We start from the raw sequence: 113391 nt of genomic DNA, 5'->3' as shown, positions 1-113391 counted from the left end.
TATACCGCTATCGCGAGCAGGCTCGCTGCCACAGGTTTTGCATTGCGCCTTGGGTAAATCGCAGGCATGAAAAAACCCGGCATGAGCCGGGTTTTTCCAAAGCTGTGGGCTAATTACTTAGCTTGGGCTTCAACCTGCGCTTCTACGCGACGGTTCACAGCACGACCAGCTTCAGTGGCGTTGTCGGCAACTGGGCGGGTTTCGCCGTAGCCAACAGACTGAACGCGGGACGATTCAACACCGTACTGGTTGGTCAGAACCTGCTTAACGGCGTTTGCACGACGCTCGGACAGTTTCTGGTTGTAAGCGTCAGGACCGACGGAGTCAGTGTGACCTTCAACAGTGGTGCTGGTGGCTGGGTACTGCTTCATGAAGTCAGCCAGGTTCTTGATGTCGCCGTAGCTGTTTGGCTTGACGACCGACTTGTCGAAGTCGAATTTCACGTCCAGCTCAACACGTACGGTTTCAGCAACTGCCGGGCAGCCATCAGCGTCAACGGTTACGTTGGCTGGGGTGTCAGGGCACTTGTCGACGTTGTCGCACACGCCATCGTTGTCGCTGTCGGAGCAGACTTCAGCCGGAGCTGGAACTGGAGCAGCAGCAGGCTTGGAGCCGCCACCGAAGTTCACACCGATACCGACGCTTGGAGCCCACTCAGTGTCGCCCTGGTCGATGTTGTACTGAGCTTCAACGCCGGCACGGGCGTAGAAGTTCTCGGTGAAGTACAGCTTGGCGCCGCCGCCAACGTTGGCGAAGGTCGAACGGTTACGACCGCTGGAGCCGTTCTGACCGATGCTCTGGTCGGAGAAGCCGGCCGAGACGTACGGACGCAGCATGTCACCTGGGTTGTTGAAGTGGTACAGAGCGTCCAGTGCAGTGTTGGCGCCCTTGATGTTACGACCGTCGTCGGAACGTACGTTGTGAACTTCATCGTAGCCCAGACGCAGTTCAACGTCGTCGGTCAGGAAGTAACCAACGGAACCGCCGAACAGGTTGCCGTTGTTCTTGAAGTTACGAGCGCTGTCGAATTGCTCTTTCTTGGCGAAGCCTTCGATTTCAACTGCGCCTTGGCCTTGTGCCAGAGCGCCGAACGAAGTGGCGGCAATAAGAGAACCAATGGCAAAGCCCAAGGTGTTTTTCAGTTTCATCCGTTAAATCCCCATCTGGTGATTGTGAAGCAGTCCCGCAAACCGGGGGACAACTCGGCGGCAAGTCTATCAGAACTTGCCTACACGTAAGAGATATTTGCGCCGAACTTAAGTTTCGGCAATGCCTGCAAATTTCTCACGCAGCTTATCGAGAGCGCGCTTGTAACGCATTTTTGTCGCGCTCAAACCCATATGCATGATGTCTGCGATCTCCTGGAACTCCAGCTCTGCGACAAATCGTAGCACCAGAATTTCCCGGTCGATCGGGTTTACATAAACCAGCCAGCGATCAAGCCCGCCCTTCTCCTCAGGCTTTGGCGCCTTTTCTTCAGACGCTTCTTCAAGAGGGTCCAGGCTCAAAGCATCCATCAACCGACGCTTTCGCCGCTCCTTGCGATACTGTGTGATGCATTCGTTGTAAGTGATGCTATATAGCCATGTCTTGAACTTCGATTTCCCCTCGAAGTTCTTCAGGCCATACAACACCTTCAACATCACCTCCTGACAGACATCGTCAGCGTCGCGATCGTTCCCCAGATACCGTGCACAAACGTTAAATAATGTTCGCTGGTAACGGCGCATCAACTCTTCGTAAGCACGTGTTACGTGGAACAGCTCCGTATGCGCGCGCGCGACCAACTCCTCATCGGAGAGATCACGGGGGTCATAGCGCGTGGACAGCGATTGGGGTTTGTTCAAAACAAGTCGGGCCGACGGTCTAGGTCAATGTGCGCCGCAGCCTGCGGTGGCAGGCATTTTGCGGCGGCATACATTAGCAGAGTTTGCCGGGTTAGCGGCTACTCACATGCTGCTCCAGCAGGATCCGATTGGAGAGCGACACCAGTTCGCCCTCCTCGGTCAGCAAGGTGGTCTTCACCGTGCCGATCTCCTCGATCTGGCCTTCGACCTCGCCAACCCGCACTTGTTGCCCAACCTCATACAGTTCACGCACGTAGATTCCCGCGAGAATCTGACCGGCGATTTCCCGGCTTCCCAATCCCATTGCCAGCGCAATCGCCAGACCAACGGTAATCAATACGATCACGATCACATGGTTGAGCAGGTCAGTCTTGACCTCCAACTGGCTGATCGCGACAGAAATACTGATGATGATCACAAGACCCTGGGCGATTCGCCCCAGGCCCGAAGCGTAATCCAGCCCTACGCCTTCGGCTGCACCGCGCACCAGCCCGTTGGCCAGTTGAGCCAGCAGCACGCCGACCAGCAGCACCAGTGCCGCCCCGAACACTTTGGGCAGGTACAGCGCAAGCATGTCGAGGGTCGCCGAAACCCGCTGGAGACCCAGGGATTCTGCCGCGGAGACGAGAAAAATAAGCAGCACGAACCAGTAGACGATCTTGCCCACCAGGGTCGAGATCGGTACCTGGATGCCGCCACGGGACAGCAGCTTGGTCAGGCCCGTGCCGCCCATCAGGCGATCCAGACCCAGCTTGGCCAGCAGCTTGGAAAGCAGCGTGTCCAGCAACTTGGCCACGACGAAGCCCAACAGCACCACCACCAGGGCACCGAACAGGTTCGGGATGAAGTTGGCCACCTTGGTCCACAACGCAGTCATTGCCGCGACAAGGCTCTGGGTCCAGAGATTAAGTTCCATATTCAATCAGCCTTATCAGCAGTGCGGGTAGCAGGTTTACGGCGGGAAACCGGCGAGACGTGGGCCGACCCGTTGTTCAGGGCAATCATCAGCGCGGGCAGCCAGCGGCCCAGCAGGCTGAACAGATCGCCGGCGCCAACCTGGCGGTTGGCGGTTTTCAGCACACGCCCCAGGCATGCATCGTCGTCCCGGCTGGACGGCGAGGCCTTGAGCATGTCGCGCAAAGACTGTTCAAACGGATCGTGCATACGCACCTCTCGTGATGTCTGTGAAAGACGCGATCAAATTTCGTCGGGTCACATGAAACCTGTTACACCCAGCGCAAACGACGGAACAGCCACCACTGCCCCAGGGCCACGCAGACCATCAGCAGGCAGGCGACCAGGAAGCCGTAAGGGCTTTGGGAAAATGGAATACCGCCGACATTGATGCCCAGCAGGCCCGTGAGAAAACTCATCGGCAGGAAGATTCCGGTGACGATGCCGAAGCGGTACATCGTCCGGTTCATGCGCACCGAAAGGCGCCGGTCCTCGGCCTCCAGCACAAGCCCCACGCGCTCTCGAGTCAATTCCAGTTCCTCGAGATAACGGGTCAGGCTGTTGTTCAATTCATTCCAGTAGTCGCCGTCGTCGTCGACGAACCACGCCAGCTTGATTCGTGACATCTGGCCGAAAATGTCCCGCTGCGGCGCCAGGAACCGCTTCAGTCCGGCGGCCCGACGACGAATGTGCAAGATGGCATCGTGCTCGGGGGTATACCGTTCGTCGGCATCGAGCATTTCTTCTTCGCCGTCGACGATTTCCGAGAGTTGGGAAACCAGATCCTGGACCTTGTTGGTCAGGTACTGCGCCATATAAAGGATGAGTTCCGACGCGGTTTTCGGTCCCTTGCCTTCGGCCAGGTGCGCCAACAGCTCATCCGTGGCGCGCAAAGGACGAAGACGCAGGGAGATCACGCGTTGGGCGGAGGCGAAAATCCGCACCGAAACCATGTCTTCCGGCTCGGCGCCCGGGTTGAGGTTGATGCCCCTGAGGAACAACAGCAGCTCGGCATCGGGCAACGGCAACAGGCGCGGCCGGGTGTTCTCCTCCAGCAGCAGGTCGCAGTTGAACTCGCTCAGGCCGCTGGATTTGCGCAACCAGGTATGGGTTTGTGGATGGCTGCGATCCCAATGCAGCCACAGGCTTTCGTGCGCCTGCAAGTGCAGATCGTCGAGCTCGGTCCGGGCGATCGAACGCGCGCCGCCCTTACCGTCCAGCACCAGGGCATGCACCAGCCCCCACTGCGCGTTTTCTTCCTCGAACATCCTCATCCCTTACGGCTTTGACGCTTCATTCAGGCATTTTCAGCGGGCTGGGCGAGACGATCACGCCGTTATTGTCCGCATAGACATATTCGCCCGGACGGAACGTCACGCCGGCAAAGGTCACGGCCACATTGAGATCACCGATACCGCGCTTGTCGGTTTTCATCGGATGGCTGGCAAGCGCCTGGACACCGAGGTCGGTCTGGGCAATGACATCCACGTCGCGGATGCAGCCGTAGATCACCAGCCCTTCCCAGCCGTTTTTCGCGGCCTTTTCCGCCAGCATATCGCCGAGCAGTGCCCGACGCAGGGAGCCGCCGCCGTCGACCACCAGCACCTTGCCGTTGCCCTTGAGTTCAACCTGTTCCTTGACCAGGGAGTTGTCCTCGAAGCACTTGATGGTCACGATTTCACCGCCAAACGAATCGCGGCCGCCGAAATTGCTGAACATCGGTTCCAACACCTGCACCAGGTCCGGATAGGCATCGCACAGGTCGGGCGTGAGGTAATGGTTCATCGAACAACTCCTGAAAGGCTGGAACGTCAGACTGAATGAGCAACCGTTTGTGACCGGAACCGTTTAACGCGTCATATCTTAGCCGCAAGGCGACCAGAGCGAAATGATCTTGTCAGAACCGTCGCCTCAAACCGCCTCGGCCAGAGCCGGCAGGGTTGCCGGCAATGGCAGGCTCTGCTCCTCCAGCCAACGCGCCACCAGAGGCCAGACCTCGGCGTGCGCAGCCTTGCTGACCAGCATCTCCACATGACCGAAATCGTCACTGAAGCCGTGCTCCCGGCCCAGGCAGACAAACTGCTTGCGCTCGGAACCGATCTGTTCGAAGAGCTTGCGGCAAGCCCAGCTCGGGTCCTGATGATCGCCGGCAGCACTCACTGCCAGCGCCGGCACCTGTACGTCGGCCAGGCCCGCCCACCAGTCCTTCTCGGCATCGCCGAAACGCCCGAACAAACCGTACCAACGCATGCTCTCCAGGGCCAGGCCGATGGGCTCGTCCTCCGGGCCACGCTTGAGTCGGGAGCCGGACAACTGCGCAAAACGCTTGAGGATGAACCGTCCGCTCCACTCCACCGGTGGAATTTTCAGCGGCCAGTAGGTACGACTGACCTGAGTGCCGAAAAACGCCGCCGACGCCACGGCCGGCTCGCCCAGGTACTGGCCGCCCAAGGCTGCCGCCAGGGTGATGCCCCCCAGGGAATGGCCGATCCAATGCGGCACTTGCCCGCTTTGCTCGCGCACAAAGGCGCCGATGGCCGGCAAGTCGTAGCGCGCATAGTCGGCGACACGATTCTTGCGGTAATCCTGGTTGCGCTGGGATAAGCCATGACCGCGCATTTCGGGAATCCATACGTCGAATCCCAGCCGTGTCAGATACGCTCCCAGGCCCAGCCCCTTGGGCGAATACCAGAAACGCCGGTTGGAAAAACTGCCGTGCAACAGGATCACGGGGACGCCACGGGCTTCGGTGCCGTCAGCCATGCCCAGGCGGGTGACAGCCAGTTCGACGCTGTAGTCCGGGCTGTTGCCGGGTTTCAAACGGTAGACGTCTTCGCTCAGATCGCCACGCCGCTCGGCGCTGATCAGGGCGACAGGAAAAAGGTTGCTGCTGCTTTGCATAATGCTCTTGCACAAAAAAGGGCGGCTTCCATCAGGAGCCCGCCCTACTTCAATCAAAGGGGCCTAGCAACAAACTCCTGTGGGAGCGAGCCTGCTCGCGAATGCGATGGATCAGCCACATTGATGGCGACTGACACACCGCTATCGCGAGCAGGCTCGCTCCCACAGGTTTGCAGCTCAACTAATCGGCATTGCCGTTGGAGCACCCTCCACTCAGACCGCAGCCTGGCCCTCGGCCAGGAAGAACCAGGTTTCCAGTACCGAATCCGGGTTCAACGACACGCTTTCAATGCCCTGTTCCATCAGCCACTTGGCCAGGTCCGGGTGGTCCGAAGGCCCCTGGCCGCAGATGCCGATGTACTTGCCGGCCTTGTTGCAGGCGGCGATGGCATTGGCCAGCAGCTTCTTGACCGCCGGGTTCCGCTCGTCGAACAGGTGCGCAATGATCCCGGAGTCACGGTCCAGGCCCAGGGTCAGCTGGGTCAGGTCGTTGGAACCGATGGAGAAGCCGTCGAAGAACTCGAGGAACTCTTCGGCCAGGATTGCGTTGGACGGCAGCTCGCACATCATGATCACGCGCAGGCCGTTCTCGCCACGGGCCAGGCCGTTCTCCGCCAGCAGGTCAACCACCTGGCTCGCTTCGCCCAGGGTGCGCACGAACGGCACCATGATCTCGACGTTGGTCAGGCCCATGTCGTTGCGCACGCGCTTGAGGGCGCGGCACTCGAGTTCGAAGCAGTCACGGAAGGTTTCGCTGATGTAGCGCGAAGCGCCGCGGAAGCCCAGCATCGGGTTTTCTTCTTCCGGCTCGTAGAGCTTGCCGCCGATCAGGTTGGCGTATTCGTTGGACTTGAAGTCCGACAGACGCACGATGACCTTTTTCGGATAGAACGCGGCCGCCAGGGTACTGATGCCTTCCACCAGCTTCTCGACATAGAAGCCGACCGGATCGTCGTAGCCGGCGATGCGCTTGTCGACGCTGTCCTTGATTTCGGTTGGCAAACCGTCGTAGTTCAGCAACGCCTTGGGGTGCACGCCGATCATGCGGTTGATGATGAACTCGAGGCGGGCCAGGCCCACGCCGGCGTTCGGCAACTGGGCGAAGTCGAAGGCACGGTCCGGGTTGCCGACGTTCATCATGATCTTGAACGGCAGCTCCGGCATGGCGTCCACGGAGTTCTTCTTGATGTCGAAGCCCAGTTCACCTTCGAAGATGTAGCCGGTATCGCCTTCGGCGCAGGAAACGGTCACGCCCTGGCCGTCCTTGAGCAGTTGGGTGGCGTTGCCGCAACCCACCACCGCCGGGATCCCCAGCTCACGGGCAATGATCGCCGCGTGGCAGGTACGCCCGCCACGGTTGGTGACGATGGCGCTGGCGCGTTTCATCACCGGTTCCCAATCCGGGTCGGTCATGTCGGAGACCAGTACGTCGCCGGCCTGGACCTTGTCCATCTCCGAGACGTCCTTGATGATCCGCACCTTGCCCGCGCCGATGCGCTGGCCGATGGCACGGCCTTCCACCAGCACGGTGCCGGTTTCCTTGAGCAGGTAGCGCTCCATGACGTTGGCCTGGGTACGGCTCTTCACGGTTTCCGGACGGGCCTGAACGATGTACAGCTTGCCGTCGTCACCGTCCTTGGCCCATTCGATGTCCATCGGGCACTTGTAGTGCTGCTCGATGATCATCGCCTGCTTGGCCAGCTCGCTGACTTCGGCGTCGGTCAGGCAGAAACGGGCGCGCTCGGCCTTGTCCACATCGACGGTTTTCACCGAACGACCGGCCTTGGCTTCGTCGCCGTAGATCATCTTGATGGCCTTGCTGCCCAGGTTACGGCGCAGGATGGCCGGGCGACCGGCCTGCAACGTGCCTTTATGGACGTAGAACTCATCCGGGTTCACCGCGCCCTGGACGACGGTCTCACCCAGGCCGTAGGCGCCGGTGATGAACACCACGTCACGGAAACCCGATTCGGTGTCGAGGGTGAACATCACGCCGGCAGTGCCGGTTTCGGAACGGACCATGCGCTGCACGCCTGCGGACAGGGCGACCAGCTTGTGGTCGAAGCCCTGGTGCACGCGGTAGGAAATGGCACGGTCGTTGAAAAGGGAGGCGAAGACTTCCTTGGCGGCACGGATGACGTTTTCCACGCCCCGGATGTTCAGGAAGGTTTCCTGCTGGCCGGCGAAGGAGGCATCCGGCAGGTCTTCGGCGGTGGCCGAGGAGCGCACGGCGACAGCGATGTCGGGGTTGCCTTCGGACAGCTTGGCGAAGGCGGTGCGGATTTCGCTGTTCAGTTTCTCGGGGAACTCGGCTTCCATGATCCACTGGCGGATCTGGGCACCGGTCCTGGCCAGGGCATTGACGTCATCGACATCCAGGGCATCGAGGGCATCGTGGATCTGCTGGTTCAGGCCGCTCAGTTCCAGGAAATCACGATAGGCCTGAGCCGTCGTGGCGAAGCCACCCGGCACCGAGACACCGGCACCGGCGAGGTTACTGATCATCTCGCCCAGGGATGCGTTCTTGCCCCCCACATGCTCCACATCATGGACGCCGAGCTTATCGAGGGAAACTACGTACTCTACCAAGGTGATCTCTCCACTAACTGTGTTGGAAAAGCTCAAGGCACCGGTGACTCCTGGGGAGCGTTGACCGGCGATATGGCCTGGACCTGGAAAATAAGTGAGAATGCTGGCCATTGGTGGCCGGCAAATCGCGCCTATCATATCCAAGAATCGCTATTAGCTTAAGGCCCAAGGTGCAAATGAAACGATCTGCTTTCTTTATCTCCGATGGCACCGGCATCACCGCCGAAACCCTAGGTCAAAGCCTGCTGGCGCAGTTCGAAAACATTACCTTCACCAAGCTGCTGCGACCGTACATCGATAGCCCCGACAAGGCGCGGGCGATGGTACAGCAAATCAATAAAGCCGCCGAAACCGACGGTTTTCGCCCGATCATCTTCGATACCATCGTCAATCAGGACATCCGTGAGATTCTCGCAACGTCCAATGGTTTCATGATCGACATTTTTTCGACCTTCCTGGCGCCCCTGGAGCAGGAACTGAGCGAGCACTCTTCCTACTCGGTCGGCAAATCCCATTCCATCGGCCACAACTCCAACTACATGGAGCGGATCGAGGCGGTCAACTTCGCGCTGGACAACGATGACGGCGCTCGCACACATTATTACGACAAGGCCGACCTGATCCTAGTGGGGGTGTCGCGTTGTGGTAAGACGCCGACGTGCCTGTACATGGCGATGCAGTTCGGCATCCGTGCGGCCAACTACCCGCTGACCGAAGAAGACATGGAGCGCCTGCAACTGCCCAGCGCCCTGCGTGCCCACCAGCACAAGCTGTTCGGCCTGACCATCGACCCGGACCGGCTCACCGCGATCCGCAACGAGCGCAAGCCCAACAGTCGCTATTCGAGCTACGCCCAGTGTGAATTCGAAGTGCGCGAGGTGGAGAACCTGTTCCGGCGGGAGAACATTCCCCACATCAACTCCACGCATTTTTCCGTGGAGGAGATTTCGGCGAAGATCCTGGTGGAGAAAGGTGTCGAGCGACGCTTCAAGTAACCGCAGACACAAATACCTGTGGGAGCGAGCCTGCTCGCGATGGCGGTGCGTCAGCGACATCAATGTGGCTGATCCATCGCTATCGCGAGCAGGCTCGCTCCCACAGGGGGTTGCGGCGCTCGAACTAATGCTTCAACCGCTCACCCAGCGACTTGTGCATCGCAATCGCCGCGACACCGCCGATGGCAAATGCCTTGGCGCTTTGCTCGAACCCCAGGCGGCGATAGAACCCATGGCTCGTGGCTGTGCTGTTTAGCCGCACCTGGGCAAGCCCGCGACCGTACAACCAGGCTTCAATATCCCGAACCAATGCCCGCCCGGCCCCGCGTCGAAACCACTCCGGCTGCACGTAGCAGAATGCGATCCGGCCATTGATCGAGGCCATGGCGACGCCCACCGGTCGCCCTTGCAGACGCGCCAGGGTCAGGCGCAACCGCGGGTCGGCCAGCCAGGGGCGAATACGTGCAGGGGTACTGTTGCGGGTCCAGGCGGCCACGATGCGCGGGTCGTTACGGTGGTCCGCGGCACAACCGACCCGGATGGAACGCTCGGCGATCCGGCTGATGATGCCGGCGTCACCCGGCGCGGCGGTGCTGATTACGATGGAAGTGTCCATGGCGCTGTTTTCCTCAGTCCTTGAGTCGGCTGAAAAAACATAGACCCGGGTAAGCCGGGTGCGCCAATGGGAATGATTGCAGGAAGCTTCACGGGGCCAGCTACCGAACCTGCACCTGTACCGGCATCGTCAATTCCACCCGCAGCCCGTCCGGACGACTGTCGAAATGCAGGCTGCAACCACAACGCTGGACAATCGCCTGGACGATCGCCAGCCCCAGGCCGCAGCCGGTGCTCTGACCGTTGCGCCAGAAGCGCTGGGTCAGGTGCTGGATATCATCGGCGGCAATGCCAGGGCCGTGATCGCGGACCTGGAAACGCACCCGCTGGCCAATCATGTCCAGGCTCAGCTCCACCTCGGTACCCTCCGGGGTATGGCGCAGCGCGTTATCCAACAGGTTGCGCAACGCCGCAATGGAAAGCACCGCCGGCATCTGCACCGGCGCATCGGATACCCCAGGAGCAACGTGCAGCCTGATTCGCCCAGGGTCGCCACTGGCCGCATCCTGGATCGCCAGCCGCGCGACCTGCTCGGCGTTGCACTGCACCCCATCGTCGAAGGACAGGCTGCCCTCCACCCGGGCCAGCAGCAGCAACTGCTCGAGGGTGCGATGCAACCGGTCAGCGCCCTCCTCGGCCCTGGCCAGAGACTGGTCGCGTGCGACGCCGTCGGTCATGCGCGCCACTTGCAGGTGCGTCTTGATGGCCGTCAAGGGGCTGCGCAGTTCATGGGCGGCATCGCCGGTCAGCCTCCGTTCACGCTCGATGGTCTTGCCGATGCGCTGGAACAGCTGGTTCTGGGTTTCCAGCAGGGGCCGCAATTCGCTGGGCAACGGATGGATCTGCAAAGGTTCCAGAGAATCGGCATTGCGGCGCATCAGTGCATCGCGCATGCGATTGAGCGGCGCCAGGCCTTGGCCGACGCCTAGCCACAGCAGGCACAGGCAGCCGAGCAGCGCCACACCCACCGGCACAGAAGCAGCCAACAGAATCGACATGTTCAGGGCTTCCCGCTCGATCTGCCGGTCGGCGGTGGTGATGCGCACATCGCCCCGCGCCAGGGTGAAGCTGCGCCACGGCGCACCGTTGATCATCTGGTCGTGAAAGCCCATTTTCTCGGCTTCCAGGGCTTGTTCCGGGGTGCTGTGACTGCGGGCCAGGATCTCGCCACGCAAGGAGCTGACCTGGCAGGCCATGCCGCCGGGAATGCTCAATTGCTCGGCGCTGAAATGCGTGCCGTCACCCTTGCTTGGCAACGGCGGCAGTTGCTCCAGCAGGCCGGCGACCATCCGCGCCGACGCCACCAGACGCTGATCGAGGGAAAACATCATCTGGTTACGCAGATCGCTGAGCATCCACGCCGCCGCCAGGGCCCAGATCAGGGTGAAGGCCGCGCCGAGGGTCAGGCTCAGGCGCAATCGCAGGCTCATCACTTGGAAGGCTCCCCGCCATCGGCCGGGCCGAGGCGATAACCCAGCCCACGCACAGTCTCGACAATCCCATTGCCGAGCTTGCGCCGCAGGTGGTGGATATGGACGTTGAGGGCGTTGCTTTCCAGTTCGTCGTTGAACCCGTAGACACTGTCCTTGAGTTGCTCGGTGGACAGCACCCGACCACGGCTGTGCAACAGCGCCTGCAACAGTGACTGCTCACGCCGGGACAGATCCACCGGCTGGCCATCCAGGAGGGTTTCACGGCTGCTGGGGTCGTACGTCAGGCGACCGTGTTCGATCAGGTTGACGCTACGACCCGCGACGCGCCGCAGCAAGGTGTGCAGGCGCGCCGCCAGTTCGCGCAGGTCGAAAGGTTTGAGCAGGTAGTCGTCGGCCCCAGCTTGCAGTCCGTCGACCCGATCGGTTACCGAGTCCCGTGCGGTGAGGATCAGCACCGGAATCTCCAAACCTTGCTGGCGCAGTTGCTTGAGCAGTTTGAGGCCGTCCTCGTCGGGCAGCCCCAGGTCCAGCACCATGACATCGAACTCGGCCACGCCAACCATCGCCCGCGCCGCCGAGGCCGTGGCGACGTGCTCGACGGTCAGGCCCTGGGCCGTGAGACCGGCGACGATCCCGCTGGCGATCAGTTCATCGTCTTCGCAAACCAGTACACGCATGGTAAGCCCCGTGGAAAAAGGTACATTAGGCCGCCGGCCGATTAAGCCGACATTATGCGACGAGTACGGCAAACATGGGCGATCATTGCTGCAAGCGGCCCTCGCCGTTTAATCGACGGTTAATCGACGGTTAATCGCCAGTCGCCATCGTGCTTTCCACTTGCTTCGTTCTAAGGCTTTATCCATGCGTCGATTGTTTTTGCTGTGGCTGCTGCTGATTTCGGGCCTGGCCCAGGCCGCCAATCCTTTCGAAACCAAACCCGATTTCCTGCCGGTGGAAAAGGCCTTCGTGTTTACTTCCGAACGCCTGGACTCCGGTGAAACCCAGCTCTTCTGGCAGATCGCCGATGGGTACTACCTGTATCAGAAGCGACTCAAATTCGATGGCCTTGCCGATGCGCAGAAACCGAAGCTGCCCGAAGGTGAAGCCCACAGCGATGAGTTTTTCGGCGACCAACAGGTCTATCGCCAGGCACTGGAGCTGAAGATTCCGGCGGGCGCCATCGGCAAGATCAAGGTCGGCTTCCAAGGCTGTGCCGATGCAGGCCTGTGCTACCCACCCCAGACCCAGGTGGTCGACCTGGGCGGCGGTGCATCCGCTGTGATCAAAGGCGAAGCGCCGGACCAGGCCCTGGCCAGCGGCCTGCAACAACGGGCGCTGGGCTGGAGCCTGTTGGTATTTTTCGGCCTGGGGCTGTTGCTGGCGTTTACACCGTGCTCCCTGCCGATGCTGCCGATCCTCGCCGGCCTGGTCGTCGGCAGCGGTGCCGGACCTCGACGCGGCCTGGCGTTGGCCGGCAGCTACGTGGTCAGCATGGCCCTGGTGTACGCCGCCATGGGCGTGCTGGCCGCGCTGCTGGGCGCCAATCTCCAGGCTTTGCTGCAACAGCCGTGGCTGCTGGGGACTTTCGCGGCGGTGTTCGTGGTGCTGGCGCTGCCCATGTTCGGTTTCTTCGAATTGCAATTGCCGGCAGCCCTGCGCGATCGCCTGGAGAACGCCGGGCGTCAGCGACGCGGCGGCAGCCTGGTGGGCGCAGGAGTTCTCGGCGCGCTGTCCGGCCTGCTGGTGGGCCCGTGCATGACCGCCCCGCTGGCCGGCGCGCTGCTGTACATCGCCCAGAGTGGTAACGCGCTGCACGGTGGCCTGATCCTGTTTGCCATGGGTGTCGGCATCGGCCTGCCGCTGTTGTTGCTGGTGACCGTGGGCAACCGCTTCCTGCCCAAGCCCGGCGCCTGGATGGACCTGGTCAAGGGTGTGTTCGGCTTCCTGTTCCTGGGCACTGCGTTGCTGATGATTCGCCCGGTCATCGATGGCTCGCTGTGGATCGGACTGTGGGGGGTGTTGTTGTTGATCGCCGCCTACAGCGCCTGGCGCCAGACCGAAGGGTTCGGTCGCATGGCCTATGCCTGCGGCAGCGCGTCACTGCTGTTTGGCCTGTGGGGCAGCGCGCTGCTGGTGGGCGCGGCCGGCGGTAGCGATGATTTCTTCCAGCCGCTGAAGGTCTACACCGGCGACCAGGGCAATGCGACCGTCAGTGCCCACGATGCCTTCGTCACGATCAGCGAGCCTGCCGTCCTGCAAAAGGAGCTGGACGCGGCCAAGGCCCAGGGCCAATGGGTGCTCGTGGACTATTACGCCGACTGGTGCGTGGCCTGCAAGATCATGGAAAAACAGGTGTTCGGCCGTGTCGAGGTGCTGGACGCCCTGAAAGATGTACGCCTGCTGCGCCTCGACGTGACCGCCGACAACGCCGCCAGCCGCGCACTGCTGAGCCGATATCAGGTGCCCGGGCCGCCGAGCCTGCTGTGGATCGGCGCCGACGGTGAAGAGCGCCGCAGCCAGCGCATCACCGGGGAAGTCGATGCCAAGGGATTCCTGGAACGCTGGAGCAGCACCCGGGACGCGAACTGATGCTGACATTCACCCTGGGCACCTTTGCCATCGCCCTCAACCACCTGCTGCTGATCAGTGCCTTGGCGCTGGCGACCCTCGTGGGCTGGCGGGTGGCCAGACGTGGTGGCGAAAACCCCGAATCGGTGCTGTTCGTGTTGTTCCTGGCGGGGCTTCTGGCCGCGCGGATCGGCTTTGTCGTCGCCTACTGGAGCCATTACCAGAACGACCCGTGGCAGATCGTCGACTTGCGCGACGGCGGTTTCCTGGCCTGGCCAGGTATCGTGGCACTGGTAATCGGGACGCTGCTGTGGACCCGACGTCGACCGGCCCTGCGCCGGCCATTGGGTTTCGGTGTCGGCAGCGGCCTGCTGTTCTGGCTGCTGGCGACCATGGCGCTGACGATCTATGAACAGGGCACTCGGTTGCCAGACATCGACCTGCGCGACGCCAGTGGACAGACCGTGAAGCTCACCGATTATCAGGGCGGGCCCCTGGTGATCAATCTCTGGGCCACCTGGTGCCCACCCTGCCGGCGTGAAATGCCGGTGCTGGAAAAAGCCCAACAGCAACGTCCGGACCTGACCTTCCTGTTCGTCAACCAGGCCGAAAGCATGCAGAGCGTCAGCACTTACCTCGCCACCCAGGGCCTGAGCCTGGGCAACGTGCTGTTCGATGGTAGCGGTCGCCTCGGCCAGGCCGTGGGTTCCATGGCGCTGCCGACGACGCTGTTCTACAGCGCCGACGGCCGCCTGCTGGGCAGTCACCTGGGTGAACTGTCGGAAGCAAGCCTGGCCCGCGCCCTGGAGAGTTTCGAAACGCCGGGTTCAACCACGGCCCCCCACCCCGCCACAAGGAAACCGCCATGCCCCGCCTCCGCCACCTGCTGACGCTGGCCGTCGCCACGGCGCTGTTGCAAACACCGTTGCTACACGCCGAAGAACTGCCGGCAGCCATCAAGAAAATCGAAGCCAAGGGCGCGAAGATCGTCGGCACCTTCGAGGCACCGGACGGGCTGCGCGGCTATGCGGCGCAATACCAGAACCGTGGCATGGCGCTGTACCTGACGCCGGACGGCCAGCACGTCCTGCTCGGCAACCTGTACGACGCCGACGGCAACGACCTGAGCGCCGAGCCACTGCAGAAGCTGGTCTATGCACCGATGGCGAAGCAAATCTGGGCAAAAATGGAGGCGAGCAACTGGATCGCCGACGGCAGCAAGGACGCACCGCGCACCGTGTACCTGTTCAGTGACCCCAACTGCCCGTACTGCAACATGTTCTGGGAACAGGCACGGCCATGGGTCAAGGCCGGCAAGGTGCAGTTGCGCCACATCATGGTGGGCATCATCCGCGAAGACAGCCCCGGGAAATCCGCCGCGCTGCTGGCGGCCAAGGATCCGCAAAAAGCCCTGGAGGACCATGAAAAATCCGGCAAGGGCAGCGCGCTCAAGCCCCTCAAGGACGTACCGCCCGCCGTCCAGGCCAAGCTCGATGCCAACCAGCAGTTGATGGACGAGCTGGAGCTGTCCGCCACCCCGGCGATCTTCTACCTGGATGAAAAAGGCGAGCTGCAACAGCAACAAGGCGCCCCGTCGCCGGACAAGCTGGTGAAGATTCTCGGGCGGTAGGAGCTGCCGCAGGCTGCGATCTTTGATTTGTTCGCTTGGGACTCAAGTGTCTGGGGAAAGATCGCAGCCTCGCTACGCTCGGCAGCTCCTACAGGGTTTGCGGCACTAAGCTCCATGTCGGTGCGCCAGAAACTCCAGCAACGCCTCGGTCACGAACCCGGGATTCTCCAGATTGGAAATGTGCCCCGCCTCCGGGATCAGCACATGAGGGCAACCAATCAACGCGGCCATTTCCAGGGACTCGGAAGGTGGCCGTGGTTTGTCCTGGTCACCGCACATCACCAAGGTACTGCCCGCATCCAGCTCACCCAGGCGTGGCAGAATATCGTCCCGACCGAAAATGATCCGCCCCAATGGCACGATGCTGTGGCGCAGACGATCAGCCGGCAGCGCGGCCAGGGTGGCGCGGAACTGCTGGTACAGCGGCGACTGCGGATCGATACCCGGCCGGAAGAAGATCGGCACGACGATGTCCAGCAACGGTTCGGGAATGCTGCCGCTGGCTTCGATCTTGTCGAACAGCGAGAAGTAATACAGGCGGGTCGGCTCCGGCTCGACACCCACATAGGTATCCATCAGCACCAGCGCCTGCAACCGCTTAGGAGCCGCCAACGCCAACCGCGCGCCCCACATCCCGCCTACCGACAGCCCCACCAGGCTGAAGCGATCGATGTCCAGGTGATCCATCAACCCCAGGACCTGGCGGGCCAGGTCGTCCAGGGACGTCATGCCCTCGGGCAAGCGCCCGGATTGACCATGGCCCCACAGGTCCGGGGCGATCACCCGGTAATGCCGCGACAACGCTTCGATCTGCGGCGCCCACATGCCGTGGTCCCACAGATAGCTGCTGCCCAGTACCACCACAGGGCCGTGGCCCTGGTCCAGGTAATGAAGGGGTTGTCCGTCAAGGGTTGCAAAGGGCATTGATGACCTCCTTGTTTGCGTGTGGAAAAACCCGGCCAGCTCGCCGGCCCGGGGCCATGGCAAGACGTGAGCAAGGAAGAGCCCCCAAAGACTGCGGTCAATGGGCGTGCGTTGGCACCAGTTCGATCTGGTAAGGCTTGAAAATCGCCAGCAGTTGACCGTTATCCCGAAGCTTCTGCAGCAATTGTCCGAACGCTTCGCTGGTAATCGGCGCCTGCGGCCGGATCAGGGCATAGTGGTGGTAAACCTGATCGATACGCTCGGACACCAGCAACTGGGGCCCGACTTCAGGATTGCGCAGCACGTAGTCGTTCAGGTATGAGCGGGTCACCAGGGCGATGTCCGCACGCCCCCGCAACACCATCAGCAGGTTGCTGTCGTGGGAATACGTCAGCGTGGCGTTGTATTGGCCCACCAGGAACTTGGGGTCAGCGTTGAACTCGGCAAAAGCGTAGTGATAGCCGCTGAACAGGGCCAGGCGCTTGCCCCTGAGGTCGGCAAAGTAGCTCTGCTGACGATCCGGCTGACGTTGGGTGACGAAGACTTCCGCATCTTCCAGGCCCATGTCCACTGCGGTATGAGGCACATCCTTCCAACCCCAGTCGGGGTTCTCGAAGATCGCCATGTCGACCCGCCCCTGCTTGAAATCATTGAAACGACGTGGAATCGACGTGGGTACCAGTTCGAATTGGTACTCGGTCTGGGAGCGATTCAGGGCTTCGACCAACTGCGGCAACAGGCCGGTGTCGGCGCCGTTTTCGGGGCGCACGGTATAAGGTGGGAAATGCGCGGCCCCGATCCGGACCAGTTGCGCCGCCGAGGCCGGTAACATCAGGAAAACAGCCAGTGCAGCCAGAAAAATACGCGAGATCATCCCCATCGGCGAAAACGTCAAGGCTACCACTCCCCAAAAGTCCATACATTCAAACTAGGTGGTTTCAGCCACTTAGCCAGCCCCACGGCCACTTAAAGCAACCGCTCGATTATTGTTTTTCTTCTAGTACCAGAATCAATGCTTGCTCGGCCAGTTCGTCGAGGCTCAGGCTGCCCTCGGCGCGAAACCAGGTGGTGGTCCAGGACAACGCTCCCGTGAGAAAGCGCCGGGTAATGAACACGTCCCCGCGAATATACCCGGCATCCTTGGCCTGGCCCAATACCTCGAGCCACAAGTCTTCGTAAATATCCCGCAAGGCCAGCACTTGCCGTTGTCCTTGCTGGGATAACGAGCGCCACTCGTAGACCAATACCGCCATCGCTTCGCCGGTCCCCCCCATGATCGACTGCAATTCGCAGCGGATCAGCGCGAGCACCCGCTCACGCACACTGCCCGCCTCGGCCAGTGCTGCACGCATCAAGGCGGTGTTGTAGCGGATGGTTTCTTCCATCACTGCCCGCAGGATCTCGTCCTTGCTTTTGAAGTGGTGAAAAATGCTGCCGGACTGAATACCCACGGCGCTCGCCAGGTCGCGTACCGTAGTGCGTTCGAAGCCTTTGTTGCGAAACAGGTGGGCGGCGGTCTGGAGCAGTTTGCCGCGAGCACTGTCCGGGTCGGTCAATTGCCCGAGGCCAACCAGCTCATGCATCACCGTCAGGGCTTTTTGCTCATCCACCCATTCTCTCCCGCAGTCGTCATAGCGCCGGCAATTTAAGCTGAGCAGGCCAACCAAGCAAGCGCTCGGGCAGAAGAAGCACTAGGCGAATGCACCGCGTTTGACTACGCTCAAAGCCATCTGCACGCCGATACCGGGAACCCGTGATGCCTCAATGGCTGGTGATTGACCTGGAGGCCACCACCGATGAAGGTGGCTGGCCGGTAACCGAAATGGAAATTATCGAGATCGGTGCCACGCTGGTGAACCGTGACGGGCGCGAGCTGGATCACTTCCAGCGTTTCGTGCGGCCCCTGAGACGACCGCTACTCACGCCCTTCTGCCGTGAGCTGACCCATATCACTCAAGCCAACATCGACGGTGCAGCGCCCATTTCCGAGGTCTGGCCGGCGTTCGAGCGCTGGCTGGCGCCCTACCACGCGAACCTGGGAGGCTGGGTCAGTTGGGGTGACTACGACCGCAAGCAGTTGCTCCAGGAATGGCAGCAGCAACAACTACAGAGTGCTCTCGCCCAAGTCCCCCATATGAACCTCAAGCAACGCTTCGCCAAGGCCCGTCGACTCGAGCGGCCGCTGGGGCTCAACGGGGCATTGCAACTGGCCGGCCTGCAGTTTTCCGGTCAGCAGCACCGCGCCCTGGAAGATGCGCGCAATACGGCAAGGTTATTGCCCCTGGTGCTGACGGATTGATCTGTCCCCGCCGCAGATGACGAGTGTTGAAGCCTTGTGCATACTGGCCGGCCTTTTTCAGCCCTTTTTTCGAGGAATCGCCCATGTTCAAAGTCAACGAGTACTTCGACGGCACCGTCAAGTCGATCGCTTTCGGTACGGCTGAAGGCCCTGCGACCATCGGCGTCATGGCGCCGGGCGAATACGAGTTCGGCACGGCCCAGCGGGAAATCATGCACGTTGTGTCCGGCGCCCTGACCGTGAAACTGCCTGGCAGCAGCGAATGGGAAACCTTCGCGGCCGGCAGCCGGTTCAATGTACCGGCCGACAGCAAGTTCCAGCTCAAGGTGGCGGTCGACACCGCCTACCTGTGCGAATACCGCGCATAGGAACTGTCTATACTGCCTACCTGTGCGAATACCGCATGTAGGAGCTGTCGAGTGCAACGAGGCTGCGATCTTTCCCCAGACAATTGAGTCTTCAACGAAAGACCAAGATCAAAAGACCGCAGCCTCCGGCAGCTCCTGCACAGACCTGCTCAGAACTTATTCGAGCACTTCAACCGGCATGCCGACTTCAAGCCGACCATTGCCGTCATTGACCAGGTTCTGACCGAACATCGGACCGTCCGGCGTCGAACGATACTGCTGCAATGTGGCGAAAGGCTCACGGCCCGGATCGCGCTCGCCGGTCTGTGGATCCACCGTGGTCATGATGCAACGCGAGCAGGGCTTGACCACCCGGAACTCCACATCGCCGACACGGATGCGCTTCCACCCATCTTCGGCAAACGCCGGGCTGCCTTCGATCACCAGGTTGGGACGAAAGCGCAACATCTCCATCGGGCGACCGACCCGATTCGACAGATCCTGCAACGAGGACTGGCCAATCAGCAGTAACGGGAATCCGTCGGCAAAAGCAACCTTGTCGTCGTCCTTGCCATAACCGGCCGCCGTGGTGCGCGCCAACTCCAGCGGCACATGCACCAGGCGAGTGGCGTTGCCGATGAATTCGCTGACCCAGGCCCCCGCCTCGTCACCGGCATCCGGCACACGCAGGGTATCGCGCCAGATAGTCACCCCGCGCAGTTGCTCTTCCCGGGCAGACGGCAGCGCTACCTCGAGACTGCCGTAGCCCGGCGCACTCAGGGTCAAGCCACCCGCCTCGTTCCACAACGCCGAGAGCTGGCTCATCTTCGCCACGGCACGCTGGGTCAGGAATCGCCCACTGGCTGCATCCACCAGCATCCAGCGCCGATCACCGTCCAGCCCGAGCTTGTCCAGGCCAATCCCCTGCAAGGACTGGCCCTTGCCGGATTTCAACGGATAACGATACAGCGCGCTCAGACGCAACATGGCCAGCTCCCGGATGGTGAAAAAACGCCACCATATACGAGCCGGCCATCGAAGCAAACCATGAACGACTTCAGTCGAGCATCAGTCGCTGGCGCACCACATCGACCAGTTTGTCCGGCTGGAATTTGGAGAGGAAGTTGTCGCAGCCGACCTTCTTGACCATCGAGTCGTTGAAACTGCCGGAGAGCGAGGTGTGCAGCACCACATAGAGGCTACGCAACCGCGGGTCGTTGCGAATTTCGGTGGTCAGGCGGTAGCCGTCCATTTCCGGCATTTCCGCGTCGGTGAAAATCATCAGCAACTTGTCGGTCATCACCTCGCCGCTATCGGCCCAGGCCTTGAGCATGTTCAGGGCCTTCAAGCCATCGCCGGCAACGTGCATCTTTATGCCCAACTGACCGAGGGTGTCGCGCAGTTGCGAGAGCGCGACTTTGGAGTCGTCCACCAGCAGCACTTCACGCCCACGGGCACGCTCCAGCACCGGATCCTCGAGTTTGTCCCGGGAAACCTTGGCGTTGTACGGCACGATTTCGGCCAGGACTTTTTCCACGTCGATGATTTCCACCAACTGATCGTCCACCTTGCTGATGGCGGTCAGGTAGTGTTCACGGCCGGCGCTACCCGGAGGTGGCAGGATCGCCTCCCAGTTCATGTTGACAATACGGTCCACGCCGCCCACCAGGAACGCCTGAACCGAGCGATTGTATTCAGTCACAATGATGGTGCTGTTAGCCCCGGGCACCAGCGGACGCATGCCGATAGCCTGGGACAGATCGATCACCGGCAACGTCTGGCCCCGCAGGTTGACCACGCCACAGACAAATGGATGGCGCTGCGGCATCAAGGTCAACTTCGGCAGTTGCAACACTTCCTGGACCTTGAACACGTTAATGGCGAACAATTGCCGGCCCGCCAGGCGAAACATGAGAATTTCCAGGCGATTCTCACCCACCAGCTGGGTTCGTTGATCTACTGTGTCGAGAATGCTGGCCATCGATGACTCCTGGGATTGTTCGGATGAATCCAATAGAACAGCTATCGGCCGCACCAACCGGATCTTGACCCCTGTCCAAAATACCTGCGCGGATGATTGATATCACATTAACATCATGTTTTACTGACTTCACATGTTCATCTCGCTTGTTTCTCCGCTGCGCGACCTCGTTTTGCGCACAAGGTTCCCGCGCCTAAGGGATTCCCCTAGGTACAATCAGGTCCAACCTGATATTCCCGATATCCAATAGCCATTAATGTGACGCCATTCTCATTGCTGAACGGAGTCAGGCCTTTGTGCGCGACTGCAGGACATCTGACTTCCAGCCTTTCGCTCGCCACAAGCGGTTTTCTCTCGCCTGACATGATGTTGTGGAGATAAGCATGCCGAACGATCGTAAGAACTGGCTCCAGCGCTTTCCCGAATTCCTGACCGAAGCCGAGACGCTTTTGGCCAAGTCGGAGGAATGCCTGAGCCACCTGCAATTGATCAACAACGACAAGGACGCGATCGATTGCATGCTCAGCACCCTGCTGAAGTTGGCAAACAAGGCAAATGCCTTGGCGCTGGAAGCCGTTTCGGAGTTTTCGCTGCATATCCATGGCTTGCTCAGCCATGCGCAAAACCACATGGAATTGCATGATCAGGCCCTGGGCGCACTGAAAGACTGCTTCACGCTGATGGCATGGCAACTGGAACTCGTCGACCCCACCACCGGCCAACTCAGCCTGGACAATAGCGAACAGACCTCGTTGATCGAAGCATTCGCGTTCCAGGTGGGCCAGGATCCCTGCAAGGCATTGCCAGCAGCATGTCCATCGAGCCTGCTTTCCTACTCCCGGAAACAAGCGTGATAGCGATGACGCCCGCCAGCTCCACGACGCCTTCAAGCCTCCATGCCGGGCGCGACCAACCCTGGATGAAGTGGTACTATGTCTCGCGTCAGACGCTTCAAGACAACGGTAGAAAAGCCGTCAAACTGAAGCCATCCTTGACCTGAACCATTTACCGACCCGGGCCGCCTCATGTGCCGACCGGCTCGCCCGCAGTGAACATTCATTGGCTCCATCCGTCATGTACGCCAGCCTCAAGTCATTCGTCACCTGGCCACCCTCCCGAGAAAACGTCCGCCGGCTCACACTGCTCCTTTGCATCTGCTCGACCCTCGGCTGCCTGCTGACTTATCTGTTCGCCCGTACATTCCCATTGAACTTGCTGGTGTTGAATATCGCGGCCCTGGCGTGTGTCTGGGCCTGGTATCAGTCGTCGCGAAAATCCATCAAGTTCCAACCCCAGGAATTGGCCGACCGGCTGCTTGAAGTCCAGGAAAACGAGCGTCATCGGCTCAGTCGCGAATTGCACGACGACATCGGCCAACTACTGACAGCTGCAAAACTGCAGAGCGAATGGCTCAAGCGCCGGGTGCCGGACGAACTGCAAGCCCAGTGTTCGATACTCTGCGAAACCCTGGACGAAACCCTTAACAAGGTCCGCGACGTCTCGGCGATTCTCAACCCGAGGCAATTGACCAGCCTCGGGCTTGAGGCCAGCCTGCGCGCACACCTGCTCAAGACATTGGTCAATACCCCGGTAAAATGGAGCCTCGACTGCCAGCAGCGCATGACGGGCATCCCGGAGGAAATGACGGTCGCCGCCTTTCGGATCACCCAGGAAGCGGTCACCAACGTCTTGCGCCATGCTCACGCGAATAATCTGCTGGTGCGCCTGCAACGCCTGCCCGAAGGCCTGCTCCTGCTGATCCGCGATGACGGCCAGGGGTTCGTCCCGGCGCCCCACCCCGCTCGCGAAGGGCAACGCGGCATGGCCGGCATGTCGGAGCGGGCCGAACAGTTGGGTGGCACGCTGAACGTCATCAGCGAAGCCGGCAAAGGCACGCACATCGAAGCCCGTTTCCCCTGGGCACCTCGCACCCTGGCACGGGCCAGTAAGAATAAGGTTCTCCATTGACTTGTAATTTGCTTCTGGTAGATGACCACTCACTGATCCGCGCGGGCGTGCGTGCACTGATCATGGATCTGCCCGGCTATGCCGTCATCGGCGAAGCCAGTGACGGCACGCAACTGCTGGCGCTGGTCGAACGACTGGACCCCGATATCGTGCTGCTGGATATTTCCATGAAGAACACCAGTGGCCTGGATGCCCTGCGCGAGCTCAAGCAGGCACGCCCACGCAGCAGGGTGCTGATTCTGTCGATGCACACCGATCCGGCGCTGATCATGCAGGCGCTGGAATCGGGTGCCCATGGGTATCTGCTCAAGGACACGACGGCCACCGAGCTGGAGCACGCCCTGAACGCATTGCGTAACGATGAGCGCTACCTGAGCCCCGCTATCGCCCATACTGTGATCAACCAGGCCCTGATCCGGACCCAGAAACAGCAGCCCGCCCCTGTCCAGACTCACAATCTGACTGCACGTCAGCTGGAAATACTGCGTCTGATCGTGCGCGGCAAATCCACCCGGGAAATTGCCAACGGCCTGAGCTTGAGCATCAAGACCGTGGAAACCCACCGAGCCCAGATCATGAAGCGTCTGCAGATCCATGACGTGGCCGGACTGGTGCTTTTCGCCGTGCGCGAGCAGATCATCAGCCTGGACGATTGAGCGTCGCCGAGGTAACCAGCAAAGGCGAGTCGTGCGGCAGATGCACGCGCAACGCTTTCGGGCGCACCGTGAATCGCAGGCTGTCGACCTGCAAGGGTTCGCCATCCAGATTGATGTCCAGACCCTGGGCGACCTTGATTTCCACCCAGGGCAAGCGTGCACGCACGAACATGTTGTCGATGCCCAGCCCCCCGGCCAGCAAGTCCTTCAGCGTACTGACCACTTCCTGGGGTGACGGCAGGATACTGATGTCCAGTAATCCATCATCGACCAGTGCCTGCGGACACAACTCATGGCCTCCTCCGGCCTGTCGACCATTACCGATGCCCAACGCCAGCAGATCGCCCTGCCAACTGAAGCCCGGTCCCTGCAATTCGCCATAGGCCGCACTCAGCTCACTGAAGCGCGTGAGTCCGGTAAACAGGTAAGCGGCGCCCCCCAACACCTTTTTAAGGTCTTCGGACGTATTCGCCGTGACCTGGCTGCCGAAACCGCCCGTGGCCATATTGAGGAAAATCCGCCCGCCGACCTCCCCCAGATCGATGGGGTGCGGTTCAACGTCCAGCAGATCCAGGGCTCGATCCGGCTCCAGCGGGACCCCGGTCGCCCGGGCAAAATCATTGGCAGTGCCCAGGGGCAGCAGCACCAGACTGGCATTGCATGAGTTGAGGGCCATCGCTTCGGCGATATCACGCAACGTTCCATCACCGCCACCGGCGATCAGCCGCGTATAACCGGCCTCCAGCGCCTCTTCGACACACCGCCGGGCATCGCCTGCCTCCCAGGTCAATCGTACCGCCAAGTCCCAGCCCTGCTTGCGCCTGAGCATCACTGCGGCGCGAACCTCTTCGTTGAGCGCTTGCTTGCCATGCAGAATCAACAGCGCGTTGCCTTTGCTCATCGTCATCTCCGTCATTGGAAGGTTCAGGGATTGGGACCGCGCATCCGACTGAAAAAGCCCCTGGCCACGTCAATTATTTTCAAGAAAGGACCTGGACCCTGCTCACGGATAAAAACAGTCAGTCGGCACAGCGGACCGATGTCTCAGCACTCAAAGAGTTTTCTTACAAGACTTGGCGAATCAGCTCAATTGACCCTCCAGCAGTATTGAGACACCTTGGCACTCTGTTGTGCTGGACCGATAAAAAACACTTATTACACAAGGATGTGCCAACCCATGGATGGATACTTCACGGCCCGCAGGGGACGGATCAGTGGTTCGAACAGTTATGGCCAAGGGGATGAAGCGTCCCATGCATAGCCATGAATACAAGCTGTCGCCTCGGCAGTTCGCCCCTATCGGGGGCGAGCGGGCCGAGGCTCAGAACGAATGCAAAAGTTGCAGTAATCCCGTTGGAGGAATTGATTTGGAACCGCGCGTCGTTGAACTGGAAACTCACCTCAAGTACATCCGCCGTGACATGGATGAAATCCGTACCGATGTGAAGGTGATCCGACACAGACTCGCCTATTCGGCCGGTGCGGCGGCGGTGATCGTCGGCCTGCTGGGCTGGATCGCGAACAGTCGTTTCGATCAACTGGTGATGCTGCTGTCGCGATAAAAGCGACGGACGCAAGAACCGGACATAAATCCGGGTCGGAGTACACCGCCTGCCGAGGTGGTGTTCCGTCTCACAAATACAGTTGCTGATGGCACCTGCTGCCGTGAAAGCGGCAGTCGAAAGCCCTGTATTTGCGAGACAGGCTAATTAGTGGCCCGCGCGGCTAACTCGTGCCCCCAAATTAACCGCACAGGTCACTAGTCCAGGAGTTCGCTCAAGGGGATGAAGCTCACTTCGTCGCCCTCGACCAGCGTCTGTCCCTCGAGCACTTCGACCAGCCCTTCGGCCCAGGCCGCACTGCGCAGGACCCCGGAGCTCTGGTTCCGGTAGATGATTGCCCGACCGTTTTCCAGGCGGCCTCGCAGGTATTCCCGCCGACTTCCGGCCTTGGCCCAGACAAACCCGGCCGGCACCTTGAACCTGAGTGGCGCCACCGATTGAACGCCCTGGCGTCGCAGCAGGTAAGGCCTGGCCAGCAACGCAAACGTCACCAGGGTCGAGGCAGGATTTCCAGGCAAGCCTATGACCGGAACGCCACGGAAGTGCCCAACCGTCAGCGGCTTCCCGGGTTTGATGGCGAGTTTCCAGAGTGTCAGTTCACCTTCCTCGCGCAGTGCGATACCCAGGAAGTCAGCCTCGCCCACCGATACACCCCCGGTGGACAGGATCAGATCAACATCCGACAGTTGGGCCAGGCGGGTCCGGGTCGTTGGCAAGTCGTCTGGCAGGATACCCGCGTCGACCACTTCACAACCCAGCCGTTGCAGCCAGCCACACAGCAACACACGGTTGCTGTTATAGATCTGGCCAGGGCCCAGCGGCTGGCCGGGTTCGACCAGTTCATCCCCGGTGGACAGGACCGCAACCCGGACCTTGCGTACCACGTCAAGGGACGCACAGCCCAGGGACGCAGCCAACCCCAGTTCGATCGGCCCCAGGCGAGTGCCGGCAGCCAGCACCTGTTCGCCAACGGTGGTTTCCTGGCCTTGAGGGCGGATGTTCTGTCCGCTGGACAAGGGTTCGGTAAATCGAACTCGCTGGTCGCTTTCAACCAGGACATTTTCCTGCATTTCCACGCAGTCGGCTCCGGCGGGGACTGGCGCTCCCGTGAAGATCCGTGCGCAGGTCCCAACCGCCAGTGGTTGCGGAGCCTGCCCGGCAAAGATCCGCTGGCTGACCACCAGCGGCTCACCCTTGCCGTCAGCCAGCCGCAACGCATAACCGTCCATGGCGCTGTTGGGCCACGGCGGCAGATCCAGGGTCGAGACCAGATCCTCTGCGAGCACCCGCCCTTGCGCCGCGGCCAGCGGCAGGTGCTCACGCTGGGCAATCGGCGTGGCCGCCGCCATTGCGAGCAGTTGCTCCAATGCAACCTCGACAGCCATCAAGGCGCCGGCCTTGCCAGGTTTACCCACGGGATTCACAAGGCGCCGCCTGTTTCAGATGGGCCACGAAGTTACAGGGTCGGTGCCGCGCATCCAGTTGCTCGCCAAGAATGCCGTCCCAGCCAGTCCGTACGGCGTTGGTAGAGCCTGGTAGACAGCACACCAGCGTGCCGTTGGCCAGGCCCGCCAGCGCCCGGGACTGGACAGTGGAGGTGCCGATGTCGGCCACGGAAATCTGCCGGAACAATTCACCGAAACCGTCGACCTGCTTGTCCAGCAGGCACGCGACGGCTTCCGGGGTGCTGTCACGGCCGGTAAAACCGGTGCCACCGGTGATCAGCACGACCTGCACCACGTCATCGGCAATCCAGGTCGCGACTTGCGCCCGGATCTTGTACAGATCATCTTTGAGCAGGACCCGCGCCGCCAGGTTGTGACCGGCCGCGCAGAGTCGATCGACGAAGACCTGCCCGGATGTGTCGGTTTCCAGGGTACGGGTATCACTGACAGTCAGCACCGCGATATTGAGCGGCACGAAAGGTACATCAGCCTTGGCTTTCATAGGCTCGTCCAGTTGTAGGGGAAACAGCCCGGTGTTATATCACAGCGCTTCATTTTTTCGCCTGTGCGGAGACACACCATGACCTCGAACACTGCCCTGCCATCATGCTCCATCCTGCTGCTGGCGGGTGGCCGCGGACAACGTATGGGCGGACGGGACAAGGGGCTGGTGGAGTGGCAAGGCGAGCCATTGATTGCCCACCTCCATCGCAAGACCCGCGCGCTGAGCGATGACCTGATCATCTCCTGCAACCGCAATCCTGAGCGTTATGCACGGTATGCCGATCGATTGGTGCATGACGATGAAGGTGACTTCCCCGGCCCCCTGGCAGGCATCCGGGCCGGCCTCAAGGCGGCAAGGCATGCGTATTTGCTGGTGCTGCCGTGCGATGTACCGCAGATCGATTCCAGCCTGCTCGACAGCATGCGCAAGACGGCCAGCCAGCATCCCCAGGTGCCGCTGATGGTGCGTCACGGCGAACACTGGGAACCGCTACTGTGCGTTATCCCGGTGGCCCTGGCAGCAGATTTCGAAGAAGCCTGGAGCGAAGGCGAGCGCAGCCCCGGCCGTATCATGCGCACGCTGCATGCCGTTGCATTGCAATGCCCGGCCGACGATCCCCGGTTGGCGAATCTGAATACACCAGAACTGCTGACGCGACATAAAGGCCACTAGCCAGGAACTTGCGTGCGATGTATACGTCTGAAGGTCAGTAACCTGAAGAATTCATTTTCGGAGAAACACCATGACACAACGGACCCTCGCCACTTTCATGCTCGCACTGGGCCTCGCCACTCTCGCCGGGTGCGCATCGCCTACAGTGATCACCTTGAATGACGGTCGCGAAATCCAGGCCGTCGATACCCCCAAGTACGATGACGACACCGGCTTCTACGAGTTCGAACAGTTGGACGGCAAGCACACCCGCGTGAACAAGGATCAGGTTCGTACCGTCAAGGATCTGTAAGCCCTGACAGCCGCAATCCGATACAGAAAAGCCCGCAATGCAATATTGCGGGCTTTTTCATGGTCGCTCGAAAGCCGTAGCTACCACTGCAGCGCGATACCGCTTTCGAACACACGCTCCTGACCAGTGACCGGGTCAATGAAACGTAATCCCTGGGCCAGCAGTTTAAGTGGATTGGCATAATCATCCTCTACATCCCGGAGCACATCGGGGTAAAACGGATCGTTGCATATGGCCGCTCCCAGGGCGTTCATATGAACCCGTAACTGATGCTTCTTGCCGGTGACCGGAGACAGGCCGTAGCGCCACAATTCGCCATTTTTTTCCAGGATTTCGATGGCCGTTTCGGTATTCGGCTCCCCCGGTCCTTCCTGCATTCGGAAGAACGGTTCGCCATCGACCATTCGGCTCTTATGCACACGGGGAAAGGTCAATTGAGGCAACGCACGGGCAATGGCCTGGTAGCGTTTCTCGATCTGTCGCGTTGGAAACAGGGACTGGTAAGCCGATCGGCTGTGGGGGTTGGCCGAGAACAGCACCAGCCCTGCCGTGTGCCGGTCGATACGGTGCAAGGGCACCAGGTGAGGATTGTCCAGCCGCCGGATCAACCGTCGCAACAGGGTTTGCTCGACATATTCCCCCGCCGGAGTGACAGGCAGGAAATGCGGCTTGTCCGCCACCACCAGATGCTCGTCCGCGTACAGGATCGACTCCACGACCGGGATCGGCTTCTCGTCAGGCACTTCGCGAAAGTAATGGATGCGCAGGCCTTCACGGTACGGCAAATCGACAGGAATCGCCTTGCCCTCTGCGTCCAGCACCCTCCCCCGGGCAATCCGATCCAGCCACTGCTCGCGACTGATGGCGCTGAAATGCTCGCACAGGCATTCCAGCACGGTCTGCCAGGAACCGGGGGGCAGGTACAAAGTGCTGGCCTGATGGTGCGCAGCGGAAAACGATGAACCGGGCATCGGACACTCTTGAACATTTTACGGGGCGGTATTATCCGACAGTCGCGCAAGCCAGCCCAGCAATGATTGCCTCACGCCGGAATCGATGCTGCCGCCTCGGTGAACTCCTTCAACCAGCGCAGCACCTCCACCGCCTCCCAGCGACCTGGGTCGTACAGCGCATACAACAAGCCTTGATAACCCACCACATCCAGTTGCTTGTGATAGCCGGCACGCTGGAACAGCGCTTCGATCTCAGCGAAGCAGGTGTTGAAATGCAGCTTGTTGAAAGGTGTCTTGCCTTCGGTCACCAGCCCGTCCAGCCGCAGCTCCAGAACGGCCTCGTGTACAACGTCCACAGACATCCTGTTCACGCTGTTCTTCAATTGTTCGACATTGACCAAGGGAGGCACTCCAGATAACTGTATGCGCATACAGTAACCGAAGAATGTCTTTTTCTCCAATGGGGGTCGAGGGACACGATGAACGGAAGGGTGTCAGCGCAGGAAGGCGACGACCTGATCGGCGTCAAAAGGCCAGTCAAGTTCGACACCGGTATCGACCCGGCGCAGCACCGGGATGCGCAGTCCATAGGTGTCGATCGACGCCTCGCTCTCCGGACCATCACCGATATCCACCAGTTCTACGAGCAAGCCATGGTCAACGAAAGGCATCAGCACACCCTCGGCGATCTCGCAGAGATGACAACCCACGGTACCGAACAGTTGGCATTCAGGAAGCATGGCTGGTAGATCCATAAAAGATAGACGGTCATTCTAGGCGCGCCCTCGAAAACCGTCGAGCCGGGCGTCCCGCATCTGCAAAATGCTGATGCAAATCACTGAACACAAATGGCTTTTCGACAACCCTGGTCAGCTTTCACCTTCTACGCTGTGTACCAAGCCTTGAAACGGAGTGTCCCTTGTTCGCCAACCTGCTGATCATTCTCGCCTCGTCACTGGTGGTCATCGCCCTGTTCAGGCGACTGCGCCTGCCACCTGTGCTGGGTTACCTGTGTGTCGGGCTGGCCATAGGCCCCACCGCCCTGGACTGGGTGAATGACAGCGAAGAGTTGCCGGACCTGGCCGAACTCGGGGTGGTGTTCCTGTTGTTTTCGTTGGGGCTGGAATTCTCCCTGTCCAGGATGCTTGGCCTGCGCCGTGTCGTGTTCGGCCTCGGCAGCCTCCAGGTGGTGTGTTCGGGCGCGCTCCTGGGTGTGTTGCTGCTGTTCTGCGGCGCGCCGGTATTGGCTGCGTTGCTGCTCGGTGCCGGACTGGCCCTGTCGTCCACTGCCATTGTCAGCAAGGAGCTGACCAGTCTTGGGGAGATTTTCAGCAGCCACGGTCAGAACGCCATCGGCGTACTGCTGTTCCAGGACGTTGTCGCGGTGCTGTTGCTGACCCTGGTGCCGGTGTTCGCCGGCAGCAGTTCGCAGGCGTGGTATTGGGCATTGCCCCTGACGCTGGGCAAGACGCTGGTCCTGTTCGGCGGCTTGCTGCTGGCCAGCCGCCTGCTGCTGCCACGCCTGTTCCATGAAGTCGCCGCGTCCCGCTCCGCTGAGCTGTTCGTACTGCTGGCCCTGGTGATCGTGTTGCTGACTGCCTGGCTGACCCATCTGCTCGGCCTCTCACCGGCCCTCGGGGCCTTCCTGGCGGGCATGCTCTTGGGGGAAAGTCATTACCGACACCAGATCGAAGCCGACATCCGCCCGTTCCGCGACATTCTGCTGGGGTTGTTCTTCGTCAGCATCGGCATGCTGATCGACCTGCAACTGTTCATCGATGACGGCTTGCTGATCCTCGGGCTGACCCTGGGATTGATGCTCATCAAGGGATGCGTGGTCGCCGCGTTGGTGAAATGGCGAGGCAGCGACGGTGAAACCGCCTGGCGCAGCGGCCTGGCTCTGGCCCAGGGCGGTGAATTCTGTTTTGCCCTGATGGCGCTGATGCAACAGAACCGCCTCATGCCCGCCGACATCGGTGGCCTGCTGCTGGCAGCGACGTTCTGTTCAATGCTGCTCACGCCACTCTTGCTGCGGGCCGCGCCGGACATCGCCGCCCGCCTGCACCGCAAGCCCAACGAAGAGGCGCAACTGGACCAGATCAACGCGCTGAACGCGGACCTGTCGGGTCACGTTGTCATTTGTGGATACGGACGCGTCGGCCAGTCCATCGGACGGTTTCTGCGCCGGGAAGGCCAGGCTTTCGTCGCCCTGGATGACGACCCGGTCATCATCCAGGCAGCCACCGTCGGGGAAAGCTGCGTGCATTACGGAGATTCGAGACGAGGGGATCTGCTGGCTGCCGTAGGGCTGAGTCGCGCCCGATTACTGGTGATCGCGGTCGACAAGACGGACATCGCCTTGACCGTGCTCAGGGCAGCCCGGCGGGTCAACCCGCAGGTACCGATCCTGGTGCGCACCCGCGACGACAGCCAACTGGCCGAGTTGCAAGCCGCCGGGGCCAGCGAAGTGGTCCCGGAGTTGTTGGAGTCGAGCCTGATGCTGGCCTCCCACGCCCTGATCATGCTGGGGCTGCCGGAACAACGGGTCCGACAGCACGTGGACCAGGTTCGCCATGATCGCTATCGGCTGCTGCACGGTTTTTATCCCGGCAATCAGGACAAGGAAACGTGACAAAAAGCTCAGTCCTGGCTGACCGCGCCGATCTTGTGAATCGACAGGTCGGCGCCGTAATACTCTTCTTCCTGGGTCAGGCGCAGTCCCAGCAACGCATTGATCGTACCGTAGACCGCGAACCCGCCGGCCAGTGCAATGACAATGCCCAGCGCAGTGCCTATCAGTTGGCTGACCAGGCTGACGCCACCCAGGCCGCCCAGGAAGTCCTGGCCAAAGATGCCGCAGGCAATGCCCCCCCAGACGCCGCACAACCCATGCAAAGGCCAGACACCGAGCACATCGTCGATCTTCCATTTGCCTTGGGCTGCGGTGAAGCACCAGACAAACAAGGCGCCAGCAATGGCACCGGTCGCCAGCGCGCCTACCGGGTGCATCAGGTCGGAACCGGCACAAACCGCCACCAGCCCGGCCAGCGGACCGTTGTGCAGGAAGCCAGGGTCGTTGCGGCCAACGATCAAGGCCGCCACGGTACCGCCGACCATGGCCATCAACGAATTGACCGCCACCAATCCGCTCACCCCTGGCAGGGTCTGGGCACTCATCACGTTGAAACCGAACCAACCGACAATCAGGATCCAGGAACCCAAGGCCAGGAATGGAATGCTCGATGGCGCGAACGCCACCAGACGCCCCTCCCGGTAACGGCCGTTACGAGGCCCGAGCAGCAGCACCGCCGCCAGCGCCAGCCAGCCGCCCATGGCATGCACCACCACGGAACCGGCAAAGTCGTGGAAAGCGGCACCGAAGCGGGTCGCCAACCAGCCTTGCAGGCCGAAATTGCCATTCCAGACCACACCTTCGAAGAAGGGATACACGAATGCCACGATCAACACCGTGGCGCACAGCTGCGGCGCAAAGCGTGCACGTTCGGCAATACCGCCGGAGATGATCGCCGGGATCGCGGCGGCGAACGTCAGCAGGAAAAAGAACTTCACCAGGCTGTAGCCATGATCGGTGCTCAGCACCGCGGCCGGTTGCAGGAACGTCACGCCGTAGGAAATCCAGTAGCCTATGAAGAAATAGGCCAGGGTCGAGACAGCAAAATCGCTGAGGATTTTCGACAGTGCATTGACCTGGTTTTTTTGCCGGACGGTTCCCACTTCCAGGAAGGCAAAGCCGGCATGCATGGCCAGGACCATGACGGCGCCCAGCAGGATGAACAAGGTGTTGGAGCTGTGGACCAGACTGTCCACGGCGCTTTGCATATTTTCCATGGTGTTGGGCAGACCTGAAAAAAGTTGAAGGAAGCACCAAAGCGGTTCGCTCGCCGAACCCACGCACCAAGTTGAAACGGTTTGTTTGCCAACCAAGGGCCAATGAACCGCTTTGGTGCGTTAAAACGGGCGATACGATGCTCCGCTGCGGGCCGCTTCGCGGGTTTTGATTATTTGGGTTAAGGTTTTGCCGGCTGCGCCCAGCTTCAGCGCAGCGACACGGGATGACGCACCAGTACATGGCAAAACCTTGAGCCAAAACCGAGCAAAAGTTGTACCAGTCACTTTCACTGAACCTTCCGGCAAGGCTCACACTCGAACGCTTCAGACGTCACTTACGGAGATTCACCCATGGCCAGAACCCAGGCAAAGACTGCTCAAGAAATCCTGATGGAAGATTTTCAAACCCTGGTCAGCGACACCGAACGGCTGCTGGACCACACCGCTACGCTGGCGGGCGACCAGGCCGATGAGTTGCGCAGCCAGATTCACGAAACCCTCCTGCGTGCCCGCGACACGCTCAAGCTGACCGAAGACTCCATGCGCGAACGCGGCCAGGCTGCGGTCGTCGCCACCGAGGAATACGTACAGGCCAACCCCTGGCAGTCTGTCGGTATCGCTGCCGGCGTGGGCTTTCTGATCGGCTTGCTGGCGACACGACGCTGATGATGGATACCAACGACTCCGGCTCGGCCGAATCGGGCACTGCTTCTTCTGCGCGCCGCCTGGGCGCGGCGTTTCTCGGACTGCTGCACAGCCACGTCGAACTGTTCGGCATGGAATTGCAGGAACAGAAGGCCCGGACTGTCAGCCTGCTGCTGTTCGCAGGCCTGGCGCTGGTGTTTGCCTTGCTGCTGCTGGTAGGGCTTTCGACACTGGTGCTGATTCTGGTGTGGGACACCTATCGCCTTGCCGGCATCATCGGCCTGTGCCTGTTCTATCTGTTGGCGGCGCTGTTCTGCGGCCTTCGACTCAGGGCAGCGATCTACGATGAATCGACCCCCTTCCATGCCACGCTCGAAGAACTGAACAACGACCGGGAGCGCCTGCTGCCATGAGCCTGCCCGACATTCCTCAAGCCCGGACCCGACAGGAAATGCGCAAGGCGCTGGTGCGCCTGCGCATGGAAATGCATCGCCAGGAAATCCGCCAGGAAACGCGCGAGCTGTTGCAACCGCTGCAGCGGATGCGTGGCCTTGGTCAGAGCTGGCACGAAGGCTTCGGCATCAAGCATGCGCCACTCTGGGGCATGGCAGCGGTGTCCTTGCTCGGCTTCCTCGGCGGCAAGCGGACCCGCAGCGGACGCAGCAGTGGCCTGGTTCGCCTGATCCGCCTGGCTACAATGCTGGTGCCGCTGCTCAAACTGGCCCGCAACGTACGCAAGCCCTGACGGGCTTGCGAGACGCCTCAGGAACCGGGAAGCTAGGGCGCATCTATCTCAACGGAGCAACCGGCCTTGGATTGGCATACCCTGCTGACTCGCGAACGCCTCGGAAAACCCGTGCACAGCCCGGAAGAGCTGGGCCGCAGCCCTTTTCACAAGGACCATGACCGCATCATCTTTTCCGGGGCGTTCCGTCGCCTCGGACGCAAGACGCAGGTCCACCCGGTTTCCAGCAACGACCACATCCACACGCGCCTGACCCATTCGCTGGAAGTCAGTTGCGTCGGACGCTCCCTGGGCATGCGCGTGGGGGAAACCATTCGCAACGCCCTGCCTGACTGGTGCGAACCGAGCGACCTGGGGATGGTGGTGCAATCAGCCTGCCTGGCCCACGACATCGGCAACCCACCCTTTGGTCACTCCGGCGAAGACGCTATCCGCTATTGGTTCCAGCAGGCGGCAGGCCGCGGCTGGCTCGACGCCATGAGCGAGGCCGAGCGCAGCGATTTTCTCAATTTCGAAGGCAATGCCCAAGGGTTCCGAGTCCTCACACAGCTCGAATACCACCAGTTCGATGGCGGTACCCGGCTGACCTATGCCACCCTCGGCACCTACCTGAAATACCCCTGGACCGCCCGTCACGCCGACTCCCTGGGCTACAAGAAGCACAAGTTCGGCTGCTACCAGAGCGAGTTGCCGTTGCTGGAACAGATTGCCCACAAGCTCGGCCTGCCGCAGCTTGAAGACCAGCGCTGGGCACGGCATCCGCTGGTGTACCTGATGGAAGCCGCCGATGATATCTGCTACGCGCTGATCGACCTGGAAGATGGCGTGGAGATGGAGCTGCTGGACTACGCACAGGTGGAGTCGCTGCTCCTGGACCTGGTGGGCGACGATATTCCGGACACCTACCGCCAGCTCGGCCCACTGGACTCCCGGCGACGCAAACTGGCGATCCTGCGGGGCAAGGCCATTGAACACCTGACCAACGCCGCCGCCCGGGCGTTCGTCGAACAGCAGGAAGCCTTGCTGGCCGGCACGCTACCAGGCGACCTGGTGGAGCATATGCATGGCCCGGCCAAGCGTTGTGTGTTGAATGCCAAGGACATGGCGCGCAAGAAAATATTCCAGGACAAGCGCAAGACCCTGAATGAAATCGGCGCATACACCACGCTTGAAATCCTGCTCAACGGCTTCTGCGGTGCAGCCCTGGAACAGCATGGGGGCCGCTCACCTTCATTCAAGAATCGCCGTATTCTCGACCTGCTGGGCAACAATGCACCCGATCCCAATGGTCCTTTGCATGCTGCGTTCCTGCGGATGATCGATTTCATCGCCGGGATGACCGACAGTTACGCCAGCGAAATGGCACAGGAGATGACGGGGCGTACCCGCCAATGACAGCCCCTGTGTGGGAACGAGCGTTCTCGCGATAGCGTCGGATCAGTCTGCAATCACGGCAACTGACACTCCGCCTTCGCGAGCAAGCTCGCGCCCACAATTGGTTTGCAGCTTAAGTTGCACAGTATTGACAACTCTCTTTTAGCCTGCATGTAGAAGTCGGCGCTCTAGAACCATCTCCTGACCTATAGTCCGCTAATAAAAACGCGCCCGTCTCATGCCCATTACCTACTAAAAACCTAATTACCTCGTAGTACCCTGCTTCTTTTTTTGTAGGAACTTTCCGAAATTGAATATGTACACCCGTCTCCTCGTACGACCACGGCTGTAACTGGGCTAAGGTGCGCGCTTTATTAAGCTCGCAAGGGACTTTATTCATGAACTCCGTTTTCATTGTCGACGATCATCCGGTCATTCGCCTCGCCGTTCGCATGCTTCTGGAGCACGAAGGCTATAAAGTCGTAGGAGAAACCGACAATGGCGTCGATGCGATGCAAATGGTGCGCGAATGCATGCCGGATCTGGTCATCCTGGACATCAGCATTCCTAAACTGGACGGGCTGGAAATCCTCTCGCGCTTCAATGCCATGACCACGCCGCTCAAGACACTGGTGCTCACGGCGCAGTCACCGACCCTGTTCGGTATCCGGTGCATGCAGTCCGGCGCCTCCGGTTACGTTTGTAAACAGGAAGACCTCAGCGAACTTGTCAGCGCAATCAAGGCCGTATTATCCGGCTACAACTATTTTCCCAGTCAGGCACTGAATCCGGTGCGCCCTGATGATCCACGCAGTATAGAGTTGGATCTTTTCAAGAACGTCAATGATCGCGAATTGATGGTATTGCAACTTTTTGCCCAGGGCCGCACCAACAAGGAAATAGCCAAAGGTATGTTTCTAAGCAATAAAACCGTGAGCACCTATAAAAAACGGCTGATGCAGAAGCTCAAGGTCAAGTCCCTGGTAGAACTGATTGAAATGGCGAAACGAAACGCACTGGTGTGAGAATAAACAGGATGTTCAGATGCATGAAAGGATGCCTCCTGCTATTGATGGCAGGGTTATATGCAGGATTCCTCGCCGCGGCGCCAGGTGCGCCCGAGCACTACACACTCCTGGGGCGCTCCACTGCGGCTCATCCCGAGGTCGGCCTGGATAACGCCCAGCGGGCCTGGCTGCTGGGACGCAAGGAGCTGGTCCTGGGGACCTCCGCACCGGATTACCCACCTTTCGATCTCTCCACCAGCGGACGCGACTACGAAGGCATGACTGCCGACTACGCCGGGCTCATCGCCGAGGCGAGCGGCCTGCCGATGAAAGTCCTTCGATTCGGATCCCGTGAGGCGGCGATTGCGGCGCTCAAGCATGGGCAAATCGACCTCCTGGGTAGCGCCAACGGTTTCGAAGCCCGCGATCCCGACCTTGTCCTGTCCACACCTTACGCCGTGGACCAGCCCGTTCTCGTCACCCGAACCAATGAAAACCGATCCCTGAACGAGGATCTGGAGGGGCTGCGGCTGAGCATGGTCTACCACTACCTGCCCTTGCAGGACATCGAAAAACTCTACCCAAAGGCACGCATCACCACCTACCCGTCCTACCAGAACGCCATAAACGCCGTCGCCTTCGGCCAGGCCGATGTATTTCTCGGCGATACCATTTCCACCCACTACATGATCAGCAAGGGCTACCTGAGCAACATCCGCATGGCCAGCTTCGGCAAACATGAATCCTACGGGTTCGGGTTTGCGCTACGACGTCACGACACCCGACTGCTGGAGATCATCAACGCCACGCTGAACCAGATTCCGATTGCCGAGCAAGCCGCGATCTCCAAGCGCTGGAGTGCAGGCGCCGACCTCTATCTCACGGAACACAGGATCCAACTGACCGAACGGGAACGACGCTGGCTGGCCGGGCATCCGGTGGTTCGGGTGGCCGTGAACGAAACCTTCGCACCGTTCACTTTTTTCGATCCGGACGGCGATTTTCGCGGCATCAGTGCCGATCTGCTGGAGCTGATCCGGCTGCGTACAGGCCTGCGCCTGGAGATTCAGCACAAGCGTAACGACAGCGAAGCGATTGCCGCAGTACTTGACGGTCAGGCCGACCTGATTGCGGCACTCGTGCCGAGCAGCGAACGGCAGCAACAGGTGAGATTCAGCCGCCCCTACGTCGACAGCTCGTTCGTCCTGCTGACCCGAAAGCAGTCCGACACGCCTGCCACACTCGACCAGTTCGGGACCAGGACCCTGGCGATCGCCAAGGACAACCCGGTCATCGAGTGGTTGCGCAAGCAGTATCCGGACATCAGGATCGTCGAAACCAGCGACCCTTCGCACGCCGTAGAACTGCTCGCCCAGGGCCAGGCCGATGGCAGCGTGAATGCCCTGGTCATGGCCAATTACTTCCTCTCGTCGCACGCGTTCCGGGACACGCTGCAAATCAGCAGCACCGTCGGCACCCAGCAGGCCATGTTTGCCCTGGCCACAGCCAAGGACGCCACCGAGTTGAACAGCATTCTCGACAAAGCCCTGACCAGCATCGACCCGGACGAACTGGGCGTGATCAACAACCGCTGGCGAGGCTACGTCTCGGCTTCGGAACACACCTGGCGCACCTATAACCGCCTGTTCTTCCAGATCGCTGCCGGTGTCGGCCTCTTGCTGGTGATATCACTCGCCTGGAACGCCTACATGCAGCGACAGATCCGCCAGCGTCAACGAGCCGAACTGGCGCTGAACGACCAGCTCGAATTCATGCGCTCACTGGTCAACGGCACCCCTCATCCCATTTATGTAAGGGATCGCAACGGCGTCCTGCAAAGCTGCAACGACAGTTACCTGCAAGCATTCGAGGCAAAACGCGAGGACGTCATCGGCAAGAACGTAATGCCCGGATCCATGAGCAATGCCTTCGAAGCCCGGGAATACCAGGCGGACTATCAGCGCGTCATGGCCGAAGGCACCGCCCTGATCGTGGACCGGCCGCTGCACATCGGGGACAGGAAGCTGACGATCTATCACTGGATCCTGCCCTACCGAAACTCCGCAGCACAGGTACAAGGCATCATCGGCGGCTGGATCGACATCAGCGAACGGCGACAGCTCTTCGAAGAGCTGCGAGCCGCCAAGGAGCGGGCCGATGATGCGAACCGGGCCAAAAGCACGTTCCTGGCGACCATGAGCCATGAAATCCGCACCCCCATGAATGCGGTAATCGGCATGCTTGAACTGGCGTTGATGCATGCCGACAAGGGGCATGTGGATCGCTCGACAATCGCAGTGGCCTACGAATCGGCCTCCGGCATGCTGGAGCTGATAGGCGACATCCTCGACATCGCACGCATCGAGTCGGGTCACCTGAGCCTGGCACCCGAACGGGTCAATCTCAGGGCGATCCTGCAATCGGTCATACGGGTGTTCGAAGGCGTGGCGCGACAGAAGAATCTCGCGCTGTCATTGCAGTTCGAACCGGCGGACGACAACCCGGATGTGCGGGTCGATCCCCTGCGGTTCAAGCAGGTGCTTTCGAACCTGATCAGCAATGCGCTCAAGTTCACCGAACAGGGCTGGGTCAAGGTCGAGGTCAGGCTGTCTCGATCCGCCCAGAGCGATACCCTGAAGATGCAACTGGAGGTCAGCGACAGCGGCATCGGCATCAGCCCCGCCGACCTGCAACGTCTGTTCGAACCTTTTGCCCAGGCTGACAACAGCGGTCGGATGGCCCGGAAGGGAGCCGGGCTGGGGCTGGTGATCAGTCGCAACCTGTGCCGGATGATGGGCGGCAGCCTGCAGTTGAACAGCCAGCCGGGCACCGGCACCCAGGTCCGGGTCAGCCTGGAATTGCCCGTCCTGCCCACGGTAGCGGCTGACACGCCGCCTGAGCCGATGATCGAAACCGCCACGACCGCCCTGAACGTTCTGGTGGTGGACGACCATGCGGCCAATCGCTTGTTGATGTCGCAACAACTGGACTATCTCGGCCATCACTGTCATGTCGCCCATGACGGTGCCGAAGGGCTCGAGGCCTGGTTGGAAGGGAACTTCGACCTGGTCATTGCCGATTGCAACATGCCCATCATGAACGGTTACGAACTTGCCAGGGCGATTCGCCGGCACGAGTCCGAACAGCAATTGCCGCCCTGCACCATTCTGGGCTTCACCGCCAATGCACAACCTGAGGAAAAACAGCGCTGCCAGGCCGCGGGAATGGACGACTGCCTGTTCAAGCCGATCAGCCTGAGCGCCCTGAGCCAGTGGATGAACGCCATCAAGCCCACCAGTCGCTCAAACGTTTTCAACGTACAGAACCTGCACGCATTGACCGGCGGCAATCCCTTGTACACCCAGCGCTTGCTGGAAGAACTGCTCAGCAGCAACCGCTCGGACCGCCAGGCACTGCTCGATACCGCCCGGGGCGGGAACCGGCAGGCACTGACCGAAGCGGCGCACAAGATAAAAGGCGCCGCCCGGATCGTGCAGTCGCCCTTGCTGATCCAGCGATGCGAGGCGCTGGAGCAGGCCTGCCATGAAGCACAGGCACGTTATCGGATTGACGAATGCATCGGTGCCCTCGAACACGCCATGACAGAACTGGAACGGGTCCTGGAAACGGAGATCACCAAGGCAAAATAAACCGGTGTTTACTATGCTGTGCGCTTGGCAGTGCGTACCAGGGGCGTTCTCAATGGTGTTCCCCTTCGCGCCTTGCCTGGCCCGCTTCAATGCACAACGCGGTGCAACAACCATTGAGAACGCCTGACCCCTGGAGTGACTGCAATGCCCAGCGCACCGCGTCCGGAACAACGCCGGTTTCCCCTGCACGTCCACATCAGCGTGATGTTTACTCTGCTTCTGCTGCTGACCGGAGTGGTGCTGGGTGTCTTCAACTACCGACAGACGACGCAGATCATCCTCTCCAGTAGTGAAAAACTGTTCAACCGGATCGAACAGGATGTGCGCCTGGACCTGTACGACACCTACGAACCGATCCGCCATGTGTTGAGCCTGCTGGCCGACTATCCGGCGACACAGGCTGCCAACCTGGGTGAACGCCTGGCCTTGCTCGGACCCTTCAGCCAGGCGCTGCGAGACAACCCTGACCTGGCGTCGTTGTACCTGGGTGACAGCCAGGGAGATTTCCTGATGGTCCGGCCGCTGCGCACCGAGGCACTGAAGACCGCCCTGAAAGCGCCCGCCAACGCGTTTTATCAGGTGTGGGCCGTGGAGCGCGCAACCCCTGAAGGTCCGGTGCGCTCCCAGTCCTTGTTCTACGACCAGTCGCTGGTGCTCATCAGCCGCCAGGACAACCCCGACGACGGCTTCGATCCCCGCAGCCGAAGCTGGTTTCGCAGTGCGCTGGAGACGGCCGACCAGATCACCACCGAGCCCTACGTGTTCTTCTCCACCCACGACATCGGCACCACCCTCGCCCGGCGAAGCGGCGACCAGGCGGTCATCGGTGCCGACCTGACCCTCGCGGCCCTGTCCCAGACCCTCGCCAAGCACAAGGTCACCCCCGGCACCGAGATCGTGCTGCTCGACCCCCAAGGCAATGCGGTGGGCTACCCCGACAGCAACCGGCTGCTCACCGATACCCGCTCGGCACGCCTGATCAAGGCCCGCGACCTCAATCCGGCCATCGCCGCCGCGCTGGACGGGAGCGCTGAGGCCTCACGCCTGGAGGCCGCTGGACGTCGATGGATCGTTTCCCGCAGCCACATGCAGGAAGGCGGTCCCCAGGGCCTGGAACTGGCGCTGCTGGTCCCGGAAGATGAACTGCTGGCCGACGCCTATCGCATGCGCTGGCAAGGCGCGCTGATTACCCTCGCCACTCTGCTGCTGTGCGTGCCCCTGGGTTGGCTGACCTCCCGGATCCTGGTCAAGCCTCTGGACGCGCTGGTGCAAGAAGCCGATGCCATTCGCAGCTTCGACTTCCATTACCCGGTATCCCGCCGTTCGCTGGTGCTGGAGGTCGATCAACTGAGCCTGTCGATGGCCCGAATGAAAGAGACCCTGGCAAGCTTCTTCGAAATCACCGCCAGCCTGCGTGCCGAAACCCGCTTCGCGCCATTGCTGCAACGGGTCCTGTTCGAGACCGTGAAAATCGGCCAGGCCCAGGCCGGCCTGATCTACCTGCGCGAGAACGACAGCGATCAGATCAAACCCTATGGGTTGGTGATCGAGCAGACCCCGCAGGACCTGAGCACCTTCATGTTGCGAGGCCATGGGCTGACCGGCAACGACAACCCCCCGTGGCTCCAGCAACTGGCTGCCTCGGATAACCTCGTCACCTCCCTGGGTTTCGAACAGGCGGGTGACCTGCAAGGCGTCCTGCGGGCATTGGACTCCCCACGCGTCCACCTGATCGGCATCCACCTGCGTAACCGTCACCGGGAAACCGTGGGCATCCTGGTGCTATTGATCACCGACAGCGGCACCGAAGCCGACCTGGAAAAACTGCAACCGGACCGTATCGCGTTCCTGCAAGCCGTGTCCGGTGCCGCCACCATGAGCATCGAAAGCCAGCGCCTGCAAGCCAGGCAAAAGCAATTGCTGGACTCGTTCATTCAATTGCTGGCCGGTGCAATCGATGCCAAGAGCCCTTATACCGGCGGGCATTGCCAGCGGGTGCCGGCCCTGACACTGATGCTCGCCCAAGCCGCCGCCACCAGCCAGGCACCCGCGTTCAAGACCTACCAACCGACCGAAGATGAGTGGGAGGCGCTGCACATCGCCGCCTGGTTGCATGATTGCGGAAAAGTCACCACCCCCGAGTACGTGGTGGACAAAGCCACCAAGCTGGAAACCCTGAACGACCGCCTCCATGAAATCCGCACCCGTTTCGAGGTGCTGAAGCGCGACGCCTGGGTCGATTACTGGCAGGCCATGGCGATGGGCGGCGAGCCGTCCGCCCTGGCGCAGTTACGCGATACCACACTGGCTGGCCTGGACGATGACTTTGCCTTTGTCGCCCGCTGCAACCTGGGCTCCGAAGCCATGGCCGACACCGATCTGCAACGCCTGCGACGCATCGCCCAACGTCCGTGGACCCGCACCCTCGATGATCGCCTGGGGGTTTCCTGGGAGGAAAACCAGCGCCAGGCGCGCACGCCCAGGCCAACGCTTCCGGTCACCGAACCGTTGCTGGCCGACAAGCCCGAGCACCTGTTCGAGCGCCACGCTGGCGAATTGATCCCGACAGACAACCCGTGGGGCTTCCAACTGGATGTCCCGCAATGGAAATACAACCGCGGCGAACTCTACAACCTCGGCATCGCGCGGGGCACGCTGACCCGTGAGGAGCGTTACGTGATCAATCACCACATGGTGCAGACGATCCTGATGCTCAGCCAGTTGCCCTTCCCCAGCCATCTGGACAATGTGGCGGAAATCGCCGGCGGTCATCATGAGAAAATGGACGGCACCGGCTACCCCAAGCGGCTCAAGCGCGAGCAGATGAGCCTGCCGGCGCGCATGATGGCGATTGCGGACATTTTCGAAGCACTGACCGCGGCCGACCGTCCCTACAAGAAAGCCAAGAAATTGAGCGAAGCCCTGGGCATCATGGCCACCATGTGCCGCGAGGCCCACATCGACCCAGAGCTGTTCGGGCTGTTCATCGATGAACAGATCTACCTGAGCTACGCCAACCAGTTTCTCGATCCGCGCCAGATCGATGACGTCGACACGGACAGCCTGTTGGCCCAGGCGGGACTCAAGTCATGAGCCCTGTTCTGGCAGCAGCTCCTGTTTCAGCAATCGGTCAGGCGCAGGAAAATCTGCGCCAGTTGCTCGATGCCTGCCTGGTCATGTTCGCTGAAGCGCGCCAGTTTCGGGCTGTCGAGATCAAGCACGCCGATCAGGCACCCGTCCTTGACCAGCGGCACTACCAGCTCGCTGTTCGACGCGCTGTCGCAGGCAATGTGGCCGGGGAAAGCATGGACGTCCTCGACACGCTGGGTCTGGCCGGTGGCCGCCGCCGTACCGCAGACACCACGCCCGAAAGGAATCCGCACACAGGCGATCTGACCCTGGAACGGGCCCAGCACCAGTTCTTCGTTGCGATTGAGGTAGAAGCCGGCCCAGTTCAGGTCGTCCAACTGACTGAACAGGAACGCCGAGAACTGCGCAGCGTTGGCAATGAAATCGCGTTCATCCGCCAACAGGGACTCCAGCTGTGCCGATAGCAAGCCGTAGCCGTCGAGGCCCTTGCCCGTGCTCTTCAAATCGATCATGCCTTGTGCTCCAGGAGTTTCAGGCCCACCCAATAACGGGCAAACTGATAGGCACAACGGCCGTTGCGGTTGCCGCGCCCGGTGGCCCAGCGTACCGCCAGCACGTCCAGCGCTTCGTCACGCTGCCAGGCGAGCCCGGCCTTCGCCGCCAGCTCACCGATCCAGTGTTCCACCACGTCGAGGAAATGCTCCTGGGTAAACGGATAGAACGACAGCCACAACCCGAAACGGTCGGACAACGCGATCTTGTCTTCCACGGCTTCGCTGGGGTGAAGCTCGCCGTCGACCCGTTTCCAGTTCTCGTTGTCGCTTTCCTTTTCCGGCACCAGGTGACGGCGGTTGGAGGTGGCGTACAACAACACATTGTCCGGCGCCTGTTCGAGGGAACCGTCCAGCACGCTTTTAAGCACGCGGTAATCGCCTTCGCCGGATTCGAACGACAAGTCATCGCAGAACAACACGAAGCGCTGGGGCAGCCTGGCGATCTGCTCGACCACCCGGGGCAGGTCGGCGAGGTGATCGCGCTCGATCTCGATCAACCGCAGGCCATCTCCGGCATGCTCGGCCAGCAAGGCGCGCACCAGGGACGATTTGCCTGTGCCCCGCGAGCCCCAGAGCAACGCATGGTTGGCGGGCATGCCGTCGATGAACTGCCGGGTGTTGCGACCCAGTTGTTCGACCTGGCGATCAACGCCGATCAGGTCCGACAGGCGCATGTCGAGGCTGACCTGCAACGGCAGCAGGTAGCCGCTGCGGCCGTCGCGCTGCCAGCGGGCAGCCAGGGTCACGGTCCAGTCGATGGCGGGCCGGGGAGCGGGCAACAAGGGCTCGATGCGAGCCAGCACGGCATCGGCGCGCTCAAGAAAAGCATTCAATCGGGCGTCCACGTCTTCTCCTCGGACAAATTCACAGTAATGATGGCGCTGCTGCGCCGATACGCCGTTCTCAAGGACGGGTTCATCCCATCCAGCACACACCGGTCGCACCGGTATCCAGAGATGATCAGCTATGCTTGACCGGCGAAGGGAAACGTAAGTGGTTCACCATTCCATGGACATCAGATTCACCCAACGGCTGTCATACAAGCAGGCTCGACTGACCGTCCTGGTGGGTTTCGTGCTGGGCACCTTACTGAGCCTGGTGCAGATAGGCATCGATTATGCCAGCGAAGACGCGTCGATCAACCGCGAGATCCTGTCGCTGCTGGAAATCAGCCACAACCCGGCCTCGCGCATTGCCTACAACATCGACGCCGAACTGGCCCAGGAACTGGCCCTGGGCCTGTTGCGCTCGCCTGCCATCATCGGCGCCGAGCTGATCGACAACAACAATACCGTGCTGGCCAATGTCAAACGACCCGAGCTGCAGAACAGTTACCGTTTCATCAGCGATTTTCTGTTCGGCGCCCAGCGCCGGTTCGAAGACCGGCTCTACCTGGACCATCTGCCCAACGAATCCCTGGGCGTGCTGCGACTGGACGTCGACACTTATGCGTTCGGCAGTCGCTTTCTGCGCCGGGCCGAGATCACCTTGCTCAACGGGTTCGCCCGCAGCCTGATCCTGACCGGCCTGTTGCTGGCACTGTTCTACGTGATGCTGACCAAACCCCTGGTACGGGTCATCCGCGAACTGAGCAGCCGCGACCCGGGCAGCAACGAACAGAGCAGCCTGGAATGCCCCACCGGCCACCAGTACGACGAAATCGGCGTACTGGTGTCGGTCGCCAACCAGCAGTTCGAAAATGTCTCCACCGAAATCCAGCAACGGCGCATGGCGGAAAATCGCCTCACCGAATACCTGGCGCAACTGGAAAACATCGTTTCGGCACGCACCGCCGAACTCAAGGCCATCAATACTCGCCTCAGCCAGTCCAACGAGGAACTGGAAGTGGCCAGGCGCACCGCCCTGGACATGGCCGAAGCGCGCTCCGCGTTCCTGGCCAGCATGAGCCACGAAATCCGCACACCGCTGAACGGCTTGCTGGGCATGATCGCCCTGTCCCTGGACGGCCCCCTGACCGCCGAACAGCAGCAACAACTATCGATCGCCCATGACTCCGGCAAAGTGTTGGTCGAGCTGCTCAACGACATTCTCGACCTGTCGAAATTCGACGCCGGCCAACTGGAACTCGAACGCATCCCGTTCGATCTCGGATCCCTGATCGAAGACACGGCCAACCTGCTGTCACAGAACGCCGCCCCTAGCGTCGAATTGGCCTGCCTGATTGATCCGCAGTTTCCGGCGCAAGTGCTCGGCGACCCGACCCGGGTGCGCCAGATCGTCAGCAACCTGCTGTCCAATGCCCTCAAGTTCACTCGCTTCGGCCGGGTCGATGTGCGGTTGAGCGCCTATGAAGGCGGAGTGCGGATCGAGGTCTGCGATACCGGCATCGGCATTCCCCAGGACGCCCAGGCGAGAATCTTCCAGCCGTTCACCCAGGCTGGCGCCGGCATTACCCGTCAGTTCGGTGGCACCGGACTGGGCCTGGCACTGACCAATAACCTCTGCGAAGCCATGCAGGGCCGGTTGACGATCAGTTCCGAAGCCGGTTTCGGCAGCCAGTTCTGCGCCGACCTGCCCCTGCCCTGCCATACCCCCGCGGCAACGGTCGAGCCCCTGCGCGGCAATATCGTCGCCATCACCGCCAGCAATAGCGGGCTGGCCGAGCTGCTCGACATGATGTTGCCCCATTGGGGGCTGGACTACCTGAGACGTTCGGTGGATGACAGGTTGCTGGGGCTCACCCCTGATGTCCTGATTACCGACTGCCCTGAATGCCTGTTCAACCTGCGACCCACCTTCAACGCACCGATCCTGCTCGTGACCGCCTACGGCAGCTTCATGCCCAGCGAACAAGCCGCCGCCCTGGCCCCGCTGCTGCAACAGGCCCGGCCATTGGCGCGTCATGCGTTGTATCAGATCCTGCGTCGCGCCCTGCAAAGCGAGACGACCACCATCAATGACACGCAGATCGAAGCCCTGCCGCCGTCCAGGCGCGCGCGGGTGCTGCTGGTGGAGGACAACCCGGTCAACCAATTGGTCGCCAAGGGCATGCTGGTCAAGCTCGGCTGCGAAGTGACTGTTGCCGCCCATGGCGCAGAGGCCCTGGATCAACTGGAGCGGCGGACTTTCGACCTGGTGCTGATGGACTGCAACATGCCGGTGATGGACGGCTACGAAGCCAGCCGGCAGATTCGTCGCAGCGGTCGCTGGTCGGACCTGCCGATTGTCGCGCTGACAGCCAACGCCATGCCCGAGGAGCGGGAACGCTGTCGGGGCGCCGGCATGACGGACTACCTGTCCAAGCCATTCCGCCGCGAAGAACTGGCGGCGATGCTGGATCAGTGGGTGCCGACTACATCAGCGCTTTGATCTGCCCCAGCAGGTGATCAAGACCGTTACGCAGATCCCCCAGGCGGTCGAGGTCAATCCCGCTGTCGCACAGCAGGCGGGCCTTGAGCGGACCGACCTGCTCACGCAACGCCCGACCCGCCGGCGACAGGCTCAGGTGCACCTCCCGCTCATCCCGGACCGAACGCTGGCGCTGGACCAGCTCCAGTTGTTCCAGGCGCTTGAGCAGCGGCGTCAACGTGCCGGAATCCAGCAGCAACCGTTCGCCCAGGGCCTTGACCGTGGGTTGTTCCGGCGCGGTGTCCTGCCACTCCCACAACACCAGCATCACCAGGTACTGCGGGTAGGTCAGGCCGAGCTGGTCGAGCATCGGCTTGTAGCCCCGGATCACCGCCCGCGAAGCGGCGTACAGCTTGAAGCACAACTGGCTGTCGAGCTTCAGCGAATCGGCGGGCAGGTCATTCATTTGAGCAGGGCTTCGATCTCATGGGTCAGGTCCTGGGGTTTGGTGGTCGGGGCGAAACGCTTGACCACCTGACCGTCCTTGCCGACCAGGAACTTGGTGAAATTCCACTTGATGCCCTTGGACCCCAGCACGCCGGGCGCCCGCTGCTTGAGCTGGACAAACAGCGGATGGGCGTTGGCACCGTTGACGTCGATTTTCTTGAACAGCGGAAAACTCACGCCGAAGTTCAGCTCGCAGAACTCGGAAATCGCCCCTTCGTTGCCGGGCTCCTGCTTGCCGAACTGATTGCAGGGGAAGCCCAACACCACCAGGCCCTGGTCCTTGTAGGTCTGCCACAACTGCTCGAGGCCCTTGTACTGCGGGGTGAAGCCGCACTGACTGGCGGTGTTGACCACCAGCACGGCCTTGCCGGCGAAATCGGCCAGGGTCTTTTGCTCACCTTTGATGGTGGTGCAGGGAATGCTCAGCAGGTTGTCGCTCATGGCAAGGCTCCAAAGAAATGGGACTGACGTGCAAGATAGCGAGCAATTCAATTGTGTGCAATTTAATTATCCAGACACCTCCATAGGTCCTGACACAAACCTGTGGCGAGGGGATTTATCCCCGCTGGGTTGCGCAGCGACCCCAAGAAGGGATGCATCTGTCCCTTCAGGGGACGCCTATTGGGGCTGCTGCGCAGCCCAGCGGGGATAAATCCCCTCGCCACAGATCTACTCGCGTGGCACGAGATCCAGGCACACCGAATTGATGCAATAACGCAAGCCCGTGGGCGGCGGGCCGTCGGGGAATACGTGACCCAGGTGGGCATCGCATTTGGCGCAGACCACTTCGGTGCGGATCATGCCATGGCTGACGTCCCGGACTTCCACCACCGCGCTGCCCTCGATGGGCGCATAGAAACTCGGCCAGCCACAGCCGGAATCGAATTTGGTCTGCGAGTCGAACAGCGGTTCGTTGCAGCAGATGCAGTGGTATACACCGTCGGTCTTGGTGCCGTTGTATTTACCCGAGAATGGCCGTTCGGTGCCCTTCAACCGACAGACGTTGTACTGTTCCGGGTCGAGCATGGCGCGCCATTCCTCAAGGGTTTTCTCCAACTTTTCCATCGTCCCACCTCGGCAATTGAAAAAGCCCGATCCGACGCTTTTCCGCGGGTCGGGCGGCACGTATGATTGCGCCTCGTCAGCGCCAGTCTGGCAGTCGCGCCATGGGGATTCAAACGGATTGTGACGCCCATGCCGCGTCAGGCTCGCCACAGACGCAGGATCACCAGTACGGCCGTTCATACGCCGCCTGGATCGTTCATCTTCGGGAACACATCGCCATGCAGGTCAGCAAATCGAACAAGCTCGCCAACGTCTGCTACGACATTCGCGGCCCGGTGCTCAAGCACGCCAAACGCCTGGAAGAGGAAGGCCATCGCATCCTCAAGCTGAACATCGGCAACCCGGCGCCCTTTGGTTTCGAAGCGCCCGATGAAATCCTCCAGGACGTCATCCGCAACCTGCCGACCGCCCAGGGCTACAGCGACTCCAAGGGCCTGTTCAGCGCGCGCAAGGCCGTAATGCAGTACTACCAGCAGAAGCAGGTCGAAGGCGTCGGCATCGAAGACATCTACCTGGGCAACGGCGTGTCCGAACTGATCGTGATGTCCATGCAGGCCCTGCTCAACAACGGCGACGAAGTGCTGGTGCCGGCGCCGGACTACCCCCTGTGGACTGCCGCCGTGAGCCTCTCCGGCGGTAACCCGGTGCACTACCTGTGCGACGAACAGGCCAACTGGTTCCCGGACCTGGCGGACATCAAGGCCAAGATCACGCCGAACACCAAGGCGCTGGTCATCATCAACCCGAACAACCCGACCGGTGCGGTGTACTCCAAAGAGGTACTGCTGGGCATGCTCGAACTGGCCCGCCAGCACAACCTCGTGGTGTTTTCCGACGAGATCTACGACAAGATCCTGTACGACGATGCCGTGCACATCTGCACCGCGTCCCTGGCGCCGGACCTGCTGTGCCTGACCTTCAACGGCCTGTCCAAATCCTACCGGGTGGCGGGCTTCCGCTCCGGCTGGATTGCCATCTCCGGCCCCAAGCACCATGCCCAGAGCTACATCGAAGGCATCGACATGCTCGCCAACATGCGCCTGTGCGCCAACGTGCCGAGCCAGCACGCCATCCAGACGGCGCTCGGCGGCTACCAGAGCATCAATGACCTGGTCCTGCCGCAAGGCCGGTTGCTGGAACAGCGCAACCGTACCTGGGAACTGCTCAACGACATTCCCGGCGTCAGCTGCGTCAAGCCGATGGGTGCGCTGTATGCCTTCCCGCGGATCGACCCGAAGGTCTGCCCGATCCACAACGATGAGAAATTCGTACTGGACCTGTTGCTGTCGGAGAAACTGCTGATCGTCCAGGGCACGGCGTTCAACTGGCCGTGGCCGGACCATTTCCGCGTCGTGACCCTGCCACGGGTCGACGATCTGGAGCAGGCCATTGGCCGGATCGGCAACTTCCTCAAGTCCTACCGACAGTAAGCCGCGGCGCGCGAGGCGCCTCGCCTCGCGCGCTGTCTGATTCAGCAACATATCCGTTCCGTCGGCCCCAGCAGGCCCTCTACACTCAACCCTCAGCAGCGGACGGACGACGCGGCCCCACGTTCACGGGGCAAGGACAGCCTTCTGCGTTTTCCCAGTCAATTTCAGAAAAGTCTTTCATTCATTTGGGACGCTTGTAGGACACAGTTTGAAATAGTCGGTGAGTTGAATAGCCAGCGGCAGCACCTTATATACCCCGCATAACGCTACATCTTTAGCATGAGGAGATTGCTACCACCATGATGCGCATCCTGCTGTTTTTGGCCACTAACCTGGCGGTCGTGCTGATTGCCAGCATCACCCTGAGCCTCTTCGGCTTCAACGGGTTCATGGCGGCCAACGGGGTTGACCTCAACCTCAATCAGCTGCTGATCTTCTGTGCGGTGTTCGGCTTCGCCGGTTCCCTGTTCTCGCTGTTCATCTCCAAATGGATGGCGAAGATGAGCACCAGCACGCAGATCATCAGCCAGCCGCGCACTCGCCATGAACAATGGCTGCTGCAGACCGTCGAGCAGTTGTCCCGTGAAGCCGGTATCAAGATGCCGGAAGTCGGGATTTTCCCGGCCTATGAGGCCAACGCCTTCGCCACGGGCTGGAACAAGAACGACGCACTGGTTGCTGTCAGCCAGGGCCTGCTCGAACGGTTTTCCCCCGATGAAGTCAAGGCCGTGCTGGCCCACGAGATCGGCCACGTTGCCAATGGTGACATGGTGACCCTGGCGCTGATCCAGGGCGTGGTGAACACCTTCGTGATGTTCTTTGCCCGCATCATCGGCAACTTCGTCGACAAGGTGATCTTCAAGAACGAGGAAGGCCAGGGCATCGCCTACTACGTGGCGACCATCTTCGCCGAACTGGTACTGGGCTTCCTCGCCAGCGCCATTGTCATGTGGTTCTCGCGCAAACGCGAATTCCGCGCCGACGACGCCGGCGCACGCCTGGCCGGCACCAGCGCCATGATCGGTGCCCTGCAACGCCTGCGTGCCGAGCAAGGTTTGCCGGTACACATGCCCGACACCCTGAATGCCTTTGGCATCAACGGTGGCATCAAGCAGGGCCTGGCTCGCATGTTCATGAGCCACCCGCCGCTGGAAGAGCGTATCGACGCACTGCGTCGCCGCGGCTGATCGATGATGCGATGATCGTTCCCACGCTCTGCGTGGGAACGCAGCCTGGGACGCTCCGCGTCCCTAAAGGCCGAACGCGGAGCGTCCGTTGAGGCATTCCCACGCAGAGCGTGGGAACGATCACCCGCTACTCAGCGATTGGAAATCCGATAAACCCGCTCATCCAGCCTGGTCACCCCAGCCTGCAAAAACTTCCAGCTTTCCCCCAGCACGTCCTGCTCCTGTACGACTTCCAGCTTCCAGTTGTTCCCCAGCAGCCGCTGCACTTCATCATCACCTACGGAAAATGGCGGGCCGGGCATTTCAGCCTGATTGTACTCAAGGGTAATCAGCAACCCGACGCAGCTTGGCAGGATGTTCTGCAGATGCGCCATGTACCGCTCACGCATCTGCCCAGGCAATGCAATCAACGCTGCCCGATCGTAAAGCGCCACGCAATCGACCAGGTCATCCGGGCCCAAGGCAAAAAAATCACCGCAACGGATTTCGATGTCGCCAGCACGGAAGACCTTGAAAGCCCCCTCCTCGCTCACGCTTGGCTTCAACTGATGCTCGTCGAAAAAATCGGTGATGGCCTTTTCCGACAGCTCTACCCCCAATACCGAATGCCCTTGATGAGCGAGCCACAGCAGATCCAGGGTCTTGCCGCACAACGGCACCAGCACCCGGCTGCCCTGCGCCAATCCCATTTGCGGCCAGAAACGTTGCAGGTAAGGGTTCACGTCCGGCGAATGAAAACCGATCTGATTGGTTGACCAGCGCTTATGCCAAAACTCGGGTTCCATGACTCGCTCCAAAAATTCGATCAAAACAGGTTAAAACTTATATTAGATTCAGATCATTGACCTGACGGAAGATGACTCCATCTTAACGTTCAGGAGCTCGTCCATGCTGCCCAGCCTGTTTATCTCCCACGGCTCACCGATGCTCGCCCTCGAGCCCGGCGACAGCGGCCCGGCGCTGGCTCGCCTGGCCGCGCAATTGCCCAAGCCGAAGGCCATCGTGATCGTGTCCGCTCACTGGGAAAGCAACGAGCTGTTGGTCAGCGCCAATCCGCAGCCACGCACCTGGCACGACTTTGGCGGCTTCCCACCGGCCCTGTACCAGGTGCAATATCCCGCCCCGGGGGAGCCGGAACTGGCAGCCCGGGTGGCAGACCTGCTCAATACCGCGCACCTGCCGGCGCGTCTCGATGCTCAGCGGCCATCCGACCACGGCGTCTGGGTGCCGTTATCCTTGATGTATCCCCAGGCCGACATCCCGGTGGTGCAGGTTTCCCTGCCCAGCGCACAAGGGCCGGCGTTGCAGACGCGGGTCGGCCAGGCGCTTGCGGGCCTGCGCCAGCAGGGCATCCTGTTGATCGGCTCCGGCAGCATCACCCACAACCTGCGCGACCTGGACTGGAACGCCGGCCCCGAGAGCGTCGAATCTTGGGCGAAGAGTTTTCGCGACTGGATCGTGGAGAAACTGACAGCCGACGACGAGGCCGCCCTGCATGATTACCGCCGCCAGGCACCCAATGCGGTGCGCAGCCATCCCAGCGACGAGCACCTGTTGCCGCTGTATTTCGCCCGGGGTGCCGGCGCCAGGTTCAGCGTGGCTCATGAGGGGTTTACGATGGGAACACTGGGGATGGACATCTACCGGTTCGATTGATCGATGGACCGAGTCGCTCCCTTCGCGAGCAGGCTCGCTTCCACATGGGATCTCTGTGGCCACCCCAAACCCTGTGGGAGCGAGCCTGCTCGCGAAAGGGGCAACATTACCAACCGACCGAACACCAAACGACAGGCATAAAAAATCCCCGAACCAGTCGGGGATTTTTCATGCTCGATCAATCAGCCCAAAGGCCGATCAATCTTCGCGGTAGCGACGCAGCTTGAGCTGCTTACCGGCTACGCGAGTGTCCTTGAGCTTGGTCAGCAGCTTCTCCAGACCATCTTCCGGCAGCTCCACCAGACTGAAGCTGTCACGCACCTGGATGCGACCGATGGCTTCACGGGCCAGACCACCCTCGTTGAGGATCGCGCCCAGCAGGTTCTTGGCGGCGATGCCGTCACGGGCACCCAGCGCGGTACGGCAACGGGCACGACCTTCGGCCAGCGGGATCGGCGCACGACGCTCACGGTCGCCACGGTCCGGACGGTCACCGCTACGCTCGGGACGATCGCCACGTGGCGCGCTGTTCGGCACCAGGGGACGTTCCTTCTCGATGGCAGCCAGGTTCAGCGCCTGACCATTGGTGGCCTTGCGCAGCAGGGCGGCGGCCAGGGCACGTGGGCTGCAACCGATGTCGGCAGTCAGGCGGTCGAGCAGATCACCGTGGGTCGATTCGGCATCAGCTACCAGCGGCGACAGGCTGTTGGTCAGTTTCTTGATGCGGGCATCGAGAACGGCCTGGGCGTCCGGCAGGCGAACTTCAGCCACCTTCTGCCCGGTCACACGCTCGATCACCTGCAGCATGCGGCGCTCACGCGGAGTCACCAACAACAGTGCGCGACCTTCGCGACCGGCACGACCGGTACGGCCGATGCGGTGAACGTAGGACTCCGGATCGTACGGCATGTCCACGTTGAACACGTGGGTGATACGCGGAACGTCCAGGCCACGGGCCGCAACGTCAGTCGCCACAACGATGTCCAGGCGGCCATCCTTGAGGGAGTCGATCACGCGCTCGCGCTGGTTCTGGGCAATGTCACCGTTCAGCGCAGCGGCTTTGTAGCCTTTGGCTTCCAGGGCGCTGGCCAGGTCCAGGGTCGCTTGCTTGGTGCGCACGAACATGATCAGGGCGTCGAAGTCTTCCACTTCCAGCAAGCTCAGGACCGCGGAGGTCTTCTGATCGGCGTGAACCAACAGGTGGGCCTGTTCGATCGCGGTGACGGTCTGGGTCTTGCTCTGGATCTTGACGTGTTTCGGGTCCTTCAGGTGACGCTCGGCGATCGCACGGATCGACTGCGGCAGGGTGGCCGAGAACAGGACGGTCTGGCGGGTTTCCGGCATGGCCTTGAAGATCACTTCCAGGTCATCCATGAAGCCCAGCTTGAGCATTTCGTCGGCTTCGTCGAGCACCAGGTGGTTCACGGTGGCGAGGACTTTTTCGTCGCGACGCAGGTGGTCGCACAGACGGCCCGGGGTTGCGACAACGATCTGTGCGCCATTACGGATGGCTTTCAATTGTGGGCCCATCGGCGCGCCGCCGTAGACAGCCACAACAGTCACGCCCGGCATTTGCTTGGCGTAGGTTTCGAAAGCAGTTGCAACTTGCAGCGCCAACTCACGGGTTGGGGCCAGGATCAGAGCTTGCGGCTCGCGCTTGGACGGATCAATGCGGTGCAGGATAGGCAAGGCGAACGCGGCGGTCTTACCCGTACCGGTTTGCGCCTGACCAATCATGTCGTGACCGGCGAGAATGATCGGGATCGACTGCTGCTGAATGGCCGAAGGCTCTTCATAGCCGGTAGCGACTACTGCAGCGACAATATTGGGATGAAGTTCAAGAGCGGCGAAGCCGCCGATTTCCTGGGTCATGGGTCTGCCTCTAAGTGCATCCGCAAAGACCCATGCTCCAAAGCTGCACATGCCGTGTTGAGACTCAAGAGTCGCCCTGGCAGCTTTGTCGGCGGGGATTTGCGAAAACGAATGAATGAAAAAGAACGTCGTGGAAGCATCCGTTGTGGGGACATGCAACCGAAGCTGGCTTCGAAAATTGCGCTACCTTGACGCGGCCCGTCTAAAGGCCGGCGCGCACTATACCGGAATTCGGCCCAAAAGGGAGCTTTTTTTACAGCGGCTAAACCGGTTCACCTATGTGGCGAGGGGATTTATCCCCGCTGGACTGCGAAGCAGGCCCATAGGGTTTTAAAGCCAACGCCTGCTTCGCAGCCGAGCGGGGATAAATCCCCTCGCCACAGGGTTCTCGGTTGTATCAGGTTGCCGGCCGGATCGCCTTGATCAACGGCAGCAACGAATAGCCCAGCCGTGGCGCCAACGCTTCGGCACGGGCGATCAGTCCTTCCATGTCCATCGCCTGCTCCAGGTCCGCCGGCACGATCAGGATCACGTTGCCCTCCTTCACCGGCAGTTCCCAGTAGTGCCGGTGGTACAGGCCACGCAGCAGCGCAGCGCCCAGGGGTTTGCCGTCGTCGGTGGCCCATTGGTTGATCACCAGCCAGCCACCCGGGTTCAGGCGCTTCTGGCAGTTTTCCAGGAACCCCCAGGCCAGGTGGCCGACGCCGGGACCGACGTCGGTGTAGAGGTCGACGAAGATCAGGTCCGCAGGCTCTGCGGTTTCCAACAACTCCAGGGCATCGCCAACGCGGATGTACAGCCGCGGATCGTCATCCAGCCCCAGGTACTCGATGGCCAGGCGCGGCACATCGGGGCGCAGTTCGATGGCCTCGACGTCTTCCAGCGGCAGGAATCTGAGACAGGCCTGGGTCAGCGTACCGGCGCCCAACCCCAGGAACAGCGCGCTTTCCGGCTGTTCGTGGCACAAAGCGCCAATCAGCATCGCGCGAGTGTAGTCATATTCGAGCCAGCTCGGATCGGCCGTGAACACGCAGCTCTGCTCGATGGCGTCGCCGAATTCGAGAAACCGGTAATCGGCCACTTCGAAGACCCGGATCATGCCGAACTCGTCGTGCACCTCGGCGAGCAGATGCTCGACGCGCTCCTCTGTCATTTCATCTCCTGATGGTTGCCGGGCGGGCTGCGGCAAAAGCGCGATTGTCGGCCAAGCGACGGGAACAGGTCACGCACTAATTTGCTGATAACTTTGCTGATAACATGGCCGTCCGAGCGTCAACCACCTAGAGATCACGATGAGCCAACCCTGGAGCCCTGACAGCTGGCGCGCCCTGCCGATCCAGCAACAACCCCGCTACCCCGATGCGGCGCACCTGCTGCAAGTCGAGCAGACCCTCGCCAGCTATCCGCCACTGGTGTTTGCCGGGGAAGCCCGGGAACTGCGCCGCCAGTTCGCCGAAGTCACCCAGGGCCGGGCCTTTTTGCTGCAGGGCGGCGATTGTGCCGAAAGCTTCGCGGAGTTCTCCGCAGCGAAGATCCGCGACACCTTCAAGGTGCTGTTGCAGATGGCAATCGTCATGACCTTTGCCGCCGGTTGCCCGGTGGTCAAGGTCGGGCGCATGGCCGGGCAGTTCGCCAAGCCGCGTTCGGCCAATGATGAAACCATCGACGGCGTCACCCTCCCGGCCTACCGGGGCGATATCGTCAACGGCATCGGCTTCGACGAGCAGAGCCGCGTGCCGGACCCGGAACGCCTGCTGCAGTCCTACCACCAGTCCACCGCCACATTGAACCTGCTGCGGGCCTTCGCCCAGGGCGGGTTTGCGGACCTGCACCAGGTGCACAAGTGGAACCTGGACTTCATCGCCAACTCGGCCCTGGCGGAAAAGTACAGCCACCTGGCCGACCGCATCGACGAAACCCTGGCATTCATGCGCGCCTGCGGCATGGACACCTCGCCACAACTGCGCGAAACCAGCTTCTTCACCGCCCACGAGGCATTGCTGCTCAATTACGAAGAAGCCTTCGTGCGCCGTGACAGCCTGACCAACGACTACTACGACTGCTCGGCCCACATGCTGTGGATCGGCGACCGTACCCGTCAGTTGGACGGTGCCCATGTCGAATTCCTGCGCGGCGTGAACAACCCGATCGGGGTCAAGGTCGGCCCGAGCATGAACCCTGACGACCTGATCCGCCTGATCGACGTGCTCAACCCGGACAACGACCCGGGCCGGCTGAACCTGATAGCGCGAATGGGCGCGAACAAGGTCGGCGATCACCTGCCGCAACTGCTGCGTGCCGTGCAACGCGAAGGCAAGCAGGTGCTGTGGAGTTCCGACCCCATGCATGGCAACACCATCAAGGCCAGCAGCGGCTACAAGACCCGGGATTTCGCGCAGATCCTCGGCGAAGTGAAGCAGTTCTTCCAGGTCCACGAAGCCGAAGGCACCTATGCCGGCGGCATCCACATCGAGATGACCGGACAGAACGTCACCGAATGCATCGGCGGTGCGCGGCCAATTACCGAGGATGGGCTGTCGGATCGTTACCATACCCATTGCGACCCGCGGATGAATGCCGATCAGTCATTGGAGTTGGCGTTTTTGATTGCCGAGACGTTGAAGCAGGTTCGGCGCTAGCTTCTTTCAGATCGCCATAGCGAGCAGGCTTGCTCCCACATTGACCGTGTTGTTCACAAATTTTGTGTTCACCGTAAATGACCTGTGGGAGCGAGCCTGCTCGCTATGGGGCCAGATCAGCCACCACCGATTACAGCCAGGCTCCCCGCCAACCGAGCCCCACCCACCCGCCGACAATTCAACTGAACCCGCTCCAACCCCAACCAGTCGGCCATGCGCCGCAGGTTCAGCGCCAAGGCGCGCATCCCCTCCTCGTCCAACCCCGGCTCCTGCTCATGCACGGCATGCACCGCCAACCGGCCCTGGGCCCTTTCTGCCCGGAGGTCCACCCGAGCGGCAATGCGTTCGTTGTGCAGGAACGGCAGCACGTAATAGCCATACACCCGCTTGTGGGCCGGGGTGTAGATTTCCAGTCGATAATGGAAGTCGAACAGCCGCTCGGTACGATTGCGTTCCCAGACCAGCGAATCGAACGGCGAGAGCAAGGCGCTGGCTGTCACGTTGCGGGGAATTTTCGCCTCCGGCAGACACCAGGCCGGTTGCTTCCAGCCTTGCACCTCGCAGCGCAACAGCTCACCGGTTTCCTCCAGCTCGGCCAGACGCCCACGGCTGTCGGCCGGACCCAGGCGAAAGTAGTCGCGCAGATCTTTCTCGGTGCCTACGCCCAACGCCTCGGCGGCATGCAACAACAGGGCGCGCTGGGCCTGGGCCTCGTCCGGAACCGGTTGCTCCAGGACCGAGGCCGGAAGCACCCGCTCCGGCAAGTCGTAGAGCCGCTCGAAGCCGCGCCGCCCCGCCACCGTGACTTCGCCCGCGGCGAACAACCACTCCAGCGCGTGCTTCTCGGCACTCCAGTCCCACCAGGGGCCGGCCTTTTCCGCGCGGGTGGATAAACTGCCAGCGCCCACGGCGCCCTGTTCCCGGACCGCCGTCAGGACACGGTGGATGACATCCTGCCGCTCATGACCAAACCGTGCCAATTGTTGATAGATGCCTTCGCCACGGGCCGCACGAGCCATGCGCCAGCGCATCAGCGGATACATCGACAGGGGCAACAACGATGCTTCGTGACCCCAGTATTCGAACAACGTGCGACGTCGCCCCTGGCTCCAGGCGGCTTGATCAAGCAGTTCGGGGTTGTAGTGGCCGAGGCGGGAAAACAGCGGGAGATAATGCGAACGGACCAACGCATTGACCGAATCGATCTGCAAGACGCCGAGGCGTTCGATCAGGCGGTTGAGACGCGCGGGTTGCACCGAAGCCGGCGGCAGCCGCCCATTGAATCCCTGGGCGGCCAACGCCAGACGCCGGGCCTGTTTGAGGGTAAAGGATACAGTCGCGGGCATGGAGATCTCCTTCTCTGCTCGCAACCTACCTCACCAGTGGTCGATTTGTGTAGGGAGGGATGGTTCATTTGTGCATTGGGTCATCCCAGAATGGCCGAACCACTTCCTGCTCTACATCTGCACGGCTGACGCCGATGTCCTTGAGCGCCTCGTCGCTCAGACCGGCGAGCAGTTCGCGCTCGTGGTGCAATTCATACCAGCGACTAAACTTGTGCAGCAGATCGCTGAGGGAAAAATGGAATGAATGTCTATCTAGCGATACGTATCCTTTCTGACCTTTCATCGTGATGTCCTCCGTTGGGGGTGGTTCAAGTCTCGCCCCAAGGCTAAGATCAATCCAACGAATGTTTCTTATGCAATACATCTCGGAGATTGATCAATTGTCGAGTTACCCGAGCATCGATACGGAAGTGCTGCGGACCTTCGTCGCCATCGCCGACCAGGGCGGTTTTACCCGCGCCGGCGAACTGGTCAACCGCACCCAGTCCGCTGTCAGCATGCAGATGAAGCGCCTCGAAGAAGATGTATTGCAGCGACGGTTGTTCGAGCGTGACGGGCGCCAGGTCAAACTCACCGCCGAAGGCCAGGTGCTGCTGGGTTACGCCCGGCGCATCCTCAAGCTGCACAGCGAGGTGTTCAATACCCTGCGTGAACCGCATATGGTCGGCACCGTGCGCATCGGCACGCCGGATGACTACGTGATGCGCTTTTTGCCCGGCATCCTGCAGCGCTTCGCCCAGTTCTATCCGCTGATCGAAATTGAGCTGCACTGCGAATCGTCCAAGCAGTTGCTGCTGCGCCAGGACCTGGACCTGTCCATCGTCACCCGTAAACCGGGGGATGAGATCGGCCAGTTATTGCGCAAGGAACGCTTTGTCTGGGCCGAGGCGGCGTGTTTCAACGCCCACGAGAAAACGCCACTGCCGCTGGCGATGTTCAATAGCGATTGTTTCTGCCGGCAATGGGCCTGCAATGCGCTGGATGCCATGGGCCGCGAATATCGCGTGGCCTACAACAGCTCCAGCCTGTCGGCACTGATGGCGGTAGTGGGCGCGGGACTGGCAATCACCGCGCAACTGGAAAGCCTGCTGACACCGGACATGCGCGTGCTTGGCGAGGCCGAAAACCTGCCGGAACTGCCCGAGGCCAGCATCATGCTGATCCGCAACCTGCACAATCCGTCGCCCATCACCGAGTGCCTGGCCGAGCACATCGTCGAAGGCTTCAAACTTTAAAGGCGAGCAGCACCGCACACAGCACCAGGAAACCACAGAACAGGCCGCGCAATAGTCGCTCCGGCATGGCGTGGGCGACTTTCACTCCCCAACTGATGCTCAGCAAACCACCCACGGCCAGCGGCAGGCCAATCCACCAGTCCACTTGATGGTGAAATGCATAGGTGGCGAGGGTCACGCCGGTACTGGGCAACGCCAACGACAGCGACAATCCCTGGGCGACCACCTGGGTGGTGCCGAACAGGCTCGTCAGAATCGGCGTCGCAACGACAGCGCCGCCGACACCGAACAGACCGCCCATGGTCCCGGATGCCGCCCCCAACACACCGAGCCATGGCCAACCATGGCGCATTTGCGCGGAAGCCGGTGCGGTCGCGGCGAACATGCGGATCAGGTTGTAGGCCGCCAGGGCGACCAGGAACGCGACGAAGCCGATTCGCATGCTTTCAGCGTCGACACCTACGGCCCAGATCGAGCCGAGCCAGGCAAAGCAGAAACCCATGGAAGCCAATGGCAGCACATGACGCAACTCGATGCGATTGCGCTGGTGGTAACGCCACAACGCGAGCATCACGTTGGGGACCACCATCACCAGGGCGGTCCCCTGAGCGATCTGCTGGTCAAGACCGAACCACACGCCCAATACCGGAATCGCGATCAGCCCACCACCGATACCGAACAATCCCCCCAAGGTGCCCAACGCAGCACCCAACACCAGATACAACGCCACTTCGATCACAGACGATTCCCCCTTCACCAAGGCGTCTATCCTACGCAGTCGGCGTCAGTGGGGGAACGTAACATCTGATCAGAACGTCAGAATTATCTGGCGCCTTAAAGGTTCGCCCGCTAGATTCGTCAGGATTATCGATTGAAGGTTTTGCCATGAGCCCCCAGCGCGACACCCCCGAACCCTGCGAAGCCCTGTTGCTCGACAATCAGGTCTGCTTCGCCCTGCATTCCACGTCGCTGATGATGACCAAGGTCTACAAGCCGTTGCTGCAAGCCCTGGGCCTGACCTATCCCCAGTACCTGGCGATGATGGTGTTGTGGGAAAAAGACGGTTTGACCGTCGGTGAAATCAGTACGCGTCTGCTCACCGACCCCGGCTCGCTGACGCCACTGCTCAAACGCCTGGAAGCCGAGGGCCTGCTGAGCCGCACCCGCAGCCGTGAAGATGAACGGGTGGTGATTGTCGAACTCACCGAGCAGGGCCGCGCCCTTCGGGAAAAAGCCCTCGATATTCCTCAATGCATCCTGGGTGCCAGCGGCCAGACCATGGAACAGCTGAAGAAGCTACAACTGGAACTGCAGGCACTGCGCAGCCACTTGCAGGACAGTCTGTAAACCCACCCCCCTCTTCAACTGACCCACCGCTATCGCGAGCAGGCTCGCTCCCACCCCTGATTTCGGCGAGACGCAAGATCACTGCGCCCCGCAGTCCCCCTGTGGGAGCGAGCCTGCTCGCGATGGCGTCGTTCCAGCCCCCTCCTTTCAAAAAATTTCATCCGATCAAACGGCTCTAGCTCAGGGCTTTCATGCCTGATGAGCTTCAAGAACAAGCAGCACATCAAAAAATTATCTTGCGCACAAAATATTAGCGAACTATATTCGCTTCACACCTACTTAGCGCGCAAACATTTAGCGCAATAACAACAACCCAGAAACGAGGCTCTCATCATGCAAACTCTCTACACCGCAATCGCAACCTCCACCGGCGGCCGTGATGGTCGTGCGATCTCCAGTGACAACATCCTCGACGTCAAACTCGCTACCCCGAAAGAACTCGGCGGTGCCGGCGGTGCGGCGACCAACCCGGAACAACTGTTTGCCGCCGGTTATTCGGCCTGCTTCATCGGCGCCTTGAAATTCGTCGCCGGCCAAAGCAAACGCAAGATCCCGGACGACGCCTCGATCACCGCCCATGTCGGCATCGGCCAGATTCCCGGCGGTTTCGGCCTCGACATCGACCTGCACATCAGCTTGCCCGGCCTGGACCAGAGCGACGCGCAAAGCCTGGTGGACGCGGCTCACCAAGTCTGCCCGTACTCCAACGCCACCCGCGGCAACGTTGATGTGCGCTTGCACGTAACCGTTTAACCCACCGACCCGGATCGAACCCAAGGAGATTTCCATGAACACATTCACCAAGGCCGTGACCGGCACCCTGCTCGCACTTGGCGTCAGCAACGCCTTCGCCGACGGCATCGTCGAGCACAACACCCAGGCGTTTCTCGATGCATTGAATGCCGGCACCGGCAAGCCTCTGGAACAACTGTCGCCGAAGGATGCCCGCGCGGTACTGGTCGGCGCCCAGGCCGGGGTGAAACTGACCTTGCCTAAAGCGGATGTCAGCGAGAAGACCATCCAGGTCGATGGCCAGTCGATCAGCCTGACCATCGTTCGCCCGGCCGGGGTCAAGGGTGAGTTGCCCGTGTTCATGTTCTTCCACGGCGGTGGCTGGGTCCTGGGAGACTTCCCGACCCACGAGCGTCTGGTGCGGGATCTGGTGGCGGGATCGGGGGCCGTGGCGGTGTTCGTCAACTACACGCCTTCACCCGAGGCGCATTACCCGGTGGCGATCAACCAGGCCTACGCCGCGACCAAATGGGTGGCCGAGCACGGCAAGCAGATCAATGTCGACGGCAAGCGCCTGGCCGTGGCGGGTAACAGCGTCGGCGGCAACATGGCGGCCGTCGTGGCCCTGATGGCCAAGGACAAGGGCACGCCGGCGATCCGCTTCCAGGCCCTGTTATGGCCGGTGACCGATGCGAGCTTCGAGACCGCGTCCTACAACCAATTCGCCGAGGGACACTTCCTCAGCAAGAACATGATGAAATGGTTCTGGGACAACTACACCACCGATGCCGGGCAGCGTAACGAGATCTATGCTTCGCCGCTGCGGGCCAGCACCGCACAGCTCAAGGGCCTGCCGCCTGCCCTGATACAGACCGCCGAGGCCGATGTACTGCGCGATGAAGGTGAAGCCTACGCCCGCAAACTGGATGCGGCCGGCGTGCCGGTCACGGCGGTACGCTACAACGGCATGATTCACGACTATGGTTTGCTCAACGTGGTCAGCCAGGTGCCGGCGGTGCGCTCGGCGATGTTGCAGGTGTCCGAAGAGCTGAAGCAGCACTTGAAATAAATTGTGCCGATGCATCCGGGTAACAGGATCCCGCGGAAATAAAAAAGCCCGACTCAATGGTCGGGCTTTTTTCATACACAAGACTTCGCTTACTTAGCGCGGCCTTTGTAGGAACCGCCTTCGCGGGTATCGATCTCGATCATGTCGCCGATCTCGATGAAGTCAGCAACCGACAGCTCGGTACCGTTCTTCAGCTTGGCAGGCTTCATCACCTTGCCGGAAGTGTCGCCGCGAGCGGAACCTTCGGTGTAGTCAACCTGACGCACGATGGTGGTCGGCAGCTCTACGGAAACCAGGCGGCCTTCGAAGAATACGGCTTCGCAGACGTCGGTCATGCCTTCTTCCACGAATGGCAGAACGCTTTCGATGTCTTCGGCGTTCAGCTCGTACATGGTGTAGTCAGTGGTGTCCATGAACGTGTAGGAATCGCCGCTGATGAAGGACAGAGTCGCTTCCTTGCGGTCGAGGATCACGTCGTCCAGTTTGTCGTCCGCACCGTAAACGGTTTCGGTCTTGTAACCGGTCAGCAGGTTCTTCAGCTTGGTCTTCATGATCGCGCTGTTACGACCCGACTTGGTGAATTCAGCTTTCTGAACCAGCCAAGGATCGTTGTCGATACGAATCACGGTACCGGGTTTGAGTTCTTTACCAGTTTTCATTGCGAATATCCGAATTTGGATGGGAGTGACAAAAATCTAGGCCGCGTATCATATCCAATTTCCATAAAACTTCACCAGCGCCGCGGCAAGATCGGGTCGCGAGGCCTGTTCCAGACACCACGAACGGGCATGTTCAGCCAGCGCCGGTTGCTGTTCGCAGGTGCTTTTCCAGTGTCCGGACATGTCCTGGCCGGCATTCCACGCCCGCCATAGACCGCTCATCGCTTTTTCCGCCGAATCTGGAAGGCCTTGGGTATAGAGCCTGAGGAATGCGTCGAGTTTTTCCAGATGAACGTCTTCTTCCTGCTGGTAGATATGCCAAAGGAAAGGTCGACCGGCCCATTGGGCGCGCACGAAGGAGTCTTCGCCCCGCACAGCATTGAAATCGCAGCACCAGAGCAACCGATCGTACTGATCCTGCCGGACGAACGGCAGCACCTGCACCGTCAAGGCACCGCGTCGATGCAACGCACCGACCTTGAGGTCGGCAACCCCGAGCCAACGCTCGACATCCCCCAGCACCCGCCCTTCGGGAACCAGCACATGGGACGATTGGGCATCGCCGGCCATCGTATCGAACCAGCTCGCCAGCCCGGCGTTTTCGTAGGCGAACAGCGAAATCAGCCGTGCATCCGGTGCCCGCTCGACGCCCAGCCCTTGCAGGAACGTCCGTTGCGCCGCGCTATCGTGTTGAAACTGCCGACGTCGCTCCAGCAATCCGGACTCACGCAGCAAGCCTCCAGTCCCCTCGCGGAAGCCGGGAAAGAAGAAATACTTCTGGACATGCTTGTATTTGACCGAGGGCAATCCGTGACAACCGATGACCCAGTCCTCGGCACTCAGGTAATCCAGGTTCATCCACAGTGGGGTGGTCTGGCGCGCCACCATCGCGTCCATGTAGGCGCCTGGCAACTGGCAGGCAAACGCGGCGATCACCACATCGGCGGCGTCGGCGCCCGGCCATTCCCTGGGCCAATGGCGTACATCCACGCCTTGTTGGCATTGCTCGGTCAGCGTGACGTCGATTTCCGGACACAACCGTTCGAAGGCGCGCAGGTCATCGACCCATAGCCGGACCGCGCATCGGTGCTCGGCCACCAATTGCCGGGCCAGGCGCCAGGTGACGCCGATGTCGCCAAAATTATCGACGACGGTGCAAAAAATATCCCAACGCACAGCCATTCCCGACTCCCTGTGGTAAAGGCCCGATTGTCCCGAATAAACCGATGATGCAGAAGAGCCGACGGCGATTAATCTTCATGCGACAATCACCGCCTACCCGTGCCCCTGCCAGGAAGCAGCCATGCCTGATCAGCCTCCCGCCCCGCGCCTTACAGCCTTGCAATTGACCGTCAGCATTGCCTTGGGGCTGTGGCTGGGTTTTCTCGCCATTGTGCTGACGGGCTGGCTGCTGTCGAAATTCGTCCTGGGTGAACAACTCGCTCCGGTGGCCGCCGCCGTGCACCAACTGGCGCAACCGCCGGCCGTGCAACCGCCTCCCGAACCGCAGAACCCCATGTTCGAGCAATACCAGCAGAACCTTCAGCGCAACGAGCAGCGACAGGCCCTCGACCAGGCGCGCAGCAATCCGCGCAATCAGTCCAACCCCAAGTGCCAGTTCTGGCTGGAACAGGACCGGAACGCGCCGAGCGAGAAGACCCGCGCCAACGTCCTGCAATTCTGCGATTGATCATGAATAAACAAACCGTCCACCAGTTGATCCTCGACAAGCTCAAGGTCGATCTCGACATCGCCGAACGCGCCGCGCAGACCGCCTACGAAACCGCGACCCACGAAGAAAACATCGCCGAGAACAAATACGACACCCTGGGCCTCGAAGCGTCCTACCTCGCCGCCGGGCAGGCCAGGCGCGTGGAAGAAATCCGCCAGGCCCTCGCCCTCTGCCAGAACCTGACCCTCAGGCCCTACGACGAGCAGCGCGGCATCCAGGTGGGAACCCTGATCGGGCTGGAGGATGAAGACGGGCGCCAGCAATGGCTGTTCCTGGGACCGGACGCAGCGGGGTTGAAAGTGTCGCTGGTGGGGCAACCGATCACGGTCATCACCCCCCGCTCGCCGCTGGGCCGTGGCTTGCTGGGCAAGTTCGAAGGGGATGAAGTGGAGATCGTCGTGGCGGGCGCCCGGCAACAGTTCGCTGTCACCGAGGCGATATAGCGAAGATCAGTGCACCGGCAACTCGACACCCTCGAACAGTTCTTCGAGTTCCTGCTTGTTGTGGCACTGGATGGCCTTGGCCATGACTTCCCGGGTCAGGTGCGGCGCGAACTTCTCGATGAAATCGCACATGAAACCCCGCAGGAAGGTGCCGCGACGGAAGCCGATCTTGGTCACGCTGGACTCGAACAACTCGCTGGCATCCAGCACCACCAGATCGCTGTCGAGTTTGGCATCGACAGCCATCTTCGCCACGATGCCCACGCCCAGGCCGAGGCGCACGTAGGTCTTGATCACGTCGGCGTCGGCGGCGGTGAACACCACTTTCGGCGTCAGCCCGCGATGGCTGAAGGCTTCATCGAGTTTCGAACGGCCGGTGAAGCCGAACACGTAGGTCACGATGGGGTATTCGGCCAGGGCTTCCAGGGTCAGCTTCGGCAGCTTGGTCAGCGGATGGCCCTGGGGCACGGCCACGCAACGGTTCCAGCGATAGCAGGGCATCATCACCAGGTCGCCGAACAGTTCGAGGGCTTCAGTGGCGATGGCAAAGTCCACCGTACCGTCAGCGGCCATTTCGGCAATCTGCATCGGCGAGCCCTGGTGCATGTGCAGCGCCACGTCCGGGTATTGCTTGATGAAGTTGCTGATCACCGGAGGCAGCGCATAACGCGCCTGGGTGTGGGTGGTGGCGATCGACAAGGTGCCTTTCTTCTCGTTGGAGAACTCCTGGGCGATCTGCTTGATACTTTCGACCTTGCGCAGGATCTCGCCGGCCGTGGTAATGATGCGCTCACCGGCCGGGGTCACGCGGGTCAGGTGCTTGCCGCTGCGGGCGAAGACTTCGACGCCCAGCTCGTCTTCCAATAGGCGGATCTGCTTGCTGATGCCAGGTTGCGACGTGTAGAGGCTTTGTGCGGTAGCGGAAACGTTGAGGTCGTGGTGCGCCACTTCCCAGATGTAGCGCAGTTGTTGAAGCTTCATATGTATCCCTCAAAGCAGTTGGACGCCACGGGCATCAGCGACGGTATATAACTATATGAATGGTCGTGACAATAAATCTAGAACTTTTTTATAAAAGGCCATCATTTGGCCTCAAGCTTCTCCCTGGCGCCGACGCTGCACCAGCGGCACCAGATAGACCGGCACCCGGGCCAACTGCAAAACCCGGGCGGCAGTCCTGCCCAGGGGCGTTTCACCGCTTGCCCCCTGGCAATGACTGCCAACGATCAGCAAATCGACAGAGAGTTTCGCCGCCTGTTCGAGAATGACCTGGGAAGGATCGCCCTGAAACACCCTGACCGACCTGATCAGCTTCAAATCCTGCTGCCCCTCCCCCAGCTCCTCGCGAAAGCTGTCGAGAACCCGCTGCTCGATATTGGCCATCACCGTATTCAGACCCTGGCGATGAAATTCGTTCAGCGCCTGCTCGTCGAGATAGCTTTGTAACACCGATTCGGCGAACAGCCCCATCGGTTCCACCGCATGCACCACATACAACTCGGCTTCAAACGTCCGTGCCAACGCCAAGGCATGCTGCATCACATAAGGGGCATAGAGCCCCAAGTCTGTGGCGTACAGCATCGAGCGAATCATGTGACCTCCTCGCGTGCCAGAATGGCGGAGATGGATTCAGCTTAGCAGTGCCTTGGGGAGTGCGACGGGCCTTGAAAAACCGGACGGTCAGGGCTTCACTTCGTTACTGATGCCATGGGGCACATGGCCGGTGGCGACCACTTCGCGAGCCAGTTCGCAATGGCCCGTCTGGTCGTCGAAAAACACGTCGGCAGCAAACGCTTCTAGGAACGCGGACTTGGTCAGGCCGCCGAGAAACAGCGATTCGTCCAGGCGGATGTCCCACTCGCGCAAGGTCCGGATGACCCGCTCGTGGGCCGGCGCCGAACGGGCGGTGACCAGCGCCGTGCGGATCGGGCAGGCATCCTCCGGGAACTCGCGTTGCAAGGCATTAAGCGCCGCCAGGAAGCCCTTGAATGGCCCGCCCCGCAATGGCTCGCGGGCGGACTGCCGTTCGCTGGCCTGGAACGCCTCGAGACCACCGGTCTGATAGATGCGCTCCGACTCATCGGAGAACAGCACCGCATCGCCATCGAAGGCAATGCGCAGCTCCTCACTGGCGGCGCGGCTGGCACCGCCCGACAGAATGGTGGCCGCGGCAAAGCCGGCGTCCAGGGCACTGCGTACATCTTCGGCGTGGGTGGACAGGAAAAGATCGCAGCCGAACGCCTTGAGATAAGGATAAGGGCTGCGCCCGCCGACGAACGCGGCGCGGGAGATCGCCAAGCCATAGTGATGGATCGAGTTGAACACCCGCAGGCCCGTGTCGGCGCTGTTGCGCGACACCAGGACCACCTCGACCCGGGCACGCCCCAGGTGCTCGTTGAGGCTCAGCAGTTTCTGTACAAGGGCGAACGCATCGCCGGGTTCGAGGACTTCGTCTTCATGCTCGATCTGGTACTGCCGATAGGCCTCGACGCCATTCGACAGGTACACCTTGTGGCTTTCACTCAGGTCGAACAGCGCCCGCGACGAAATCGCCAGCACCAGTTTGTCATCGATGTTGCTTGCCATGTCGCTCCCCCCCTTCGCCCGATCAGCGGTTGCGCCGATCCATGAACGCCAACGCCTGATACAAGGCTTCGATTTTCGGCAGCTCACACCCCGCCGCTTTCGCCGACGCCAAGGGCCGGCCATAGATCGCCTCCAGTTCCAGCGTGCGCTTGTGGGAATAATCGTGATGCATGCTCGGCCAGTAATCGGGCATCTTTTCGGTCATCGCGAACAAATATCCGGCGTAATCCGGTGCAATGTGATGGCCGCAAGCCTGGGCGCCGCGCACCACTTCGGCCATCAGTGCCTGGATCAGACCGCGGCTGTGATCGTCCGCCATCAGCGGCGTGGTGCTGGCCCCCAGCAGCACCGAAAGACCGTTGTAGGGCACGTTCCACACCAGTTTCTGCCAGCGCGCCTGTTGCAAGTCGGGCATCGCCTGGGAATCCACGCCGGCGGCACGGAACAGCCCTGCCGCCGCCTCGACCACTGCCATGCGCTCAGCCTGATCGCGGCAAGGGCCACTGTGATAACCGATGTTGACCGAACCAAGGGCCTGATGGGCGATGACGCCCGGGCCGACACGGTGCACGCAGATCAGGCACAAGCCGCCCAACAGATGCAGTGACTCAGGCAGCAAGGGCCGAAGCGCCTCTTCGACATCGAGGCCGTTCTGCAGCAGCAGGACCTTCGCACCGTCAGCCGCCGCCTGGACGATGGCCGGGGCCAGGTCGGCGTTGCTGGTGGTCTTGGCGCCAACCAGCAGCCAGTCGCAGGGCGGCATGTCCGCCGCGTTGCAATACGCCTGGACCGGGTCGAGGCTCAAGGGGCCGTGGACCGCACTATCGATACGCAAGCCGTTCTCGGCCACCGCGCCGAATTCGCTGCGCAATAAAAAGTGCACATCGAAGCCGGCGCGCGCCAGCATCACCCCGTAGAACCCGCCGATTGCCCCGGTACCGATCATCCCGATCCGCGGTTTTACGCCTGCCTGCATCTTTACGACTCCTCAGGTGGAACTGTCCGCCCCCATCATTACACAGCACCCTTGTGGTGAGGGAGCAGGCTCCCTTGCCACAATGTAAATCCAGACGGAGTCGAAGAACGACCCTGCAAGACTCACTTCCGGCGCTTTTCCCCAGCCAATAGGGGATTAAACCCCGTCCTGCCCATTGTCGAGCAGCCTCGTAACGCGATAAGGTTCGGCTCCCCGACGCGCTTAAATCCGCTGTGCACCGCCGCGCGGGGATCGCTGGCGGCCGGCACCCGTGACCTGACGAGTAACACGATGGCTGATTTACCGATCAATGACCTTAACGTCGCCTCCAACGAGACCCTCATCACGCCTGACCAGCTCAAGCGCGATATTCCCCTGAGCGACGCTGCCCTGCGCACCGTGACCAAGGGGCGGGAAGTCATTCGCAACATTCTCGACGGCACCGACCATCGCCTGTTCGTGGTCATCGGGCCCTGCTCGATCCATGACATCAAGGCTGCCCACGAATATGCCGAGCGCCTGAAAGTGCTGGCAGCGGAAGTCTCCGATACCTTGTATCTGGTCATGCGGGTGTATTTCGAGAAACCGCGGACCACCGTCGGCTGGAAAGGCCTGATCAACGACCCGTACCTGGACGACTCGTTCAAGATCCAGGATGGCTTGCACATCGGTCGCCAACTGCTGCTGGACCTGGCCGAAATGGGCCTGCCCACCGCGACCGAAGCCCTGGACCCGATCTCCCCGCAATACCTGCAGGACCTGATCAGCTGGTCGGCCATCGGCGCGCGCACCACCGAATCCCAGACCCACCGTGAGATGGCCTCCGGCCTGTCTTCGGCCGTGGGCTTCAAGAACGGCACCGACGGCGGCCTCACCGTCGCCATCAACGCCCTGCAATCGGTTTCCAGCCCTCACCGCTTCCTCGGCATCAACCAGGAAGGCGGCGTGTCGATCGTCACCACCAAGGGCAACGCCTACGGTCACGTGGTGCTGCGCGGTGGCAACGGCAAGCCGAACTACGACTCGGTCAGCGTCGCGCTATGTGAACAGGCGCTGAACAAGGCGAAGATCAAGCCGAACATCATGGTCGACTGCAGCCACGCCAACTCCAACAAGGACCCGGCACTGCAACCCCTGGTGATGGAGAACGTGGCCAACCAGATTCTGGAAGGCAACCAGTCGATTATCGGCCTGATGGTCGAGAGCCACCTGAACTGGGGCTGCCAGGCGATCCCGAAAGACCTTGCGGATTTGCAGTACGGCGTCTCCATCACCGACGCCTGCATCGACTGGAGTGCGACCGAGAACACCCTGCGCAGCATGCACGCCAAACTCAAGGACGTGCTGCCAAAGCGTCAGCGCAGTTGATCGACCGTTCCACCGCACCAAAAAAAACGCCGGGTTTTCGACCCGGCGTTTTTTATTGTGGAATCCGTTGCGTCAGAGCTTTGCCGCGTGCCGCTGGTGACGCTCCATATAGCGCTCCACGTAGGAGCAGGACGGGATCACCGTGTAGCCCATGTCTTCGGCGTACTGCAGCGCCTTTTCGGTCAGTGCTGCCGCAATCCCCCTGCCGCGCAGGGCGTTGGGCACGAACGTCCGATAGATATCCAGGGTCTGTTTACCCAGGTCCATATAGGTCAGATAGGCACGATGACCGTCCACAGTGGTCTCGAACTGATGACCAGCCTGGTCATGGTGGATGGACAACGCCTCGCTCATCACTACTCCTCGCGGGTCTGAATGCTGACCCCTACCTTACCGATGTTTTTCCGGCGAAGGAACATCTACGCCACCCCGTGCCTGTCCGGTCACCGAGCGCAAAAAACCAATCACTCAAACCCGAGCACGTCGTGAATAGTAGGCACCAATGACGCAAATGCTCAAGGTACACCTGTCATCGGAGGGCAGACCCGTCGGATTTAGCGATTTGAACGCTACCTTTGCGCTGAAGTCAGCGAAGGCGCAATAGCTGAACATCGCCAGTTGTTGAGTCTTGAGACGAGCGTGCGTAGTTAAAGTCACCTGCCCTACCAATAAAGATGCCCGGGACGCTGCGCAAAAAATGAACAAAAGTGTAGACGAATCAATAACCCGCGACTTTAGCGACCCCGGTAGAGTTCCTCTCGCCAGCGGAACTTTTCTGCACTGACGCGCTCCATTCAAGGGCTTGGCCCTGTATATTTTTTAAACAACAGCAAGAAAAGTTGCTTGAAAAAGAATCACCGCCTACAATTTTTTTGCTTCTTGCGCTACGTCAGTTTACTTACTACAAGTAATGGGTAGTATGTACGCCGGCTAACTCCTCACTCTGAGGAGACAGTCACTAAATAGAAAGTCCTTGAAGGGGAACACGATGAACAACGTTCTGAAATTCTCTGCTCTGGCCCTGGCCGCAGTTCTGGCTACCGGTTGCAGCAGCGCATCGAAAGAAACCGAAGCACGTCTGACTGCCACCGAAGACGCAGCAGCTCGCGCCCAAGCTCGTGCAGACGAAGCCTACCGTAAAGCTGATGAAGCTCTGGCTGCTGCTCAAAAAGCACAACAGACTGCTGACGAAGCTAACGAGCGTGCTCTGCGCATGCTGGAAAAAGCTAGCCGCAAGTAATAGTCCTTCGGGATTGTTATCGAGCCGACCCATTTTTTGGGTCGGCTTTTTTATTGCCCGGTGTTTTCCCCAGGCAATAAAAAACCCGCCGGCATCGCAAAACGCCGGCGGGTCGAAACAGGACCTTACTGCTGCAGGTCGATCGGTGCGCTCGAGACCATCGGCGCCGAAGCATTCGGAACAGCGATCTCTACCGGCAGGCCGTCTTCGGCGGCCACTACGTCACGCACCACATTCCAGTCCATGCGCAGGTTGCTGGTGATGTCTTCACGCTTGAGCATCGCGTTGATCACCGCGGTGTGCTTGTCCACCACCGATGGGTTGCCCTTGTCGTCCAGCGGTGTATGGGCTTCCAGGTAAACCTTGCCGCCGCTCAGGCCCAGCTTGTACGGATCGTTGATGATCCGCACCGACGTGCCCACCGGGACCATGCCGGCCATTTGCAGGACGTTGTTGTTGAACATCCGGAAGCAGCCGTGACTGGTGCGCATACCGATGCCGAATTTCTTGTTCGAACCATGGATCAGGTAACCCGGGGTGCCCAGGGTGAACTTGAAGGGGCCCAGCGGGTTATCCGGGCCGGCAGGCACTACATTCGGCAGCGGGTCGCCATCGGCGGCATGTTCGGCCTTGATCGAGGCCGGCGGGGTCCACGTCGGGTTAGGTGTCTTGGCGGTGATGGTCGTGTGGGCGATGGGCGAGCCCCAACCTTCACGGCCGATCCCCAGCGGGAAGGTGTAGACCACATTCTTGCCCTTGGGGAAGTAGTAGAGGCGGTACTCGGCAAGGTTGATCACGATGCCTTCGCGCGGGCCTGGCGGCAGGATGAAACGGGTCGGCAGTACAACCTCGGTGCCAGCGCCCGGCAACCAGGGGTCGACGCCCGGGTTGGCGGCGACCATCTCGCTGTAACCCAGGTCATAGGTCGTGCCCAGGTCGGCGAAGGTGTCTTCGTACTTGGCCTTGATTACCTGCACCTGGCCGACGATGTCTTCGCCCGGTGGTGGCAGAGGCAGCTCCAATGCGGCAACAGGGCCCGCCACACACAGGGCGGCAAGAGACAGGCAGCGGGCGACGGCAGGCAAGCGCAGCAACATCCGGGACATCCTTCGCAGATCGAACAGAGGGTATGAAAACGGCGATTGTACACCGCAGCCCGGTATTACGGGGAGAGCGGCGATGGGGCATCCGATACACTGCCGTCCACCAAAAAACCTGTGGGCGCGAGCCTGCTCGCGAAAGCGGTGGGTCAGCTTGCATCGATGTTGGATGTGCAGGCGTCATCGCGAGCAGGCTCGCTCCCACAGGGGGCATGTTTGAATCCTGGGGACTACAGCTCGAACCGCAGCTCCGGCCAGATCGGTGAGGTGCCGCGCTTCTGGGACTCGAGGATCGCCCGGCACAGCGAGCACAGGCGATGGTCCTGGAATATCCGGCGATCAACGCCAGACCAGCGCGGCTGGGCCGGCAGCAAGCTGCCGCAGAGCGTCCGGTCCGCCGAGCCGCCGAGTTCCAGTTGCCGGGTCACCAGATGCACCCGCACTTCCTGGCAGGCGAACAGGTCCAGCTGTTCGTCAGGCTCGATCAGTTGATAGGCAAACAGGGACCAGGCGGGACGCGGCATCGGGGGCTCCAGATCGGGGGCGCCACATTAGCCGAAAGACCGCCTGTAGAAAAGCGTCAAAGCAGCGGTTTCAGTGTCGGCCAGACATTTTCCAGCAACTTGCCCTGAGCCGCGACGGACGGGTGCAATCCGTCGCCCTGCATCATCCCCGGGACCCCACCGATGTCCTGGAGGAAAAACGGCACCAGCGGCACTTTTTTCTCATCGGCCAGGGTGCTGTAGACCTTGGCGAAAGCGTCGGTGTAGCGCCGACCGTAATTGGGTGGCAGTTGCATACCGAGCAGCAGCACCTTCGCACCGCTGGCGCGGGAGCTGTCGATCATCGCTGCAAGGTTTTGTTGCAATTGTGTTGGCGGCTGCCCGCGCAAGCCATCGTTGCCGCCCAACTCCAGGATCACCAGGTCCGGCTTATGGGCTGCAAGCAGCGCCGGCAGCCGCGCCTGGCCTCCCGCACTGGTGTCGCCGCTGATGGACGCATTGACCACTTTGTCGTCAAAACCCTCGGCCTTGAGCCGTTGTTCGAGCAATGACACCCAGCCTTGCCGGGTATCCAGGCCGAAAGCCGCGCTGATACTATCGCCAACGATCAGGACTGTACCCGCCGCTGCGTTCTGGGCCATGCACATCAAGGCCAGGCCGGCACTCAAAAACCACACACGCATCGGATTCTCCATGGGCTCAAGCATTCTCACCGCGAAGGACCTTAGCAAAGTGGTTCCCAGCGCGGAAGGTGAACTGACCATCCTGCACGAACTCAGCCTGGAACTGAACAAGGGCGACAGCCTGGCCATTGTCGGCGCGTCCGGTTCCGGCAAATCCACTCTCCTGGGCCTGCTGGCCGGCCTGGACCTGCCCAGCAACGGTGAAGTGACCCTTGCCGGACAGGCCCTCAGTGCGCTGGACGAAGACCAGCGGGCGCGGATCCGCGCCGAGCACGTCGGCTTCGTCTTCCAGTCGTTCCAACTGCTCGACAGCCTCAATGCGCTGGAAAACGTCATGCTGCCGCTGGAGCTGGACGGCCGAAAAGACGCCCGCGAACGCGCCACGGAACTGTTGCAACGGGTCGGCCTGGGCCAGCGCCTGACCCACTCGCCCCGCCAACTCTCTGGTGGCGAGCAGCAGCGCGTGGCGATTGCCCGCGCCTTCGCCGCCGAGCCCGACGTGCTGTTTGCCGACGAACCCACCGGCAACCTCGACAGCCACACCGGCGAGCGCATCAGCGATCTTTTGTTCGAACTGAACAAGGAAAGCGGCACGACCCTGGTGCTGGTCACCCATGACGAACGCCTGGCCCATCGTTGCCGGCGCCTGATCCGACTTGAAGCCGGCCAGATGGTCGCGCCCCTGGAGCCTTGATGGCACGCTTGCCGCTGTTGCGCCTGTTCAGTCTCGCTGTCCGTCAATTACTGCGCGACGCCCGCGCCGGCGAATTGCGAGTGTTGTTCTTCGCCTTGCTGGTGGCGGTGGCGGCAAGCACCGCCATCGGTTACTTCGGCGCCCGCCTCAATGGCGCGATGATGATGCGCGCCACCGAATTCCTCGGCGCGGACCTGCTGCTCGAAGGCAGCTCGCCTGCCCGTCCCGAACAGATCCGCAGCGGCACCGAGCTGGGCCTGGAGCATGCCCGTGTGGTGGAGTTCTCCAGCGTCGTCGCCACCGACAACGGCATCCAGCTTTCCAGCGTCAAGGCTGCCGATGACCTCTACCCGTTGCGCGGCGAGTTGAAAAGCGCCCCTTCCCCCTTCGCCCCGGAAGAAACCGGTGGACGACCGAACCCGGGCGAGGCGTGGGTCGAAGCCCGGCTGCTGACCGCCCTGGACCTGAAGATCGGCGATAGCATCGACGTCGGCAATACCACCTTGCGCCTGGTCCGGGTGCTGACCTATGAGCCGGATCGTGCCGGCAATTTCTACAGCCTCACGCCCCGGGTCATGATCAACCTCAAGGACCTGGAGGCCACCGGCGTGGTACAGCCCGGCAGCCGAGTCAGCTATCGTGACCTGTGGCGAGGCCCGGCGTCCGCCCTGCAAACCTATCGCGACCTGATCAAACCAGGCCTGGAAGCCAACCAGCGCCTGCAGGATGCCCGCGACGGCAACCGGCAGATCGGTGGCGCCCTGGGCAAGGCCGAGCGCTACCTGAACATGGCCAGCCTGGTGGCGGTGCTGCTGTCCGGCGTCGCGGTCGCCCTCTCCGCCAACCGTTTCGCCACCCGCCGTTTCGACGCCAGTGCGCTGCTGCGCTGCCTGGGCCTGTCACGTCGGGAAACCATGGCGCTGTTCAGCCTGCAATTGACGGTGCTGGGCCTGCTGGCGAGCCTCAGCGGCGCCCTGCTCGGTTGGATCGCCCAGTTGGGACTGTTCGCCCTGCTCCATGACCTGCTCCCCACCACCGTACCGCCCGGCGGCCTGCTGCCGGCCATCGCCGGGATCGGCACCGGGCTGGTGGCGCTGGCGGGGTTCGCCCTGCCACCCCTGGCCGCGTTAGGGCGGGTGCCGCCGTTGCGCGTATTGCGCCGGGACATGCTGCCCATCCCGTCCAGTACCTGGGCGGTCTATGGTGCCGCGCTGGGTGCCCTTGGCCTGATCATGTGGCGCCTGAGCCTGGACCTGGTGCTGACCTTCGCCCTGCTCGGCGGTGGCGTCGTTGCCGCGCTGGTACTCGGCGGCCTGCTGTTGCTGCTGCTTCAAAGCCTGCGCCGGATGCTCGCCCGCGCTTCCCTGCCCTCGCGACTGGGGCTCGGCCAATTGCTGCGCCATCCCCTGGCGGCGGCCGGCCAGGCATTGGCATTCGGCCTGATCCTGTTGTCCATGGCGTTGATCGCACTGTTGCGCGGTGAGTTGCTGGACACCTGGCAAAACCAACTGCCGAAAAATGCCCCGAACTACTTCGCCCTGAACATCCTGCCCAATGACAAGCAGGCCTTCACCGACAAGCTGTTGCAGTTGTCGGCACAATCGGCCCCGCTCTATCCCGTGGTGCCGGGGCGGCTCATCAGCATCAACGGCGAACCGGCCAAGGAGTTTGTCACCAAGGATTCGGCCGGGGACCGGGCACTGCAGCGCGACCTGAGCCTGACCTGGGCCGCGGACTTGCCGGAAGGAAACGTCGTCACGGCCGGGAACTGGTGGCCACAGCAACCACCGGACGATATACCGGGGGTTTCGGTGGAGGGCAAAGTGGCCGAAAACCTGCAGATCAAACTGGGCGACCGGCTGGTGTTCAGCGTGGGGGGCGTCAACCGCGAAGCGAAGGTCACCAGCCTGCGGGAGATCAATTGGGACAACTTCCAGCCCAACTTCTTCATGATCTTCCAACCCGGCACCCTGAAGGACCTGCCGGCCACCTACCTCACCAGCTTCTATCTGGCCGCCGGTCACGATCAGCAGATTGTCGACCTGTCCCGGGCCTTCCCGGCGGTGACGATCCTGCAGGTCGAAGCCTTGCTGCAGCAACTGCGCAGCATTCTGGCCCAGGTGACCCTGGCGGTGGAGTACGTGCTGCTGTTCGTGTTGGCGGCGGGCATGGCCGTGCTGTTCTCCGGCCTGCAGGCCACCCTGGATGAACGGATTCGTCAAGGCGCGCTGTTGCGGGCCCTGGGCGCCGAGCGGCCCTTGCTGGTGAAAGCCCGACGCATTGAATTCGGCCTGTTGGGTGCGGTCAGCGGGTTGCTGGCGGCCCTGGGTTCGGAACTGGTCAGCCTGGTGCTCTACCGTTACGCCTTCGACCTGCCCTGGCATCCGCATCCATGGCTGCTGATGCTGCCGTTGGCAGGCGCCTTGCTGATCGGCGCAGCGGGGGTGTTCGGCACCCGTCGGGCGCTCAACGCCAGCCCGCTGACAGTGTTGCGCGAGGGTTGATAGACTCCCGTCCTCACCACCACAAGAAGTTGCCATGAGCCGTTATCGCCCACCTCGCACCGCCGGCACCGCGCTGATCACCCCCGAGGGCGAGGCGCGGATGCGCGCCGAATTCCATGAGCTCTGGCATGTACGCCGCCCGCAAGTGACCCAGGCCGTCAGCGAAGCGGCGGCCCAGGGGGATCGCTCGGAAAATGCCGAATACACCTACGGCAAGAAAATGCTGCGTGAAATCGACAGCCGCGTCCGCTTCCTCACCAAGCGCCTGGAAGCACTCAAAGTTGTCAGTGACAAACCCAGCGACCCGAACAAGGTGTACTTCGGCGCCTGGGTCACGGTCGAGGATGAGGACGGCAATGAGGCCCGCTATCGCATCGTCGGGCCTGACGAGCTGGATTTGAAACAGAACCTGATCAGCATCGATTCGCCGCTGGCGCGAGCACTGATTGGCAAGGCCCTGGACGCTGAAGTCAGGGTGCAGACACCGACGGGCGAGAAACTGGTGTACATCGTGGATATCAGTTATCCATAAGCCGCCCGCCTGAAACATCCCAGCAAACTTGAATCTTTGACAAGCTTACAGCGCTGCGCAAAATGACTGGCGCACGCTGCGTCGTGCCTTTCGCCCAGAACATTATTCAAGGATGAATAATCATGAAAGTTACCCACCATGGATTGGACTGCTGGATGTACAACACCCCTCAGTTGTACAAACTGCGTATCGACGAACTTATTCTGCCCGGCACCCATGACTCCGGCGCAGACAAGAAAGCGTCCAACTTTACGTTACCCCAGGAAAAAACCCAGGACGTGCCGATCATCGAGCAGATCCTGGCAGGCTTTCGCGTGCTCGACCTGCGCGTGGTGTTCTCCGCCAATGCTCCCGTCGGCAGCGACAAACGCTTTCAATTGTTTCACCTCGCCTCCTCCGGACGCACGGTGGGCGACGACGTTCTGGCGTCGTTGAATGCTTTTTACGATGACCCCGACAACAAGGCCGCCAGGGCAAAAGAAATCGTTATCTTGAATTTTCATAAGTTCAAGCATTTCAATCGAGCCATCCACCGGGAATTGCACAGGCTGATCAATTCAAAAATCGGGCAACGATTGATCCCGCGAAACTGGCGGCGTTCAACACTGGGCGATATATGGACCCATCGTCCAGAGAGAACAGTTGTTATTTCCTATAACCATCGCGTCAGGGCAAAGTACTGGAAAGGCGTGGAGCATCAATGGAGCGGTCGGAATCTGAACACCACCGCGGACTTGAAGACATTCATGGACGAGCAATCCAGCAGGAAGAAACCCGACTTCCTGTTGCGCTCGATACAATGCGCCAAATATGTGCTGCCCTTTCATCTTCCCGACGACTTCAGTCAGAAGATAGATGAATGGTTCGAGTCCAGGGATATCAACAGCTATATCCAGCGCTTCCACATCATCAACACCGACTGGTCGACCCGCAGCCGAATTGTATTCAACTGCATGCACGCCAACGGACTCAGGGCGATGACCAGGCCAGACAGCCTCAACGCCGGGTGATCAGCCCTTGCCGCGCCACACGGGTCAACTGCCGGATCATCTCAGGAGCATCCGCTGCGCTGGGCGACTGAATGACCGCCAGATCGAAACTGTCGTTGGCAAAACGCGCCAGGGACTCGCCGTCTTCGACGAACTGGATCAGGAACGCCGCGGGCCCGTGGCTGCGTCGCGGCCAGCCGTCGAGATAGCGCAACAGCGTTGGCTGATGGGTACCGCCCAAAAGGATTTTTGGATTGCGTTGCAGAAGGCTCGCCGTGATCGGCGCAAGACGTACAAGGGGGCTGGGTGCGTTCATCGTGTCGTGTCTCTGCCTCAAAAAGTCTGCATGGCAGGTGAGAGGCAACACCGAACCAGCGCTTTAGCGGTATTTCGAAGCCTGTTCCAGGCTTCTGACGGTGACTGGATGAGTCACCTGGCGCCCCGCAAGTAGCTGTTTAAATCGGCGCATGAGCAGCATCCTAGAGAAGCCGACGGGCCAGTGTCAAGAATCTGCGCTCACAAAAAAGGCCCGTACCAGACGGGCCCTTCGGCGGTTCGACGCGACGATCAGCCGGCGATGGCGCGGTCGACCGACAGCTTGCCTGCCCCTTCGATCAACACCGCAATGCTCGCGGCCAGCAACGCCAGGGCAAACTCATAACCGTTGTTGGCCATGAACAGGCCGTTGCCGATGTGCACGGAAAAAATTGCCACCAGGGACAGGACGGACAGCCCCAGTGCCGCCGGACGAGCCAGCAGGCCAATGATCAAGGCCAGTCCGGCGAAAAACTCGGTGCCACCGGCCAATGTGGCCATCACGTAACCCGGTGTCAGGCCGATGCTTTCCATCCACTGCGCGGTGCCCGCCAGGCCATAGCCACCGAACAGACCGAAGAGTTTCTGCGAGCCGTGAGCAGCGAAAATGACACCGACCGCAATGCGCAGGACGGTCAGGCCGTAGCCGGCACGGGTAGACAGGATTTTGTTGATGAAGGAGCTCATAGGTTCGTTTCCTTGGGAATGTAGGGTTGGCCGCCATATTAATCAGTAAAACTCATGTGAAAAGCGCAAAAAATCCGTTATACAAATCTATTTATTCGATCACTTGCGCAGTGCAACCTTTTGACTCTTCGGTTCCAACGACTCCCGCTCCCGATCAAACGCCAGATAGTATTTGTTCACACTATTAACGTAGCTGACGGCGCCCATTCCCACCTGCTCCATGGCAATGCGCTCGACCTGGAAAAACCACTGGTTGGGATTCAAACCCCGCCGCCGGGCCTCGGCACGCATGCCCTGAACACGCTCGGGTCCCATATTGTAGGCAGCCAGCACAAAAGCCATGCGTTCGCGCTCGTTGAGCTTGGGACTGGAGAAAAACTTGCGGCGGATCATGGCCAGGTATTTGGCACCGGCCTGGACATTGGCGTCCAGGTTCTGAATGTTGCCGACCCCGACCCGCTGGGCCGCCGCCGGGGTGATCTGCATCAGCCCGGTGGGACCGCTGCCGCTGCGGGCGCTGGGTTGCAGGGCGGACTCCTTGAAGGCCAGGGCCGCCAGGTTGAGCCAGTCCATGTCCTGGGCCTCGGCATGCTTTTGCAGCACCGGGCGCAGTTTCTCCAGCCGCTGGCGGTCGGCCCGGGCCAGCGGATAATGAACCTGGTACAAACGCCGGTAGATGCGCAGGAACGCAGCGTCCTCGTTGGACGGTACCTTGTAAGTCGTCAGGAAGCCGTTGATGCTCGCCCGCAACATCGCGGCGTCGCGGCGAACGAACCAGTGCTCGTCATCCGGCTCACCGATCAGCACCTGGCGGTCGAAACGCAGCTTGGGCAGGATCTTGCCCCAGCGCTCGGCGATGGGTTGCTCGACGATGGTCAGGTGGAAAATGCCGCCCTGGACCATTTCCAGCACATCCTCCACCGCCAGGGTGGGGTCGACCCATTCGATCTTCACCGGCGATAACTTGAGCAGCGCCAGCTTCTGGTTGATCTGGCCCACCGCATCCCCCGCCGCACTGCCGTTGGGCAAGGCCAGGGTCTTGCCGGACAACTGTTCCACCCGCGTGTAGCGTTTCTCGCCCTTGATGCCCACCAGCATCAACGGCACGCCGCTGCGAATCGGATCGCTGGCACTGACCGCGTGACTGGCCAGGGGCTCGAGCAGCTCACCCGGGGCCACAAGGTCGCCTTCTCCGCGCTGCAGGGCACCGAGCAACTGGTCCTTGGCCTTGGGGATGATCTTGAGGGTGATTTCCTGGCCATCCCGGGCATGGCCGTTGAGGTATTGTTCGAACGCCCGCAACCGATGGTATTCGACGCCGATGGGCTGCCCCTGGACTTCACCGGAACTGTTGCGGCTTTGATTGACCAATACTTTCAGTACGCGACTGCTGCGGATCTGCGCCAGGTCACGCACCGTGCCCGGCGCCACGGCCTGCACCGGCCCGGGCAGCCGCGCCTCGGCCGGCATCGGCAGCAGCAGCGAACAACACAGCAGTAGCAACACCTGGGGACGTGTCATCCACTCTCCGGAAGGAATACCGCGACCCGCCTTCTTGAAAAATGAGGCTTGGGTCGACAGAAACAGAGCACCTGGGGCGCTGAAAAGTGCGCAAGACTGGCACAGTGATGGCGTTTATACCAACCCGACCTGTCTCGTGGCCTCAACAGACAGCCTCAACTCGTTGTAGTTCTTGGCTTTTCTTATAAATCTACAGCTCTGATATGCTTTCCGGCCTTTGGGCCGAGGTAGCACCATGCAACTCATCGATATCGGCGTCAACCTGACCAACCCCAGTTTCGCCGACAAACACCAGGCGGTGCTTGAGCGCGCTTATGAAGCAGGGGTCTGCCAACTGATCCTGACCGGGACCAGCGTCGAGGGCAGCGAGCAGGCGCTTGAGCTGTGCCAACAACTGGATGAGACCGGCGAGCGCCTGTTCTCCACCGCCGGCATCCATCCCCACAGCGCCAGCGACTGGACCGCCGACAGCGCCCGGCACCTCAAGGACCTGCTGAAGCAAAGCCACGTCCGTGCCGTGGGAGAATGCGGACTGGATTTCAACCGGGACTTCTCCCCTCGCCCACAACAGGAGAAAGTCCTGGAGGAACACCTCGCCCTGGCGGCGGAGTTGCAGCTTCCGGTCTTCCTTCACGAACGCGACGCCGACCAGCGCTTGCTGGAGATCCTGCGGGATTTCCGCGACCGGCTGCCGGCCGCGGTGGTGCATTGCTTTACCGGTGAGAAAAAGGCGCTGTTCAGCTACCTCGACCTGGATTTGCACATCGGCATCACCGGCTGGGTCTGCGATGAACGCCGAGGCACGCACCTGCATCCGTTGGTACGCGAGATCCCTCGCGGCCGGCTGATGCTCGAAAGCGATGCACCCTACCTGCTGCCCCGCACCCTGCGCCCCAAACCGAAGAACGGTCGCAATGAGCCGGCCTACCTGACGGAAGTCTTGCGCGAAGTCGCCTTGCATCGAGGCGAAACCCAGGAAGACCTGGCAGCTCACAGCACGGCATGCGCACGGGCCTTCTTCGGGTTGCCCACGATCTCCTGAGCCCCCCGAATCCCTTGTGGGAGCGAGCCTGCTCGCGATGGCGGTTAGTCAGCTTGCAGATAGGTGACTGACCCACCGCTATCGCGAGCAGGCTCGCTCCCACAGGGGCCCTTCTACAAAAGCTTCTGGCCAGCCCTCGGCTCCATCTGTTGACCCACATCAAAACTCCAGCCCCCCGGATAGCGGCAGAATAATGGCACCTTGCCAAAACTGTTTCCGCTATCAGAGAAGACCTTCCATGGGTGCCTGGCTTAGCAATATCTCGCTGAAATACAAATTCTGGGCGGTCAACGCGGTCGCCTTCGTGACCACCTTGCTGCTGGTGCTCTACGCGGTACAGCTTGAACAACAGGCCCGCAATGATGCGGCCCGGGTGAATGCCCAGGCCCAGGCGCGCCTGCTCAGCGCCTGGCCCGCCGGGCAAGCATTGCCCAGGGCCGATAACCTGCTGGCTTTCCAGCAAGGCCAGGTGCCCGTGTTCAACGATCAGTCGTTGCCTTCACTGTCGCAGGCGCAGGGCTGGGTCGATCTGGATCCCAAGCCACTCGTCGGGAATCAGCCGTTGCTGGGCGCTGACATCATCCGACGTGGCAACGGCCAACAACTCGCCGTCCTGGCCCAGGGTGCAAGCCTGAGCCAGGTATTCGGCGAGCGTTTCAGCCAGTACGCCGTGGCGGTGTTCGTGCTGATGCTGGCAATGCTGGGTGCATCGCAGTTGTTGATCCGCTTTCTGCTGAGCCAGCTCAACACCCTGAAGGACGTGATGCTGCACGTGGAAAAAACCGGTGACCTGTCCGCCCGCGTGCCCCTGGCCTGCAAGGATGAAGTGGGCCAGATGGCCGCAGCATTCAATGCCATGCAGGCCGGGTACCAACGGGTGGTCGATACCGTGGCCAGCACCGCCCGCCAACTGGACAGTGGCGCGGCACGATTGGCCTCGAGCATGAGCGAGGTTCGCCACGGCATGCTTGGGCAGCAGAGCGAAACCGACCAGGCGGCGACGGCGATCAACGAGATGTCCGCCACGGTGTATCACATCGCCCAGCACGCCGGAGCTACTCGCGACCTGTCGAAAACCGCCGACACCCTGGCCGGCAATGGCCGCGAAGTGGTCAATCGTGTGGAGCAGTCGATCACCGGGTTGTCCTCCGGGGTGCAGCAGACCGCCGAGATGATCCAGCGTCTGGCTGAAGACAGTCAGAAGATCAACAGCGTGGTCAATGTGATCCACAGCATCGCGGAGCAAACCAACCTGCTGGCCCTCAACGCGGCCATCGAAGCGGCGCGGGCCGGGGAGATGGGACGGGGATTTGCCGTGGTGGCCGACGAGGTGCGCAACCTCGCCAAACGGGTCCAGACCTCAACGGATGAAATCACCACCATGGTGTCGGCCCTGCAAGCGGGTACCCAGGACGCGGTGGATTTCATGCAGGAAAGCTCCTGCAAGGCCGACGATTGCGTACAACAGGCCCGCGAGGCCGGCGAGGCGCTGGAGCAGATCACCGGGGCGGTGGCGCAGATGCGCGAGAGCAACACCCAGATCGCTGTCGCAGCCGAGCAGCAAAGCCAGGTGGCCGAGGAAATGAACCGGGCGGTGGTGGGCATTCGCGACGTGACCGAAAACACCGTGCGCCAGACCGTGGATTCGGCTACCACCAGCCATGAACTGGCGACCCTCGCGGGCGAGTTGAGCAAGGCGATCGGGCAGCTCAGACTTTAGAACTGCGTACGGGGGGCCTCGACTGCGCTTCCCCTGTGGCGAGGGGATTTAGCGAAACGTCGCACCGCCCCGCTGGGTCGCACAGCGACCCCAACACAGCCGACCAAAGTTTCAAGTCTTATGAAGGCTGCTTTTGAGAGGGGCGCTTCGCACCCCAACGGGGATAAATCCCCTCGCCACAAAAGTAACTCTCACCTCCACAGTCACGGCCAGCTATCGCGTCCATAGCCAACCGCGATTCGCCGCCCTGCACCGCCATGCCTATTCTTGTATCAATCGATGTCAGGAATAAGGAACCGCATCATGCACAAACGTCACCCCACCCTTCCGGCCTGGCAATGGCACACCGGCCATCCGACTCAACTGGCGTTGCACCTGATCGCCGTACCCTTGCTCATCATCGCATCGTTGCTGATCATCTCGGGCGTGCTCAGCCTGAACCTGGCGGACATCAGCATCGGCATCATCGCGGTATTCGCTTCGCTGGGACTGCTGCACCACGCTCACTGAGCGCCCGCGTACCTCAGCCGAAAATCGTCACGGTCTGCCGGCTCATGGCAATCAGGCGGCCATCGGCGCTCCAGAACTTCGCAGCGACATGACCGTAGCCATCCTGGGCGTACTCGATCTCGGCCAGGTATTTGCACCAGTCCAGCGTCGTCAACGCCAACACAGGTTGGACAAACTCAATGGTCCAGGTGAGCGTGCTGCCTGGCGCCATTTGCGTCAGGTGAGGCAGCAACGCCGGCGGCCAGGCATCCACCAGCGCGAGAATGTGGGCTTCGTTGAGCGGCTCTTGCTTTATATCCCCACGTAGCCGCACCCAGCCGCCCATGCTGCGGGATTTATTGCCGGTGAACGGCAGGCCACCGACACTCCAGCACATCGCCAGGTGACGCATGAATTCCGGCGTGCCGCCCTTGATGTACGGCAGCTCCTGGCAGTGCTCGACACTTTTGAACTCAGGCGCAGGGTCGGCCTCCACCGCCACCACGGAGGCACGCGATGCACCGAAGCTGCCTTGCACCACAGTCACCACCTGGCCGTTCTGCACCGCACGCCCCTGCACCTGGCTGACCGCCTTGCCTTCACGCAATACCTCGACTTCGAAGCTGACAGGCACGTCCGGTTCGACCGGGCCGACGAAGGTGATCGCCAGCGAACGCACCGGACGATCCGCCGGCACCCGCGCACGCATCGCCTCATATTGCAGCGCCGCCACCAGCCCACCAAAAGTGGCGCGCCCCTGGCCCCATTCAGGCGCGATGGTCACGGCGTCTGGCTGACGGCGCACGGCATCGATCAAATCGGAAAAGCGCATGGCAACCTCGAAAGCGTGGGAAAAGAATGAAGGGATCTTAACCAGCCGGGCTGAACGGCACAGCGCTCATTCCGGCCAAAGAGGCTGACAGATAGGCCGCCACGCTGGAATCCACCGAAAGACTATTGTGCGAGCCTGCTCGCGATGGCGGAGGGTCAGGCAGCATGGATGCAAGTTGACCCGGTGCTATCGCGGGCAGGCTCTCCCACAGGGGGATAAGTGTGGAGTTCAGGATTTGTGAAAGCAGCTGGCAATCAACTTATCGAGCACCTTGTCAGCCTTGGCTTCGGCCTTGGCCATGGTGCTGCGCCAGACCGGCACACACACTTGCAGATCCTGTTCCTGTTCGGCCCGCGCCAGCCATTGCCAGCAGTCGTGCCAATCGCCCAGGGCGCCTTGGGCGGACTTGAGTCGGGGCATGGCCGCTTCCGGCAGGCGATCGAGTTCCGGGTAGGCTTCGATCGCGTAGCGCACGCGCTTGATCAGCAGCCGCAACCGGTGGCGGTCATGGGCCGGATCACGCAAGGCTTCACCGAGTTTTTCCCATTGTTTGCCCAGACGTTTTTCGATGCGTCTGCGCAATCCCTTGAGCAGGCCCTGGCGCTGGGCAGCGCGAATGAAGCGTGGAAATGCATCGAGGATCATCAACAGCTGCAGCAACTCCCGACTGGCGGCCACGGCTGGATAGGCCTCGGCCATCTGCAGCCGGCGCCGTTGCGCCGCGTCGGTGTTGCCGTGCTGCTCAAGGTAGGCCGCCAGCACTTCCCGGTCACGCAACGGCGTGGTCAGGGTGCCGACCGCCGAAGCGGCCGTTTCCAGCTGTTCGACGCCTGGCAAGCCGCGCAACGGGCGAAGCAGGCTGCGCAAACGACGGACCGTGGTCCGCAGGTCATGCAGCGCTTCGCTGTCGGTATGGGCATCCAAGCGGGCCTGGCAGGCCAGCAGGCGGACTTCCAGGCCCAGTATCCGGGCCACCAGCCGATCGATCATGGGGCGTACTCCGTACGCAGTTGCAAGCCTCAAGCTTCGAGCTGCAAGTAGAGGTGTGTCGCGTGCTTCTCTCTTGCAGCTTGTCGCTTACAACTTGCCGCTGCTGTTATCGTCCCGCGCGGGATTCGCGGATGTAGAAGCGCGCCTTCTCGGCTTTTCTCGAGCAGCCCTCGAACGCTTCGAATTGCTGCTGGGTCTTGGCGCCGGTCAGCAGCGACAGGGCCTTGGAGTAGCTGACGGTACCGGCAAAGCCTTCGGCCTTGGCGAGGTCCAGTTCATGCCAGGCGGCGTCGAGCTGGGTGCCGCAGCTGTCACGATAAGCTGTTTTGCCTGCGCAACCGGCCAGGGCCAGAACCATCAGGGATGCTACTACGGGCAGGCAGATCCGGGCTTTCATCATTACACCTCAGTCAGGTCAAACAGTCGTGCTGGTAAGACGGTCGCAAAGGCGAAAAGTGCCTTGGCTGGACCGCCTGATTTCAAGTGTGGGCGAGCATACAAAAATGTCACACCAGCGTGTCAATAAACGACGCCTGTGCCACAACGATTGAGCCGGGCCGTCGATGAGTGCATTGTTGAAGTCTGTTCGACAAGAGGCCGGGTCATGACAAAACGTGTCGCATTGGTATTGGGCTCGGGCGGCGCCCGGGGCTATGCCCATATCGGCGTGATCGAGGAGATCGAACGACGCGGCTACGACATTGCCTGCATCGCCGGTTGCTCGATGGGCGCGGTGGTGGGCGGCATCTACGCTGCCGGCAAGCTCAGGGATTACCGCAACTGGATCGAAAGCCTGGACTACCTGGACGTGTTGCGGCTGGTGGATGTCAGCTTTCGCCTCGGGGCGATTCGCGGTGAAAAAGTCTTCGGGCAGATTCGCAAGATCGTCGGTGAACTCAATATCGAAGACCTGCGCATCCCCTACACCGCCGTGGCCACGGACCTGACCAACCAACAGGAAATCTGGTTCCAGGAAGGTTGCCTGCATCAGGCGATGCGCGCCTCGGCGGCGATCCCCAGCCTGTTCACGCCGGTGATGCAGGGCAATCGCATGCTGGTGGACGGTGGGCTGCTCAATCCGCTGCCGATCGTGCCGGTGGTGTCGAGTCATTGCGACCTGATTATCGCGGTCAACCTCAATGCCACCAACCAGCGCCAATACAAACTGCCGGTGATCCCCCGCCCCGCCGCATTCAGGAGTCGCTTCGACAACCTGATCAGTTCCCTGGGGTCGAAATTTCCATTTCGGCGCAAGCAGGCCGAACAATTGTTGCTGCTGGAGCAGGAAGCGTTGAAGGCCGAGGCCGCCGACATCAACCCCTGGCTCGAATCCGCCGAGCCCGAAGGCCAGCAACCGGCCGCCGCGCCCGAGGCCGAAGGCGCACCGAAGTCCGCCACCGGTTCGTTCATCATCGATAACGTCGGCCCGGCCTCGTTGCTGGACTTGATCAACCAGAGTTTCGAGGTGATGCAGACCTCGCTGGCCCAGTACAAGATCGCCGGGTATCCGCCGGATGTACTGATCAACGTGCCAAAACGGGTGTGCCGGTTCTTCGAGTTCTACAAGGCGCCGGAGTTGATCGCCCTGGGGCGGGAGATTGCCAGTGATACTTTGGATCGGTATGAGAGTGAGCAGAACTGAGATTTTCAGCGGGTGTTAGGGCCTCATCGCGAGCAGGCTCGCTCCCACATTTGGATCGAGGCCGGACACCTGTTTGTGGATACCGCTCGTCCAATGTGGGAGCGAGCCTGCTCGCGATGGCAATCGCCCAGGTGAAGATGAACTAAAGCCCACCCTCCCCCAACAACCGATACCCCACCCCCGCCTCGGTCACAATGAACCGGGGACGAGTCGGGTCGTCGGCCAGTTTTTGACGCAAGTGGCCGACCACGATACGCAGGTAATGACTGTCTTCAGTGTGCGTCGGGCCCCAGATGTCCTTGAGCAATTGCTGCTGGGTGATGACCCGTCCGGGGTGCCGCGCCAGTTGCGCCAGCACGGCGTATTCCTTGCGGGTCAGGGCCACTTCGGCGCCATCCAGCAGCACCCGGCGATACGCCAGGTCCACCGTCAACGGGCCGAACGTCAGTGCAGCTTCCCGCGCCTCGCCTGCCGGGGCCTGGCGCAACAGGGCCCGAACGCGGGCCAGGAACTCCTGGATACCGAACGGCTTGGTCACGTAATCGTTGGCGCCATTGTCCAGCGCCTCGACTTTCTGCGCTTCACTGGCCCGCACCGAAAGCACCAGCACCGGCACCGTCGACCATTGGCGAAACTCGCACAGCACCTGTTGACCATCCATGTCCGGCAGGCCCAGGTCGAGCACCAGCAGATCAGGCTTGTTCAAGGCCGCCTGGGCCAGGCCATCGGCCCCCGTGCCGGCCTCCAGCACCTTGTAGCCCTGGGAGGCCAGGCTGATGCGCAGGAACTTGCGGATCTGCGGTTCGTCATCGATGACCAGGATGGTCGCGGTCTGGCTCATGGGATCGGTTCAATACAAGGGAAGGAGCAAGAATATCCCAGCCCGGCTCAGGCTTCATCGTCCATGCCCGGTTGTGTCTGCAAGGGCAAGTGCAAGGTGATGCAGGTGCCACGTCCATCGAGGCCATCGCCCACGCTGATCCGCCCGCCATGGGCGCCCACCATGCCCTGACAGATCGCCAGTCCCAACCCCGTGCCCTGCCCACCCCGGTCGCCGCGTGCCGCGGTGTAGAACATGTCGAAGATTTTCTCCCGCTCTTGCTCAGGAATCCCCGGCCCCTCATCGGACACGGCAAAAAACACTTCGCTGTCGGTCGCGCCCGCGCTCAACGACAGGCGCCCGTGGGCCGGCGAGAAACGCGCGGCATTTTCCAGCACATTCACCAGGGCCTGTTCGATCAGCGCCGCGTGGACATGCAGCAATGGCAATTCGGCAGGCACCTCGACGCTGACCATCAGCGGCGCCAGCACCGCCCTCAGGCGGTTCAACGCGCTGCCGACGATATCGGCCGGCGCCACCCAGTCCCGCGCCAGTTTCAGGGCACCGTGACCGAGGCGGGTCATGTCCAGCAGATTCTGGATGTAGCGATCCAGACGCTCGGCCTCATCGCGGGTGCCTTCGAGCAATTCGCGACGATCCGCCAGCGGGATCGCCTCCCCCAGCGCCAACAGGCTGTCGATGCTGCCGCGCATGGCGGTCAGCGGTGTGCGCAGATCGTGGGACACCGAGGCCAGCAAGGCGCTACGCAGTTGCTCGGTCTCGCCATGCAGGCGCGCCGCCTCCAGATCCTGGGCCAATTGCGCCCGGGCCAGCGCCTGGGCCAGTGGCTGGCTGAGGGCCGCCAACCAGCGACGACGCTGACCGTCCAGAGGCTTATCGTCTTTCGAGCGCACCCCCAACAAAGCCAGCGGTCCACCTTCCACCGATAACGGCCACCACCACCAGCGCCCGGACGGCAGCGTCCCGGTACCGGCACCCGCGGGCTGATCGTGCTGCCAGGCCCAGTCGGCTGCCGCACGTTCGGCCTCGACGAACGTCAGCGGCTCCGTGGTCTCGACCTTCCAGCCACTCTGCCCCTCTCGATTGAGCAGGCACAACTGCAAGTCGTGCCAGCCGTTGAAGTGCTGCGCGGCGGCGCTGATTACTGCCTGGCGGTCGGTGGCAGCCGTGAGCTTGCGTGACAGGTCGAGTAGCTCGCCAGTTTCCTGCTGAGTCTCACGCAGCGCCTGCAACTGCCGGCGCTGGCGAGCGGCCAGGTTGCCGGTCAGGGCCGCCATCAGCAGAAAGAACACCAGCGTCAGCACGTCTTCGTCACGCTGGATGGCGAGGGAAAAGTTCGGCGGGATGAACAGAAAGTCGTAGGCCAGGAACGACAGTGCCGCGCAGGCCAACGCTGGGCCGAGGCTGCTGCGCACCGCCACCAGCAGGACCGCCATCAGAAACACCAGGGAGATATTGGGCAACGCCAGCAGCCCTGAAATTCCCCAGGCCAATGCACTGGCCGCCACGGTCGCCAGCAACGCCAGGACGTAGTCGAAACCGGTCTGGACGCTACTGGTATATACGCGGGCAGGACGCGTTTGTTCATCGCTGTCCAGCACGTTGATCTCCAGCCCCCGGGCATCGCGCAACAAGCGTGAAGCCAGGCCACCCCCGAACAATCGCCTGCGCAGGCGCGGCCGGGACTGCCCTACCAGGACCAGAGTGGCGCGACGTTCGACGGCATGCTGGATCAGGGTCCTGGCCACCTCGCCGGCCCGCAGCAGCACCACTTCGCCGCCAAGACGTTCCGCCAGTTGCTGGGCATTTTGCAGGCGCTGGCGCAAGGCCTCGTCCCGGGCGCCGCCGTTGTCCACATGCACCAGGCTCCACGGCAGATGTCGCCGCTGGGCGACGCGGCTGGCATGGCGCACCAGGCGCTCGGCTTGATCATCACCGTCCACACCCACCAACAATCGCCCCCGCACCACCGGGGCAGCCTGCCCCTGCTGCCGATAACCCAGGGCCAGGTCGTTATCCACCTGCGCGGCGGCGGTCTGCATCGCCAGTTCACGCAGGGCCGTCAGGTTGGTCTGGGTAAAGAAAGCGTCTATCGCCGCACGGGCCTGCTCCGGCACGTAGACCTTGCCATCGCGCAGGCGCTCCAGCAGCTCGCGAGGTGGCAAGTCGATCAGCAACAGTTCATCGGCTTCCTGCAGGACCCAATCCGGCAGCGTTTCGCGAACCTGCACACCGGTGATGCCACGCACCTGGTCATTGAGGCTTTCCAGGTGCTGGACGTTGACGGTGGTGTAGACGTCGATGCCGGCGGCAAGCAGCTCTTGAATGTCTTGCCAGCGCTTGGCGTGGCGGCTGCCGGGGGCATTGCTGTGGGCCAGTTCGTCCACCAGCACCAGGCTTGGCCGGGCGGCGAGCAGGCCGTCGAGGTCCATTTCTTCGAGCATCACGCCACGGTATCGGGAGCGCACCAACGGCTGTTGCACCAGGCCGCCGAGCAGCGCTTCGGTTTCGGCGCGACCGTGCGTCTCCACCACGCCGGCGATGACCTTCACGTTCTGACGCAACCGGGTGTGGGCCGCTTGCAGCATGGCGTAGGTCTTGCCGACACCCGGTGCCGCGCCCAGAAAGACCTTGAGCCGGCCACGACCGCTGCGGGGCAGGTTGGCTAACAGGGCGTCGGCGCGGCCGGAGTCGCTCATGGTGTGGATCTCGTGCTTTCAGATATTGATGGCATGCCCATTCTCACAGGCTGTATGAACCCCTGGTGGGAGCGAGCCTGCTCGCGATGGCAATGTGTCAGCTTGCGGCTGTGTCATTGATACACCGCTATCGCGAGCAGGCTCGCTCCCACAAGGGATTACAGTTTTTCCAGCGCCAGGTTCAACGCCAGCACATTCACCACGGGCGGCCCCACCAGAGGCTGCTCGATGTGGGTGTCGAGCAAATGCTGCAAGGTCTGGACCGGCAGGTTGCGCGCTGCGGCGACTCGCGCCAGTTGATAGGCAATCGCCGCCGGTGGCAAGTGCGGATCCAGCCCGCTGCCGGAAGTGGTCAACAGCGCCAGCGGCACCGGGCCCTGGCCGGGTACCAGCAGCGTGCAGGCATCGTCGATTATCCGTGTGGCCAGGGCCGGATTGCTCGGGGAAAGGTTACTGGCACCGCTGGCAACCGTGGCGAAGGTGCCGGCCGAGGGACGTGGATGGAACCAGGCATCCCCCTGGAAATCCTGGGCGATCAGCAGCGAGCCACGGACCTTGCCGTCGGCATCCTGGACCAGGCTGCCGTTGGCCTGGACGGGAAAGGCGACTTGCGCTACGGCCGTGACCAGCAGGGGGTAGGCGATGCCGGTGATCAGGGTCATCAGCAGTAACAGGCTCAGGGCCGGGCGAATTAGCATAGACATACAGAGATCCTCAGTTGAAACCTATTTGTGGCGAGGGGATTTATCCCCGCTGGGTTGCGCAGCGACCCCAGAGCATTCGCCACCGTTTGCCTGACACATTGGGTACAGGTTTGGGGCTGCGGCGCAGCCTAGCGGGGATAAATCCCCTCGCCACAGGGTTAGCTGCACGCTTCAAACTTCAAACCAGCCCCAACGCCGTCAGCAACACATCAATCCCCTTGATCCCCACGAACGGCACCACGATCCCACCCAGGCCATAGATCAACAGGTTGCGCCGCAGCAACGCCGCCGCGCTCGCCGCCTGCACCCGCACGCCGCGCAGGGCCAGGGGGATCAGCACCACGATGATCAACGCGTTGAACACAATGGCCGAGAGGATGGCGCTCTGCGGGCTGCTCAGGTGCATCACGTTCAACACGCCGAGCTGTGGATAAATCGAGGCGAACAACGCCGGCAGGATTGCGAAGTACTTGGCGATGTCATTGGCGATGGAAAAGGTGGTCAGCGCCCCACGGGTCACCAACAGCTCCTTGCCGATCTGCACCACATCCAACAACTTGGTCGGGTCACTGTCGAGATCGACCATGTTGGCCGCCTCCCGCGCCGCTTGCGTGCCGTCGTTCATCGCCATGCCGACATCGGCCTGGGCCAGGGCCGGGGCATCGTTGGCGCCGTCGCCGCACATGGCCACCAGCCGACCGTCATCTTGCTCATGGCGGATACGCGCCAGCTTCTTCTCCGGGGTGGCCTCGGCCAGCACGTCATCGACGCCCGCTTCAGCGGCAATCGCGGCAGCGGTCAGCGGGTTGTCGCCAGTGACCATCACGGTACGGATGCCCAGCTTGCGCAACTCGGCGAAGCGCTCACGGATGCCTGGTTTAACCACGTCCTTGAGGTGAATGGCGCCCAGCAGCTTGCCGTCAACGCTCACCAATAAAGGCGTGCCGCCGCTCTGGGCAATCTTGTCGACTTCCCGGGCCAGCATCGGCGGCAGCTCGTTGCGCGACAGACCGATAAAGTCCAGCAGCGAATCCACCGCGCCCTTGCGATAAACCCGCCCCTGATAATCAACGCCGGACAATCGGGTTTCAGCACTGAACGGCACCGCCGTCAGCGATTCCACGGCGGGCTCGGGCTGTGAATGCAAACCTCGAAGGTAGTCCACAATGGACTTGCCTTCGGCGGTGTCATCGGCCAACGAGGCCAACAGCGCACCTTCGGCCAGCGCCTTGACGTTCACACCGGGGGCTGCATGAACCGCTGCACAACGACGATTACCAAAGGTGATGGTGCCGGTCTTGTCCAGCATCAACACGTGCACATCCCCCGCCGCTTCCACCGCACGACCGGACTTGGCGATTACATTCAGGCGCACCAGCCGGTCCATCCCGGCGATGCCGATGGCCGACAGCAACCCGCCGATGGTGGTAGGAATCAACGTGACCAACAGCGCCACCAGGAACACCAGGGGCAGGCTGCCGTTGGCGAAATGGGCGAACGGTTGCAGCGTCACCACCACCAACAGGAAGATCAGCGTCAGGCCGATCAACAGAATGTCCAGCGCCACTTCGTTCGGCGTCTTCTGGCGCTTGGCGCCTTCGACCAAAGCGATCATGCGGTCCAGGGTGGACTCACCGGGATTGCTGGTAATGCGCACCAACAACCAGTCGGAGACCAGCCGCGTGTTGCCGGTGACCGCCGAACGATCGCCGCCGGATTCGCGGATGACCGGTGCCGACTCCCCCGTGATCGCCGCCTCGTTGACCGCGGCAATGCCCTCGATCACCTCGCCGTCGCCCGGAATCATCTCCCCTGCCTCGACGCGCACCACATCACCTTTGCGCAAACGGGTGGCGGGTATTGCTTCAAAACCATTGGCGATCCGGCGACGTGCGCTCAGGCCTTCACTGCCGGCCTTGAGGCTGTCGGCCCGGGCCTTGCCGCGTCCTTCGGCCAGCGCCTCGGCGAAGTTGGCGAACAGCACGGTGAACCACAGCCAGAGCGCGATCTGCGCGGCAACGAACGTCGGTACAGCGCTGTCGGGAACGAAGCACAGCGCAGTGGTGAGCATCGCGGTCAGTTCCACCACCAGCATCACCGGCGCCCGGTGCAACTGGCGCGGGTCGAGCTTGATGAAAGCTTGTAGCAACGCCGGCCGCCACAAGGCGGAGATGGCGGTTTTCGCTACTTGCGGTGCCTGGGTGGCGACCGCTTCGGGTGCGGGCATATTCATCATCGGATCCTCAGAAGCCCATGCTCAGGTGTTCGGCAATCGGGCCAAGGGCCAGGGTCGGCAGGAAAGTCAGGCCGCCCACCAGCAGAATGGTCACGGTCAGCAAGGTCACGAACAGCGGACCGTGGGTGGGGAAACTGTTCTGGCCGATCGGGGCGGTTTTCTTCAGCGCCAGGCTGCCGGCCAACGCCAGCACCGGCAGGATGTAGCCGAAACGGCCGATCAACATGCCCAGGCCCAGCATCAGGTTATGGAACGGCGTGTTGGCGCCAAATCCGCCGAATGCCGAACCGTTGTTCGCCCCCGCCGACGTGTAGACGTACAGCAACTGGCTGAAACCATGGGCGCCGGGATTGCTCACCGCAGCGGCCGGCCCGGGCAGGCTCGCGGCGATGGCACCCAGAACCAGCACACTCACCGGCATCACCAGTAGGGTCACCACCAGCAACTGCACTTCCCGGGCACCGAGTTTCTTGCCCAGGTATTCCGGCGTGCGGCCGATCATCAAGCCGGCCAGGAACACCGCGATCAGCACGTTCAGTAACATTCCGTAGAGCCCGGCCCCGACGCCACCGAAGATCACTTCGCCGACCATCATGTTCACCAGCGCGACCATGCCGCTGAGGGGGTTGAGGCTGTCGTGCATGGCGTTGACCGAGCCGTTGGACGCCGCCGTGGTGGTCACCGACCACAGCACCGTGGCGGTGGTGCCGAAACGCGCTTCCTTGCCTTCCAGCGGCGCGCTCTGCTCCACGGCCGCATCGGCCAATGCCGGATTCGGTTGGTATTCGGCCCACAACGAAGTCGCGGCGCCGATCAGAAAGAGCGCGAGCATGCAGGCGATGATTGCCCGACTCTGGCGCAGGTCCTTGACGTAATGGCCGAAGGTAAACACCAGCGCTGCGGGAATCAGGATGATCGAAGCGAGTTCGAACAAATTGCTCCAGGCCGTCGGGTTCTCGAACGGATGCGCCGAGTTGACGCCGAAGAAACCGCCGCCATTGGTGCCCAGTTGCTTGATCGCTATCTGGCTGGCGGCCGGGCCCAGTGGGATCACTTGGTCAGCGCCCTGCATCGTCACGCCGTGCACGTATTGCGCGAAGGTCTGCGGCACGCCCTGCCATACCAGGAACAACGCCAACAACAGGCACAGTGGCAATAACCCGTAGAGGGTGGCGCGGGTCATGTCGACCCAGAAATTGCCGAGGGTCCTGGCCGACTTACGCCCGATCCCGCGACACAGCGCTACCAGCACAGCCAGGCCGGTGGCGGCACTGACGAAATTCTGCACGGTGAGGCCAATCATCTGGCTCAGGTAACTCAGGGACGCTTCACCGCTGTAGGACTGCCAGTTGGTGTTGGTCATGAAGCTGACGGCCGTGTTGAAGGCCTGGGTCCACTCCATGCCGGGCAGTTGCTCGGTGTTGAGCGGCAAATGCCCCTGCAACAGCAGAATTGCGAACAGCAACACGAAACCCGCCAGGTTGAAGGCGAGCAAGGCCAGGGTGTATTGCTGCCAGCTCTGCTCGACCTGCGGGTCCACCCCCGCCAACCGATAACAGCCTCGCTCCAGCGGCCCGAGAACCGGGGAAAGCCAGGTGCGCTGACCTTCCATGACCTTGTAATAGAACCGTCCGAGAAATGGCGCTGGAATCAGCACCAACGCGAAAAAGGCGAGGATCAGCCCGTAGTCATAACCGTGCATAACCGCTCCTAGTTCCGGCCCGCGCGCAACAGCGCAACCAGCAGATAGATGAACAGCGCCACTGCCAGCAGCAATGACACCCCGTCCAGGACACTCATGGGACTTCTCCGTGGTGCGGCGTCGTGCCGCGTGTGGAGTGATTGTCGGCAGGAAGGCTGTAAAGGAACGAGATCGAAGATGGGGTCGGGGGATAAAGAATTCGTAAAGAGTGAGCGATTGCCTGCTGACCGCTATGAGATGCATCGGTAGAACAGGGGTAGTATTGAACCACTGCGAGCAACCTTCGCTCATAAGTGGTAGGTGTGGCGGATTGGGTGAACGACGCCCACTGGCCCGCCCTCAAGGAGAGTCCTATGCCCTGGTATGCCTGGCTGATCTTGATAGTTGCAATCGGCTCGATCGTCGGAGGCCTGATGATGTTGCGCGACACCGCCAACAAGGTCGAACTGACTGACGAGCAACGCAAGCGCGTGGCCGAGAGGAATGCGGAGATGGATGCGAAGGAGGCCAAGGATCGTTGACGGCTTGGGCGCATCGTTTCTGTGTGGTGAGAGGATTTATCCCCTCACATAGAAAAATGTTGTGCCTATTTCTCCCAGTCCGCCTTGGCAATCTGCAGGCCATGCAAGCCCTTGTAGGCCGCCCGCTCGGGCTGGCTCCAGCCTTCCAGCAACGCATCCTCCAACCGATAGATCTCCACACCCAGGGGACGGCAGACGCTGAGCGGATCCTGTGCGTCCGGCCCCCACATTGCCAATGACAGGTCTCCGCCAGGGCAAGTGGATAACGCGCACAGCAGATCGATCTCGGCAAAAAACTCCAGGTAATCGCCCTTCTGCGCCGGACAGGCTTTCATGAAATACATGTCGTCATGGTTGAGCCCGGTGCACTGGAAAATATTCAGTACATCGTGCACATCGAATTCTGTCAGCCCGTGGGGGAGCACCGCACGGGTCAGGTTCGAATGGCAATGATGGTGGAAATCCTCTCCGGTCAGCATTCTGTTCACATAGGGGTCACAACGGGTCCCCAGCAGATCGTGCAAACGTCCGCCATGCTCGTCGATGCCGTAGCCGGCCAGACTGTCATCGGTAATGGTCACCAGTGGTCTTAAGAAAGGCAGGTTCGACCAGAGCCGGTCATGGGTGCTGACATGGGCTCCTTGCAACTGCCGAGTGCGCGCCGCCCACAGGCGCTCCCGCGGATCGTGGGCATTCCAGACGTTGAAATCGCCCACCTGCGGACCTACCGGAGTGGTGACACGAAACACATGACCGGCCGGCACGTGCCAGGCACGACCTGTGCGGATCGGCACTTCGAACTGCTCGATCAGCGTGCGCTTGTCCTGTTGGGTGCGGATCCGGTCGTAGAACGGCTTGTCCACCTGCAAGGCTGAACCTTTGCTGACCTGGTAGGCGGCTGGGTAGTCTTTGTACATGGCACGGGTCCTTGATCAGGTTTTTTTGACGGGGGTTAGCAACTGCAGGAGCATTTGCTCGGAATCGTCGAGATAGAGGCTCATCGCTTCATGCGCCGATTGCCTGTCGCCTTCAGCCAGCCAGTCATGAATCTGCCGGTCGCGGGCCAGCCACGGTGCCTGGAAGCGTGGCTCATCAGGCGCCGAGAAAAACGCCAGGCGCAACTGCGCAACCACGTTGGTGAAAAACTCATCGAGTAAAGGGCTGCCCATCAACCCGACAATGTGTTGGTGAAACGCCAGGCTGTGAGTTCCTACCGCACGCCAATCTTCACGCTCTCGGGCCAGCTCGGCCGCCTCGAGCGCTTCCAGCATTCGGTTGGATCGATACACGCCCAATGGCTGGCTGGTAAGGATCGCTTGAAGCTCCAGGGTGCGGCGGACCTTGAACAGATCCCGCACATCGTCGCCGCCCAACCTGCGGACCATCACTCCTTTGTTACGCACATAACGGGTCAGTCCTTCCTGTCCCAAGCGATGCAATGCCTCGCGGATGGTGTTGCGCGAGGCGTTGTAGGCTGAGACCAGGTCGTTTTCCACCAAGGCCATCCCGGGTAGCAAGCAGCCACCGATGATGTCGGCGCGGAGCTCCAGGGTGATCTGGTCGGCGAGGGAAAGTCCCGTGTTCATGCTCAATGCCTCAGATTGTTCAACAATCGACTGGTAGTGAGTAATCATGATTTGTGCCAGATGTCATTTTTCTCGGCCGGCGTCGAATCATCGCCATGGTTTCGTGTCCGTCAACAAAGCAAAAGGCCAGTCATTCGACCGGCCTTTTTTCGCTATCTCATCTCAATTCACTTCCAGTTTGTCGAGATTCCTGTCCAGGATCGCCTTGCCTATTCCCTTGACCTCCAACAACTCCTCGACCGAGGAGAACGCCCCATTTGCTTCCCTGTATGCAACAATCGCCTTCGCCTTGGCCTCGCCTATACCCGCCAGCTCGCGCTGCAGCGTAGGGGCATCTGCCTCGTTAAGGTTCACTTTAACGTCTTGGGCCTTCACCGAGATGTCCATCGTCTGTGATGGTGTCGGTGTCTCGGGTTTGGCTGAAGGTGCAGCAATGGCGGCAATAGAGGCGCTGGTCAGCAGGGCAAAAACCAGGGAGTAGAAATAGCCTGTACGCATAAGTGACGCTCCATGACATCGTTAAGAGAGAAGCAGCTTTTCCGAAGCTGCCTCTCAAACCTAGGCGATGATGAGTCGCTGTCAAAAATGTGTACGTTACAGATTATGTAATAATCAGGGTTCAAGGCGCCGTTGCTGGTAGATCCAATCAACAATCTCCCCATCCGGGGCATACCCGCTGACAGTATCCCGAAGCAATTGGCGGACCCGGGTGTAGTCATCATGTTCAATCGCAGCCAACAGCTCAGCCAGCCTGGCCTTGAGCACGTCCCAGGGAAGATGATCTTCGTTGGCGCTCATGATCATGGGGTGCTGGGTAGCAACGACGTTGTCACCAATCAGCAACTCTTCATAAAGCTTCTCACCGGGTCGCAGGCCCGTGAACTTGATTGAAATATCACCTTGAGGGTTCCTCTCCGAGCGGACGCTCAAACCAGACAGGTGAATCATCTTCTCTGCCAGTTCGACAATTCTTACTGGCTCGCCCATATCCAGAACGAACACATCGCCACCTAACCCCATGGAGCCGGCCTGAATCACCAGCTGTGCGGCCTCGGGAATGGTCATGAAATAACGCGTGATCTTCGGGTGTGTAACAGTCAACGGCCCGCCGGATTTGATTTGTTTATGGAACAAGGGGATAACCGAACCGGACGATCCCAACACGTTGCCGAACCGGACCATGGTAAAACGAGTCTTGTTGACTCGAGACACATTGGCACTATCGCCGAACAATACGGGCGCTAGCTCACGGCTAAGGGCTTGCAACGTCAACTCCGCGAGCCGCTTGGTACTACCCATCACGTTGGTGGGGCGCACGGCTTTATCAGTAGAGATCAGGACGAAGTTCGATACACCCGCCTGCAATGCAGCCTGAGCGGTGTTCAGCGTCCCAATCACGTTGTTCAGAACCCCCTCGGCAATATTATGCTCGACCATGGGGACATGTTTATAAGCTGCAGCGTGATAGACCGTATCGACATTCCAGGTCTTCATTACATCCAACAACTTGGCCTGATCCCGCACCGACCCCAGTATGGGCAGTAAACGAACAGATAGAGATTCACGGGTAGTTCGTGGTTCAAGTTCGGACAAAATACTGTAAAGGTTAAATTCGCTATGCTCATACAACAAAAGCGTGGTGGGCTTGAGCGCCAGAATCTGACGACAGAGTTCCGAGCCGATTGACCCGCCTGCCCCGGTGACCAGAACCGATTGCCCGGTGATGCAATGCTCAAGCAAATCTGGCTGCGCAGGTACTGGGTCACGTCCAAGCAGGTCCGCAATATCTACTTCCTGGATGTCATCCACCTTGACCCGCCCACTGGCCAGGTCCATGAAACCCGGGACGCTACGTACATGCAGCGGAAACCTCTCAAGCAAGGTCAAGATCTCCCGACGACGACCACGGGACGATGACGGTATCGCCAGTAGGATTTCCTGCGCCCCCGTTGCATCGATCATTTTTTGAATCTGCTTGGGCTCGTAGACCTGAAGCCCGGCGATGACGCGGTCTGCGATGCTGCTGTCGTCATCAATGAACGCGACTGGGCGCATTACCCGCCCCATGCGCAATGCTGCTACCAGTTGGTTCCCAGCGGCCCCAGCGCCATAAATTGCAACCTTGGGCAAACCGTCGTCACGGTTGGTAAACGGGACATGTTGGGCAGCGGTGAACCAGTCTCCCAGGAAATACTGACGCATCATCAGCCGAAGGCCACCGATCATGATCAGGCTCAACCACCAGTAATTGAAGATGATCGAGCGAGGTACCACGGTTTTATGGTTGCTGTACCAATACACTATGAGGGCCAGCAGCAAGGCAGAGAGACTGACCGCTTTGCAAATGGTAATCAATGCATCGTTGCCGAAGTAACGCATGACGGCGCGATACATGCCAAAGCGTATGAAAATCGGAATGGCGATCAGTGGGGCGGATGCGAAAAGCCAAAGATGCGTTTCGATCGGAGTGGCCAATGCCTCGACTCCGAGGCGAACAACAAACGCCAGCCATAGCGCGACCCAGACCAGGATTACGTCTGTAGCCACCTGAATCGCCCGCTTGTGGCGTCTTGGCAATCCCAGCAACGCTGTTCTTAATTTACCCATAAATCCTTCATGCACCTCGGCCAGCTCCTAAACCCAATCGATCCCGATAGACGCGGCACTGTCATCGACCGTTGGACAACCCATAAACAGAAAACGCGAATTTTTACCTTTAAATCATGCCTTCTCAAGCGCGCCAGCACGAGATGCTGACGGCCAGCAGTACCTAAGGCACGTAGGCAATGATTAAAGCCAACATTCTATCCACATTCCACAATACGACACATGCCGCCAACGGCAACAACCAGAACATATTAATCGACACCACCGCCAGCGTCACCGGCAGATGCCGACCATATTGGTGGGAGGCAGACTGATAAGCATAGGGTTCGATGAGCCTCGTAGATTTCTTTTCGCAGCAGCAGTCGTAATAAAGTAACGGTTGCATCGACAATAAAGACCCCTAGCAGAATCAACCAGACCCAAAGCAGCCTCGATGACTCCCGAGCCGTCTGTAGCGACAACAGGCTTAGGAGAATGCCGACGAACGGGATCCATAACCCCACCTTTCCCAGCGTAAGACTTCGGTTTACCGTAGGATCTCTGATATGCAGTTCCACGGCAGTAACGACTCGTAAGTTCTACACCTCTATTTGTCGTTGTTCTAAATACCGACGAACAGTGCCAATGATTTTCCATGACAACAATTAATTCCCTCAAGCATAAAATGACCAAGCATTGTGCTGGCGAGCCGCACCGCGTATAATATCAAAACAATATCAACTATTATATGCATTATACATAAGGATCCAAACACTTCAAACACCAGACTTATAAAATCAAGCTTACACTGGACGAAAACTTTAAAATTTATTTAATAGTTATTGCTTTTCCATACTGCGGAGAAAGTTGAAGAATGACGGCGGCAAGTTTTTCTAAAGACGAAATTTCATTGCGTGAATTTTTTTGTTTTCTGGCTCCGCAGATACGAACCATTATATTGATTTTCGTTGTGATATTTGCCATAGGCCTTGGCTATGCGATTACCAGACCGACGCTGCACATGAGCATTGCGAACGTAGCGATAGGCGATAGCTTAAACGTGGATTCTAGCGCTTCCAACCTACTCGAAAGTCCAGAAACGATGATGTATAAATACGCTCAACTCGCCACAATAGACCCTATAAAGAAAACGAATATCGTTGAGGTCTCGACTGTTGCAGCGAATCGCAAAGAGTCAATTAAAAAACTTAAGCTCGCTATCAATGAGATAACCTCGACGCAGAACCATCTCTATCAACAGCAAGAAATAAAATTTATTAAATACTTAGATTTGTTAGAAATGGCAGATACGAAAGAAATAAAAATCCTAAGCATGTTGCAAAATGCATCCCGCTCGTCAATGACCTATTCGTCAGAGATTACAACCACTGAGCTTCCTTACAGCGGTAACATGTATAAAATATTGCTTGGCACCACGCTCACCGCTCTTTTCGTAGCGTTGGTCATTGGCGCCATTAAAGAATGGATTAGGCGGTTAGGTGAAACAGCTTGATTAGATGCCCGGCGAAACATACATAAGCCACTTTTTCGTTTTTTAGAGGCTACCTCCGTTGTCTGACGATCAGCGTCGCGCCTTTGCTGCGGATAGTTCCCCCGGTCATCCAGCGTATGTCTCGCACCTCATCAACAGCCGCTCCGGGCTTATATTGCCACCGAAATGTAAGCGGCTGCCAAACTCACCTCGCGTAGGATCAGACCGGCCCCTTCCTACTCCACGTATTCGTCCCTCCTGACAAAAGACAGACAAATTGAACTTGGGCGGTATCAAATGTTTCCATGCGCTAGATACCACCCAGGATTTCATTTTCCAGCGGCGTCGCGCATGACCATTGCCAAGACTTCGCAAGTCTTGGCTATTTCGGCGTCCGTCAGCGTAGGATGAACCAGGAACATCAGGCTTGTTTCTCCAAGTCGCGCTGCCACTGGCAAGCTCTCTTCGGGTCGCCAGGGCGTATTGTCGAAAGCCTTCTCCAGATAGACCTCTGAACATGAGCCCGAAAAGCAAGGGACGCCGCGAGCGCTGATCTCGTTAAGAATCCGGTCCCGATCCCAACCTTCTGCGAGTTGATCCGGCTCTACGAAGACATAACACTTATACGCTGCATGCACGCTGTCACTGGGAGTCTCGGGAACACGCAAGCCATGCAAAGCCTTGGCGCAATCCCAGATACGGCGAGCGTTAGCCACCCGCGACTGGTGCCATTGCGGCATCCGTTTCAGCTGAATCCTGCCAATTCCGCCTTGTACCTCCAGCATTCTCCAGTTGGTGCCAAAGCTCTCGTGCAGCCAACGGAATCCTGGGGCATGCTGTCGCTCGTACACAGCTTCCCAGCTCTTTCCATGATCCTTGAACGACCACATCCTGGCCCAAAGTTCACGATCATTCGTCGTAACCATGCCACCTTCACCGGCAGTAGTCATGATCTTGTCCTGACAGAACGACCAAGCACCAATATGGCCTATCGACCCGATCGCCCTGCCTTTGTATCGGGCACCATGCGCCTGTGCACAGTCCTCAATTACTCGGATCCTGTGCTCAGTCGCCAAGGCCATGATGGGGTCCATATCACAAGGCCATCCGGCAAGGTGAACGCAGATGATGGCTTTGGTACGAGGAGACAGGACTGCCTTGATGGTTGACGCATCAATATTCTGCGAATCCGCATTTACATCCGCGAACACAGGTATGGCACCGACGTTAACGATGCTGGAAACAGAGGCCAAAAAGGTTCGGGAAGTCACAATTACTTCATCACCAGCGCCAATACCCAGCGCCTGTAGGGCCAAGTCGAGCGCTACCGTACCATTGGCCACTGCGACCGCATAATCAGTCTCGGCCCAATCGGCAAACTCTCGCTCAAATTGGCGGCACTCCTCCCCGGTCCAATAATTTACCTTGTTGGACAGAATGATATCGCGAGCACAGTTTGCCTCTTCTTCAGAGAAAGATGGCCATGGAGAAAAGGGGGTATTCAACATTGAACTAATCCTGATTCATCAAACTGGCGAGAATGCATATGGCTACAAAGTCTACCGTCGCATGGCCAAAATTGGTGGAATTATTTTAGAACCCGCGCCGGAACGCCAACCACTGTAATACCTTCTGCCACATCTGCCACGACAGCAGCCCCGGCCCCCACTACCCCGGCGGCACCGATGGTCAGCATTTGCTTTACGCACGCGCCTATGCCTACCCAGCTGCGATCTCCTGCCACGACCCCACCGGCGAGCCTGGCACCAGGGCTGATATGAACGAAATCACCTAGAACGCAGTCGTGATCGACACTACACCCTGTATTCAGAATCCCACCCAGCCCCACTCTGGCACCGGCATTGAGAACAGCTCCAGCAAATATCACGGTACCCGCCCCTACCGTCGCGTGGCAGCTGACATAAGCGGAAGGATGGATCAGCGTCAGTAACATAGCGCCACGCTGAGTGAGCGCAGCCTGCTTGGTCTGGCGAACAGCATTATTACCAATAGCTACGATTATCCCGTCAAACTCACGGACCCGCTCAAGTAACTGGTTGCAAGTACCAATCACAGCCCAAACGCCAATACTAGTGACGGAAGGCCATGCATCATCGAAGAAAGTAATATCTTCCCACCCGCAATATTCAGCGGTATCGGCGACCACTTTCCCATGCCCACTTGCACCAAGGATTGCAAGTTTTTTCATTACTTATTGCCCGTGAACTTTGACATAGTGGCCTCTCCACTAGCGCTAATACCATCCTTCTTCATAACTTTCTTAACCGTCAACGCGATGATTTGCAGATCTAGCCAAAAAGAACGATTTTCCACATACCAGACATCCAGTTCGAACTTCTCCGGCCAGCTTAAAGCGTTTCGCCCATTGATCTGTGCCCAACCGGTAACGCCTGGCCTTACCCTATGCCGAAGGTATTGTCGCTCGTTATAGAGCGGAAGATACTCCATCAACAGCGGTCTAGGTCCTACGAGGCTCATGTCGCCTTTAAGTACGTTCCACAGCTCCGGCAATTCGTCCAGACTGCTGGAACGTAGGAAACTACCGAACGGGGTCATACGCTGTGCATCGGGCAGCGGAACATTATTGTGGTCGTAAGCATCACGCATGGTGCGGAATTTGATCATCTCAAAAGGCTTACCCTCACGTCCGGGGCGAACCTGCCGGAATAACACGGGCCCTCCCAGCTTGTGCTTTATCAATATTGCCACGACTACTATAACCGGTGACAAAATGATCAAGCCCATAAGGGCTCCGGCAAAATCAACGACTCTCTTCATCTGCTGGTCTCACAAGCTTCATTCAAACAACGCGCCAAACTTCCTGCAAGCTTGTCGAAACCATGCTCGACTTCTACGTAGTGCCTTCCCGCATTCCCCATGGCCGCTCGCTCGGCGCTCGTCAGGCTCGACAACCTGGCGACCGCGTCGGCTAGCGCCTTGGGGTTGCCTGGCTCGACCGTAAATCCGGAACCAGAATCTTCGATGGGGTTGTTGCCCGCATCACAGCAGAACAGAACCGGACGCTGGCCAGCCATGAAGTCAAACAATTTGTTTGAACTGATTCCGTATTTGAACACTGGAGCGTTAATCAGGTTGAAAACAAACGCGTCCGCCTGCGCGGCCAACGCCGGTATCTCGCGCTTGGGAACAGGGTCTTCAAAACTGACGCGTTTGAGGCCCAGCTCTCCAGCCAAGGCAATCAATTCGGCCTTGCACGGGCCATTGCCAATAATCCGTAGCTGGACATGCGACATTTCGGGATTTTCTTCGATGATATGTTGCGCACGTAGAACATTATCCAATCCATTGGCTGGACCATGAGCCCCGAAATACATAAGCGTGAACTCATCTCCGGCCACCTTATCCTCTGGACGAGGAAAATCCTGGAGATCGACGCCGTTCGGAATCCAGGCGATCCTCTGCGCATCAATGCCCATAGGCACTATGTATTCATGCGCCTTGGGCAGCAGCACAACAATCCGCTTCGCGCGCTTATAAAGCCACTTCTCCAAAACACGAAGCGTCCGAGCGATCATGCTGTTGCGTTCCAACCGCCCCATATCGATCAGCGTTTCCGGCCACAGATCCCGCACTTCGAAAACGAAAGGCACTCTATATCGCCACGCAAGCACCGCCCCAGCGGCTGCCGCAAACGGATGAACACTCGAGCCAATGATGACGTCGGGCTTCTTCAATGCAGTAAGCTTACCGGGCTTAACAACCTGCCAGGTGTACTCCAGCATATTACGCATACGCGCAGTACCATTCCCCTCATACTCCGATGTTTTCAACCACAGGAAGGGAACGCCGTCATATTGATCAAGCCTGGCGGACTCCGAAACCGCAAGACGTTGCCGACCAGACTGGTGCTCTACACTGGCCGCGACAATCGAAGCCTTCCAACCATGCGCAGGCAAATTTTTCGCCAACTGGTAATGACGAGTACCGCCAGCCCCTCCTGGCTCCTGCGCGTAGTGGTTGAGGATCCAGACGTTCTTCATTCAGCGAGGTCCTCGACAAGGCGGCATATGATCAGCTCGGCCGCGTTGCCTTGACCATATGGCTGCACTGTCTCACCTTTGCTACCCAAGGCTTGACGAACGGCTGTCGCCACTTCTTGCGAAGACTTCGGCGAAACCAATCGATTCCATCCAGCTTCGACCAATTCAACCCACTCGGTTTCATCTCGTAACGTGACACATGGAACGCCGTAAAAGAATGCCTCTTTCTGCACGCCCCCCGAATCAGTGGCGATGAGCGCGGCGTGCTTCTCAAGCTGTACCATATCCAGATAACCGACTGGATCAATAAGGTGCAGGTTCTCTGGCATATCATCCAGTTGCCCGCGCTTCTGCAGAACCGCTCTCGTCCGCGGATGCACGGGCCATACGATCGGCAAATCGGTAGATAAGTCGCGGAAGGCCTCGACAATCGCGGTAAGTCGTGAAGGGTCATCGGTGTTCTCAGCGCGATGAACTGTTGCAAGTACAAAGTCAGCTTCCTTGAGGCCAAGCTTGGCCATTACGCGCCCGCTGGAGTCAACACGCCCGCCATGGAATTTTGCGACGTCGTACATGACGTCTCCGACGGGAATGATACTGGCGGCCCCCACGCCCTCTTCTTTCAGATGCTTCGCAGCGGTTGCAGTTGGAGTAAACATCCAACGTGAAACCCTGTCGGTCAGAATCCGATTTACTTCCTCAGGCATCGCCATGTTAAAAGAGCGCAGTCCTGCTTCAACATGGGCAACCGGTATATGCAATTTGACCGCAGCTAATGCACCAGCCAACGTGGAGTTAGTATCGCCATATACCAATACTACGTCAGGGCGCTCTTGCAATAGAACCTTCTCTACTTCAATCAACATCCTGCCGGTCATGTCGCCATGGCCGCCACCGTGGATATCCAACTGATAAGCTGGCGTTTTCATGCCTAACTCATCGAAGAAAACATCGGACATATTCGAATCGAAATGCTGTCCTGTATGAACAACGACCTCCTGGACCGCTGGCAAAGTGGAAATGAAGTGGGACACAACACTCGCCTTAATAAACTGAGGACGAGCACCCAAAACTGTTAAGATCTTCATTTTTTTACCTTTTTCGAAAGTTGTTCATAACAAGCCAAAAGTTTTTTTGACTCGATATCCCAATTGTACTGTACGCTTACTGCTTTCCGACCATTCTCACCAAGAAGACGTGCGCGCTCTGGGTCTTTGGCCAAAGCATCAATGGCATGCGCAATTGAGCGCGGATCCATTGGATCAACCAATATGCCGCAATTACTGCCATCTATTATCTGACGCCATAGAGGAAAGTCCGACGCAATTACAGGTATCCCCGCAGACATATACTCGAACATTTTATTAGGCTGGGCATCAATGTGATTGGGTAACGGATGAAAGGTTACCAGACCAGCCAAAGATCGAGACAGAACATCTCTTACATGCGATCGCTCGAGCTGGCCTAGCTGATTAACGGAAGCCCAACCTTCGAGTTCCTGCACCCGTTGTTCGACATGAGACTCGCTGAAGCGCCCGACCAGATTGAGACGCACGCCCTCTGAAACGTGGCTGAAGGCATCAACGACTTGTGAGATACCACGAATATTTGCGATACCACCCACATAACATACTTCTTTTTTCTTCTCTTCCCAAGAAACAGCTGCGTCCAACTCGCCAATCATTGGGAAGTTATTTATATCGATACTAGCCGAATTGATACGTAAAAATTTATCGCGAATAAAAGGCGTCGCCGCAAAGATAAAATCCAAATTACGACACGCAAAGCGCTCATACACAAAAAAAGCAACAGATATACACCTCATAAGAAACGGGTGCAAATAAGGCTTACTTAAAAGTTGCTTAGGAACATCCTCATGAGAATCAAAAACGACAACCTTCCCTGCCTTTTTTAATTTCACACCCACTGGAAGCAACTCTGGGTCATGAAACTGATATATATCCGCATCAAGCGACAGTGCTGTAGTAAAAACATCACCCGTAATTTTGAATATCCGTTGCAACCTGCCTTTAGGCTTACCGACATCCAATATCTGGATCCCGTTTACCTGCTCATCACCTTTACCATCTGCAACGATCAACGTGACATCATAACCAGCACTTGCAAGCGTACGACATTCTTTTTGAAAAATTCGAATATCGTATCGAGAATGCACCGACGTCAAGTGAACTACTTTCATCATATAAACCTATGCAAATGGCTCTCAGGAATAGATTCGAAGCTTTCTACCCATCAGCCTCTGGAGCAATCCTTGCGCACGTTTGGCAAAACGTTGCAAACCATCCCAGTTTTTGAAGTCGGAGTAGTCGTGTATTGGCACATTCATCAGCTCGTCGAATTGAGACCGCGAGATCCTGATCTTCTTGCAGAAGTATTCGATATCGGCTTCTAACTCCTCAGGGTCGTAGAGTGGCTCAGCAAGCTTTATCAGAGCAGTTTCACGAGTCAATTGACCTGATAAAATCATACTGGAGTAATGAATTTTTCGTTTATCGTAGCCAAACCTGGTTGGTAGATAATAATTTTGGAAGAGCTTAGTAAAAATAGATTCGCCATGTTTACGAGCGTAGGAGCGATATCCTATTGTATCTCGCAAATAAACTTCCGCCTCGGCCTTATTATAATTCATATAATTCAACGGACGAACAGTCCGCATTCCCTTCACGAAGGGATACCAAAAATAATATTCAAAAAAGCTAATGGTCTTGTAATCATTCAACGCGCGCTCTCCATAAGTTTTATGTATTGCGCGCAAATTAATAGCATCCATAGCGCTACCGTGCCATGTTTCTGGGAAAACCGCCTCGGTCGCCAGATTTCCGCCGCTAAGAATATATTTAATATTATTCTTAACTGCAAAATGATACATACTTGAAAAGAAGGCATGATCTTGAGGTACATCCTGATTCGCGACAGCTGCACGCATGTACGCTAACTGCAGATCCCGAACCTCTTCCCAGTTCATAACATGGGTATGCAAATCATAACCGCAATATTTTATTATCTTTTCGATATTACTAACCGCGAGCTCGCTATTCCATCCAGCATCGACATGTACTACAAGCGGACGCAAGCCATAGTCTTTGACTTTAAGAGCCAAATAGGAGCTATCAACACCACCACTCAAGCCAATAATACAATCATACTCTTTACCGGCACCGTCTTTTTTTATCTGCGCAACGATATTCTCAAGCCGTTGAGCGCCCGAACCGTCGGAAAATAGCTGCTGACTCTGAACCTCATCAAACTTACGACAGTGATTGCAAACGCCATGATCATCAAAGACGATCTGGGAGTCTGACGTATCCATTACACACCGGGAGCATACCTGAGTCACTGCACACCTCAATAGAATTCATTAATCACGGAGATCGCTTAATCGAAAGTGACCCGATAATATGATGCTTCAAGAATCTTCTCAAACGCTACGCACCAAAAGCGCCACTAAAAAACCAATACTAACAAAATATATTTCACTTACTGTCCTTGTTAATATCTGGATAGCTAATCAAGACTGCCCTGTGTTTTCCGTGAAATACAAAAAGACTACCTGCCGATACAGCAGAAACTTCGCAATTGTTGAATACAGCAAGCAAATCATCTGTAGACCCGGCACCACCGCAGGCCACGACAGGTACATGTACACTATTAACCACATTTGAAATCAGCGAGAGATCGTAACCCTTTTGCGTTCCGTCGCGGTCAATGGAATTCAGGAATATCTCTCCTACCCCAGCCTGCTCTAAAGCTTTCGCCCATTCCACGGGAGACTTCTTGATATCCCGAGATCCGTTGTGAGTGCACACTGAATACCCACCCAAAAGTCCCTTTTTGCAGTCGATTGAACCTACTACGCTCTGCGAACCATATTGCGCTGCAATGCTGCTGATCAGAGACAGACCATCTGCTGAAGCCGAATTTATAGCAACTTTTTCAACACCCAAGGCAAAAAGCTTTTGTGCGTGCTCTAGCTTGGTGATACCTCCACCATAACAAATTGGCATAAAGCACTCACTCGCGATCTCCGCCACAAGCTCAAAGTCCGGATCACGCTTCGCCTTCGTAGCGCTTATATCCAGAAGAACTAATTCATCAACCTCTTTTTCGTTGAAGATCCTAATTGCATTAATAGGATCTCCAACATATTTCGGATCCTTGAATTTTACCGTCTTAACCAACCCACGATCCTGCAAAAGCAAACAAGGAATAACACGTTTCCTAATCATTGCTCGAGACCTACAAAATTTTTGAATAGCTGCATACCAAACTTGTGGCTCTTTTCGGGATGAAATTGAAACCCGAATATATTTTCCCTCATTACTCCAGCGGTAAACTCCTGGCCATAGTTAGCAATCAATAAAGTATCGCTTTCGACCTTGGGCTGCATGTAATAGCTATGGACAAAATAGAATCGACTCTGCTCGTTCAGCCCATTCAAAATGGGATGATCGGCTCTGGGCTGAACCTCATTCCAACCCATGTGTGGAACCTTGCGCCCTTCTCGCTTTTCGAAGCGCACGATATCCATATCAATCCAACCCAAACCTTTCTCCTGACCTTCCTCGGAACCGCATCCCAGCATTTGCGAGCCCAAGCAGATGCCCATGACAGGTTTGCGAACGGTTAACGCTTGTTCATTCAGTACATCGATCAAACCACTTTCACGTAGACAGCGCATTCCGGCATCGAACGCCCCCACACCAGGAAGGATTAGTTTATCCGCTTTTTCCAAATCACTCGGCAAATTTGATGCTTTGGCTTTGGCGCCAACTTTTTTGAGCATATTGAGTACAGAAGCAATATTACCGACACCGTAATCAACAACGACGATCATTGCGATTCTCCTTTCGCCGCACGATAGGATATCCAAAAATATATCATATACATCACCGCATATCCGATTGAATAGGACCACAGAGCCGAATCAATTTCCTGGGAGAACGTGAAGCATAGCCAAGTGAACAAAAGCAGACATATCTGCCATAACAAGTCCAGCTTCTGCTTTTGCGCAATATAAATTGTATAACTTAGCGGACTTACGACAAACCTCATGAAAAATAGAGGAATCAGTAGTACCGCGTAACGCCCTGACTCTACCCACTCCTGACCAAAGAGCAAACCAAAAACCCATTCGCCCACTAGTGCAAAAATTCCAAACGGAACTATAGCGAGTGATGCTAACACGAAGAACGTCTTCAAGAATATTCGATAACAATTCCCTTGCACTCTAAAATCACGTGCTGCCTGTTCTTTGAAAACATCAAGCACCGAAGCTGCCAATAAGGAAATAGGCGCGCCCATCATTTTTAAAGTCAACGCAAACCAACCCGCGGCCTCGCTTCCAAACCGAGCAGCAATAAATATAACCGGAAGCTGACTCGCTGCTGTGTTCAAAAGATCAGCAGTAAGCGAGAATTTTGGAAAGTTCTTATGCCGACATGCCATCTCCTTCACAGACAACCAACTCGAGCTAATACTCCCCCTTAGCCAAGTACTGTTAATCCAGAGCAACGAAAGGCCCGTCGCTGTAATAACTCCGATTACTTGGCCGTGAATTAGACCCGAAACGCCCTGAGAAAAGTAGGCAGCAATAACTTGCGCGACCGCAATACACGCCGCAAGACTGATTCGAGATATGCCAAGCTTATTGAATGCTTGCTGATAGGTCAGCAACGACAATACGACCTTATTCATCCCTATGCCAAAAATCACAGCAACAAGCGACACCCAGAACATAGAAATCACAGGTGGCAAGTTATAGAAAACGCCATCCCACAACATCGCGGCACCGACGATCCCCAATGAGGTCAATACTCCAATAATGAAGATAAGTTTGAGTATAGCCTGAATATCATGCGCTCCATTGCAATTAAAAATCGCCATTTCATAACGACCTGTAATAGCAACTGCGGCTATTGTCGCAAATGATAGCCAGACACTAAATTCACCGAGATCGGCCGGGGTGTACAGGCGAACAAGAAGGAGCATGACCCCCATTGTGATGAGCTGAGCTCCGATAGTGCCCATTAAGACACGAGCGATACGCCCCAAGAAACTAGCGCTCATTGAATTTACTTCCCCCGAAGGTAAAGGGCACGGAGACAAGTACAATGAACCCTAGCATCAAGAAAACACCAGAACCCATCAACACAGTCAAAAGTGACTGTTCCAGGATTTTTGTCGCAAAGAGAAGCGCAACAGGGATAGTGAGGAAGGCGACATAGCGCATGTACAACAAATTCAACAACAGCACAACCCCACTCACGAACAGGGACTCAACGGCGACCCCG

General features: G+C 59.8%; 113 protein-coding genes and 2 pseudogenes (1 of these 115 running past the window's edge). 43 read left to right on the top strand and 72 right to left on the bottom strand.

Annotation, left to right across the window (positions count from 1 at the left end):
• Positions 1-113 precede the first annotated feature (113 nt).
• From LOY67_RS08760 to ppsA, 8 genes are all read right to left on the bottom strand, one after another.
• Positions 114-1148 (bottom strand): OmpA family protein, encoded by a 1035-nt coding sequence (locus tag LOY67_RS08760; protein ID WP_265066805.1) that lies wholly within the window; start codon positions 1146-1148, stop codon positions 114-116.
• Between the two features lie 108 nt (positions 1149-1256).
• Complete coding sequence (sigX, locus tag LOY67_RS08755; protein ID WP_025212681.1) at positions 1257-1847, bottom strand: RNA polymerase sigma factor SigX; 591 nt, start codon at positions 1845-1847, stop codon at positions 1257-1259.
• Positions 1848-1938: 91 nt separating this feature from the next.
• Entirely contained in the window at positions 1939-2763 is an 825-nt protein-coding gene (locus LOY67_RS08750) for a mechanosensitive ion channel family protein (RefSeq protein ID WP_041021634.1), read from the bottom strand.
• A gap of 2 nt (positions 2764-2765) precedes the next feature.
• On the bottom strand, positions 2766-3011 hold the full coding sequence (locus LOY67_RS08745) for a CrfX protein (RefSeq protein ID WP_265066804.1): 246 nt from the start codon (positions 3009-3011) through the stop codon (positions 2766-2768).
• Positions 3012-3073: 62 nt separating this feature from the next.
• Positions 3074-4069, bottom strand: a complete 996-nt coding sequence (locus LOY67_RS08740) for a zinc transporter ZntB (protein ID WP_265066803.1) — start codon at positions 4067-4069, stop codon at positions 3074-3076.
• Between the two features lie 25 nt (positions 4070-4094).
• On the bottom strand, positions 4095-4586 hold the full coding sequence (gene rraA, locus LOY67_RS08735; RefSeq protein WP_041021633.1) for a ribonuclease E activity regulator RraA: 492 nt from the start codon (positions 4584-4586) through the stop codon (positions 4095-4097).
• A gap of 126 nt (positions 4587-4712) precedes the next feature.
• Positions 4713-5702 carry a lysophospholipase gene (locus LOY67_RS08730; RefSeq protein WP_265066802.1) on the bottom strand — a complete coding sequence of 330 codons (990 nt, stop codon included), beginning with the start codon at positions 5700-5702 and terminating at the stop codon, positions 4713-4715.
• 213 nt (positions 5703-5915) lie between these two features.
• Entirely contained in the window at positions 5916-8291 is a 2376-nt protein-coding gene (ppsA, locus tag LOY67_RS08725; protein ID WP_265066801.1) for a phosphoenolpyruvate synthase, read from the bottom strand.
• A gap of 176 nt (positions 8292-8467) precedes the next feature.
• Between ppsA and LOY67_RS08720 the strand changes: the two genes are divergently transcribed.
• Positions 8468-9286 (top strand): pyruvate, water dikinase regulatory protein, encoded by an 819-nt coding sequence (locus LOY67_RS08720; RefSeq protein WP_265066800.1) that lies wholly within the window; start codon positions 8468-8470, stop codon positions 9284-9286.
• Positions 9287-9410: 124 nt separating this feature from the next.
• Here LOY67_RS08720 and LOY67_RS08715 read toward each other — a convergent pair whose 3' ends face one another.
• The 3 genes from LOY67_RS08715 to LOY67_RS08705 all read right to left on the bottom strand — a co-directional run bounded on the left by LOY67_RS08715 (position 9411) and on the right by LOY67_RS08705 (position 12011).
• A complete protein-coding gene (locus tag LOY67_RS08715; RefSeq protein ID WP_265066799.1) occupies positions 9411-9902 on the bottom strand; it encodes a GNAT family N-acetyltransferase in 492 nt (163 codons plus the stop codon).
• A gap of 100 nt (positions 9903-10002) precedes the next feature.
• Positions 10003-11334, bottom strand: a complete 1332-nt coding sequence (locus LOY67_RS08710) for a sensor histidine kinase (RefSeq protein ID WP_265066798.1) — start codon at positions 11332-11334, stop codon at positions 10003-10005.
• On the bottom strand, positions 11331-12011 hold the full coding sequence (locus LOY67_RS08705; protein WP_265066797.1) for a response regulator: 681 nt from the start codon (positions 12009-12011) through the stop codon (positions 11331-11333). The genes LOY67_RS08710 and LOY67_RS08705 overlap by 4 nt, the downstream gene beginning before the upstream one ends.
• Before the next feature lie 184 nt (positions 12012-12195).
• Between LOY67_RS08705 and dsbD the strand changes: the two genes are divergently transcribed.
• The 3 genes from dsbD to dsbG are packed head-to-tail and all read left to right on the top strand — an operon-like array spanning position 12196 to position 15532.
• The gene (dsbD, locus tag LOY67_RS08700; RefSeq protein ID WP_265066796.1) at positions 12196-13923 is read left to right on the top strand and encodes a protein-disulfide reductase DsbD; all 1728 of its coding nucleotides are present in this window, start codon (positions 12196-12198) and stop codon (positions 13921-13923) included.
• Positions 13923-14792 carry a TlpA disulfide reductase family protein gene (locus LOY67_RS08695; RefSeq protein ID WP_265066795.1) on the top strand — a complete coding sequence of 290 codons (870 nt, stop codon included), beginning with the start codon at positions 13923-13925 and terminating at the stop codon, positions 14790-14792. The genes dsbD and LOY67_RS08695 overlap by 1 nt, the downstream gene beginning before the upstream one ends.
• The gene (dsbG, locus tag LOY67_RS08690) at positions 14768-15532 is read left to right on the top strand and encodes a thiol:disulfide interchange protein DsbG (RefSeq protein WP_265066794.1); all 765 of its coding nucleotides are present in this window, start codon (positions 14768-14770) and stop codon (positions 15530-15532) included. The genes LOY67_RS08695 and dsbG overlap by 25 nt, the downstream gene beginning before the upstream one ends.
• Positions 15533-15637: 105 nt before the next feature.
• Here the strand turns inward: dsbG and LOY67_RS08685 are convergent, their stop codons facing one another.
• From LOY67_RS08685 to LOY67_RS08675, 3 genes are all read right to left on the bottom strand, one after another.
• Entirely contained in the window at positions 15638-16456 is an 819-nt protein-coding gene (locus tag LOY67_RS08685) for an alpha/beta fold hydrolase (protein ID WP_265066793.1), read from the bottom strand.
• Between the two features lie 97 nt (positions 16457-16553).
• The gene (locus LOY67_RS08680; protein WP_265067726.1) at positions 16554-17330 is read right to left on the bottom strand and encodes a substrate-binding periplasmic protein; all 777 of its coding nucleotides are present in this window, start codon (positions 17328-17330) and stop codon (positions 16554-16556) included.
• A 109-nt stretch (positions 17331-17439) separates the two neighbouring features.
• Positions 17440-18066 (bottom strand): TetR/AcrR family transcriptional regulator, encoded by a 627-nt coding sequence (locus LOY67_RS08675; protein WP_265066792.1) that lies wholly within the window; start codon positions 18064-18066, stop codon positions 17440-17442.
• Positions 18067-18212: 146 nt separating this feature from the next.
• Here LOY67_RS08675 and LOY67_RS08670 point away from each other — a divergent pair, with 146 nt between their 5' ends.
• Both LOY67_RS08670 and LOY67_RS08665 read left to right on the top strand, forming a co-directional pair.
• A complete protein-coding gene (locus tag LOY67_RS08670; protein ID WP_265066791.1) occupies positions 18213-18755 on the top strand; it encodes an exonuclease domain-containing protein in 543 nt (180 codons plus the stop codon).
• 83 nt (positions 18756-18838) lie between these two features.
• A complete protein-coding gene (locus LOY67_RS08665) occupies positions 18839-19123 on the top strand; it encodes a pyrimidine/purine nucleoside phosphorylase (RefSeq protein ID WP_265066790.1) in 285 nt (94 codons plus the stop codon).
• A 156-nt stretch (positions 19124-19279) separates the two neighbouring features.
• Here the strand turns inward: LOY67_RS08665 and LOY67_RS08660 are convergent, their stop codons facing one another.
• Complete coding sequence (locus LOY67_RS08660) at positions 19280-20089, bottom strand: MOSC domain-containing protein (RefSeq protein WP_265066789.1); 810 nt, start codon at positions 20087-20089, stop codon at positions 19280-19282.
• 70 nt (positions 20090-20159) lie between these two features.
• The gene (locus LOY67_RS08655) at positions 20160-21083 is read right to left on the bottom strand and encodes a chemotaxis protein CheV (RefSeq protein WP_265066788.1); all 924 of its coding nucleotides are present in this window, start codon (positions 21081-21083) and stop codon (positions 20160-20162) included.
• Positions 21084-21466: 383 nt separating this feature from the next.
• Here LOY67_RS08655 and LOY67_RS08650 point away from each other — a divergent pair, with 383 nt between their 5' ends.
• From LOY67_RS08650 to LOY67_RS08640, 3 genes are all read left to right on the top strand, one after another.
• Complete coding sequence (locus tag LOY67_RS08650) at positions 21467-21937, top strand: hypothetical protein (protein WP_265066787.1); 471 nt, start codon at positions 21467-21469, stop codon at positions 21935-21937.
• Positions 21938-22157: 220 nt separating this feature from the next.
• The gene (locus LOY67_RS08645; protein ID WP_265067725.1) at positions 22158-23051 is read left to right on the top strand and encodes a sensor histidine kinase; all 894 of its coding nucleotides are present in this window, start codon (positions 22158-22160) and stop codon (positions 23049-23051) included.
• Entirely contained in the window at positions 23048-23707 is a 660-nt protein-coding gene (locus LOY67_RS08640; RefSeq protein WP_265066786.1) for a response regulator transcription factor, read from the top strand. Before LOY67_RS08645 ends, LOY67_RS08640 begins: the two co-directional genes overlap by 4 nt.
• Here LOY67_RS08640 and yegS read toward each other — a convergent pair.
• Positions 23691-24608, bottom strand: coding sequence for a lipid kinase YegS (gene yegS / locus LOY67_RS08635; RefSeq protein WP_265066785.1), 918 nt, complete (start codon positions 24606-24608; stop codon positions 23691-23693). The two genes, LOY67_RS08640 and yegS, sit on opposite strands and share 17 nt — an antisense overlap.
• Positions 24609-24960: 352 nt before the next feature.
• Between yegS and LOY67_RS08630 the strand changes: the two genes are divergently transcribed.
• Positions 24961-25269, top strand: a complete 309-nt coding sequence (locus LOY67_RS08630; RefSeq protein ID WP_265066784.1) for a hypothetical protein — start codon at positions 24961-24963, stop codon at positions 25267-25269.
• 197 nt (positions 25270-25466) lie between these two features.
• Here the strand turns inward: LOY67_RS08630 and glp are convergent, their stop codons facing one another.
• Entirely contained in the window at positions 25467-26654 is a 1188-nt protein-coding gene (glp, locus tag LOY67_RS08625) for a gephyrin-like molybdotransferase Glp (protein ID WP_265067724.1), read from the bottom strand.
• A gap of 22 nt (positions 26655-26676) precedes the next feature.
• Positions 26677-27216 (bottom strand): molybdenum cofactor biosynthesis protein B, encoded by a 540-nt coding sequence (gene moaB, locus LOY67_RS08620; protein ID WP_265066783.1) that lies wholly within the window; start codon positions 27214-27216, stop codon positions 26677-26679.
• 78 nt (positions 27217-27294) lie between these two features.
• Between moaB and mobA the strand changes: the two genes are divergently transcribed.
• Together mobA and LOY67_RS08610 are read left to right on the top strand one after the other, a co-directional pair.
• The gene (gene mobA, locus LOY67_RS08615; protein ID WP_265066782.1) at positions 27295-27891 is read left to right on the top strand and encodes a molybdenum cofactor guanylyltransferase MobA; all 597 of its coding nucleotides are present in this window, start codon (positions 27295-27297) and stop codon (positions 27889-27891) included.
• 70 nt (positions 27892-27961) lie between these two features.
• Positions 27962-28183, top strand: a complete 222-nt coding sequence (locus LOY67_RS08610) for a YgdI/YgdR family lipoprotein (RefSeq protein WP_265066781.1) — start codon at positions 27962-27964, stop codon at positions 28181-28183.
• An 80-nt stretch (positions 28184-28263) separates the two neighbouring features.
• On the opposite strand, the gene LOY67_RS08605 is transcribed toward LOY67_RS08610, so the two are convergent.
• From LOY67_RS08605 to LOY67_RS08595, 3 genes are all read right to left on the bottom strand, one after another.
• Positions 28264-29154: a pseudouridine synthase gene (locus LOY67_RS08605; protein WP_265066780.1), complete on the bottom strand. Its 891-nt coding sequence runs from the start codon at positions 29152-29154 to the stop codon at positions 28264-28266.
• Between the two features lie 71 nt (positions 29155-29225).
• A complete protein-coding gene (locus LOY67_RS08600) occupies positions 29226-29537 on the bottom strand; it encodes a transcriptional regulator (RefSeq protein WP_265066779.1) in 312 nt (103 codons plus the stop codon).
• A 93-nt stretch (positions 29538-29630) separates the two neighbouring features.
• A complete protein-coding gene (locus tag LOY67_RS08595) occupies positions 29631-29876 on the bottom strand; it encodes a glutaredoxin family protein (RefSeq protein ID WP_265066778.1) in 246 nt (81 codons plus the stop codon).
• A 179-nt stretch (positions 29877-30055) separates the two neighbouring features.
• On the opposite strand from LOY67_RS08595, the gene LOY67_RS08590 reads away from it, so the two are divergent.
• On the top strand, positions 30056-31768 hold the full coding sequence (locus tag LOY67_RS08590) for a cation:proton antiporter (protein ID WP_265066777.1): 1713 nt from the start codon (positions 30056-30058) through the stop codon (positions 31766-31768).
• 8 nt (positions 31769-31776) lie between these two features.
• On the opposite strand, the gene LOY67_RS08585 is transcribed toward LOY67_RS08590, so the two are convergent.
• Complete coding sequence (locus LOY67_RS08585) at positions 31777-32985, bottom strand: ammonium transporter (protein WP_265066776.1); 1209 nt, start codon at positions 32983-32985, stop codon at positions 31777-31779.
• Between the two features lie 351 nt (positions 32986-33336).
• Between LOY67_RS08585 and LOY67_RS08580 the strand changes: the two genes are divergently transcribed.
• The 7 genes from LOY67_RS08580 to LOY67_RS08550 all read left to right on the top strand — a co-directional run bounded on the left by LOY67_RS08580 (position 33337) and on the right by LOY67_RS08550 (position 43499).
• The gene (locus tag LOY67_RS08580) at positions 33337-33651 is read left to right on the top strand and encodes a DUF883 family protein (protein WP_265066775.1); all 315 of its coding nucleotides are present in this window, start codon (positions 33337-33339) and stop codon (positions 33649-33651) included.
• Between the two features lie 2 nt (positions 33652-33653).
• The gene (locus LOY67_RS08575) at positions 33654-34043 is read left to right on the top strand and encodes a phage holin family protein (protein ID WP_265066774.1); all 390 of its coding nucleotides are present in this window, start codon (positions 33654-33656) and stop codon (positions 34041-34043) included.
• Positions 34040-34375, top strand: coding sequence for a hypothetical protein (locus LOY67_RS08570; RefSeq protein ID WP_265066773.1), 336 nt, complete (start codon positions 34040-34042; stop codon positions 34373-34375). Before LOY67_RS08575 ends, LOY67_RS08570 begins: the two co-directional genes overlap by 4 nt.
• 66 nt (positions 34376-34441) lie before the next feature.
• Positions 34442-35770, top strand: a complete 1329-nt coding sequence (locus LOY67_RS08565; RefSeq protein WP_265066772.1) for a deoxyguanosinetriphosphate triphosphohydrolase — start codon at positions 34442-34444, stop codon at positions 35768-35770.
• Positions 35771-36147: 377 nt separating this feature from the next.
• The gene (locus LOY67_RS08560) at positions 36148-36774 is read left to right on the top strand and encodes a response regulator transcription factor (protein WP_024776711.1); all 627 of its coding nucleotides are present in this window, start codon (positions 36148-36150) and stop codon (positions 36772-36774) included.
• A gap of 23 nt (positions 36775-36797) precedes the next feature.
• Positions 36798-40406: a transporter substrate-binding domain-containing protein gene (locus tag LOY67_RS08555; RefSeq protein WP_413776169.1), complete on the top strand. Its 3609-nt coding sequence runs from the start codon at positions 36798-36800 to the stop codon at positions 40404-40406.
• Between the two features lie 144 nt (positions 40407-40550).
• Entirely contained in the window at positions 40551-43499 is a 2949-nt protein-coding gene (locus LOY67_RS08550) for an HD domain-containing phosphohydrolase (RefSeq protein WP_265066770.1), read from the top strand.
• 26 nt (positions 43500-43525) lie between these two features.
• Here LOY67_RS08550 and LOY67_RS08545 read toward each other — a convergent pair whose 3' ends face one another.
• Positions 43526-44008: a GAF domain-containing protein gene (locus tag LOY67_RS08545; RefSeq protein ID WP_265066769.1), complete on the bottom strand. Its 483-nt coding sequence runs from the start codon at positions 44006-44008 to the stop codon at positions 43526-43528.
• Positions 44005-44895 carry an ATP-binding protein gene (locus LOY67_RS08540; RefSeq protein WP_265066768.1) on the bottom strand — a complete coding sequence of 297 codons (891 nt, stop codon included), beginning with the start codon at positions 44893-44895 and terminating at the stop codon, positions 44005-44007. The genes LOY67_RS08545 and LOY67_RS08540 overlap by 4 nt, the downstream gene beginning before the upstream one ends.
• A 163-nt stretch (positions 44896-45058) precedes the next feature.
• Between LOY67_RS08540 and LOY67_RS08535 the strand changes: the two genes are divergently transcribed.
• Positions 45059-47380 (top strand): response regulator, encoded by a 2322-nt coding sequence (locus LOY67_RS08535; RefSeq protein WP_265066767.1) that lies wholly within the window; start codon positions 45059-45061, stop codon positions 47378-47380.
• Here the strand turns inward: LOY67_RS08535 and LOY67_RS08530 are convergent.
• The 3 genes from LOY67_RS08530 to msrB all read right to left on the bottom strand — a co-directional run bounded on the left by LOY67_RS08530 (position 47364) and on the right by msrB (position 48931).
• Positions 47364-47825 (bottom strand): MarR family winged helix-turn-helix transcriptional regulator, encoded by a 462-nt coding sequence (locus tag LOY67_RS08530; protein WP_265066766.1) that lies wholly within the window; start codon positions 47823-47825, stop codon positions 47364-47366. The two genes, LOY67_RS08535 and LOY67_RS08530, sit on opposite strands and share 17 nt — an antisense overlap.
• Complete coding sequence (locus LOY67_RS08525; protein ID WP_265066765.1) at positions 47822-48307, bottom strand: glutathione peroxidase; 486 nt, start codon at positions 48305-48307, stop codon at positions 47822-47824. Before LOY67_RS08525 ends, LOY67_RS08530 begins: the two co-directional genes overlap by 4 nt.
• Positions 48308-48535: 228 nt before the next feature.
• Positions 48536-48931 carry a peptide-methionine (R)-S-oxide reductase MsrB gene (gene msrB / locus LOY67_RS08520; RefSeq protein ID WP_047701530.1) on the bottom strand — a complete coding sequence of 132 codons (396 nt, stop codon included), beginning with the start codon at positions 48929-48931 and terminating at the stop codon, positions 48536-48538.
• Positions 48932-49149: 218 nt separating this feature from the next.
• Here msrB and LOY67_RS08515 point away from each other — a divergent pair, with 218 nt between their 5' ends.
• Both LOY67_RS08515 and htpX read left to right on the top strand, forming a co-directional pair.
• Positions 49150-50361 (top strand): pyridoxal phosphate-dependent aminotransferase, encoded by a 1212-nt coding sequence (locus LOY67_RS08515; protein WP_265067723.1) that lies wholly within the window; start codon positions 49150-49152, stop codon positions 50359-50361.
• Positions 50362-50660: 299 nt separating this feature from the next.
• On the top strand, positions 50661-51548 hold the full coding sequence (gene htpX, locus LOY67_RS08510) for a protease HtpX (protein WP_265066764.1): 888 nt from the start codon (positions 50661-50663) through the stop codon (positions 51546-51548).
• 131 nt (positions 51549-51679) lie between these two features.
• On the opposite strand, the gene LOY67_RS08505 is transcribed toward htpX, so the two are convergent.
• Positions 51680-52333, bottom strand: a complete 654-nt coding sequence (locus tag LOY67_RS08505) for a thiopurine S-methyltransferase (protein ID WP_265066763.1) — start codon at positions 52331-52333, stop codon at positions 51680-51682.
• Between the two features lie 103 nt (positions 52334-52436).
• Between LOY67_RS08505 and LOY67_RS08500 the strand changes: the two genes are divergently transcribed.
• Positions 52437-53204 carry a DODA-type extradiol aromatic ring-opening family dioxygenase gene (locus LOY67_RS08500; RefSeq protein WP_265066762.1) on the top strand — a complete coding sequence of 256 codons (768 nt, stop codon included), beginning with the start codon at positions 52437-52439 and terminating at the stop codon, positions 53202-53204.
• A 198-nt stretch (positions 53205-53402) separates the two neighbouring features.
• Here LOY67_RS08500 and LOY67_RS08495 read toward each other — a convergent pair.
• Both LOY67_RS08495 and LOY67_RS08490 read right to left on the bottom strand, forming a co-directional pair.
• Positions 53403-55110, bottom strand: a pseudogene (locus tag LOY67_RS08495) (DEAD/DEAH box helicase).
• A gap of 363 nt (positions 55111-55473) precedes the next feature.
• The gene (locus tag LOY67_RS08490) at positions 55474-56229 is read right to left on the bottom strand and encodes a spermidine synthase (protein ID WP_041020074.1); all 756 of its coding nucleotides are present in this window, start codon (positions 56227-56229) and stop codon (positions 55474-55476) included.
• Between the two features lie 139 nt (positions 56230-56368).
• On the opposite strand from LOY67_RS08490, the gene LOY67_RS08485 reads away from it, so the two are divergent.
• The gene (locus LOY67_RS08485) at positions 56369-57715 is read left to right on the top strand and encodes a class II 3-deoxy-7-phosphoheptulonate synthase (RefSeq protein WP_265066761.1); all 1347 of its coding nucleotides are present in this window, start codon (positions 56369-56371) and stop codon (positions 57713-57715) included.
• A 116-nt stretch (positions 57716-57831) separates the two neighbouring features.
• On the opposite strand, the gene LOY67_RS08480 is transcribed toward LOY67_RS08485, so the two are convergent.
• Both LOY67_RS08480 and LOY67_RS08475 read right to left on the bottom strand, forming a co-directional pair.
• The gene (locus tag LOY67_RS08480) at positions 57832-59061 is read right to left on the bottom strand and encodes a winged helix-turn-helix domain-containing protein (RefSeq protein WP_265066760.1); all 1230 of its coding nucleotides are present in this window, start codon (positions 59059-59061) and stop codon (positions 57832-57834) included.
• A 64-nt stretch (positions 59062-59125) separates the two neighbouring features.
• Positions 59126-59344, bottom strand: coding sequence for a DUF1127 domain-containing protein (locus LOY67_RS08475; RefSeq protein WP_265066759.1), 219 nt, complete (start codon positions 59342-59344; stop codon positions 59126-59128).
• A gap of 97 nt (positions 59345-59441) precedes the next feature.
• Here LOY67_RS08475 and LOY67_RS08470 point away from each other — a divergent pair, with 97 nt between their 5' ends.
• Complete coding sequence (locus tag LOY67_RS08470; protein ID WP_265067722.1) at positions 59442-60296, top strand: LysR substrate-binding domain-containing protein; 855 nt, start codon at positions 59442-59444, stop codon at positions 60294-60296.
• Here the strand turns inward: LOY67_RS08470 and LOY67_RS08465 are convergent.
• The gene (locus tag LOY67_RS08465; RefSeq protein ID WP_265066758.1) at positions 60286-61035 is read right to left on the bottom strand and encodes a sulfite exporter TauE/SafE family protein; all 750 of its coding nucleotides are present in this window, start codon (positions 61033-61035) and stop codon (positions 60286-60288) included. The two genes, LOY67_RS08470 and LOY67_RS08465, sit on opposite strands and share 11 nt — an antisense overlap.
• A 146-nt stretch (positions 61036-61181) precedes the next feature.
• Here LOY67_RS08465 and LOY67_RS08460 point away from each other — a divergent pair, with 146 nt between their 5' ends.
• From LOY67_RS08460 to LOY67_RS08450, 3 genes are all read left to right on the top strand, one after another.
• Positions 61182-61643 carry a MarR family winged helix-turn-helix transcriptional regulator gene (locus tag LOY67_RS08460; protein ID WP_139647014.1) on the top strand — a complete coding sequence of 154 codons (462 nt, stop codon included), beginning with the start codon at positions 61182-61184 and terminating at the stop codon, positions 61641-61643.
• Between the two features lie 333 nt (positions 61644-61976).
• A complete protein-coding gene (locus LOY67_RS08455; protein WP_265066757.1) occupies positions 61977-62396 on the top strand; it encodes an organic hydroperoxide resistance protein in 420 nt (139 codons plus the stop codon).
• 34 nt (positions 62397-62430) lie between these two features.
• The gene (locus LOY67_RS08450) at positions 62431-63444 is read left to right on the top strand and encodes an alpha/beta hydrolase (RefSeq protein ID WP_265066756.1); all 1014 of its coding nucleotides are present in this window, start codon (positions 62431-62433) and stop codon (positions 63442-63444) included.
• An 89-nt stretch (positions 63445-63533) separates the two neighbouring features.
• Here the strand turns inward: LOY67_RS08450 and LOY67_RS08445 are convergent, their stop codons facing one another.
• Together LOY67_RS08445 and earP are read right to left on the bottom strand one after the other, a co-directional pair.
• Complete coding sequence (locus LOY67_RS08445) at positions 63534-64103, bottom strand: elongation factor P (RefSeq protein ID WP_007955690.1); 570 nt, start codon at positions 64101-64103, stop codon at positions 63534-63536.
• A 48-nt stretch (positions 64104-64151) separates the two neighbouring features.
• Entirely contained in the window at positions 64152-65285 is a 1134-nt protein-coding gene (gene earP, locus LOY67_RS08440; RefSeq protein WP_265066755.1) for an elongation factor P maturation arginine rhamnosyltransferase EarP, read from the bottom strand.
• 121 nt (positions 65286-65406) lie between these two features.
• On the opposite strand from earP, the gene LOY67_RS08435 reads away from it, so the two are divergent.
• Entirely contained in the window at positions 65407-65793 is a 387-nt protein-coding gene (locus LOY67_RS08435; protein ID WP_265066754.1) for a cytochrome b/b6 domain-containing protein, read from the top strand.
• A 2-nt stretch (positions 65794-65795) separates the two neighbouring features.
• Positions 65796-66278 carry a transcription elongation factor GreAB gene (locus LOY67_RS08430; protein ID WP_265066753.1) on the top strand — a complete coding sequence of 161 codons (483 nt, stop codon included), beginning with the start codon at positions 65796-65798 and terminating at the stop codon, positions 66276-66278.
• 6 nt (positions 66279-66284) lie between these two features.
• Here the strand turns inward: LOY67_RS08430 and cysB are convergent, their stop codons facing one another.
• From cysB to LOY67_RS08410, 4 genes are all read right to left on the bottom strand, one after another.
• Positions 66285-67259 carry an HTH-type transcriptional regulator CysB gene (gene cysB / locus LOY67_RS08425; protein ID WP_041020064.1) on the bottom strand — a complete coding sequence of 325 codons (975 nt, stop codon included), beginning with the start codon at positions 67257-67259 and terminating at the stop codon, positions 66285-66287.
• A 111-nt stretch (positions 67260-67370) separates the two neighbouring features.
• Complete coding sequence (locus tag LOY67_RS08420) at positions 67371-67871, bottom strand: universal stress protein (RefSeq protein WP_024776684.1); 501 nt, start codon at positions 67869-67871, stop codon at positions 67371-67373.
• An 87-nt stretch (positions 67872-67958) separates the two neighbouring features.
• Complete coding sequence (locus LOY67_RS08415; protein WP_265066752.1) at positions 67959-68864, bottom strand: 5'-nucleotidase; 906 nt, start codon at positions 68862-68864, stop codon at positions 67959-67961.
• A 22-nt stretch (positions 68865-68886) separates the two neighbouring features.
• Positions 68887-69840 carry a putative 2-dehydropantoate 2-reductase gene (locus tag LOY67_RS08410; RefSeq protein ID WP_265066751.1) on the bottom strand — a complete coding sequence of 318 codons (954 nt, stop codon included), beginning with the start codon at positions 69838-69840 and terminating at the stop codon, positions 68887-68889.
• A 291-nt stretch (positions 69841-70131) separates the two neighbouring features.
• Between LOY67_RS08410 and LOY67_RS08405 the strand changes: the two genes are divergently transcribed.
• Positions 70132-71208: a 3-deoxy-7-phosphoheptulonate synthase gene (locus LOY67_RS08405; protein ID WP_003183777.1), complete on the top strand. Its 1077-nt coding sequence runs from the start codon at positions 70132-70134 to the stop codon at positions 71206-71208.
• 72 nt (positions 71209-71280) lie between these two features.
• Here the strand turns inward: LOY67_RS08405 and LOY67_RS08400 are convergent, their stop codons facing one another.
• Positions 71281-71562, bottom strand: a complete 282-nt coding sequence (locus LOY67_RS08400) for a GNAT family N-acetyltransferase (RefSeq protein WP_024776680.1) — start codon at positions 71560-71562, stop codon at positions 71281-71283.
• A 634-nt stretch (positions 71563-72196) separates the two neighbouring features.
• Between LOY67_RS08400 and oprI the strand changes: the two genes are divergently transcribed.
• Complete coding sequence (gene oprI / locus LOY67_RS08395) at positions 72197-72448, top strand: outer membrane lipoprotei OprI (RefSeq protein WP_011335311.1); 252 nt, start codon at positions 72197-72199, stop codon at positions 72446-72448.
• A 125-nt stretch (positions 72449-72573) separates the two neighbouring features.
• On the opposite strand, the gene LOY67_RS08390 is transcribed toward oprI, so the two are convergent.
• The 3 genes from LOY67_RS08390 to LOY67_RS08380 all read right to left on the bottom strand — a co-directional run bounded on the left by LOY67_RS08390 (position 72574) and on the right by LOY67_RS08380 (position 74734).
• The gene (locus tag LOY67_RS08390; protein ID WP_265066750.1) at positions 72574-73545 is read right to left on the bottom strand and encodes a L,D-transpeptidase family protein; all 972 of its coding nucleotides are present in this window, start codon (positions 73543-73545) and stop codon (positions 72574-72576) included.
• Between the two features lie 233 nt (positions 73546-73778).
• Positions 73779-74072, bottom strand: a complete 294-nt coding sequence (locus tag LOY67_RS08385) for a hypothetical protein (protein ID WP_041020059.1) — start codon at positions 74070-74072, stop codon at positions 73779-73781.
• 56 nt (positions 74073-74128) lie between these two features.
• Positions 74129-74734: an arylesterase gene (locus LOY67_RS08380; protein WP_265066749.1), complete on the bottom strand. Its 606-nt coding sequence runs from the start codon at positions 74732-74734 to the stop codon at positions 74129-74131.
• Positions 74735-74744: 10 nt separating this feature from the next.
• Here LOY67_RS08380 and LOY67_RS08375 point away from each other — a divergent pair, with 10 nt between their 5' ends.
• The 4 genes from LOY67_RS08375 (at position 74745) to LOY67_RS08360 (ending at position 79474) form a co-directional block, all read left to right on the top strand.
• A complete protein-coding gene (locus tag LOY67_RS08375; protein WP_265066748.1) occupies positions 74745-75428 on the top strand; it encodes an ABC transporter ATP-binding protein in 684 nt (227 codons plus the stop codon).
• Positions 75428-77932, top strand: coding sequence for an ABC transporter permease (locus LOY67_RS08370; protein ID WP_265066747.1), 2505 nt, complete (start codon positions 75428-75430; stop codon positions 77930-77932). Before LOY67_RS08375 ends, LOY67_RS08370 begins: the two co-directional genes overlap by 1 nt.
• A gap of 34 nt (positions 77933-77966) precedes the next feature.
• Complete coding sequence (gene greB, locus LOY67_RS08365; RefSeq protein ID WP_265066746.1) at positions 77967-78464, top strand: transcription elongation factor GreB; 498 nt, start codon at positions 77967-77969, stop codon at positions 78462-78464.
• Between the two features lie 122 nt (positions 78465-78586).
• Positions 78587-79474 carry a hypothetical protein gene (locus LOY67_RS08360; protein WP_265066745.1) on the top strand — a complete coding sequence of 296 codons (888 nt, stop codon included), beginning with the start codon at positions 78587-78589 and terminating at the stop codon, positions 79472-79474.
• Here the strand turns inward: LOY67_RS08360 and LOY67_RS08355 are convergent.
• The 3 genes from LOY67_RS08355 to LOY67_RS08345 all read right to left on the bottom strand — a co-directional run bounded on the left by LOY67_RS08355 (position 79461) and on the right by LOY67_RS08345 (position 81976).
• Entirely contained in the window at positions 79461-79769 is a 309-nt protein-coding gene (locus LOY67_RS08355) for a hypothetical protein (RefSeq protein WP_024776671.1), read from the bottom strand. The two genes, LOY67_RS08360 and LOY67_RS08355, sit on opposite strands and share 14 nt — an antisense overlap.
• Positions 79770-80020: 251 nt before the next feature.
• Positions 80021-80455 carry a DoxX family protein gene (locus tag LOY67_RS08350; protein WP_265066744.1) on the bottom strand — a complete coding sequence of 145 codons (435 nt, stop codon included), beginning with the start codon at positions 80453-80455 and terminating at the stop codon, positions 80021-80023.
• 99 nt (positions 80456-80554) lie between these two features.
• A complete protein-coding gene (locus LOY67_RS08345; RefSeq protein WP_265066743.1) occupies positions 80555-81976 on the bottom strand; it encodes a transglycosylase SLT domain-containing protein in 1422 nt (473 codons plus the stop codon).
• 235 nt (positions 81977-82211) lie between these two features.
• Between LOY67_RS08345 and LOY67_RS08340 the strand changes: the two genes are divergently transcribed.
• The 3 genes from LOY67_RS08340 (at position 82212) to LOY67_RS08330 (ending at position 85248) form a co-directional block, all read left to right on the top strand.
• Positions 82212-83018, top strand: coding sequence for a TatD family hydrolase (locus LOY67_RS08340; RefSeq protein WP_265066742.1), 807 nt, complete (start codon positions 82212-82214; stop codon positions 83016-83018).
• Positions 83019-83256: 238 nt separating this feature from the next.
• Entirely contained in the window at positions 83257-84738 is a 1482-nt protein-coding gene (locus tag LOY67_RS08335; protein ID WP_265066741.1) for a methyl-accepting chemotaxis protein, read from the top strand.
• A gap of 303 nt (positions 84739-85041) precedes the next feature.
• Positions 85042-85248 (top strand): hypothetical protein, encoded by a 207-nt coding sequence (locus LOY67_RS08330; protein ID WP_413776168.1) that lies wholly within the window; start codon positions 85042-85044, stop codon positions 85246-85248.
• Between the two features lie 13 nt (positions 85249-85261).
• Here the strand turns inward: LOY67_RS08330 and LOY67_RS08325 are convergent, their stop codons facing one another.
• The 3 genes from LOY67_RS08325 to LOY67_RS08315 form a co-directional block, all read right to left on the bottom strand.
• The gene (locus LOY67_RS08325; RefSeq protein ID WP_265066740.1) at positions 85262-86059 is read right to left on the bottom strand and encodes an acyl-CoA thioesterase; all 798 of its coding nucleotides are present in this window, start codon (positions 86057-86059) and stop codon (positions 85262-85264) included.
• Positions 86060-86287: 228 nt separating this feature from the next.
• A complete protein-coding gene (locus tag LOY67_RS08320) occupies positions 86288-87049 on the bottom strand; it encodes a CHAD domain-containing protein (protein WP_265066739.1) in 762 nt (253 codons plus the stop codon).
• A 106-nt stretch (positions 87050-87155) separates the two neighbouring features.
• Complete coding sequence (locus LOY67_RS08315) at positions 87156-87446, bottom strand: hypothetical protein (protein ID WP_265066738.1); 291 nt, start codon at positions 87444-87446, stop codon at positions 87156-87158.
• Between the two features lie 207 nt (positions 87447-87653).
• Here LOY67_RS08315 and LOY67_RS08310 point away from each other — a divergent pair, with 207 nt between their 5' ends.
• Positions 87654-88691 carry a patatin-like phospholipase family protein gene (locus LOY67_RS08310; protein WP_265066737.1) on the top strand — a complete coding sequence of 346 codons (1038 nt, stop codon included), beginning with the start codon at positions 87654-87656 and terminating at the stop codon, positions 88689-88691.
• Between the two features lie 142 nt (positions 88692-88833).
• Here LOY67_RS08310 and LOY67_RS08305 read toward each other — a convergent pair whose 3' ends face one another.
• The 6 genes from LOY67_RS08305 to kdpF form a co-directional block, all read right to left on the bottom strand.
• Positions 88834-89532: a response regulator gene (locus LOY67_RS08305; RefSeq protein WP_265066736.1), complete on the bottom strand. Its 699-nt coding sequence runs from the start codon at positions 89530-89532 to the stop codon at positions 88834-88836.
• Between the two features lie 47 nt (positions 89533-89579).
• A complete protein-coding gene (locus LOY67_RS08300) occupies positions 89580-92231 on the bottom strand; it encodes a sensor histidine kinase (protein WP_265066735.1) in 2652 nt (883 codons plus the stop codon).
• Between the two features lie 158 nt (positions 92232-92389).
• Positions 92390-92935 carry a potassium-transporting ATPase subunit KdpC gene (kdpC, locus tag LOY67_RS08295; RefSeq protein ID WP_265066734.1) on the bottom strand — a complete coding sequence of 182 codons (546 nt, stop codon included), beginning with the start codon at positions 92933-92935 and terminating at the stop codon, positions 92390-92392.
• Between the two features lie 178 nt (positions 92936-93113).
• Positions 93114-95168, bottom strand: a complete 2055-nt coding sequence (gene kdpB / locus LOY67_RS08290; protein WP_265066733.1) for a potassium-transporting ATPase subunit KdpB — start codon at positions 95166-95168, stop codon at positions 93114-93116.
• A 10-nt stretch (positions 95169-95178) separates the two neighbouring features.
• Positions 95179-96873 carry a potassium-transporting ATPase subunit KdpA gene (gene kdpA, locus LOY67_RS08285; RefSeq protein ID WP_265066732.1) on the bottom strand — a complete coding sequence of 565 codons (1695 nt, stop codon included), beginning with the start codon at positions 96871-96873 and terminating at the stop codon, positions 95179-95181.
• A gap of 8 nt (positions 96874-96881) precedes the next feature.
• Entirely contained in the window at positions 96882-96971 is a 90-nt protein-coding gene (kdpF, locus tag LOY67_RS08280) for a K(+)-transporting ATPase subunit F (protein WP_265066731.1), read from the bottom strand.
• A 255-nt stretch (positions 96972-97226) separates the two neighbouring features.
• Between kdpF and LOY67_RS08275 the strand changes: the two genes are divergently transcribed.
• A complete protein-coding gene (locus LOY67_RS08275; RefSeq protein WP_003183831.1) occupies positions 97227-97394 on the top strand; it encodes a DUF2897 family protein in 168 nt (55 codons plus the stop codon).
• A gap of 65 nt (positions 97395-97459) precedes the next feature.
• On the opposite strand, the gene LOY67_RS08270 is transcribed toward LOY67_RS08275, so the two are convergent.
• The 5 genes and pseudogenes from LOY67_RS08270 to LOY67_RS08250 form a co-directional block, all read right to left on the bottom strand.
• On the bottom strand, positions 97460-98311 hold the full coding sequence (locus LOY67_RS08270; protein WP_265066730.1) for an urea carboxylase-associated family protein: 852 nt from the start codon (positions 98309-98311) through the stop codon (positions 97460-97462).
• A gap of 15 nt (positions 98312-98326) precedes the next feature.
• Positions 98327-98980: a GntR family transcriptional regulator gene (locus LOY67_RS08265; protein ID WP_265066729.1), complete on the bottom strand. Its 654-nt coding sequence runs from the start codon at positions 98978-98980 to the stop codon at positions 98327-98329.
• Positions 98981-99142: 162 nt separating this feature from the next.
• Positions 99143-99478, bottom strand: coding sequence for a ComEA family DNA-binding protein (locus LOY67_RS08260; protein WP_265066728.1), 336 nt, complete (start codon positions 99476-99478; stop codon positions 99143-99145).
• Between the two features lie 114 nt (positions 99479-99592).
• Complete coding sequence (locus LOY67_RS08255; protein ID WP_265066727.1) at positions 99593-101587, bottom strand: polysaccharide biosynthesis protein; 1995 nt, start codon at positions 101585-101587, stop codon at positions 99593-99595.
• Between the two features lie 163 nt (positions 101588-101750).
• Positions 101751-102072, bottom strand: a pseudogene (locus LOY67_RS08250) (glycosyl transferase); the annotation flags it as partial.
• Between the two features lie 368 nt (positions 102073-102440).
• Here LOY67_RS08250 and LOY67_RS08245 point away from each other — a divergent pair.
• Positions 102441-103079 (top strand): hypothetical protein, encoded by a 639-nt coding sequence (locus LOY67_RS08245; RefSeq protein WP_265066726.1) that lies wholly within the window; start codon positions 102441-102443, stop codon positions 103077-103079.
• 308 nt (positions 103080-103387) lie between these two features.
• Here the strand turns inward: LOY67_RS08245 and LOY67_RS08240 are convergent, their stop codons facing one another.
• The 11 genes from LOY67_RS08240 to LOY67_RS08190 form a co-directional block, all read right to left on the bottom strand.
• On the bottom strand, positions 103388-104566 hold the full coding sequence (locus LOY67_RS08240; RefSeq protein ID WP_265066725.1) for a DegT/DnrJ/EryC1/StrS family aminotransferase: 1179 nt from the start codon (positions 104564-104566) through the stop codon (positions 103388-103390).
• Between the two features lie 80 nt (positions 104567-104646).
• The gene (locus tag LOY67_RS08235; protein WP_265066724.1) at positions 104647-105267 is read right to left on the bottom strand and encodes an acetyltransferase; all 621 of its coding nucleotides are present in this window, start codon (positions 105265-105267) and stop codon (positions 104647-104649) included.
• Entirely contained in the window at positions 105267-105857 is a 591-nt protein-coding gene (locus LOY67_RS08230) for a sugar transferase (RefSeq protein ID WP_144927138.1), read from the bottom strand. The genes LOY67_RS08235 and LOY67_RS08230 overlap by 1 nt, the downstream gene beginning before the upstream one ends.
• Positions 105854-107080: a glycosyltransferase family 4 protein gene (locus tag LOY67_RS08225; RefSeq protein WP_265066723.1), complete on the bottom strand. Its 1227-nt coding sequence runs from the start codon at positions 107078-107080 to the stop codon at positions 105854-105856. The genes LOY67_RS08230 and LOY67_RS08225 overlap by 4 nt, the downstream gene beginning before the upstream one ends.
• The gene (gene wecB / locus LOY67_RS08220) at positions 107077-108168 is read right to left on the bottom strand and encodes a non-hydrolyzing UDP-N-acetylglucosamine 2-epimerase (RefSeq protein ID WP_047701575.1); all 1092 of its coding nucleotides are present in this window, start codon (positions 108166-108168) and stop codon (positions 107077-107079) included. The genes LOY67_RS08225 and wecB overlap by 4 nt, the downstream gene beginning before the upstream one ends.
• Entirely contained in the window at positions 108165-109280 is a 1116-nt protein-coding gene (locus tag LOY67_RS08215; RefSeq protein WP_320110007.1) for a glycosyltransferase family 4 protein, read from the bottom strand. The genes wecB and LOY67_RS08215 overlap by 4 nt, the downstream gene beginning before the upstream one ends.
• A gap of 24 nt (positions 109281-109304) precedes the next feature.
• A complete protein-coding gene (locus LOY67_RS08210) occupies positions 109305-110438 on the bottom strand; it encodes an N-acetyl sugar amidotransferase (protein ID WP_265066721.1) in 1134 nt (377 codons plus the stop codon).
• 136 nt (positions 110439-110574) lie between these two features.
• Entirely contained in the window at positions 110575-111327 is a 753-nt protein-coding gene (locus LOY67_RS08205) for an AglZ/HisF2 family acetamidino modification protein (RefSeq protein WP_047701577.1), read from the bottom strand.
• Complete coding sequence (hisH, locus tag LOY67_RS08200; RefSeq protein ID WP_265066720.1) at positions 111324-111935, bottom strand: imidazole glycerol phosphate synthase subunit HisH; 612 nt, start codon at positions 111933-111935, stop codon at positions 111324-111326. The genes LOY67_RS08205 and hisH overlap by 4 nt, the downstream gene beginning before the upstream one ends.
• Entirely contained in the window at positions 111932-113167 is a 1236-nt protein-coding gene (locus LOY67_RS08195) for an oligosaccharide flippase family protein (protein WP_265066719.1), read from the bottom strand. Before LOY67_RS08195 ends, hisH begins: the two co-directional genes overlap by 4 nt.
• Positions 113157-113391: the 3' portion of a hypothetical protein gene (locus tag LOY67_RS08190; protein WP_265066718.1), read on the bottom strand. It continues 557 nt past the right edge of the window; 235 of the gene's 792 nt are visible here — the last part of the coding sequence; its start codon lies off the right edge, out of view; it ends in the stop codon at positions 113157-113159. Before LOY67_RS08190 ends, LOY67_RS08195 begins: the two co-directional genes overlap by 11 nt.

Origin of the sequence: Pseudomonas sp. B21-056, assembly GCF_026016325.1 — a bacterium.
Classification (GTDB): Bacteria; Pseudomonadota; Gammaproteobacteria; order Pseudomonadales; family Pseudomonadaceae; genus Aquipseudomonas.
Note: the sequence above shows the minus strand (reverse complement) of the source record. Positions and strands in the feature narration are given on the sequence as shown.

Coding starts and splice junctions, on each gene's coding strand:
- LOY67_RS08760 (WP_265066805.1), bottom strand. CDS start 1,148: ATGAAACTGAAAAACACCTTGGGCTTTGCCATTGGTTCTCTTATTGCC.
- LOY67_RS08750 (WP_041021634.1), bottom strand. CDS start 2,763: ATGGAACTTAATCTCTGGACCCAGAGCCTTGTCGCGGCAATGACTGCG.
- LOY67_RS08745 (WP_265066804.1), bottom strand. CDS start 3,011: ATGCACGATCCGTTTGAACAGTCTTTGCGCGACATGCTCAAGGCCTCG.
- LOY67_RS08740 (WP_265066803.1), bottom strand. CDS start 4,069: ATGTTCGAGGAAGAAAACGCGCAGTGGGGGCTGGTGCATGCCCTGGTG.
- rraA (WP_041021633.1), bottom strand. CDS start 4,586: ATGAACCATTACCTCACGCCCGACCTGTGCGATGCCTATCCGGACCTG.
- LOY67_RS08730 (WP_265066802.1), bottom strand. CDS start 5,702: ATGCAAAGCAGCAGCAACCTTTTTCCTGTCGCCCTGATCAGCGCCGAG.
- LOY67_RS08720 (WP_265066800.1), top strand. CDS start 8,468: ATGAAACGATCTGCTTTCTTTATCTCCGATGGCACCGGCATCACCGCC.
- LOY67_RS08715 (WP_265066799.1), bottom strand. CDS start 9,902: ATGGACACTTCCATCGTAATCAGCACCGCCGCGCCGGGTGACGCCGGC.
- LOY67_RS08705 (WP_265066797.1), bottom strand. CDS start 12,011: ATGCGTGTACTGGTTTGCGAAGACGATGAACTGATCGCCAGCGGGATC.
- dsbD (WP_265066796.1), top strand. CDS start 12,196: ATGCGTCGATTGTTTTTGCTGTGGCTGCTGCTGATTTCGGGCCTGGCC.
- LOY67_RS08695 (WP_265066795.1), top strand. CDS start 13,923: ATGCTGACATTCACCCTGGGCACCTTTGCCATCGCCCTCAACCACCTG.
- dsbG (WP_265066794.1), top strand. CDS start 14,768: ATGCCCCGCCTCCGCCACCTGCTGACGCTGGCCGTCGCCACGGCGCTG.
- LOY67_RS08685 (WP_265066793.1), bottom strand. CDS start 16,456: ATGCCCTTTGCAACCCTTGACGGACAACCCCTTCATTACCTGGACCAG.
- LOY67_RS08680 (WP_265067726.1), bottom strand. CDS start 17,330: ATGATCTCGCGTATTTTTCTGGCTGCACTGGCTGTTTTCCTGATGTTA.
- LOY67_RS08670 (WP_265066791.1), top strand. CDS start 18,213: ATGCCTCAATGGCTGGTGATTGACCTGGAGGCCACCACCGATGAAGGT.
- LOY67_RS08665 (WP_265066790.1), top strand. CDS start 18,839: ATGTTCAAAGTCAACGAGTACTTCGACGGCACCGTCAAGTCGATCGCT.
- LOY67_RS08660 (WP_265066789.1), bottom strand. CDS start 20,089: ATGTTGCGTCTGAGCGCGCTGTATCGTTATCCGTTGAAATCCGGCAAG.
- LOY67_RS08655 (WP_265066788.1), bottom strand. CDS start 21,083: ATGGCCAGCATTCTCGACACAGTAGATCAACGAACCCAGCTGGTGGGT.
- LOY67_RS08650 (WP_265066787.1), top strand. CDS start 21,467: ATGCCGAACGATCGTAAGAACTGGCTCCAGCGCTTTCCCGAATTCCTG.
- LOY67_RS08645 (WP_265067725.1), top strand. CDS start 22,158: ATGTACGCCAGCCTCAAGTCATTCGTCACCTGGCCACCCTCCCGAGAA.
- yegS (WP_265066785.1), bottom strand. CDS start 24,608: ATGAGCAAAGGCAACGCGCTGTTGATTCTGCATGGCAAGCAAGCGCTC.
- LOY67_RS08630 (WP_265066784.1), top strand. CDS start 24,961: ATGCATAGCCATGAATACAAGCTGTCGCCTCGGCAGTTCGCCCCTATC.
- glp (WP_265067724.1), bottom strand. CDS start 26,654: ATGGCTGTCGAGGTTGCATTGGAGCAACTGCTCGCAATGGCGGCGGCC.
- moaB (WP_265066783.1), bottom strand. CDS start 27,216: ATGAAAGCCAAGGCTGATGTACCTTTCGTGCCGCTCAATATCGCGGTG.
- mobA (WP_265066782.1), top strand. CDS start 27,295: ATGACCTCGAACACTGCCCTGCCATCATGCTCCATCCTGCTGCTGGCG.
- LOY67_RS08610 (WP_265066781.1), top strand. CDS start 27,962: ATGACACAACGGACCCTCGCCACTTTCATGCTCGCACTGGGCCTCGCC.
- LOY67_RS08605 (WP_265066780.1), bottom strand. CDS start 29,154: ATGCCCGGTTCATCGTTTTCCGCTGCGCACCATCAGGCCAGCACTTTG.
- LOY67_RS08595 (WP_265066778.1), bottom strand. CDS start 29,876: ATGCTTCCTGAATGCCAACTGTTCGGTACCGTGGGTTGTCATCTCTGC.
- LOY67_RS08585 (WP_265066776.1), bottom strand. CDS start 32,985: ATGGAAAATATGCAAAGCGCCGTGGACAGTCTGGTCCACAGCTCCAAC.
- LOY67_RS08580 (WP_265066775.1), top strand. CDS start 33,337: ATGGCCAGAACCCAGGCAAAGACTGCTCAAGAAATCCTGATGGAAGAT.
- LOY67_RS08575 (WP_265066774.1), top strand. CDS start 33,654: ATGGATACCAACGACTCCGGCTCGGCCGAATCGGGCACTGCTTCTTCT.
- LOY67_RS08570 (WP_265066773.1), top strand. CDS start 34,040: ATGAGCCTGCCCGACATTCCTCAAGCCCGGACCCGACAGGAAATGCGC.
- LOY67_RS08560 (WP_024776711.1), top strand. CDS start 36,148: ATGAACTCCGTTTTCATTGTCGACGATCATCCGGTCATTCGCCTCGCC.
- LOY67_RS08555 (WP_413776169.1), top strand. CDS start 36,798: ATGAAAGGATGCCTCCTGCTATTGATGGCAGGGTTATATGCAGGATTC.
- LOY67_RS08550 (WP_265066770.1), top strand. CDS start 40,551: ATGCCCAGCGCACCGCGTCCGGAACAACGCCGGTTTCCCCTGCACGTC.
- LOY67_RS08545 (WP_265066769.1), bottom strand. CDS start 44,008: ATGATCGATTTGAAGAGCACGGGCAAGGGCCTCGACGGCTACGGCTTG.
- LOY67_RS08535 (WP_265066767.1), top strand. CDS start 45,059: ATGGACATCAGATTCACCCAACGGCTGTCATACAAGCAGGCTCGACTG.
- LOY67_RS08530 (WP_265066766.1), bottom strand. CDS start 47,825: ATGAATGACCTGCCCGCCGATTCGCTGAAGCTCGACAGCCAGTTGTGC.
- LOY67_RS08525 (WP_265066765.1), bottom strand. CDS start 48,307: ATGAGCGACAACCTGCTGAGCATTCCCTGCACCACCATCAAAGGTGAG.
- msrB (WP_047701530.1), bottom strand. CDS start 48,931: ATGGAAAAGTTGGAGAAAACCCTTGAGGAATGGCGCGCCATGCTCGAC.
- LOY67_RS08515 (WP_265067723.1), top strand. CDS start 49,150: ATGCAGGTCAGCAAATCGAACAAGCTCGCCAACGTCTGCTACGACATT.
- htpX (WP_265066764.1), top strand. CDS start 50,661: ATGATGCGCATCCTGCTGTTTTTGGCCACTAACCTGGCGGTCGTGCTG.
- LOY67_RS08505 (WP_265066763.1), bottom strand. CDS start 52,333: ATGGAACCCGAGTTTTGGCATAAGCGCTGGTCAACCAATCAGATCGGT.
- LOY67_RS08500 (WP_265066762.1), top strand. CDS start 52,437: ATGCTGCCCAGCCTGTTTATCTCCCACGGCTCACCGATGCTCGCCCTC.
- LOY67_RS08490 (WP_041020074.1), bottom strand. CDS start 56,229: ATGACAGAGGAGCGCGTCGAGCATCTGCTCGCCGAGGTGCACGACGAG.
- LOY67_RS08485 (WP_265066761.1), top strand. CDS start 56,369: ATGAGCCAACCCTGGAGCCCTGACAGCTGGCGCGCCCTGCCGATCCAG.
- LOY67_RS08480 (WP_265066760.1), bottom strand. CDS start 59,061: ATGCCCGCGACTGTATCCTTTACCCTCAAACAGGCCCGGCGTCTGGCG.
- LOY67_RS08475 (WP_265066759.1), bottom strand. CDS start 59,344: ATGAAAGGTCAGAAAGGATACGTATCGCTAGATAGACATTCATTCCAT.
- LOY67_RS08460 (WP_139647014.1), top strand. CDS start 61,182: ATGAGCCCCCAGCGCGACACCCCCGAACCCTGCGAAGCCCTGTTGCTC.
- LOY67_RS08455 (WP_265066757.1), top strand. CDS start 61,977: ATGCAAACTCTCTACACCGCAATCGCAACCTCCACCGGCGGCCGTGAT.
- LOY67_RS08450 (WP_265066756.1), top strand. CDS start 62,431: ATGAACACATTCACCAAGGCCGTGACCGGCACCCTGCTCGCACTTGGC.
- LOY67_RS08445 (WP_007955690.1), bottom strand. CDS start 64,103: ATGAAAACTGGTAAAGAACTCAAACCCGGTACCGTGATTCGTATCGAC.
- earP (WP_265066755.1), bottom strand. CDS start 65,285: ATGGCTGTGCGTTGGGATATTTTTTGCACCGTCGTCGATAATTTTGGC.
- LOY67_RS08435 (WP_265066754.1), top strand. CDS start 65,407: ATGCCTGATCAGCCTCCCGCCCCGCGCCTTACAGCCTTGCAATTGACC.
- LOY67_RS08430 (WP_265066753.1), top strand. CDS start 65,796: ATGAATAAACAAACCGTCCACCAGTTGATCCTCGACAAGCTCAAGGTC.
- cysB (WP_041020064.1), bottom strand. CDS start 67,259: ATGAAGCTTCAACAACTGCGCTACATCTGGGAAGTGGCGCACCACGAC.
- LOY67_RS08420 (WP_024776684.1), bottom strand. CDS start 67,871: ATGATTCGCTCGATGCTGTACGCCACAGACTTGGGGCTCTATGCCCCT.
- LOY67_RS08415 (WP_265066752.1), bottom strand. CDS start 68,864: ATGGCAAGCAACATCGATGACAAACTGGTGCTGGCGATTTCGTCGCGG.
- LOY67_RS08410 (WP_265066751.1), bottom strand. CDS start 69,840: ATGCAGGCAGGCGTAAAACCGCGGATCGGGATGATCGGTACCGGGGCA.
- LOY67_RS08405 (WP_003183777.1), top strand. CDS start 70,132: ATGGCTGATTTACCGATCAATGACCTTAACGTCGCCTCCAACGAGACC.
- LOY67_RS08400 (WP_024776680.1), bottom strand. CDS start 71,562: ATGAGCGAGGCGTTGTCCATCCACCATGACCAGGCTGGTCATCAGTTC.
- oprI (WP_011335311.1), top strand. CDS start 72,197: ATGAACAACGTTCTGAAATTCTCTGCTCTGGCCCTGGCCGCAGTTCTG.
- LOY67_RS08390 (WP_265066750.1), bottom strand. CDS start 73,545: ATGTTGCTGCGCTTGCCTGCCGTCGCCCGCTGCCTGTCTCTTGCCGCC.
- LOY67_RS08385 (WP_041020059.1), bottom strand. CDS start 74,072: ATGCCGCGTCCCGCCTGGTCCCTGTTTGCCTATCAACTGATCGAGCCT.
- LOY67_RS08380 (WP_265066749.1), bottom strand. CDS start 74,734: ATGCGTGTGTGGTTTTTGAGTGCCGGCCTGGCCTTGATGTGCATGGCC.
- LOY67_RS08375 (WP_265066748.1), top strand. CDS start 74,745: ATGGGCTCAAGCATTCTCACCGCGAAGGACCTTAGCAAAGTGGTTCCC.
- LOY67_RS08370 (WP_265066747.1), top strand. CDS start 75,428: ATGGCACGCTTGCCGCTGTTGCGCCTGTTCAGTCTCGCTGTCCGTCAA.
- greB (WP_265066746.1), top strand. CDS start 77,967: ATGAGCCGTTATCGCCCACCTCGCACCGCCGGCACCGCGCTGATCACC.
- LOY67_RS08360 (WP_265066745.1), top strand. CDS start 78,587: ATGAAAGTTACCCACCATGGATTGGACTGCTGGATGTACAACACCCCT.
- LOY67_RS08355 (WP_024776671.1), bottom strand. CDS start 79,769: ATGAACGCACCCAGCCCCCTTGTACGTCTTGCGCCGATCACGGCGAGC.
- LOY67_RS08350 (WP_265066744.1), bottom strand. CDS start 80,455: ATGAGCTCCTTCATCAACAAAATCCTGTCTACCCGTGCCGGCTACGGC.
- LOY67_RS08345 (WP_265066743.1), bottom strand. CDS start 81,976: ATGACACGTCCCCAGGTGTTGCTACTGCTGTGTTGTTCGCTGCTGCTG.
- LOY67_RS08340 (WP_265066742.1), top strand. CDS start 82,212: ATGCAACTCATCGATATCGGCGTCAACCTGACCAACCCCAGTTTCGCC.
- LOY67_RS08335 (WP_265066741.1), top strand. CDS start 83,257: ATGGGTGCCTGGCTTAGCAATATCTCGCTGAAATACAAATTCTGGGCG.
- LOY67_RS08330 (WP_413776168.1), top strand. CDS start 85,042: ATGCACAAACGTCACCCCACCCTTCCGGCCTGGCAATGGCACACCGGC.
- LOY67_RS08325 (WP_265066740.1), bottom strand. CDS start 86,059: ATGCGCTTTTCCGATTTGATCGATGCCGTGCGCCGTCAGCCAGACGCC.
- LOY67_RS08320 (WP_265066739.1), bottom strand. CDS start 87,049: ATGATCGATCGGCTGGTGGCCCGGATACTGGGCCTGGAAGTCCGCCTG.
- LOY67_RS08315 (WP_265066738.1), bottom strand. CDS start 87,446: ATGAAAGCCCGGATCTGCCTGCCCGTAGTAGCATCCCTGATGGTTCTG.
- LOY67_RS08310 (WP_265066737.1), top strand. CDS start 87,654: ATGACAAAACGTGTCGCATTGGTATTGGGCTCGGGCGGCGCCCGGGGC.
- LOY67_RS08305 (WP_265066736.1), bottom strand. CDS start 89,532: ATGAGCCAGACCGCGACCATCCTGGTCATCGATGACGAACCGCAGATC.
- LOY67_RS08300 (WP_265066735.1), bottom strand. CDS start 92,231: ATGAGCGACTCCGGCCGCGCCGACGCCCTGTTAGCCAACCTGCCCCGC.
- kdpC (WP_265066734.1), bottom strand. CDS start 92,935: ATGTCTATGCTAATTCGCCCGGCCCTGAGCCTGTTACTGCTGATGACC.
- kdpB (WP_265066733.1), bottom strand. CDS start 95,168: ATGAATATGCCCGCACCCGAAGCGGTCGCCACCCAGGCACCGCAAGTA.
- kdpA (WP_265066732.1), bottom strand. CDS start 96,873: ATGCACGGTTATGACTACGGGCTGATCCTCGCCTTTTTCGCGTTGGTG.
- kdpF (WP_265066731.1), bottom strand. CDS start 96,971: ATGAGTGTCCTGGACGGGGTGTCATTGCTGCTGGCAGTGGCGCTGTTC.
- LOY67_RS08275 (WP_003183831.1), top strand. CDS start 97,227: ATGCCCTGGTATGCCTGGCTGATCTTGATAGTTGCAATCGGCTCGATC.
- LOY67_RS08270 (WP_265066730.1), bottom strand. CDS start 98,311: ATGTACAAAGACTACCCAGCCGCCTACCAGGTCAGCAAAGGTTCAGCC.
- LOY67_RS08265 (WP_265066729.1), bottom strand. CDS start 98,980: ATGAACACGGGACTTTCCCTCGCCGACCAGATCACCCTGGAGCTCCGC.
- LOY67_RS08260 (WP_265066728.1), bottom strand. CDS start 99,478: ATGCGTACAGGCTATTTCTACTCCCTGGTTTTTGCCCTGCTGACCAGC.
- LOY67_RS08255 (WP_265066727.1), bottom strand. CDS start 101,587: ATGGGTAAATTAAGAACAGCGTTGCTGGGATTGCCAAGACGCCACAAG.
- LOY67_RS08245 (WP_265066726.1), top strand. CDS start 102,441: ATGACGGCGGCAAGTTTTTCTAAAGACGAAATTTCATTGCGTGAATTT.
- LOY67_RS08240 (WP_265066725.1), bottom strand. CDS start 104,566: ATGTTGAATACCCCCTTTTCTCCATGGCCATCTTTCTCTGAAGAAGAG.
- LOY67_RS08235 (WP_265066724.1), bottom strand. CDS start 105,267: ATGAAAAAACTTGCAATCCTTGGTGCAAGTGGGCATGGGAAAGTGGTC.
- LOY67_RS08230 (WP_144927138.1), bottom strand. CDS start 105,857: ATGAAGAGAGTCGTTGATTTTGCCGGAGCCCTTATGGGCTTGATCATT.
- LOY67_RS08225 (WP_265066723.1), bottom strand. CDS start 107,080: ATGAAGAACGTCTGGATCCTCAACCACTACGCGCAGGAGCCAGGAGGG.
- wecB (WP_047701575.1), bottom strand. CDS start 108,168: ATGAAGATCTTAACAGTTTTGGGTGCTCGTCCTCAGTTTATTAAGGCG.
- LOY67_RS08215 (WP_320110007.1), bottom strand. CDS start 109,280: ATGAAAGTAGTTCACTTGACGTCGGTGCATTCTCGATACGATATTCGA.
- LOY67_RS08205 (WP_047701577.1), bottom strand. CDS start 111,327: ATGATTAGGAAACGTGTTATTCCTTGTTTGCTTTTGCAGGATCGTGGG.
- hisH (WP_265066720.1), bottom strand. CDS start 111,935: ATGATCGTCGTTGTTGATTACGGTGTCGGTAATATTGCTTCTGTACTC.
- LOY67_RS08195 (WP_265066719.1), bottom strand. CDS start 113,167: ATGAGCGCTAGTTTCTTGGGGCGTATCGCTCGTGTCTTAATGGGCACT.